Annotated in this window: 94 protein-coding genes, 3 tRNA genes and 2 pseudogenes (2 of these 99 only partly in view); 43 read left to right on the forward strand and 56 right to left on the reverse strand. The window is 71.0% G+C overall.

From position 1 onward, the window contains the following. The 3 genes from GTY58_RS39845 to GTY58_RS29380 form a co-directional block, all read left to right on the forward strand. Window positions 1–126, forward strand: partial view of a hypothetical protein gene (locus GTY58_RS39845; RefSeq protein WP_010987029.1) — the 3' portion only. It extends 102 nt beyond the left edge of the window; 126 of the gene's 228 nt are visible here — the last part of the coding sequence; its start codon lies off the left edge, out of view; the stop codon is at window positions 124–126. Between the two features lie 72 nt (window positions 127–198). After that, window positions 199–945: a DNA repair protein RecO gene (gene recO, locus GTY58_RS29375; protein WP_010987030.1), complete on the forward strand. Its 747-nt coding sequence runs from the start codon at window positions 199–201 to the stop codon at window positions 943–945. 68 nt (window positions 946–1,013) lie between these two features. After that, complete coding sequence (locus tag GTY58_RS29380) at window positions 1,014–1,871, forward strand: isoprenyl transferase (RefSeq protein WP_010987031.1); 858 nt, start codon at window positions 1,014–1,016, stop codon at window positions 1,869–1,871. A 70-nt stretch (window positions 1,872–1,941) separates the two neighbouring features. On the opposite strand, the gene GTY58_RS29385 is transcribed toward GTY58_RS29380, so the two are convergent. The 5 genes from GTY58_RS29385 to GTY58_RS29405 all read right to left on the reverse strand — a co-directional run bounded on the left by GTY58_RS29385 (window position 1,942) and on the right by GTY58_RS29405 (window position 8,065). Continuing rightward, complete coding sequence (locus GTY58_RS29385; protein ID WP_037645466.1) at window positions 1,942–4,296, reverse strand: M4 family metallopeptidase; 2,355 nt, start codon at window positions 4,294–4,296, stop codon at window positions 1,942–1,944. Window positions 4,297–4,901: 605 nt separating this feature from the next. Then, on the reverse strand, window positions 4,902–5,318 hold the full coding sequence (locus tag GTY58_RS29390) for a transcriptional repressor (RefSeq protein WP_010987033.1): 417 nt from the start codon (window positions 5,316–5,318) through the stop codon (window positions 4,902–4,904). A 58-nt stretch (window positions 5,319–5,376) separates the two neighbouring features. Beyond that, the gene (locus tag GTY58_RS29395; RefSeq protein ID WP_010987034.1) at window positions 5,377–6,273 is read right to left on the reverse strand and encodes a metal ABC transporter permease; all 897 of its coding nucleotides are present in this window, start codon (window positions 6,271–6,273) and stop codon (window positions 5,377–5,379) included. Beyond that, window positions 6,273–7,067, reverse strand: coding sequence for a metal ABC transporter ATP-binding protein (locus GTY58_RS29400; RefSeq protein ID WP_037645735.1), 795 nt, complete (start codon window positions 7,065–7,067; stop codon window positions 6,273–6,275). The genes GTY58_RS29395 and GTY58_RS29400 overlap by 1 nt, the downstream gene beginning before the upstream one ends. Before the next feature lie 35 nt (window positions 7,068–7,102). Beyond that, window positions 7,103–8,065, reverse strand: a complete 963-nt coding sequence (locus GTY58_RS29405) for a metal ABC transporter substrate-binding protein (RefSeq protein WP_010987036.1) — start codon at window positions 8,063–8,065, stop codon at window positions 7,103–7,105. A 143-nt stretch (window positions 8,066–8,208) separates the two neighbouring features. Between GTY58_RS29405 and GTY58_RS29410 the strand changes: the two genes are divergently transcribed. After that, window positions 8,209–9,591, forward strand: coding sequence for a glycine--tRNA ligase (locus GTY58_RS29410; protein WP_010987037.1), 1,383 nt, complete (start codon window positions 8,209–8,211; stop codon window positions 9,589–9,591). Between the two features lie 110 nt (window positions 9,592–9,701). Here the strand turns inward: GTY58_RS29410 and GTY58_RS29415 are convergent, their stop codons facing one another. Beyond that, the gene (locus GTY58_RS29415) at window positions 9,702–10,754 is read right to left on the reverse strand and encodes a chitinase (protein ID WP_010987038.1); all 1,053 of its coding nucleotides are present in this window, start codon (window positions 10,752–10,754) and stop codon (window positions 9,702–9,704) included. A gap of 236 nt (window positions 10,755–10,990) precedes the next feature. Between GTY58_RS29415 and GTY58_RS29420 the strand changes: the two genes are divergently transcribed. Next, a complete protein-coding gene (locus tag GTY58_RS29420) occupies window positions 10,991–12,007 on the forward strand; it encodes an aldo/keto reductase (protein WP_010987039.1) in 1,017 nt (338 codons plus the stop codon). 26 nt (window positions 12,008–12,033) lie between these two features. Next, window positions 12,034–12,621, forward strand: a complete 588-nt coding sequence (locus GTY58_RS29425; RefSeq protein WP_010987040.1) for a TetR family transcriptional regulator — start codon at window positions 12,034–12,036, stop codon at window positions 12,619–12,621. A gap of 59 nt (window positions 12,622–12,680) precedes the next feature. Here the strand turns inward: GTY58_RS29425 and GTY58_RS29430 are convergent, their stop codons facing one another. Continuing rightward, a complete protein-coding gene (locus GTY58_RS29430; protein WP_010987041.1) occupies window positions 12,681–13,505 on the reverse strand; it encodes an SAM-dependent methyltransferase in 825 nt (274 codons plus the stop codon). Window positions 13,506–14,066: 561 nt separating this feature from the next. Here GTY58_RS29430 and GTY58_RS29435 point away from each other — a divergent pair. Both GTY58_RS29435 and GTY58_RS29440 read left to right on the forward strand, forming a co-directional pair. Beyond that, window positions 14,067–14,915: a hypothetical protein gene (locus tag GTY58_RS29435; RefSeq protein ID WP_010987042.1), complete on the forward strand. Its 849-nt coding sequence runs from the start codon at window positions 14,067–14,069 to the stop codon at window positions 14,913–14,915. A gap of 436 nt (window positions 14,916–15,351) precedes the next feature. Next, a complete protein-coding gene (locus GTY58_RS29440; RefSeq protein WP_137951725.1) occupies window positions 15,352–16,950 on the forward strand; it encodes a hypothetical protein in 1,599 nt (532 codons plus the stop codon). A 165-nt stretch (window positions 16,951–17,115) separates the two neighbouring features. Here GTY58_RS29440 and GTY58_RS29445 read toward each other — a convergent pair whose 3' ends face one another. The 3 genes from GTY58_RS29445 to GTY58_RS29455 all read right to left on the reverse strand — a co-directional run bounded on the left by GTY58_RS29445 (window position 17,116) and on the right by GTY58_RS29455 (window position 18,555). After that, the gene (locus GTY58_RS29445) at window positions 17,116–17,571 is read right to left on the reverse strand and encodes a VOC family protein (RefSeq protein ID WP_010987044.1); all 456 of its coding nucleotides are present in this window, start codon (window positions 17,569–17,571) and stop codon (window positions 17,116–17,118) included. Between the two features lie 93 nt (window positions 17,572–17,664). Further along, window positions 17,665–17,871 (reverse strand): hypothetical protein, encoded by a 207-nt coding sequence (locus tag GTY58_RS29450; RefSeq protein ID WP_037645474.1) that lies wholly within the window; start codon window positions 17,869–17,871, stop codon window positions 17,665–17,667. Window positions 17,872–18,045: 174 nt separating this feature from the next. Continuing rightward, window positions 18,046–18,555: a MarR family transcriptional regulator gene (locus GTY58_RS29455; protein ID WP_010987046.1), complete on the reverse strand. Its 510-nt coding sequence runs from the start codon at window positions 18,553–18,555 to the stop codon at window positions 18,046–18,048. 106 nt (window positions 18,556–18,661) lie between these two features. Here GTY58_RS29455 and GTY58_RS29460 point away from each other — a divergent pair, with 106 nt between their 5' ends. Next, window positions 18,662–19,453 (forward strand): LLM class flavin-dependent oxidoreductase, encoded by a 792-nt coding sequence (locus GTY58_RS29460; protein ID WP_010987047.1) that lies wholly within the window; start codon window positions 18,662–18,664, stop codon window positions 19,451–19,453. Here the strand turns inward: GTY58_RS29460 and GTY58_RS29465 are convergent. After that, the gene (locus tag GTY58_RS29465) at window positions 19,450–20,877 is read right to left on the reverse strand and encodes an MFS transporter (RefSeq protein ID WP_010987048.1); all 1,428 of its coding nucleotides are present in this window, start codon (window positions 20,875–20,877) and stop codon (window positions 19,450–19,452) included. The two genes, GTY58_RS29460 and GTY58_RS29465, sit on opposite strands and share 4 nt — an antisense overlap. A 101-nt stretch (window positions 20,878–20,978) precedes the next feature. Between GTY58_RS29465 and GTY58_RS29470 the strand changes: the two genes are divergently transcribed. After that, window positions 20,979–21,938 carry a helix-turn-helix transcriptional regulator gene (locus GTY58_RS29470; protein WP_237528906.1) on the forward strand — a complete coding sequence of 320 codons (960 nt, stop codon included), beginning with the start codon at window positions 20,979–20,981 and terminating at the stop codon, window positions 21,936–21,938. Between the two features lie 7 nt (window positions 21,939–21,945). Here GTY58_RS29470 and GTY58_RS29475 read toward each other — a convergent pair whose 3' ends face one another. After that, window positions 21,946–23,391 (reverse strand): MFS transporter, encoded by a 1,446-nt coding sequence (locus GTY58_RS29475; RefSeq protein ID WP_010987050.1) that lies wholly within the window; start codon window positions 23,389–23,391, stop codon window positions 21,946–21,948. Window positions 23,392–23,564: 173 nt separating this feature from the next. Here GTY58_RS29475 and dusB point away from each other — a divergent pair, with 173 nt between their 5' ends. Continuing rightward, the gene (gene dusB, locus GTY58_RS29480) at window positions 23,565–24,770 is read left to right on the forward strand and encodes a tRNA dihydrouridine synthase DusB (protein WP_010987051.1); all 1,206 of its coding nucleotides are present in this window, start codon (window positions 23,565–23,567) and stop codon (window positions 24,768–24,770) included. On the opposite strand, the gene GTY58_RS29485 is transcribed toward dusB, so the two are convergent. The 3 genes from GTY58_RS29485 to GTY58_RS29495 all read right to left on the reverse strand — a co-directional run bounded on the left by GTY58_RS29485 (window position 24,771) and on the right by GTY58_RS29495 (window position 30,196). After that, the gene (locus GTY58_RS29485) at window positions 24,771–26,456 is read right to left on the reverse strand and encodes a hypothetical protein (protein WP_010987052.1); all 1,686 of its coding nucleotides are present in this window, start codon (window positions 26,454–26,456) and stop codon (window positions 24,771–24,773) included. 374 nt (window positions 26,457–26,830) lie between these two features. Next, the gene (locus GTY58_RS29490; protein WP_010987053.1) at window positions 26,831–28,774 is read right to left on the reverse strand and encodes a glycogen debranching N-terminal domain-containing protein; all 1,944 of its coding nucleotides are present in this window, start codon (window positions 28,772–28,774) and stop codon (window positions 26,831–26,833) included. Window positions 28,775–28,828: 54 nt separating this feature from the next. After that, window positions 28,829–30,196 carry a hypothetical protein gene (locus GTY58_RS29495; RefSeq protein ID WP_303622216.1) on the reverse strand — a complete coding sequence of 456 codons (1,368 nt, stop codon included), beginning with the start codon at window positions 30,194–30,196 and terminating at the stop codon, window positions 28,829–28,831. Between the two features lie 290 nt (window positions 30,197–30,486). On the opposite strand from GTY58_RS29495, the gene GTY58_RS29500 reads away from it, so the two are divergent. Both GTY58_RS29500 and ppdK read left to right on the forward strand, forming a co-directional pair. After that, window positions 30,487–31,707, forward strand: a complete 1,221-nt coding sequence (locus GTY58_RS29500; RefSeq protein WP_171033157.1) for an ROK family protein — start codon at window positions 30,487–30,489, stop codon at window positions 31,705–31,707. Window positions 31,708–32,146: 439 nt separating this feature from the next. Next, window positions 32,147–34,897: a pyruvate, phosphate dikinase gene (gene ppdK, locus GTY58_RS29505; RefSeq protein WP_010987056.1), complete on the forward strand. Its 2,751-nt coding sequence runs from the start codon at window positions 32,147–32,149 to the stop codon at window positions 34,895–34,897. 142 nt (window positions 34,898–35,039) lie between these two features. Here the strand turns inward: ppdK and GTY58_RS29510 are convergent, their stop codons facing one another. Both GTY58_RS29510 and GTY58_RS29515 read right to left on the reverse strand, forming a co-directional pair. After that, window positions 35,040–36,533 (reverse strand): HAMP domain-containing sensor histidine kinase, encoded by a 1,494-nt coding sequence (locus tag GTY58_RS29510; protein WP_010987057.1) that lies wholly within the window; start codon window positions 36,531–36,533, stop codon window positions 35,040–35,042. Beyond that, window positions 36,530–37,378, reverse strand: coding sequence for a response regulator transcription factor (locus GTY58_RS29515; RefSeq protein ID WP_010987058.1), 849 nt, complete (start codon window positions 37,376–37,378; stop codon window positions 36,530–36,532). The genes GTY58_RS29510 and GTY58_RS29515 overlap by 4 nt, the downstream gene beginning before the upstream one ends. Window positions 37,379–37,616: 238 nt before the next feature. On the opposite strand from GTY58_RS29515, the gene GTY58_RS29520 reads away from it, so the two are divergent. The 3 genes from GTY58_RS29520 to GTY58_RS29530 are packed head-to-tail and all read left to right on the forward strand — an operon-like array spanning window position 37,617 to window position 41,301. Beyond that, on the forward strand, window positions 37,617–38,222 hold the full coding sequence (locus GTY58_RS29520; protein WP_010987059.1) for a carbonic anhydrase: 606 nt from the start codon (window positions 37,617–37,619) through the stop codon (window positions 38,220–38,222). Next, entirely contained in the window at window positions 38,219–40,336 is a 2,118-nt protein-coding gene (locus tag GTY58_RS29525) for a SulP family inorganic anion transporter (RefSeq protein WP_010987060.1), read from the forward strand. The genes GTY58_RS29520 and GTY58_RS29525 overlap by 4 nt, the downstream gene beginning before the upstream one ends. Window positions 40,337–40,374: 38 nt before the next feature. Then, window positions 40,375–41,301, forward strand: coding sequence for an oxidoreductase (locus GTY58_RS29530; RefSeq protein ID WP_010987061.1), 927 nt, complete (start codon window positions 40,375–40,377; stop codon window positions 41,299–41,301). An 87-nt stretch (window positions 41,302–41,388) separates the two neighbouring features. On the opposite strand, the gene nirD is transcribed toward GTY58_RS29530, so the two are convergent. Beyond that, window positions 41,389–41,739: a nitrite reductase small subunit NirD gene (nirD, locus tag GTY58_RS29535; protein ID WP_010987062.1), complete on the reverse strand. Its 351-nt coding sequence runs from the start codon at window positions 41,737–41,739 to the stop codon at window positions 41,389–41,391. Next, window positions 41,736–44,342: a nitrite reductase large subunit NirB gene (gene nirB, locus GTY58_RS29540; RefSeq protein ID WP_010987063.1), complete on the reverse strand. Its 2,607-nt coding sequence runs from the start codon at window positions 44,340–44,342 to the stop codon at window positions 41,736–41,738. Before nirB ends, nirD begins: the two co-directional genes overlap by 4 nt. 389 nt (window positions 44,343–44,731) lie before the next feature. Between nirB and GTY58_RS29545 the strand changes: the two genes are divergently transcribed. After that, window positions 44,732–45,514, forward strand: coding sequence for a TSUP family transporter (locus tag GTY58_RS29545; protein WP_010987064.1), 783 nt, complete (start codon window positions 44,732–44,734; stop codon window positions 45,512–45,514). A gap of 101 nt (window positions 45,515–45,615) precedes the next feature. Here the strand turns inward: GTY58_RS29545 and GTY58_RS29550 are convergent, their stop codons facing one another. After that, window positions 45,616–46,236 (reverse strand): class F sortase, encoded by a 621-nt coding sequence (locus tag GTY58_RS29550; RefSeq protein WP_010987065.1) that lies wholly within the window; start codon window positions 46,234–46,236, stop codon window positions 45,616–45,618. A 117-nt stretch (window positions 46,237–46,353) separates the two neighbouring features. After that, on the reverse strand, window positions 46,354–46,863 hold the full coding sequence (locus tag GTY58_RS29555; protein ID WP_010987066.1) for a hypothetical protein: 510 nt from the start codon (window positions 46,861–46,863) through the stop codon (window positions 46,354–46,356). Window positions 46,864–47,229: 366 nt separating this feature from the next. Between GTY58_RS29555 and GTY58_RS29560 the strand changes: the two genes are divergently transcribed. Then, window positions 47,230–47,892: an NAD(P)H-dependent oxidoreductase gene (locus GTY58_RS29560; protein ID WP_078234527.1), complete on the forward strand. Its 663-nt coding sequence runs from the start codon at window positions 47,230–47,232 to the stop codon at window positions 47,890–47,892. Window positions 47,893–47,922: 30 nt separating this feature from the next. On the opposite strand, the gene GTY58_RS29565 is transcribed toward GTY58_RS29560, so the two are convergent. Further along, window positions 47,923–48,600, reverse strand: a complete 678-nt coding sequence (locus GTY58_RS29565; RefSeq protein WP_010987068.1) for a YceI family protein — start codon at window positions 48,598–48,600, stop codon at window positions 47,923–47,925. A gap of 344 nt (window positions 48,601–48,944) precedes the next feature. Continuing rightward, window positions 48,945–49,367 carry a MarR family winged helix-turn-helix transcriptional regulator gene (locus GTY58_RS29570; RefSeq protein WP_010987069.1) on the reverse strand — a complete coding sequence of 141 codons (423 nt, stop codon included), beginning with the start codon at window positions 49,365–49,367 and terminating at the stop codon, window positions 48,945–48,947. A 61-nt stretch (window positions 49,368–49,428) separates the two neighbouring features. Between GTY58_RS29570 and GTY58_RS29575 the strand changes: the two genes are divergently transcribed. After that, window positions 49,429–50,178 carry an alpha/beta fold hydrolase gene (locus GTY58_RS29575; RefSeq protein ID WP_010987070.1) on the forward strand — a complete coding sequence of 250 codons (750 nt, stop codon included), beginning with the start codon at window positions 49,429–49,431 and terminating at the stop codon, window positions 50,176–50,178. A 97-nt stretch (window positions 50,179–50,275) separates the two neighbouring features. On the opposite strand, the gene GTY58_RS29580 is transcribed toward GTY58_RS29575, so the two are convergent. Beyond that, complete coding sequence (locus GTY58_RS29580) at window positions 50,276–51,871, reverse strand: M4 family metallopeptidase (protein ID WP_010987071.1); 1,596 nt, start codon at window positions 51,869–51,871, stop codon at window positions 50,276–50,278. 318 nt (window positions 51,872–52,189) lie between these two features. Here GTY58_RS29580 and GTY58_RS29585 point away from each other — a divergent pair, with 318 nt between their 5' ends. Together GTY58_RS29585 and GTY58_RS29590 are read left to right on the forward strand one after the other, a co-directional pair. Next, window positions 52,190–52,603, forward strand: coding sequence for a gamma-glutamylcyclotransferase family protein (locus GTY58_RS29585; RefSeq protein WP_107082956.1), 414 nt, complete (start codon window positions 52,190–52,192; stop codon window positions 52,601–52,603). 152 nt (window positions 52,604–52,755) lie between these two features. After that, a complete protein-coding gene (locus GTY58_RS29590) occupies window positions 52,756–53,745 on the forward strand; it encodes an intradiol ring-cleavage dioxygenase (RefSeq protein ID WP_048894206.1) in 990 nt (329 codons plus the stop codon). Between the two features lie 76 nt (window positions 53,746–53,821). Here GTY58_RS29590 and GTY58_RS29595 read toward each other — a convergent pair whose 3' ends face one another. After that, window positions 53,822–54,514 carry an ElyC/SanA/YdcF family protein gene (locus tag GTY58_RS29595; protein WP_010987074.1) on the reverse strand — a complete coding sequence of 231 codons (693 nt, stop codon included), beginning with the start codon at window positions 54,512–54,514 and terminating at the stop codon, window positions 53,822–53,824. A 270-nt stretch (window positions 54,515–54,784) separates the two neighbouring features. On the opposite strand from GTY58_RS29595, the gene GTY58_RS29600 reads away from it, so the two are divergent. The 4 genes from GTY58_RS29600 (at window position 54,785) to dnaG (ending at window position 60,677) form a co-directional block, all read left to right on the forward strand. Further along, a complete protein-coding gene (locus tag GTY58_RS29600; RefSeq protein ID WP_042493701.1) occupies window positions 54,785–55,612 on the forward strand; it encodes a sirohydrochlorin chelatase in 828 nt (275 codons plus the stop codon). Window positions 55,613–55,661: 49 nt separating this feature from the next. Then, window positions 55,662–57,014 (forward strand): deoxyguanosinetriphosphate triphosphohydrolase, encoded by a 1,353-nt coding sequence (locus tag GTY58_RS29605; RefSeq protein ID WP_010987076.1) that lies wholly within the window; start codon window positions 55,662–55,664, stop codon window positions 57,012–57,014. 154 nt (window positions 57,015–57,168) lie between these two features. Beyond that, the gene (locus GTY58_RS29610) at window positions 57,169–58,434 is read left to right on the forward strand and encodes an FAD-dependent oxidoreductase (RefSeq protein ID WP_010987077.1); all 1,266 of its coding nucleotides are present in this window, start codon (window positions 57,169–57,171) and stop codon (window positions 58,432–58,434) included. A gap of 344 nt (window positions 58,435–58,778) precedes the next feature. Beyond that, window positions 58,779–60,677, forward strand: coding sequence for a DNA primase (dnaG, locus tag GTY58_RS29615; RefSeq protein WP_010987078.1), 1,899 nt, complete (start codon window positions 58,779–58,781; stop codon window positions 60,675–60,677). Window positions 60,678–60,689: 12 nt separating this feature from the next. On the opposite strand, the gene GTY58_RS29620 is transcribed toward dnaG, so the two are convergent. Both GTY58_RS29620 and GTY58_RS29625 read right to left on the reverse strand, forming a co-directional pair. Further along, window positions 60,690–61,688, reverse strand: a complete 999-nt coding sequence (locus tag GTY58_RS29620; RefSeq protein WP_010987079.1) for a nucleotidyl transferase AbiEii/AbiGii toxin family protein — start codon at window positions 61,686–61,688, stop codon at window positions 60,690–60,692. Continuing rightward, window positions 61,685–62,365 (reverse strand): hypothetical protein, encoded by a 681-nt coding sequence (locus GTY58_RS29625; protein ID WP_078234539.1) that lies wholly within the window; start codon window positions 62,363–62,365, stop codon window positions 61,685–61,687. The genes GTY58_RS29620 and GTY58_RS29625 overlap by 4 nt, the downstream gene beginning before the upstream one ends. Window positions 62,366–62,503: 138 nt before the next feature. Between GTY58_RS29625 and GTY58_RS29630 the strand changes: the two genes are divergently transcribed. Further along, window positions 62,504–63,835: an RNA polymerase sigma factor gene (locus GTY58_RS29630; protein ID WP_037645481.1), complete on the forward strand. Its 1,332-nt coding sequence runs from the start codon at window positions 62,504–62,506 to the stop codon at window positions 63,833–63,835. A 39-nt stretch (window positions 63,836–63,874) separates the two neighbouring features. Here the strand turns inward: GTY58_RS29630 and GTY58_RS29635 are convergent, their stop codons facing one another. The 4 genes and pseudogenes from GTY58_RS29635 to GTY58_RS29650 form a co-directional block, all read right to left on the reverse strand. After that, complete coding sequence (locus tag GTY58_RS29635; RefSeq protein ID WP_010987082.1) at window positions 63,875–65,803, reverse strand: ABC transporter ATP-binding protein; 1,929 nt, start codon at window positions 65,801–65,803, stop codon at window positions 63,875–63,877. After that, the gene (locus GTY58_RS29640; RefSeq protein WP_010987083.1) at window positions 65,803–67,536 is read right to left on the reverse strand and encodes an ABC transporter ATP-binding protein; all 1,734 of its coding nucleotides are present in this window, start codon (window positions 67,534–67,536) and stop codon (window positions 65,803–65,805) included. Before GTY58_RS29640 ends, GTY58_RS29635 begins: the two co-directional genes overlap by 1 nt. Window positions 67,537–67,698: 162 nt before the next feature. Next, window positions 67,699–69,150: pseudogene (locus tag GTY58_RS29645) on the reverse strand (FGGY family carbohydrate kinase). Between the two features lie 275 nt (window positions 69,151–69,425). Continuing rightward, the gene (locus tag GTY58_RS29650) at window positions 69,426–69,740 is read right to left on the reverse strand and encodes a hypothetical protein (protein WP_010987086.1); all 315 of its coding nucleotides are present in this window, start codon (window positions 69,738–69,740) and stop codon (window positions 69,426–69,428) included. A 181-nt stretch (window positions 69,741–69,921) separates the two neighbouring features. Between GTY58_RS29650 and GTY58_RS29655 the strand changes: the two genes are divergently transcribed. From GTY58_RS29655 to GTY58_RS29670, 4 genes are all read left to right on the forward strand, one after another. Beyond that, window positions 69,922–69,994, forward strand: a tRNA-Asn gene (locus GTY58_RS29655). A gap of 5 nt (window positions 69,995–69,999) precedes the next feature. Further along, window positions 70,000–70,072: transfer RNA gene (locus GTY58_RS29660), tRNA-Asn, on the forward strand. Between the two features lie 166 nt (window positions 70,073–70,238). Continuing rightward, window positions 70,239–70,312 (forward strand) — tRNA-Ile (locus tag GTY58_RS29665). Between the two features lie 424 nt (window positions 70,313–70,736). After that, window positions 70,737–71,045 carry a hypothetical protein gene (locus GTY58_RS29670; protein WP_137865174.1) on the forward strand — a complete coding sequence of 103 codons (309 nt, stop codon included), beginning with the start codon at window positions 70,737–70,739 and terminating at the stop codon, window positions 71,043–71,045. 14 nt (window positions 71,046–71,059) lie between these two features. Here GTY58_RS29670 and GTY58_RS41730 read toward each other — a convergent pair whose 3' ends face one another. The 9 genes and pseudogenes from GTY58_RS41730 to GTY58_RS29710 form a co-directional block, all read right to left on the reverse strand. Beyond that, window positions 71,060–71,365 carry a hypothetical protein gene (locus tag GTY58_RS41730; protein ID WP_338059022.1) on the reverse strand — a complete coding sequence of 102 codons (306 nt, stop codon included), beginning with the start codon at window positions 71,363–71,365 and terminating at the stop codon, window positions 71,060–71,062. Beyond that, window positions 71,342–71,597 (reverse strand): annotated as a pseudogene (locus tag GTY58_RS40960) (IS5/IS1182 family transposase); the annotation flags it as partial. The pseudogene GTY58_RS40960 and the gene GTY58_RS41730, both read right to left, overlap by 24 nt. 254 nt (window positions 71,598–71,851) lie before the next feature. After that, window positions 71,852–73,708 carry an ABC transporter ATP-binding protein gene (locus GTY58_RS29680; protein ID WP_042493708.1) on the reverse strand — a complete coding sequence of 619 codons (1,857 nt, stop codon included), beginning with the start codon at window positions 73,706–73,708 and terminating at the stop codon, window positions 71,852–71,854. Beyond that, window positions 73,705–74,139 (reverse strand): lasso peptide biosynthesis B2 protein, encoded by a 435-nt coding sequence (locus tag GTY58_RS29685; protein WP_010987089.1) that lies wholly within the window; start codon window positions 74,137–74,139, stop codon window positions 73,705–73,707. The genes GTY58_RS29680 and GTY58_RS29685 overlap by 4 nt, the downstream gene beginning before the upstream one ends. Beyond that, window positions 74,136–74,390 carry a lasso peptide biosynthesis PqqD family chaperone gene (locus tag GTY58_RS29690; RefSeq protein WP_037645743.1) on the reverse strand — a complete coding sequence of 85 codons (255 nt, stop codon included), beginning with the start codon at window positions 74,388–74,390 and terminating at the stop codon, window positions 74,136–74,138. The genes GTY58_RS29685 and GTY58_RS29690 overlap by 4 nt, the downstream gene beginning before the upstream one ends. Before the next feature lie 29 nt (window positions 74,391–74,419). Continuing rightward, the gene (locus GTY58_RS29695) at window positions 74,420–76,276 is read right to left on the reverse strand and encodes a lasso peptide isopeptide bond-forming cyclase (RefSeq protein ID WP_037645488.1); all 1,857 of its coding nucleotides are present in this window, start codon (window positions 76,274–76,276) and stop codon (window positions 74,420–74,422) included. A gap of 26 nt (window positions 76,277–76,302) precedes the next feature. Continuing rightward, window positions 76,303–76,413, reverse strand: a complete 111-nt coding sequence (locus tag GTY58_RS29700; protein WP_107082950.1) for a keywimysin-related RiPP — start codon at window positions 76,411–76,413, stop codon at window positions 76,303–76,305. A gap of 655 nt (window positions 76,414–77,068) precedes the next feature. After that, window positions 77,069–77,659, reverse strand: coding sequence for a hypothetical protein (locus GTY58_RS29705; protein WP_052082295.1), 591 nt, complete (start codon window positions 77,657–77,659; stop codon window positions 77,069–77,071). Continuing rightward, window positions 77,656–77,967 carry a hypothetical protein gene (locus GTY58_RS29710; RefSeq protein ID WP_137865172.1) on the reverse strand — a complete coding sequence of 104 codons (312 nt, stop codon included), beginning with the start codon at window positions 77,965–77,967 and terminating at the stop codon, window positions 77,656–77,658. Before GTY58_RS29710 ends, GTY58_RS29705 begins: the two co-directional genes overlap by 4 nt. A 424-nt stretch (window positions 77,968–78,391) precedes the next feature. On the opposite strand from GTY58_RS29710, the gene GTY58_RS29715 reads away from it, so the two are divergent. The 7 genes from GTY58_RS29715 to GTY58_RS29745 all read left to right on the forward strand — a co-directional run bounded on the left by GTY58_RS29715 (window position 78,392) and on the right by GTY58_RS29745 (window position 87,563). Then, window positions 78,392–78,625: a type II toxin-antitoxin system VapB family antitoxin gene (locus GTY58_RS29715; protein WP_010987095.1), complete on the forward strand. Its 234-nt coding sequence runs from the start codon at window positions 78,392–78,394 to the stop codon at window positions 78,623–78,625. Beyond that, a complete protein-coding gene (locus tag GTY58_RS29720; protein ID WP_010987096.1) occupies window positions 78,622–79,029 on the forward strand; it encodes a PIN domain nuclease in 408 nt (135 codons plus the stop codon). Before GTY58_RS29715 ends, GTY58_RS29720 begins: the two co-directional genes overlap by 4 nt. A 997-nt stretch (window positions 79,030–80,026) precedes the next feature. Further along, the gene (locus tag GTY58_RS29725) at window positions 80,027–81,970 is read left to right on the forward strand and encodes a dynamin family protein (RefSeq protein ID WP_048894205.1); all 1,944 of its coding nucleotides are present in this window, start codon (window positions 80,027–80,029) and stop codon (window positions 81,968–81,970) included. Window positions 81,971–81,973: 3 nt separating this feature from the next. Beyond that, on the forward strand, window positions 81,974–83,830 hold the full coding sequence (locus GTY58_RS29730) for a dynamin family protein (protein WP_010987098.1): 1,857 nt from the start codon (window positions 81,974–81,976) through the stop codon (window positions 83,828–83,830). Window positions 83,831–83,853: 23 nt separating this feature from the next. Next, window positions 83,854–85,806, forward strand: a complete 1,953-nt coding sequence (locus GTY58_RS29735) for a dynamin family protein (protein ID WP_159029004.1) — start codon at window positions 83,854–83,856, stop codon at window positions 85,804–85,806. Further along, window positions 85,806–87,068, forward strand: coding sequence for a hypothetical protein (locus GTY58_RS29740; RefSeq protein ID WP_010987100.1), 1,263 nt, complete (start codon window positions 85,806–85,808; stop codon window positions 87,066–87,068). The genes GTY58_RS29735 and GTY58_RS29740 overlap by 1 nt, the downstream gene beginning before the upstream one ends. Window positions 87,069–87,071: 3 nt before the next feature. Then, window positions 87,072–87,563 (forward strand): hypothetical protein, encoded by a 492-nt coding sequence (locus GTY58_RS29745; protein ID WP_037645493.1) that lies wholly within the window; start codon window positions 87,072–87,074, stop codon window positions 87,561–87,563. Here GTY58_RS29745 and GTY58_RS29750 read toward each other — a convergent pair. The 5 genes from GTY58_RS29750 to GTY58_RS29770 form a co-directional block, all read right to left on the reverse strand. Further along, the gene (locus GTY58_RS29750) at window positions 87,479–88,183 is read right to left on the reverse strand and encodes a Crp/Fnr family transcriptional regulator (protein WP_010987102.1); all 705 of its coding nucleotides are present in this window, start codon (window positions 88,181–88,183) and stop codon (window positions 87,479–87,481) included. The two genes, GTY58_RS29745 and GTY58_RS29750, sit on opposite strands and share 85 nt — an antisense overlap. A 509-nt stretch (window positions 88,184–88,692) precedes the next feature. Next, window positions 88,693–89,724, reverse strand: a complete 1,032-nt coding sequence (locus GTY58_RS29755) for a LacI family DNA-binding transcriptional regulator (protein WP_010987103.1) — start codon at window positions 89,722–89,724, stop codon at window positions 88,693–88,695. 76 nt (window positions 89,725–89,800) lie between these two features. After that, a complete protein-coding gene (locus GTY58_RS29760; protein WP_010987104.1) occupies window positions 89,801–90,637 on the reverse strand; it encodes an ATP-binding cassette domain-containing protein in 837 nt (278 codons plus the stop codon). Further along, complete coding sequence (locus GTY58_RS29765) at window positions 90,634–91,629, reverse strand: ABC transporter permease (protein WP_010987105.1); 996 nt, start codon at window positions 91,627–91,629, stop codon at window positions 90,634–90,636. The genes GTY58_RS29760 and GTY58_RS29765 overlap by 4 nt, the downstream gene beginning before the upstream one ends. Window positions 91,630–91,784: 155 nt before the next feature. Continuing rightward, on the reverse strand, window positions 91,785–92,807 hold the full coding sequence (locus tag GTY58_RS29770; protein WP_010987106.1) for a sugar ABC transporter substrate-binding protein: 1,023 nt from the start codon (window positions 92,805–92,807) through the stop codon (window positions 91,785–91,787). A 307-nt stretch (window positions 92,808–93,114) separates the two neighbouring features. Here GTY58_RS29770 and GTY58_RS29775 point away from each other — a divergent pair, with 307 nt between their 5' ends. The 3 genes from GTY58_RS29775 to GTY58_RS29785 all read left to right on the forward strand — a co-directional run bounded on the left by GTY58_RS29775 (window position 93,115) and on the right by GTY58_RS29785 (window position 95,167). Continuing rightward, entirely contained in the window at window positions 93,115–94,077 is a 963-nt protein-coding gene (locus GTY58_RS29775; protein ID WP_010987107.1) for a carbohydrate kinase, read from the forward strand. Between the two features lie 94 nt (window positions 94,078–94,171). Beyond that, on the forward strand, window positions 94,172–94,465 hold the full coding sequence (locus tag GTY58_RS29780; RefSeq protein WP_010987108.1) for an antibiotic biosynthesis monooxygenase family protein: 294 nt from the start codon (window positions 94,172–94,174) through the stop codon (window positions 94,463–94,465). A 132-nt stretch (window positions 94,466–94,597) separates the two neighbouring features. After that, entirely contained in the window at window positions 94,598–95,167 is a 570-nt protein-coding gene (locus GTY58_RS29785; protein ID WP_010987109.1) for a hypothetical protein, read from the forward strand. Between the two features lie 152 nt (window positions 95,168–95,319). On the opposite strand, the gene GTY58_RS29790 is transcribed toward GTY58_RS29785, so the two are convergent. The 3 genes from GTY58_RS29790 to GTY58_RS29800 form a co-directional block, all read right to left on the reverse strand. After that, window positions 95,320–95,568 carry a hypothetical protein gene (locus GTY58_RS29790; protein WP_010987110.1) on the reverse strand — a complete coding sequence of 83 codons (249 nt, stop codon included), beginning with the start codon at window positions 95,566–95,568 and terminating at the stop codon, window positions 95,320–95,322. After that, complete coding sequence (locus tag GTY58_RS29795) at window positions 95,565–96,899, reverse strand: S8 family serine peptidase (RefSeq protein ID WP_010987111.1); 1,335 nt, start codon at window positions 96,897–96,899, stop codon at window positions 95,565–95,567. Before GTY58_RS29795 ends, GTY58_RS29790 begins: the two co-directional genes overlap by 4 nt. A 233-nt stretch (window positions 96,900–97,132) precedes the next feature. After that, window positions 97,133–97,765 carry a phosphoribosyltransferase gene (locus GTY58_RS29800; RefSeq protein ID WP_010987112.1) on the reverse strand — a complete coding sequence of 211 codons (633 nt, stop codon included), beginning with the start codon at window positions 97,763–97,765 and terminating at the stop codon, window positions 97,133–97,135. Window positions 97,766–98,110: 345 nt separating this feature from the next. Between GTY58_RS29800 and GTY58_RS29805 the strand changes: the two genes are divergently transcribed. Beyond that, on the forward strand, window positions 98,111–98,992 hold the full coding sequence (locus GTY58_RS29805) for an alpha/beta hydrolase (protein WP_037645495.1): 882 nt from the start codon (window positions 98,111–98,113) through the stop codon (window positions 98,990–98,992). Between the two features lie 4 nt (window positions 98,993–98,996). Here GTY58_RS29805 and fxsT read toward each other — a convergent pair whose 3' ends face one another. The 5 genes from fxsT to fxsA form a co-directional block, all read right to left on the reverse strand. Next, on the reverse strand, window positions 98,997–102,941 hold the full coding sequence (fxsT, locus tag GTY58_RS29810) for an FxSxx-COOH system tetratricopeptide repeat protein (RefSeq protein WP_010987114.1): 3,945 nt from the start codon (window positions 102,939–102,941) through the stop codon (window positions 98,997–98,999). Then, window positions 102,938–104,272, reverse strand: a complete 1,335-nt coding sequence (locus GTY58_RS41735; protein ID WP_010987115.1) for a TIR-like protein FxsC — start codon at window positions 104,270–104,272, stop codon at window positions 102,938–102,940. Before GTY58_RS41735 ends, fxsT begins: the two co-directional genes overlap by 4 nt. 100 nt (window positions 104,273–104,372) lie before the next feature. After that, a complete protein-coding gene (locus GTY58_RS29820; RefSeq protein WP_010987116.1) occupies window positions 104,373–105,146 on the reverse strand; it encodes an AAC(3) family N-acetyltransferase in 774 nt (257 codons plus the stop codon). Beyond that, on the reverse strand, window positions 105,139–107,310 hold the full coding sequence (gene fxsB / locus GTY58_RS29825; protein ID WP_010987117.1) for a radical SAM/SPASM protein FxsB, inactivated metallohydrolase extension form: 2,172 nt from the start codon (window positions 107,308–107,310) through the stop codon (window positions 105,139–105,141). The genes GTY58_RS29820 and fxsB overlap by 8 nt, the downstream gene beginning before the upstream one ends. Window positions 107,311–107,408: 98 nt before the next feature. After that, window positions 107,409–107,591 carry an FxSxx-COOH cyclophane-containing RiPP peptide gene (gene fxsA / locus GTY58_RS29830; protein WP_010987118.1) on the reverse strand — a complete coding sequence of 61 codons (183 nt, stop codon included), beginning with the start codon at window positions 107,589–107,591 and terminating at the stop codon, window positions 107,409–107,411. 246 nt (window positions 107,592–107,837) lie between these two features. Between fxsA and GTY58_RS29835 the strand changes: the two genes are divergently transcribed. After that, window positions 107,838–108,752, forward strand: coding sequence for a DUF4231 domain-containing protein (locus tag GTY58_RS29835; RefSeq protein ID WP_042493718.1), 915 nt, complete (start codon window positions 107,838–107,840; stop codon window positions 108,750–108,752). 20 nt (window positions 108,753–108,772) lie between these two features. On the opposite strand, the gene GTY58_RS29840 is transcribed toward GTY58_RS29835, so the two are convergent. The 3 genes from GTY58_RS29840 to GTY58_RS29850 all read right to left on the reverse strand — a co-directional run bounded on the left by GTY58_RS29840 (window position 108,773) and on the right by GTY58_RS29850 (window position 112,009). Next, on the reverse strand, window positions 108,773–109,249 hold the full coding sequence (locus tag GTY58_RS29840; RefSeq protein WP_010987120.1) for a hypothetical protein: 477 nt from the start codon (window positions 109,247–109,249) through the stop codon (window positions 108,773–108,775). A gap of 153 nt (window positions 109,250–109,402) precedes the next feature. Then, entirely contained in the window at window positions 109,403–110,944 is a 1,542-nt protein-coding gene (locus GTY58_RS29845; protein ID WP_010987121.1) for a GAF domain-containing protein, read from the reverse strand. A gap of 27 nt (window positions 110,945–110,971) precedes the next feature. Continuing rightward, the gene (locus tag GTY58_RS29850) at window positions 110,972–112,009 is read right to left on the reverse strand and encodes a rod shape-determining protein (protein WP_010987122.1); all 1,038 of its coding nucleotides are present in this window, start codon (window positions 112,007–112,009) and stop codon (window positions 110,972–110,974) included. A 566-nt stretch (window positions 112,010–112,575) separates the two neighbouring features. Between GTY58_RS29850 and GTY58_RS29855 the strand changes: the two genes are divergently transcribed. Beyond that, window positions 112,576–114,846, forward strand: the 5' portion of a protein-coding gene (locus tag GTY58_RS29855) for a S8 family serine peptidase (protein ID WP_010987123.1). 1,356 nt of this gene lie beyond the right edge of the window; 2,271 of the gene's 3,627 nt are visible here — the first part of the coding sequence; its start codon is at window positions 112,576–112,578; its stop codon lies off the right edge, out of view.

Raw genomic sequence — 114,846 nt, forward strand, 5'->3', positions numbered from 1 at the left:
AGGCCGTACGGCGGAGGCAGGGAGTGGGACGTCGAGCCGGAGGCCGTCCGGGGCGCGACCCAGGCCGAGCGGCTCAGCGCGGCGACGGCGTACGCCAACGCACGCAGCCGGGGCGAGCTGCCTTGAAGGGAGGCCCGGCAGGGACGGAACATGCCGCCCCGGGCCGATGCGCGGGCGCCGTAGGCGAGAATGGGCCTCATGAGTCTGTTCCGCGACGACGGCATCGTGCTGCGCACCCAGAAGCTGGGTGAGGCGGACCGGATCATCACCTTGCTCACGCGTGGTCACGGACGCGTACGCGCCGTGGCGCGCGGTGTGCGGCGGACCAAGTCGAAGTTCGGGGCGCGGCTGGAGCCGTTCTCCCACGTGGACGTGCAGTTCTTCTCGCGCGGGAGCGAGCTGATCGGGCGCGGCCTGCCCCTGTGCACACAGAGCGAGACCATCGCTCCGTACGGTGGCGCCATCGTGACGGACTACGCGCGGTACACCGCCGGGACGGCCATGCTCGAGACCGCCGAGCGGTTCACCGATCACGAGGGGGAGCCCGCCGTGCAGCAGTATCTGCTGCTGGTCGGCGGGCTGCGCACGCTCGCCCGGGGGGAACACGAACCCCACCTCGTGCTCGACGCCTTCCTGCTGCGCTCCCTCGCCGTGAACGGGTACGCGCCCAGCTTCAGCAACTGCGCGAAGTGCGGAATGCCGGGGCCGAACCGGTTCTTCTCGGTGGCCGCGGGCGGCTCCGTCTGCGTCGACTGCCGGGTGCCCGGCAGCGTCGTACCCTCGGCGCAGGCGCTGGTGCTGCTCGGCGCGCTGCTGACGGGAGACTGGGAGACCGCGGACGCCTGTGAGCCGCGGTACGTCCGGGAGGGCAGCGGCCTGGTGTCGGCCTATCTGCACTGGCACCTGGAGCGCGGCCTGCGCTCCCTGCGTTACGTCGAGAAGTAGAGAAGCACGGAAGCGCAGAAGTACGGAAGCACAGAAGTACAGACACAGCTCAAGGAGACGAGAAGCACATGGTCGTACGCGGGATCCTGGGACGCCAGCGCCGCGAGTACAGGGCGCCGGAGCCGCACCCGTCCGGTGCCCGCGCGCCCAAACTCCCCGGCGAGCTGATCCCGAACCATGTCGCGTGTGTCATGGACGGGAACGGCCGGTGGGCCAAGGAGCGCGGGCTGCCGCGCACCGAGGGGCACAAGGTCGGCGAGGGCGTCGTCATGGACGTCCTCAAGGGCTGTATCGAGCTGGGCGTGAAGAACCTGTCCCTGTACGCCTTCTCGACGGAGAACTGGAAGCGGTCGCCCGAGGAGGTCCGCTTCCTGATGAACTTCAACCGGGACGTCATCCGGCGCCGGCGGGACGAGATGGACGCGCTCGGGATCCGGATCCGCTGGGTAGGCCGCATGCCGAAGCTCTGGAAGTCCGTCGTCCAGGAACTTCAGATCGCCCAGGAGCAGACCAAGGACAACGACGCCATGACGCTGTACTTCTGCGTCAACTACGGCGGCCGTGCGGAGCTCGCCGACGCGGCGAAGGCGATGGCCGAGGATGTCGCGGCCGGCCGTCTCGACCCCGCCAAGGTCAGCGAGAAGACCATCCAGAAGTACCTGTACTACCCGGACATGCCGGACGTCGACCTCTTCCTGCGCCCCAGCGGCGAGCAGCGCACCTCGAACTACCTGCTCTGGCAGTCGAGTTACGCGGAGATGGTCTTCCAGGACGTGCTGTGGCCCGACTTCGACCGGCGTGACCTGTGGCGCGCCTGCGTCGAGTACGCCTCCCGTGACCGCCGCTTCGGCGGCGCCGTTCCGAACGAGCAGCTGCTCGAGATGGAGCGGGACATGAAGGGGAGCGAAGGCGTCCAGGACGCCTGACCGTCACGACGACGGCAGCGGCACCCGGCGCTCGAAGGCGCCGGGTGCCGCTGCCGTCGTTCGTACGGGGTCAGCTGGTCGTCAGCGCCGTGTCGTCGATGACGAAGCTCGTCTGGAGCGACGAGTCCTCGACACCGCTGAACTTGAGGGCGACCGTGGTGCCCGCCAGCGAGGACAGGTCGAAGGTCTTCTGGGTGTAGCCGGAGGCGGCGTTCAGGTTGGAGTACGTCGCCAGGGTCGTCGATCCGGCGGTCACCGTCAGCTTGTCGTACTGGGTGCTGGTGGTGGTCTCCGCCGTGTCGATGTGCAGGTAGAAGGTCAGGCTGGCCTTGCAGCCGGACGGGATGGTCACCGACTGGGAGAGCGTGTCGGTGTGGGTGGAGCCGTAGCCGTCGAGCCAGGCCTTGTAGGAGCCTGCGTGGGCCGCTTCACTGCTGGAGTTGGTGATGACTCCACTGCTCGCGGTCCAGGTGGTGTTGCCTGATTCGAAGCCCGGGTTGCCGAGCAGCTGGGTGGAGGCGCAGGTGCCGCCGCCTCCGCTGGAGCTGACGGTCCAGGTGAAGCTCGCGGTGCCGGTCGCGCCGGTGCTGTCGGTCACCGTGACGGTCGTGCTGTAGGTGCCGGCCGTGGTCGGGGTGCCGGAGATCACGCCGGTGGAGCTGTTGACCGACAGGCCGGTGGGCAGGCCGGTCGCGGCGTACGTCAGTGAGCCGCTGTTGGTGCTGCTGGCCGAGACCTGGAGACTCACCGCGGTACCGACGGTGGACGACTGGCTGCCCGGGTTGGTGACCGTCACGCCGCTCGTCGGCGGGGTGACGTGGCTGCCGACGTTGATGCCCGCGAAGGCGTTCGCCACCCCCGCGTACTGGGTGGAGCTGGCGCCGTACAGGGCGGTCGCCGCGTTCAGGGCGGCGGTGCGGGCGCCGGCGTAGTTGGTGCTGGACGTCATGTACGTCGTCAGCGCCTTGTACCAGATCTGCAGGGCCGCGGCCCGGCCGATGCCGGCGACGGCGACACCGTCGGAGGTCGGGCTGTTGTAGGTGACCCCGTTGATGGTCTTGGAGCCGCTGCCCTCGGAGAGCAGGTAGAACATGTGGTTCGCCGGGCCCGAGGAGTAGTGGACGTCCAGGTTGCCGACGCCGGAGTACCAGCTGTCGGCGGAGCCGCCGTCCTTGTCGGGCTCGTCCATGTAGCGCAGCGGGGTGCCGTCGCCGTTGATGTCGATCTTCTCGCCGATGAGGTAGTCACCGACGTCGCTGCTGTTGGCGGCGTAGAACTCGACACCCGTGCCGAAGATGTCGGAGGTCGCCTCGTTCAGACCGCCGGACTCACCGGTGTAGTTCAGGCCCGCGGTGTTGGAGGTGACGCCGTGGCTCATCTCGTGGCCCGCGACGTCGAGCGAGGTGAGGGCGTGGGTGCTGCTGGTGCCGTCGCCGTAGGTCATGCAGAAGCAGTCGTCGTCCCAGAACGCGTTGACGTACGCGGTGCTGTAGTGGACGCGGGAGTAGGCCGCGACGCCGTCGTTCTTGATGCCGCTGCGGCCGAAGGTGTTCTTGTAGAAGTCCCAGGTCGTCTGCGCGCCGTAGGCGGCGTCCGCGCCGGCGGTCTGGGTGTTGGAGCCGGAGCCGGTGCCCCAGGTGTCGTCGGCGTCGGTCATCAGGGTGCCGGTGCCCGACGTGCCGTTGTTGAGGCTGTACGTCTTGTGGCCGCCGCGCGTGGTGTCGTACAGCTGGTACGTCGACCCGGACAGGGTCGTGCTCAGCGAGACCGTGCCGCTGTACTGGGTGTTGCCGGTGCCGGTCTTGACGCCCTGGTAGCGGTAGAGCTCCTTGCCGGTGGTGGCGTCCGTGATGACGTGCAGCTGGCTGGGCGTGCCGTCGTCCTGGAGTCCGCCGATCACCGTCTCCCAGGCGAGCTTGGGGGCGCCGCTGCCGGCCCAGATCACCTTGCGGGCGCTGTCGGTGGTCGCCTTCTCGGCGGCGAGGTCCTTGGCGGCCTTCAGCGCCTTGGTCACGGCGGCCGACCTGGTGAAGGACGCGGTGGTGGAGGCGACCTTGATGGTGCGCTTGTTGTTGAAGGTGCTGCTCACCGTGCCGGCGGCCAGCGAGGCGGGCGGGGTGTGCACGACGACGTCGCCGCCGAGGACCGGCAGACCGGCCCAGGTGCGCTCGTAACGCGTGTGCAGCGTGCCGTCGTTGTCCTTCACGACGTCCCGGACGACCAGCTTCTCCTTGGCGCCGAGGCCCAGGGTGGCGGCGGTCGTCGTGGTCTTCTTCGCGGCGCTCTTGAGCAGGGCGCTGTGCTGCGCGGGCGTGAGCTTGGCTTCCTGGCCGCCGGTGCGCAGGGGGCTGGGGTGCGGCGCGGCGGGCTTGGCGGTGGCCGGGACGGCCTGTATGCCGACGGTCAGAAAGGCGGTGGCGGCCATCAAGGCTCCGGCGGCGGTCGCCTTACGGGGGGTTCGTCTCACTCGTTCGTACTCCTACTGCGGCGGCCGCGTGGGGCGGCCGGTGACAGACCGGACAGACGGGGGTGTGCAGCCCGGGACGAGCTGAGCAGTGAGGTGCGCGGCCGTGGTGACGGCCAGAAGATGTGCGCGAGACGTGGGGGATGGCTGGGGGAAGGGTGGCACCATTGACCGGGGCATGTCAGCAAGGTGGCGGCAGGTCAAGGGTTATCCCTCTGCCTCCCGCCCGGACCGGCTGACCGCCGGTAGCGCGATCCGGCCATGAAGGCGGGGCGGAATGCCGCACGGGGCAGGGCGAGCTGGTCTACCGGCCGGCCGTCGGGGACTTCTCGTCGGCGCCGACGGCGGGCGGGGGAGTCGGCCGGGCGCGCTGTCCCGCGCACCCGGCGCTCATTGTCGTAGCAGCCGCGAGCGGCCTACGGGGTCTGTCCGGCAGGGCATGTTTCCGCACCGCCGTCACGGCCGCCGGACCGGCCGTGGGCACCGAAACGACGGACGCGGGTCGGGTTGCGGTCGATCATCGACCGCAACCCGACCCGCGTCCCAAGTCCCGGGAGGTCCCGGCCTCAGCTCTTCGCCGCGGCGCACTCCGCGCACGTACCGAAGATCTCCACCGTGTGCGCGACGTTCACATAGCCGTGCTCCGCCGCGATCGCCTCCGCCCACTTCTCCACGGCCGGGCCCTCGACCTCGACCGCCTTGCCGCAGACGCGGCAGACGAGGTGGTGGTGGTGCTCGCCGCTGGAGCAGCGGCGGTAGACGGACTCGCCGTCGGAGGTGCGCAGCACGTCGACCTCGCCCGCGTCGGCGAGGTTCTGCAGCGTGCGGTACACGGTGGTGAGCCCTACGGAGTCGCCTTTGTGCTTGAGCATGTCGTGGAGCTCCTGCGCACTGCGGAACTCGTCCACCTCGTCGAGCGCCGCCGCCACGGCGGCACGCTGCCGGGTGGAGCGGCCCCGAACGGGCGATCCAGCGGTTGTCACCGTTGCCTCCTCACGTCTGCCCTTGCCCGGCCATTGTGCCAGCCCGGACTGTGCGTGGTCAGACGCCGACCTTCCGTTCCGGGCTACGGGTGGCCGGAATCGTGCACTCGGCCGGGTCGCCGGTCTCCTGTGCGGCGGCCCGTGCCCTGCGGCGCGCCAGTGGTGTCGCCAGCGCCGTCAGCAGGATGAACGCGCCGATGGCCAGCAGGACGATCGTCGCGCCGGGCGGCACGTTCCGGTAGTACGTGGTCACCGTGCCGCCGATGGTCACGCTCACCCCGATCGCCACCGCGATGGCGAAGGTGGCGGCGAAGCTCCGGCTGAGCTGCTGCGCGGCCGCGACCGGCACCACCATCAGGGCGGAGACGAGCAGCAGGCCGACGATCCGCATGGCGACCGTGACGGTGACCGCCGCCGTGACGGCCGTGAGCAGGTTCAGGGCGCGCACCGGAAGGCCGGTCACCCGCGCGAACTCCTCGTCCTGGCTGACCGCGAACAACTGCCGGCGCAGGCCGAGGGTGACGAGCAGGACGAAGGCCGCCAGCAGGCAGATGGCCGTCACGTCCTCCTGCGAGACCGTCGTGAGCGAGCCGAAGAGGTACGACATGAGGTTGGTGTTGCTGCCGCCCGGCGCGAGGTTGATCAGCATCACACCGCCCGCCATGCCCCCGTAGAAGAGCATCGCGAGCGCGATGTCGCCGCGCGTTTTGCCGTACCAGCGGATCAGCTCCATGAGGACCGCGCCGAGCACGGAGACGGCCGTCGCCATCCACACCGGGGACCAGGACAGCAGGAAGCCGAGGCCGACGCCCGTCATCGCCACGTGGCCGATGCCGTCGCCCATCAGGGCCTGGCGGCGCTGCACCAGGTAGATGCCGACGGCGGGCGCGGTGATGCCCACGAGGACGGCGGCGAGCAGGGCCCGCTGCATGAAGGCGTAGTCGAGGAAGGTCATCAGCTCAGCAGTCCCGTCCGGATCGGTTCGGCGTCGTGAGCCGCGTGCGGGTGTACGTGGTCGTGGCCGGGCAGCGCGTGCTGGCCGACCGCCTGCGGGGGCGGGCCGTCGTGCAGGACGCAGCCGTCGCGCAGGACGACCGCGCGGTCGATCAGCGGCTCCAGGGGGCCCAACTCGTGCAGGACCAGCAGCACGCTCGTGCCCCGGGACACCTGCTCGCGCAGGGTCGCCGCGAGGATCTCCTGGCTGGCCAGGTCGACGCCCGCCATCGGCTCGTCCATGATCAGGAGTTCGGGTTCGGAGGCGAGGGCGCGGGCGATCAGCACGCGCTGGTGCTGGCCGCCGGAGAGCGCGTCGACGGAGTCCTTGGCGCGGTCGGCCATGCCGACGAGTTCCAGGGCCCGCCGCACGGCCTGGTGGTCGGCCTTGCGCAGCATGCCGAAGCGGGCGCGGGAGAGCCGGCCCGAGGCGACGATCTCGGTCACCGTGGCGGGCACGCCGCCCGCCGCCGTGGTGCGCTGCGGCACGTATCCGACGCGCTTCCAGTCGCGGAAGCCGCGGCGTGGGGTGCCGAACAGCTCGATCTCGCCGCCGCTGACCGGTACCTGGCCGATGATGCTGCGTACGGCGGTGGACTTGCCGGAACCGTTGGCGCCGAGCAGCGCGACGACCTCACCGCGGTGCACGGCGAGGTCGATGCCGCGCAGCACCGGGCGCGAGCCCAGCTCGGCGCGTACACCGCGCAGGGATATGACGGGGTCGTTCGCACCGCCTATGCCGTCCACGCCGTCCATGCCGCCCACACCGTCCATGCCGTCCTCCGTAAAGATCACTTGGCACCCAGGGCTGTCCGCAGCGCCTTGAGGTTGGACTCCATGACCTGGAAGTAGTCGGTGCCCCGGGACTTCTCGGTGATGCCCTCGATCGGGTCGAGGACGTCCGTCCTGAGCCGGGCGTCCTTGGCGACGGTCTTCGCGGTCTTGTCGCTGACGAGCGTCTCGTAGAAGACCGTCGAGACGCCGTCCGCCTGCGCCATCTTCTCAAGCTCCTTCACGCGGTTCCCGCTGGGCTCCGACTCCGGGTCCAGGCCGCTGATGGCCTCCTCGGTGAGGCCGTAGCGCTCGGCGAGGTAGCCGAAGGCGGCGTGGGTGGTGATGAAGACCTTGGTCCCGGTGTTCTTCAGCCCGTCCGCGTACCGCGTGTCGAGGCCGTCCAGCTTCTCGACCAGCGCGGCGGTGTTCTTCCGGTAGTCCGCGGCGTGCTCGGGGTCGGCCTTCGCGAGGGCCTTGCCGACGCCCTGGGCGACCTCGGAGTACTTCACGGGGTCGAGCCAGATGTGCGGGTCCGTGCCGCCGGACTCCTCGCCCTTGGTGTCGTCGTGCGCGGCCGCGTGCCCGCCGACCTCGTTGCCGTGCTTCTCCAGCGTGGTCAGCGACGCGGCGTCGATCTTCGTCCTGACCCCGGACTGCGCGACGGCGTCGTCGACGGCGGGCTGGAGGTTCTTGAGGTAGAGGACCGCGTCCGACTTCTCGAGCTGCACGGTCTGCTGGGCGCTGATCTCCAGGTCGTGCGGCTCCTGGCCGGGCTGGGTCAGACTGGTGACCCGCACATGCTTCCCGCCGATCTGCTCGGCGAGATACTGCATGGGGTAGAACGACGCCACCACGTCGAGCTTTCCGCCGTTCCCGCCGTCGGCCGCGGTCGAGTCCGAGCAGGCGGAGAGCGTGCCGAGACCGAGAAGGGTGGTCGCGGCCACGGCGGTCCCGGGTATGAGGCGTCGTCGTACGTTCATGACAGTCATTTTCAACAAAACTGGAAACGATTGTCAACAAGGCTTCTGTCCCGGATGGTGACCCCAACCGATTTGATACGGGGGTGGGCGGCGCCGGTAACCTGAAGCATTCGCTGCCGTCCGTTCGTAATGAAGAGAGCACCGTGGCCGCCGACAAGATCGACACCATCGTCAGCCTGAGCAAGCGCCGTGGCTTCGTTTTCCCCTGTAGTGAGATCTACGGTGGCCAGAAGGCCGCCTGGGACTACGGCCCGCTCGGCGTCGAGCTCAAGGAGAACATCAAGCGCCAGTGGTGGCGTTACATGGTCACCTCCCGTGAGGACGTCGTCGGTATCGACTCGTCGGTGATCCTTGCGACCGAGGTCTGGGTCGCGTCGGGGCACGTCGCCACCTTCTCCGACCCGCTCACCGAGTGCACCTCCTGCCACAAGCGCTACCGCGCCGACCACCTGGAGGAGGCCTACGAGGCGAAGCACAACCGCTCCCCGGAGAACGGCCTCGCCGACATCAACTGCCCCAACTGCGGCAACAAGGGCCAGTTCACCGAGCCCAAGCAGTTCTCGGGTCTGCTCTCCACGCACCTCGGCCCCACGCAGGACAGCGGCTCCGTCGCCTACCTGCGCCCCGAGACCGCGCAGGGCATCTTCACCAACTTCGCCCAGGTCCAGCAGACCTCGCGCCGCAAGCCGCCGTTCGGCATCGCGCAGATGGGCAAGTCCTTCCGCAACGAGATCACGCCCGGCAACTTCATCTTCCGCACCCGCGAGTTCGAGCAGATGGAGATGGAGTTCTTCGTCAAGCCGGGCGAGGACGAGAAGTGGCAGGAGTTCTGGATGCAGGAGCGCTGGAACTGGTACACCGGCCTCGGTCTCCGTGAGGAGAACATGCGCTGGTACGACCACCCGGCCGAGAAGCTCTCGCACTACTCCAAGCGCACCGCCGACATCGAGTACCGCTTCCAGTTCGGCGGCAACGAGTGGGGCGAGCTGGAGGGTGTCGCCAACCGCACGGACTACGACCTGTCCGCGCACGCCAAGGCCTCCGGCCAGGACCTCTCCTACTTCGACCAGGAGGCCGGCGAGCGCTGGACTCCGTACGTCATCGAGCCCGCCGCCGGTGTCGGCCGCGCGATGCTCGCGTTCCTGCTGGACGCGTACGTCGAGGACGAGGCGCCGAACGCCAAGGGCAAGATGGAGAAGCGCACGGTGCTGCGCCTCGACCCGCGGCTGTCCCCGGTGAAGGTCGCGGTGCTGCCGCTCTCCCGCAACCCGGAGCTGTCCCCGAAGGCCAAGGGCCTCGCCACCGCGCTGCGCCAGCACTGGAACATCGAGTTCGACGACGCGGGCGCCATCGGCCGCCGCTACCGCCGCCAGGACGAGATCGGCACGCCGTTCTGCGTCACGGTCGACTTCGACACGCTCGACGACAACGCGGTGACGGTCCGCGAGCGTGACTCGATGAAGCAGGAGCGGGTCTCTCTCGACCAGATCGAGGGCTACCTCGCCGCGCGCCTGATCGGCTGCTGACCTCCGTTCCGGCGCGAAAGCCCCCGGTTTCCCGTGAGTACGGGAAACCGGGGGCTTTCGCATGGGAGGTCAACGGCGTTGCAAGCCCTTGTGACGGCCTCGCGGGGGCTTCAACGGCCTTGCAGCGCCTTCACGTTGTCGCCGAACGTCCAGTTCTTCGAGCCGTCCCAGTTGATCGACCAGGTCATCAGGCCCTTGAGGCCGCTGCCGTAGTGCCGCCAGGCCTGGGAGACGAGGCTCGGTGACATATAGCCGCCTCCGGCGCCCGACTGGGCGGGCAGACCCGGGACCTGCTTGTCGTACGGCACCCTGACGGTGGTGCCCTGGACGACCAGCCCCTTGTTCAGGCAGTCGGTCTGGGCGGTGAAGCCCTGCACGGTGCCGGCGGAGTACGAGTCGCCGGAGCAGCCGTACATGCTGCCGTTGTAGTACTGCATGTTCAGCCACCACAGGCGGCCGTTGTCGGCGTACTTCTTGACGATCGGCAGGTACGCGCCCCAGATCGAGCCGTAGGCGACGCTGCCGCCGGTGACGTACGCGGTCTCCGGGGCCATGGTCAGCCCGAAGTTGGACGGCATCTGGCCCAGCACCCCGTCGATGATGCGGATCAAGTTGGCCTGCGAGGCGGAGAGTTGGCCGATGTTGCCGCTGCCGACGAGACCCGTCTCGATGTCGATGTCGATGCCGTCGAAGTTGTACTTCTTCAGGAGGGGGACGATCGTCGCGACGAACCTGTCGGCGACGGCGGACGAGCTGAGGTCGATCCCGGCCGCAGCCCCGCCGATGGACAGCAGGATCGTCTGCCCGGACGCCTTGGCCTGGCACATCTCGGCCGGCGTCGCGACCTTCACGCCCGTGTCCATGCCGTCCTCCCACAGCGCGGTGCCGTCGGAGCGGATGACCGGGAACGCGGCGTTGATCACGTTGTAGCCGTGCGCGGCGATACGGGAGTCGGTGATCGGGGTCCAGCCGAAGGGCGGGTGCACTCCGTTGGAAGAGCCGTCCCAGTTCTCCCAGTAGCCCTGGAGAACCTTGCCGGACGGGCGGGACTTCACGGCGCAGGTGTCGGCCGCCGATGCGGTGGGGGCGGTGGCGATCGACAGTGGGGTCAGGACGGCTGCGGTCAGCGCGACGGCGAGCAGGCGCAGCTTCCGACGGATCATTCGGGCCTCCCGGTGGGGGTGCGGTGAGGTGTCGTAGGCATGACACTGCTCTTGGTCCAGACCTTTCGTCAATAGGTCTGGACCAGAGGGGCAGGGCGTCCGGTCTCGAGTGGCAGGTGAGAGGTAACAGATGACAGCTGACAGATATTGAAATCTGTCAGCTGTCATGGCAGGGTGGATGACACGACAGCCCACCCGGCGACCCCCCTCCCGCCGGGAAACCCCAAGGAGCCCTCATGCGCACCCGCCCCCTCGGATCCACCGGCCCCCAGGTCTCCGCCCTCGGCCTCGGCTGCATGGGCATGTCCTCGTTGTACGGCGAGGCCGACCGGGCCGAGTCCGTCGCCACGATCCACGCCGCCCTCGAAGCGGGCGTGACCCTGCTCGACACCGGTGACTTCTACGCCATGGGCCACAACGAGATGCTGATCGGCGAGGCGCTCCGCACGGCGCCCGCCGGCCTGCGCGAACAGGCTCTGACCAGCGTCAAGTTCGGCGCGCTGCGCGGCCCGGACGGCAACTGGATCGGATACGACGGCCGCCCCGCCGCCGTGCAGAACTTCGCCGCGTACTCGCTCCAGCGCCTCGGCGTGGACCACATCGACGTCTACCGGATCGCCCGGGTCGACCCCGACGTACCGATCGAGGAGACGGTCGGCGCGATCGCCGAGCTGGTGGAGAAGGGATACGTGAAGCACATCGGCCTGAGCGAGGTCGGCGCCGAGACGATCCGCCGAGCCGCGGCCACCGCCCCGATCTCGGACGTCCAGATCGAGTACTCCCTCATCTCCCGCGGTATCGAGGACCGCATCCTGCCCACCACCCGGGAACTGGGCATCGCCATAACCGCGTACGGCGTCCTCTCCCGCGGTCTGATCTCCGGCCACTTCACCCGCGACCGGCAGCTGGCCGCGACGGACTTCCGCGCCTTCTCGCCCCGCTTCCAGGGGGAGAACCTGGACCACAACCTCACTCTGGTCGAGGCGCTGCGGAAGATCGCCGAGCAGAAGGGCGTCAGTGTCGCGCAGCTCGCCATCGCCTGGGTGCTGTCGCGGGGCCAGCGGCACAACACGGACATCGTGCCGCTGATCGGGGCCCGTACCCGGGAGCGGCTGTCGGAGGCGCTGGGCGCGCTGGAGGTGACGCTGGACGACGCCGACCTGAACGCGATCGAGGCGGCCGTACCGGCGGACTCCGCCGCGGGCGAGCGCTACCCGCAGGCGCAGATGGCGCACCTCGACAGCGAGCGCTGACGGCAGCGCCGGGTACGGTCGTCGTCATGGCACCGAGTACCGAGACCCTGACCGCCGAGCGCATCCTCGAAGCGACCGAGGAGGTGCTGCGCCGCCACGGTCCGGCGAAGGCCACGGTGGTGGACGTGGCCCGCGCGCTCGGCGTCAGCCACGGGAGTGTGTACCGCCACTTCCGTACGAAGGCCGCACTGCGGGAGGCGGTGACCCAGCGCTGGCTGGACCGTACGGCCAAGGCGCTGTCGGGCATCGTCGCGGAGGACCGTGATCCGCAGGAGCGGCTGCTGGACTGGTTCTCGGCGCTGTTCGCCGCCAAGCGCCACAAGGCGGGCGACGACCCGGAGCTGTTCGCCACCTTCATGGTGCTGACCGGTGAGAGCAGTGGGGTCGTCGACGACCACATAGCGGACCTGACCGGCCAGATCGCCGCGATCGTCCGCGACGGTGTGGCCCGTGGCACGTTCGCGGCGTCCGACCCGGTGGTCGCGGCCCGCGCCCTCTTCCAGGCCACGGGCCGCTTCCACGACCCGTGCTACGCCCGGGAGTGGGAACAGCCCGGCATCGAGGCCGAGTTCGACGCGCTCCTGGAGCTGGTACTGCGGGGGCTGCGGGCCTGACCGGCCGGCTCCCCGGCGGTGCGACCGTCAGGGATTGCGGCCTGCTACCAGGGATCGCGTCAGGGCTTGCGGGCGAGGCCGCCGTGCTGACCGATCGGGGCGGGGGCGGGGGCGTCGGCCCCGGATTCCTCCGGACGCCACAGCGGTACGGAGACGACGCCCGGCTCCACGAGTTCCAGGCCGTCGAAGAACGCCTCGATCCGCGCCACCGGCCGCAGGAAGTACGGGACCGCGCCGGTCTCGTTGTAGCCGTCCTGGGCTCGCTCGTAGTCCGGGTCGGTCCCCCGGGAGCCGTCGTTGACGGACAGATAGCTGCCGGAGGGCAGGCCGTCCAGCAGGCGCCGGACGATGGAGCGTGCCTCGTCGTAGTCCGGGACGTGCCCCAGGATGCCGCTGAGGATGAGGGCGGTCGGACGGGTGAGGTCCAGCGTCTCGGCGGCGGCCGCCAGGATGCGGTCGGGCTCGTACAGACTGACGTCCACGTACGAGGTCGCCCCCTGCGGGGTGGAGCGGAGCAGGGCGCGGGCGTGCGCGAGGATCATCGGGTCGTTGTCGACGTAGACGATCCTGGACTCCGGCGCGATTCCCTGGGCGACCTCGTGGGTGTTGTCCACGGTCGGCAGCCCCGTCCCGACGTCCAGGAACTGCCGGATGCCCGCCTCGGCGACCAGATGGCGGATGCTGCGGCGCAGGAAGGCGCGGCTGCTGCGGGCGATGGTCACGATGCCGGGGTACACGGCGCTGTAGGCGTCGCCGGCCGCCTCGTCCACCGCGTAGTTGTCCTTGCCGCCCAGCCAGTAGTTCCAGATCCGGGCCGAGTGCGGCACCGAGGTGTCGAACTCCGGCCGCGCCTGCGCGCCGGGAGCGGTCGTGTGGTCGGTCATGGGGCGGGGTCTCCTCGGCCGGGGCGATGACGGTGGTGACTGCGGTCGGCTTCCAACGTAGAGCCCAACGTCCGCCGCACGCAGGACAGTTCCTGGGGCCTGATGCCGCCGTTGTGATCCGGCGGTCGTGTTCATTGGGCCATGCGGGGCTCCGGAGACTTGTCGGCGTGACGTGGGTTTTCGGGTCTCGTTGAGTGACTGGCCCCCTGTTCCTGCCGAACGAGGAGAGCGGAGTGCGCGGACCGGCGGCGGCTCGGCAGAGGCCGTGGCGACGGGCAGTGATACGAACCCCGAGCAGCCCCGGGACCGACGTCGTCGACCCGGGGGGGGGCGAAAGGCCGACTCGGCCGCAGCGTCTCCTCACCGAAGCGACGGGTAGCCCCCCGGGGCCGCCCGAACCCCTCCCTCGGGCGGCCCGCCATCACATGGACATGGACGGACCATGACTTTTCGACCGGCCGGGCGTTACCCGCCCATGACGAGTGCTCCGGCCACGCGCGGCCGGAGCACTCGTCATGGCGGGTAACGCAGGCCCGACGGACACCGACAAGGAGAGCTGGCATGGGACAGCGAGGACGGCACGCGGCGCCCAGGGCAGGAATGCAGAGAGTCCGCCGGGTGGCGGCCGTGGTGCTTGCCGCCGGTGCACTGGCATCCGCCGGCACCAGTGCCGCGTTTGCCGACATGCTCGAAGACATCCCCCTGAGCGGTGAGCAGAACATCGACCAGGTCGGGGCGCAGAACCTGGCCTGCGGCAACTCCGCCCGGCTGGTCAGGCTCAACGTCGCGCAGATCGAGCACCGCGACCGCGTCTGCACCGATGACGACGGCCACACCGGCCACAACAGCGCCCACGCCGGCGGGGCCCGGGCCGAGGGGGGTACCACGCTGGGCCCGCAGGGCAACACCGCTCAGACGGGCAAGCAGAACCTCGCCTGCGGCAACTCCGCCGACCTGGTCACCGTCAACGTGACCGGGGACATGTACTGGGACACCACCTGCGTGGTCACCGACGACGGCCATCACCACCACGGCGGCCACCAGCAGGGTGCGCACGCCGAGGGGGCCCGGGCCGTGGGTGGCACCAGCGTGGGGCCGCAGGCCAACACCGCCCAGACCGGTCGGCAGAACCTCTACTGCGGCAACTCCGCCGACGCCCTCACCGTCAACGTGATGGGCACCATCAGCAAGCACACCACGTGCGCCGCCGCCGACCGCTCCTCCCACGGTTCCGGCGACACCGACCACGGTCGGGCCTCGGTCCTGCCCGGCCAGGCGGTCGGCCCGGAGGCCAACGCCGCCCAGAACGGCAACCAGAACCAGACCTGCGGCAACCCCGGTACCGGCGTGGACGTCCCCCTCGGCCGGACCACACGCCAGACCAGCTGCACCGTCCACGCAGGTGCCTGATCAACCCGTACCGGCTCCCTGAGCCACGCACCCTGGCGTACGCCGCTTTCCGCCACTTCGCCGCTGAGCCGAGGCGTGCGTCGAGGACCTCGGTCGGCAGGCGGAACTCGCCGTGTTATGGGGGTAATTCCACTACCGTCCGAGTTAATCCGGACAAGGACCCCGTGTCCGTCTTGTCCTTTCGGCGTTGCCTGGTGAGTGACGGCCGTCGTACGGGCCGTCGAGGAGATCAACTGAGCTGGGAGGCGTCGTGCGCGCGGGAAAAGCCAGGTGCGTAGCGGTTGCGGTGGCCGTCGTTGGCGGAGTGATGTCGGTGGCCTGCGGGCCGGCCGGTGCGGACACTCCTGGAGCCAGGGCGGAGGGAGGAAGCGGCACGGGGGATGTGTTTCAGACGAACGTCGCGCAGGAGGGGCGTCAGAACAACCACTGTTCCAACGTGACCGGTGACGAGACGGTGGATCTGACCGGCGGGCGGCTGCAGGGGCGCTGCGTGACCGAGGACGGCTCCTTCAATGGGTTCTCCAAGGTGCACACCGGTCCCGCCGACGCCAAGGGCGGGGGCGGGACCACCCGGCTCGCCCAGCAGAACGTCGCGCAGCGTGGCCGCCAGAACAACGACTGCGCCAGCCGGAACACGTTTTCGCTGACGGCGAGCGGTGACAAGATCCAAAGTAACTGTGCCGACGAAGACACCTCCGTCAGCGACCACACGTACTCCCAGGGGCGCGGGGCCTCCGCCGAGGGCCGCTCGGGCGGGAACTTCGACCAGCAGAACGTCGCCCAGGCAGGTCGGCAGAACAACATCTGCGACAGCCCCGACTATGTGTTCCCCGACCTGACGGGCAGCCGGTTCGACACCGACTGCACGAACAAGGACGCCTCGGTGAGCCGGCACACCTCGGACAAGAGCGGTGGCGCCCAGGCCCGTGGGGCACAGGCAGGCTCCTCCGAGGTGCAGGACATCGCCCAGGAAGGCCGGCAGAACAACTTCTGCGCCAACCCCAACTCCACGGACGCCGACCCGGTGTCGGACAGCCGTGTCGACGCCGACTGCGCGAACAAGGACGCCTCGCTGAGCGAGAAAACCCGGCACAAGGGCGGTGGCGCCCAGGCCAAGGGAGGAGCTCTGGCCCAGGAGCAGCAGAACATCGCCCAGGAAGGCCGGCAGAACAACAGCTGCGCCAACCCCAACGTCTCCACTCTCGACCTCAGCGGTGCGCGGACCGACACCGACTGCGTGAACAAGGACGTCTCCCGCACCAAGCACAGTCTGGTCAAGGGCGGCCCGGCCCGCGCCGAGGGCGGTTCCGGCGAAGACGTGTTCCAGCAGAACATCGCGCAGGAAGGCCGCCAGAACAACGCCTGCGACAACGCCAACGACTCGGACATCACCGCGACTGGTGGGCGGTCCAAGAACCGGTGCGCCACGGTCGATGGCTCCAAGAACCGCCACACCGTGGAGACCAGCCGTGGCGCCGCGGCCGTGGGAGGCTCCGGCGTTGCGGACCTGTCCCAGCAGAACATCGCGCAGTCCGGTCGGCAGAACAACGCCTGCGCCAACGCCAACGACTCGGACATCACCGCGACTGGTGGGCGGTCCAAGAACCGGTGCGCCACGGTCGATGGCTCCAAGAACCGCCACACCGTGGAGACCAGCCGTGGTGCCGAGGCCGTGGGAGGCCCCAGTGCGGCGGACCTGTCCCAGCAGAACATCGCCCAGGAAGGCCGGCAGAACAACGCCTGCGCCAACCACAACGGCCTGAACGCGGACGTCACCGGTGCCCGCCAGGACACGGCGTGCGTGACGGTGGACCGCTCCGTGAACGCGGGCACGAAGAAGTCCAGCGGCGGTGCGAGCGTTGAAGGCGGCTCCAGCGTGGCGGACCTGTTCCAGCAGAACATCGCCCAGGAAGGCCGGCAGAACAACGCCTGCGGCAACACCAACAACCTCACCCTCACCGCCAACGGCGGCAGCACTCAGAACCAGTGCGTCGCCGTCGACCGTTCCGTCAACATCGGGACGCAGGAGGACTGAACTCCTCGGTGAGCTCGCACGTCTGGGGCGGCACCGAGCCCTCGGGCAGGGTGGCCGTCCACCCGCCCGCGGACCCGGCGCCGCCCCAGACGTGTCCGCGCCCCCTCGCCAGGTCGCCGGTCGCCCACGGCCACTGAGGCACATCGCACCTGCTCGTCCAGGTGACTAGGCGACGCAGAACTCGTTGCCCTCCGGGTCCCGCATGATCCACCAGTGTCCCGCCGGTCCCTGGTCCACCTCGCGCAGACGGTCGGCGCCCAGGGACTCCAGACGCGCGACGAGTGCGTCCCGGCCGCCCGGTTCGGCGTGGACGTCCAGGTGCAGACGGTTCTTCACCGTCTTGGCCTCGGGGACGTCCTGGAAGAGGATGCGCCGGCCCTGGCCGATGCCGGTCGCCTTCTCGTGCGGGTCCTGCGGGTGGCGGATGGCCGCGAAGCCGCGGAAGACGCGGCGGCCGTCGTGCTCCGTGACCGCCGCCTCGGGGAGCCGGCCCGTCGCCAGCAGGCCGGCGATCAGGTCGCTGTTGTCCTCCACCTCGTACTCGAGGGCCGCCGCCCAGAAGTCCGCCAGGGAGAGGGCGTCCTGCGTGTCGATGACCAGTTTCCAATGGAGTGCTGTCATGTCATCGGTTATATCTCGTGTACGTCGACGCCTCGCCGTGCCGGGGAACGGCGGGCGCGGGCACGGGCCCTGGCATGGACCCGGGTGCCGGGCTCACGCCCCCGTCGGGTCCACCGTCGCCTGATGGGCCTCCGCGAGGTGTTCCTCCGCCTTCAGCCACGGCAGGAACTGCGCCCCCTGGCGCCAGCCGCATGTGCCACACCTGATCACGCGCTGCACCCCCGCCCGCTGGACGTGCACGATGTGCACGCGTCCGTGCTGGTCCCAGCGGCTGACCTTGCTCGTGTTGATCTGCGGCATGACGCCTCCAGCGTCCAGGAACACCTGTCTGCGATCCGGTCCGATGCCTGCCCGCACATCCGTCCGTACTGTCCGTCCGTACTGTCCGCGTGCGCTGCCCGTCCGCTCGCGCAGCAAGGAGTGTGCAGCATCGGAAAGATCAACGGGGTTAATTGCGCGGCGAGTTGACCGCCGTCACGGTGTGCTCATCGCCTGTTGCGCCGCGTCGTCCCGCGTGACGATGCGCCGCATCAGGCCGATCAGGGTGTCCCGTTCCGTCTCCGTCAGCGCGTCGAGGAACTCGGTCTGGGAGCGGCCGGCGAGCGCCTTCAGCTCGCCCAGCCGCTCCGTTCCCTCCGAGGTGAGGGCGACCCGCTGGCGGCGGCGGTCGCGCGGGTCGCGTTCACGGCGTACGAGCCGCTGCGTCTCGACCTGGTCGAGGTAACCGACCAGATGGCTGCGGTTGAGGCCGAGGCGGTCGGCCAGTTCGTGCTGGGGGAGCGGGCCGAAGTCGCCGAGCCCCACCAGTACCGCGAAGTGCGGGAGCCGCAGGTCGTACTCCTTGAGCGCCTCGACCAGCGCCCGGTGTCCGATCCGGGCGACATGGCCCGCGAGATAGGAGGGGAGTGCGAGGAGCGTGGGCGGGCGCAGGGGGGTGAAGTCTGCTTCTTCGGATTTCTCGGATTCTTCGGGCTTCACTGCCATGCCGTGACCCTACCCTCGACGTAATCGTGTCGTCATGTAATGATTTCGTGGCGACCCGACATGGGGCGGCTCGACCGCCCGATCCCGGCCGGCGCAAGGACCTCCCATGCCCGACTACGGTCACGACCTCCTCTTCGGCGCCGTCCTCACCCCCGACGCCCAGAACCCGCGCGCGGTGCTGGAGTCGGCGCGGCTCGCCGACCGCTCGGGACTCGACCTCGTCAGCGTCCCCGACCATCCGTACCGGCCGGACTTCCTGGACGCCTGGACCCTGTTGTCCGTCATCGCGGCGCACACCGAACGCGTACGGGTCTTCCCGAACGTCGCCAATCTGCCGCTGCGGCCCCCGGCCGGCCTCGCCCGCGCCGCCGCCGCGCTCGACGTCCTCAGCGGCGGCCGGGTGGAGCTGGGGCTCGGCGCCGGGGGTTACTGGGACGCCATCGCCGGTGAGGGACAGCCCCGGCGTACCCCCGGCGAGGCGGTCGAGGCGCTGGCCGAGGCGATCGACGTGATCCGCGCCCTGTGGGCGAGCGGGGGCGCCGGCGCGACCGTCGACGGAACGCACTACCGGCTCGACGGGGCCCGGCCCGGACCGCCCGCCGCGCATCCCCTCGGGATCTGGGTCGGCGCCCTGGGCCCCCGCATGCTCCGGCTCATCGGGCGCACCGCCGACGGATGGCTGCCCAGCGCCACCCGGGTGCCGCCCGCCGAACTCGCCGTGGGGCAGCGGATCGTGGACGAAGCGGCCATCGCCGCGGGACGGGATCCACGGGCGGTGCGTCGCCTCTACAACCTGCCGGGACCGGTACCGGCCGAGCCGCTCGCCGAACTCACCCCCGCGGTTCGCGCGGGAAGTCGTCCCGGAGGTGAGGGAGTTGGTGGCCCGAGGCCGCGCTAGCTGATCGAGCGCGGCAGACGCAGGCTCAGCGCCGTCGTCAGTGCCACCCCGGCCAGCTGGACCAGGAGCGTCGTCACCAGCGCGTCCCGCATGCCCCAGCCGGGCACCAGGGCCAGGAAGAGCGAGCCGAGCGTCGCCACGCCCAGCGCCAGCCCCGACTGCTGGGTGGTGATCATCACGCCGCCGCCCACGCCCGCCCGGGTCGGCGGCACCTCGGACAGGATGATCCGGAAGAGGACGGGCAGCTGGAGCGCCTGGCCCGCGCCCGCCACCGCCGCACCCGGCAGCAGCTCCAGCACGCCCAGGTCCGGCCAGGACCGCAGGGCGGCCAGGACGATCAGGGTCACCCCGACCGCCTGGATCAGGCCGCCCGCGGTCACCACCCGGGTGCCGTACCGGGCCACCAGCCGCGGCCCGCACAGCGAGACGGCGAAGAACACCACCGCCATCGGCGCGAGGGCGAGCCCAGCCGGGACCGGACCCAGTCCGGCGCCACGCTGCAACGCCACCGCGATCACGAACATGAACCCGCTGAAGCCGATGGAGAACGGCACGATCATCACCAGACCGCGCCGCAGAGACGTCAGGGCGAACAGGCTCGGCGGGACGAGCGGCGTACGCCCCTGCCGGTCCGCCCGGCGCTCCACCGCGTAGAACGCCCACGCCGCGAACGGGAACGCGGCCAGCGCCGGCCAGGTCCACAGCGGCCAGCCCGCCGCCCGGCCCTCGGTCAGCGGCACCAGCAGGGTCAGCAGCGACACGGCCAGGAGCACCGTGCCCGGGCCGTCCACCGGCTCCGGGCGCTGCGAGCGGGTCTCCGGGACGGCACGGGCGGCCAGGAACAGACCGACGACCACCACCGGCACGTTCACCAGGAACACGGAGCGCCAGCCGGTGCCCGCGATGTCCGCGGCCACGAGGACGCCGCCGAGGATCTGGCCCGCCACCATGGACAGCCCGGCGGTCGCGCCGTACAGGCCCATGGCCTTGGCGCGGCGCGGCCCCTCGGTCGCGGACTGGATGGTGGCGAGCACCTGCGGCAGCATCGCCGCGGCCGCCGCGCCCTGGGCGACACGCGCCGCGACGAGGGTCCACGCGCTCGGCGCGAGGCCGCACGCCAGCGAGGTCAGACCGAACGCCGCCATGCCGCCGAGGAAGAACTCACGGCGCCCGAAGAGGTCGCCGAGCCGGCCGCCGAGGACCAGCAGAACGGCGTACGAGACTCCGTACCCGGCTACGACGAGTTCGAGGACGGTCTCGCTCGCGTGCAGGTCGCGGCCGATGGTCGGCAGGGCCACGTTGACGATGAAGAAGTCGATGAGGGGCAGTGCCGCACCGAGCAGCACCGTGAAGAGTCCGAGTCCGCCGAGCACGGGCGGTGCCACCGGGGAGCGAGTGGTGGGTGAGGTGAGAGTTTCGGTCACGTTCATCAGCCTCTGCCCACTCTCAGGCTGGTACCAGAGTCTCCTTATCCTGGTAGAAGGACTACCTGGAAACAGGGTCCGGCGGGCGGCAGGCTGGAGGCATGGCGACCATGGTGCGGGAGACGGCGGTGCGGGCGACGGCGGTGCAGGCGACGGCGGTGCGGGCGGCCGAGGAGCGGGCCCGCGCGACGCAGGACACCCCGCGGGCACAGCACACGCGGGAGGCGGCGATCCGGCGGCATGAACTGGCCGCCTTCCTGCGCCACCGGCGCGAGCACATCACCCCCGAGCAGGTCGGCCTGCCCCGGGGCCGTCGGCGGCGCACCCCGGGTCTGCGCCGGGAGGAGGTCGCGCAGCTCTCCGCGGTCGGCGTCACCTGGTACACCTGGCTGGAACAGGCCCGGGACATCCAGGTCTCGGTGCAGGTGCTCGACGCGCTGGCCCGCACCCTGCTCCTCGACTCCAGCGAGCGCGCCCACCTGTTCAACCTGGCCGGCACGGCCGACCCCGAGCCCGGCGCGAACTGCCCGTCGGTCACCGACGCCCAGCGTGCCCTGCTGGAACAGCTGGAGCCGATTCCGGCGTGCATCCAGAACAGCCGGTACGACATCCTCGCCTACAACCGGACCTACGGGCTGCTGCTGTGCGACCTCGACGCCATCGCGCCGGTGGACCGCAACTGCATGCTGCTGTGCTACACGAACGCGGACTGGCAGGCGTCCATCGTCCGACTGGACGACACGATGCGGCTCATGGCCGCCAAGTTCCGCGCCTCCATGGCCGACCATCTCGCCGAGCCCGCCTGGAAGATGCTGCTCAAGCGGCTGAGCGGCGAGTCCCCGGAGTTCCGGGAGGCCTGGGAGCGGCACGAGGTGGTGAGCGCGCGCAGCAAGCTCAAGCAGTTCCGCAACGCCCACGTCGGGCTGCTCTCGCTGAACCACACGGACCTGTGGCTGGGTCCGCACAACGGCCCGCGCATGGTGACCTACGCCCCCGCCGACGAGGAGTCGCGCCGGGGGCTGGAGAAGCTTCAGGAGATCGCGGTGGCCCGGGAGGGCTGAGCCGCGCTCACGCGTTCACCCCCGCCTCGTCCCGTACCTCCGTCGACTCCAGGCGTTGTGCCGTGCGGCGGGCCGTGGCCCTGGCCCAGGCGCCGCTCGACAGTGCGCCGAGGACGAGTACCGACAGACCGCAGCCCGCGATGATCCACCAGCCGGGCCGGGCCGCCGACTCGAAGACCTGTCGGTACGGGCCCGTCCGCACCCCCGACGCCAGCACCGCGCCGACCACGGCGACGCCGAGCGTGCCGCCGATCTGACGGCTGGTCGAGGCGATCGCGGCGGCGACCCCGGCCTGGGCACGCGGCATGCCGGAGACGGCGGTGTTGGTGATGGGGGCGTTCACGAAGCCGAAGCCGACGCCGAAGAGGACGTAGCCGATCACCAGCGTGACGTCGGAGGTCTCCGCCTCGAACGCGGCGAAGAGCACCCCGCTCGCGGTCATCGCGATCCCGGCCGTCAGGAGGGAGAAGCGCGGGCCGCGGCTGCCGACGAGGCGGCCCGACAGCGGTGCGCAGACGAAGCACATGACCGCCATGGGGAGCATCCACAGGCCGGCGTGCAGCGCGGACAGACCGCGCACGTTCTGGAGGTACAGCGTGGAGAGGAAGAGGAAGCCGCTGAGCGCCGCGAACGCGCTGATCGCGACCACCGTCGCCCCGCTGAACGGGACGGAGCGGAAGAAGCGCAGGTCGATGAGGGGTTCGGCGCGCCGGGGCTCGTACCACAGGAGGGCGATCAGCGCGGCGAGCGCGGTGCCGCCGAAGGCGAGGATCTCGGCGGCGCCGGAGCTGGGCGCCTCGATGATCGCGTAGGTCAGGGAGCCGAGCAGGGCGATGACCAGGAGCTGGCCGACCGGGTCGGGGCGGCGGGCCTTGGGGGCACGGGACTCGGGGACGTAGCGCCAGGTGAGCAGGAGCGCGACCAGGCCCACCGGCAGGTTGATCCAGAAGATCGAGCGCCAGCCGACCGAGTCCACGAGCAGGCCGCCGACGATCGGTCCCGCGGCCATCGATATGCCGACGACGCCGCCCCAGACGCCGATCGCACGGGCGCGCTCGCGCGGCTCCGTGAAGGTGTTGGTGATGATCGACATCGCGACCGGGTTGAGCATCGAACCGCCGACCGCCTGCACCATGCGGAAGGCGACGAGCGACTCGAGGTTCGGGGCGAGGGAGCAGAGCACCGAGCCGATGGTGAAGAGCACGAGTCCCGTCCGGAAGACCCGGCGCCGTCCGATGCGGTCCGCGGTCGAGCCCGCCAGCATCAGCAGCGAGGCCAGGACCAGCGTGTACGCGTCGATCGTCCACTGGAGGCCGGCCACGCTGGCGTGCAGTTCCTTCTGCATCGAGGGCAGCGCGACGTTCAGGACGGTGTTGTCGAGGCTCACGATCAGCAGGCTGAGGCAGCAGATCGCGAGTACCAGCAGACGCCGGCGGGGACTGAGCTCGGGCATTGCTCCATCGTACGACGACTTCGATAGTGCGCCTAACTAATGAGTGATACATGGTCATTGCCGGGCGCCTCGCGGCTTACGTGATCTCGTGCCGAGCACGCGTCGTGATCTCGTGCCGAGCACGCTTCGTCCACTCGTGCCGAGCACGCGTCGTCGTACGTGACAATGGAGGAATGTCCACGCCCGCAGCCACGATGGTCTCCCCGTTGCAGATCGGTCCGCACACCGTCCAGCCGCCCGTCGTCCTCGCCCCCATGGCCGGGATCACGAACGCGCCCTTCCGCACCCTGTGCCGGGGGTTCGCCGAAGGCCATGGCTGGGAGTCCGGGGGCCGGCCCCCCAAGGGCGCGGCCGATGGCGGCAAGGGCCTGTTCGTCAGCGAGATGATCACCACGCGGGCGCTGGTCGAGCGCAACGAGAAGACCATGCAGCTGATCCACTTCGACGCGACCGAGAAGCCGCGCTCGATCCAGCTGTACGGCGTGGACCCGGCGACCGTCGGCAAGGCCGTCCGCATGATCGCGGAGGAGGGCCTCGCCGACCACATCGACCTGAACTTCGGCTGCCCGGTGCCCAAGGTGACCAGGAAGGGCGGCGGGTCCGCGCTTCCGTACAAGCGGAACCTGCTGCGGGCGATCCTCCGGGAGGCCGTCAGCGGGGCCGGGAACCTCCCCGTCACCATGAAGATGCGCAAGGGCATCGACGACGACCACATCACGTATCTGGACGCCGGACGCATCGCCGTCGAGGAGGGCGTCACCGCGATCGCCCTGCACGGCCGCACCGCCGCGCAGCACTATGGCGGCACGGCCGACTGGGACGCCATCGCGCGCCTCAAGGAGCATGTGCCGGAGATCCCGGTCCTCGGCAACGGCGACATCTGGTCGGCCGAGGACGCGGTGCGGATGGTGCGTGAGACCGGGTGTGACGGAGTCGTGGTCGGGCGCGGGTGCCTGGGGCGGCCGTGGCTGTTCAGCGACCTGGTGGCGGCCTTCGAGGGGCGAACGGACGACAGTGCGCGCCCCACGCTCCGTGCGGTCGCGGACGTCATGGTCCGGCACGCCACCCTGCTCGGCGAGTGGATCGGCGACGAGGCGCGTGGGGTCATCGACTTCCGCAAGCACGTGGCCTGGTACCTGAAGGGCTTCGCGGTCGGCTCCGAGATGCGCAAGCGGCTCGCGATCACCTCCTCGCTCGTCGAACTCTCCGACGGTCTCGCCGAGCTGGACCTCGACCAGGCCTGGCCCCTGGGCGCCGACGGGCCCCGCGGCCGCACGTCCGGCAACAACCGGGTGGTGCTGCCGGACGGCTGGCTGAAGGACCCGTACGACTGCGCGGGGATCAGCGAGGACGCGGAGCTGGACACCTCCGGAGGCTGATCAGCCCTTCGAGGGGCGCGGGGTGGAGCCGTACGCCGTCAGGAAGCGGTCGCGGAAGGAGCTCATCTTCCAGACCGGGGCGTCGTGCGCGGGCCGCAGCCCGTCGGAGTAGCCCCAGTCGGTGATCTTGTCCAGCACCTTCGGGTCGTGGGCGACGATCGCGACCGGCACGTCCCGGCTGGCCTTGTCGCCGCTGACCCGGGCCATCGGCTGGTGGTCGCCGAGGAAGACGAGCACGGTGTTCTTGTTGCCGTACTTCACCACGTAGTCGATGAGGCTGGTCACCGAGTACTGGATGGACTTGCCGTACTCCTGCTTCACCTTCGTGGAGTTGTAGAAGACGTCCGCGGGCTTCTTGCCGGCCTTCTCGACGGCGTCGTAGACGGAGCCGTCGCCGACCTGGTCCTCGGGAATCGTCTTCGGGATGGGCGCCCACGGCTGGTGGCTGGAGGTCAGGATGATCTCCGACATCAGCGGCTTGTCGTGCTTCCTGCCGTGCTCCAGGCGCTGGAACGCGGCCAGCGTGTACTGGTCGGGCATCGTCGACCAGCTGAACTTCGGGCCCTGGTAGCCGAGGTGATGGGCGTCGTAGAGATGGTCGAGGCCGTAGAACTTCGCCTCCGGCCAGCCCTTCTGGACACCCGGCATGATGCCGACCGTGCGCCAGTCGCCGGTCTTCTTGAAGGCGCTGGTGAGGGTGAGGTGGTCGCCCGCGGTGACGGTGCGGTAGCGGTTCTGGTTGTCGATCCACAGGCCGGACAGGAAGGTGGAGTGGCCCAGCCAGCTGCTGCCGCCGTACGTGGCCGACGTCAGCCAGCCGCTCTTGGCGTGGAAGCCGGCCTTGGCCAGTTCCTTGGTCTTGGCGTCGAGGGTGGCGTCGACGCCGGGCGACATGATCGGGTCCTCGACGGCACTGCGGCCGTAGCTCTCGATGAACGTGAACATGATGTCCTTGCCGCGCAGATCGGGCACCAGCTCGCTGCCGGGGGTATTGCCGAAGGTGTCGGCCTTGGCCTCCCTGGCGAACCCGCGCTCGTCCCTGATGGTCGCCTTCACCCGCGCCGCGCGGTCCCGGACGACGGCGGCGGTGTGCTCGGAGGCGATCGGCACGCCGCCCACCTGAAGGCTGAGGCTCGCGCAGGTCATCCAGACCGTGCTGAGGACCAGGGTGGCCCGGGTGGTGATGGCGGTGTGCCGGGCCATGAGGTTGCCGAGCCTGACGACCGCCCACGCCATCACGGCCGGCACGGCGAGCACGAGGACGACGACGGCGACCGTGGCGCCGAGCGCGCCCGCCTCGCCGGCCGAGTCCTTGAGGTACGACTGGGCGTCGCCGAGGAGGGACCAGTCGAGTACGACGTTGAAGCCGCGGCCGAGGAATTCGTTGAAGCCGATGTCGAGGAGGTTCAGCAGGGTGAGCACGCCGAGGCTCAGCCCGCCGAGCACCGCCGCGAACAGCCGCGGCCTGCGCGGCAGCGCGATGAGCACGGCGGCCCCGAGCAACGCCTCCACCGGGATACGGGCGAACTCGGAGGGCCGGAAGTCGGCGGGCTTGTTGGGCAGCAGCAGCGCGACGACTACCAGCGCACCGGCGAGCAGGGTCACGGCCCAGGAGAGAACGCGGGCGGCTACGGGGTGGCGGGCACGGAGTCGGGCTCGGCGGGTGCGCGGGGCAGCCTGTGCCACGGCCCCCGCGCCCTCCGGCTCGGGCTCGGGCTTCCCGGCGGTGGCGTCGGACGGCGGTGCCGCCGGTTCCTCCGGCGTCGCATCCTCGGCGTCCGCCGACGGCAGACCCTCGTCCGTGGCTGCCCCGGCCCTGTCCGGTGTCTGATTGGAGCGCGTGAAGAGAGGCAACCCGAGGGTCCTTCCATGCGAAGCCCGAGATGGAGCGGCGGCTCACGCTGGGGAGGCTGGACCCGCCGTCATCCCGTACGGCAGGCCGAAGAGGTGCGTTCAACCCCCTCCGGCCACCACTCGGCAAACACCCGGCAAACGCCTCGTCAACCACCCGGACCGGCGACCGGACCGGCACCCGACCGGCTCCGCCCGCCGGTCCGGCGCTACGCGCCCCCGACCGCCGTGAGCAGCGCCAACGGCGCTGCCGCCGACCGTGACTCCCGCACGCACGCGTGCGGGTACGGCACCGGCTCCGCATGCGTGTCGCGCCCGTACCCGGCGAGGACCTCGGGAAGCCGGTGGCCCGCCGCCGTCGCCGCGTCGACCAGCGCGTGGGCGACCGTACGGGCCTCGTCGTGCAGCCCGTACCGCGCGAGCCCCAGCGTGATCAGCGCGTTGTCGTGCGGCCACACCGAACCCCGGTGGTACGACAACGGGTGGTACGCCGCCTGGTCCGCGGCCAGCGTCCGCACCCCCCAGCCCGAGAAGAAGTCCGGTTCCAGCAGACGCCGGCCGACCATTTCGCCGTACTCCTTGTCCAGCAGCCCGGACCAGAGCAGATGCCCCGCGTCCGAGGCGAGCGCGTCCACCTGGCGGCCCTCGCCGTCCAACGCCAGCGCGGGGAAACCCTGTTCGGGCATCCAGAAGTCCCGCTGGAAGCGGTCGCGCAGATCCCCGGCCGCCTGTTCGAGCAGCGCCGCGTACACCTCGTCGCCCCACACAGTGCGCGCCAGCTGGGCGGTGCGGCGCAGCGCGTCGTACGCGTACCCCTGCGCACCCGCCGCGGTCACCGCGCCGGTGGCCCGGCTGCCGTCGGCGGAACAGATCGCGCCGGGGGAGTCCTTCCAGTTCTGGTTGGCGAGGCCGCCCCCGTCGGCGCGGTAGACGAGATAGCCGCGGGAGGTGAGCCCGCCGTGGTCGAGCATCCAGCCGACCGCCGCGCGGGCGTTGGGCTCGAGGCGGCGGGCGAGTGCCACGTCACCGGTCTGTTCGACGTACGCGCCGAGCAGGACGAGGAACAGCGGAGTGGCGTCCACCGAGCCGTAGTAGCGCCCGAACGGCACCTGCCCGAAGTGCGCCAGCTCCCCGTGCCGCACCTCGTGCACGATCTTGCCGGGCTGGGCCACCGATCCCACGCCGACCTCGGTCGCCTGCGTCGCGGCGAGCGCGGGCAGCGTGGCGGCGGCGAGCTGCGGCCGGTAGGGGAGTGCGAAGAGGGAGGTGAGCAGCGCGTCGCGGCCCAGCAGCGTGAGGAACCAGGGGGCGCCGGCCGCGGGGACGCGCAGCTCCTCACCGTCCGGGCCCGTCGCCGGGACCTGGAGCGCGGCGAGGTCGGACAGGCCGCGCGCACAGGCCGCGGCCAGCTCCGGCCAGCCCGTCGGGAAGGGCACGCCGCCCAGGAACTCCCCTTCCAGCGCGAGGAGCCGGGCACTGGCGTCGGCGGGCGAGGCCGGCACCTCCGCCGGGTGCGCCGCGCCGTGCGGACGGGCGGCGACCCGCAGCGACAGCTCCGCGGAACCGTGCGGTTCGAGGTCCAGCGTCCAGACGAGGCGACGGGCGCCCGTGCCCGTCTCCTCCACGCCGTCGGGGGCGGGCTCGGAGGTGACCCTCGTACCGGACCGCCACTCGCCGCGCTGATAGCTGAACTCCACGCCGTCGTCGAGGACCTGGCGGGAGCGCACCGCGCCGGCCTTGCTGTACGTGCGGTGGTCGGACCGCAGCTCGAACTGGTCGGTGAAGTCGGCGTCCGCGGTGACCGCGATACGGACCGTCGTCGGCGCCGGGCGGTTGCTGGTGACGCGCAGCGACTCGACGAACGCGCCCTCGGTGACGGCCTGTTCTCGGAAGAAGGTGTACGCGGGCGGCTCCTGACGGCCACCGCGCGGTACGAGCACGCAGCGGGCCGTGTCCCCGGCCCTGACCGGCGAGAGCGCCTCGGGCACCGCGCCGTCGACGGTGAGCTGCCAGCGGCTGAGGTGCCGGGCGTCCCGGACGAACAACCCGTCCGGTGAACCGGAACCGCCGCCCCGCACCCCGCTGATGTCCCCGCCGTCGCCCACTGCGGCGAACGTCCCGCCGTGCACGAGCAGATGATGCCGGTCCGTCATCCCCGGTCCCCTCCCATGTCCTTCATGTCCCTCATGCCCCTCATGTCATTCATGTCACTCGTGCCGAAACGTGCCGATGCCCATGGGGGACACGTCGTGTCCGAGGGGCTCGTCGGGCTCGTGCGGCTCGTGCAGCAGATCGAGCGCGAGCGCGGCGGTCCAGCTGAAGCCGAGCGCCCCGCACGCCTCACCGGTGTACGGGTCCACGTACTCGGCGAACCCGGACGCGTCGGCGGTCCGCAGCGCCGCGTCCCGCAGCGCGTCGGCCCGCCCCCGCTCCCCGTGCAGCCGCAGCCCGCGCTCCAGCAGCCAGTTGGTGTTGAACCAGGCGGGCCCGCGCCAGTACCGGTGCGGATCGAAGGCCTCACCGGTGAGGTCGTAACTGGGCACGAGCCGGGTGGTGTCACCGAGACCGAAGTGCGGCCCGCAGGCGGTACCTACGAGGGCGGCGGCGATGTCGCGGGGGAGGGCGGGCAGCAGCAGCGGGATCAGCCCGGCGACGCTTCGTTCGGGAACGAGGTCGCCGGTGCGCACGTCCCGGCAGAAGAACATCCCCTCCGCCGGGTCCCACAGCCGGTCCACCAGGGCCGCCGTCAGGCGCTCCGCCCGCGTGTGACGAGCCGTGCCGGCCGCCCCCAGCTCGCAGGCTATGCGGGCCAGCGCGTGCTCCGACGCGATCAGCAGCGCGTTGAACGCGGGGTCCTCGACCGCGAACTCCCCGCGCCCGTCGGCGTACTCCCCGTCGCGGTAGTCGGTGGCCAGGCGCACATACCGCCCGTAGTCCAGATCCGTCGGCCGGTCCTCGGCGGCGCCGTGGTCGAGGTCGGCGCGGCGGAAGGAGCGGGCCGGGGCCGGGGTGACGCGCGAGAGCGGCTCGTCCCAGGTCGGGCTGTTGTCCATGCCCTGCTCCCAGGGGTGGACCACCGACACGAGCCCGCCGCCGCCCAGGTCACGCCGGTGCAGCAGATAGCGGTGCCAGGCCGCGAGGTGCGGGTATACCCGGGACAGGAAGCCGCGCGACCGGGACAGCCCGGGGTCGGACAGGTGCACCAGCCAGGCCGCGAGCGCGTGCACCGGTGGCTGCACGATGCCCGAGGTCTGTACGGTGCGCGGGGCGCCCGCGGCGCGCCCCGCGGTCGAGGAACGCCAGAAGTCGGGGCTCGGGAAGTACGCGTCCAGCGGCACGGAGGGGTTGAAGACGATGTGCGGGATCCGGCCGTCGCCCCACTGGGCGCCGAGCAGCGTGTCCAGCTCCGTCTGCGCCCGCAGGGGAGACAGATGGCGCAGGCCGATCGAGATGAACGCCGAGTCCCATGACCACTGGTGCGGGTACAGGCCGCGCGAGGGCACGGTGGACGCGCCCGTCCAGTTGTCCTCCAGCACCCGGGCCGCCCTGAGGTGCAGCGAAGCCGCCGACCGCACCGGTCCGGCGGTCCGCGCCTGTCCTGCCGTCCGCACGGCTGAGGCCGGATCGTATACATCGGGCTCGGACCGGACGATCTCACCCGCACCGGGTGCGGGGGGTGGGCCGGAGGTGCGCCCGGGACCCGTGAGGTCCGTACGGCGGGCGGTGAGTTGGGTTGTGCGGTCCACTCAGGTCTCCCCGAAGACGTCCGGCCAGGCGGTTCGGCAGTAGCTACCGTAGGGTTACGTCTATTTAACACGCAAAACTCAATATGTAATGCAGAGTTGGTGAACGCAAGAGGGTGTGCATGAACGGAAGGGCCGGACGAGTGGGCAATCAGGCCAGCGCCGGGGATCTGCTCGAACTGGTGCGCAGCGGTCGTGCCACGACCCGTGGTGCGCTCCAGCAGGCCACGGGCCTGTCGCGGGCCACGGTCGGCCAGCGCCTGGACCGCCTCTTCCGGGCGGGCTGGCTGCGCGAGGGCGCGGGCGGACCGGTGGACTCCCCGCTCGGCGGCCGCCCCTCGATCACTCTGGAGTTCGACGACGCCCACGCGGTCGTCCTGACCGCCGACCTCGACACCCGCCACGCCCGCGCCGCGGTCCTCTCCCTCACCGGCGAGATCCTGGCCGAGCAGGCCGGGCTCCTGGTCCTGGGCGACGGCCCGGACGCCGTGCTCGGCGAGCTCGGCCACTGGTTCGCCGAGCTGCTGCGGAAGGCGGGCCGGCCGGCGGACGAGGTGTGCGGCATCGGGCTCGCGGTCCCCGGACCGGTCGACCGCGACACGGGCCGGGTCGTCCAGCCGCCGATCATGCCGGGCTGGGACGGCTACGACATAAGGGGCCGCCTGGGCCGGGCCTTCGCCGAGCACGCGCACGGCCGGGCGGACGTCCCCGTCCTGGTCGACAACGACGCCAACCTGATGGCGTACGGGGAACAGCGCACCGCCTACCCGGACTGCTCGGCGTTCGCGCTGGTCAAGGTCTCCACCGGGATCGGCGCGGGCGTGGTCGTCGGCGGCACCATCTACCGGGGCATCGACGGCGGCGCCGGGGACATCGGCCACATCCGGGTGCCCGAGGGCACCGACGCGCTGTGCCGGTGCGGTTCTTACGGCTGCCTGGCCGCCGTCGCGAGCGGGGGCGCCGTCGCCGCGCGGCTGGCCGAGGCGGGGGTGCCGGCCGCGTCGGGCTCGGATGTGCGCGAGCTGCTGACCGCCGGGCATCCCGAGGCGGTGGCGCTCGCCCGGGAGGCCGGGCGCCGGGTCGGCGACGTTCTCGCGACCGTCGTGACGCTGCTGAATCCCGGGGTCCTGATGATCGCCGGGGATTTGGCCGGAACACCCTTCCTCACGGGCGTACGGGAACTGCTGTACCAGCGGGCTCTGCCGCGCTCCACCGCTCATCTGGACGTGGTGACCTCCCGGCTGGGGGACCGGGCGGGGCTGATCGGGGCGGGCGCGCTGGTCGTGGAGCACTTGTACGCGCCGGAGCGGGTCGAGGAGCGGCTGCTCGCGCTGGGCGTGTGACCGGCCTCCGCGGGGGGACTCGGGGGCGTATGACGGGCGTGTTTCCGTCCGTGAACCGGTCCGCATGGTGAAATCGCGCCGCCTCAAACGGCGTGATTCTTGCCACCCTTGATAGGGGTTGCGCTCAGATGAGCGGTTCTTGGCTGACTGTACTTCTCGGAGGGGTGGCACTCAGTGCCACTGCTCGATCATTCATGATCTTAACTCAGACGAAGAGATGGGCGCTCATGTGAGCGAATACTCGCAGTCTACGGGCGTTGATTCGTTCAAGAAGTGAACGCATCGACGGGAAGTTCGCGGCAGATCCTTGACTTTCGATCTGGTGGCGGACGAGTGGTTACAGGCGCATGACGCGCAAGTGGACGTACCCAGGTGCCTTCGATCTGGGTATGTTCCTCGCCGTCAGGGCAGCCACCGCGTCCTCGAGGAGTCGAGACCCGTGTCGGAAAACAAAGATCCCCAGGTAGCTGACGTAGCCGAGAGCGGCGTCGCGGGCGTGAAGTTCGTTTATGACTTCACCGAGGGCAACAAGGACCTCAAGGACCTCCTCGGCGGCAAGGGTGCGAACCTCGCCGAGATGACCAACCTGGGCCTTCCCGTCCCTCCGGGCTTCACGATCACCACTGAGGCGTGCAAGACCTACCTCGACAGTGGCGAGGAGCCGGCGGCACTGCGTGACGAGGTGAGTGCGCACCTCGACGCCCTCGAGGCGAAGATGGGCAAGAAGCTCGGCCAGGCCGACGACCCGCTCCTGGTGTCCGTCCGTTCCGGTGCGAAGTTCTCCATGCCGGGCATGATGGACACGGTCCTGAACATCGGCCTCTCCGACAAGTCGGTGCAGGGCCTGGCCAAGCAGGCCGGCGACGACCGCTTCGCGTGGGACTCGTACCGCCGCCTCATCCAGATGTTCGGCAAGACGGTCCTCGGCGTCGACGGCGAACTCTTCGAGGACGCGCTGGAGGCGGCGAAGGCGGCCAAGAAGGTCACGATCGACACGGACCTCGAGGCGGCCGACCTCAAGAGGCTCGTCACCAAGTTCAAGAAGATCGTCAAGACCGAGGCGGGCCGGGACTTCCCGCAGGACGCGCGCGAGCAGATGGACCTCGCCATCCACGCGGTCTTCGACTCCTGGAACACCGACCGCGCCAAGCTCTACCGCCGTCAGGAGCGCATCCCGCACGACCTCGGCACGGCGGTCAACGTCTGTTCGATGGTCTTCGGCAACCTGGGCCCCGACTCGGGCACGGGTGTGGCCTTCACCCGGGACCCCGCCTCCGGCCACCAGGGCGTCTACGGCGACTACCTCCAGAACGCCCAGGGCGAGGACGTGGTCGCGGGCATCCGCAACACGGTCCCGCTCGCCGAGCTGGAGCAGATCGACAAGAAGTCGTACGACCAGCTGATGCAGATCATGGCGACCTTGGAGAACCACTACAAGGACCTCTGCGACATCGAGTTCACCATCGAGCGCGGCCAGCTGTGGATGCTCCAGACCCGCGTCGGCAAGCGCACGGCGGGCGCGGCCTTCCGGATCGCGACGCAGCTGGTGGACCAGGGCCTGATCGACGAGGCGGAGGCGCTCCAGCGGGTCAACGGCGCCCAGCTCGCGCAGCTGATGTTCCCGCGCTTCGACGACCAGGCGAAGGTCGAGCAGATCGGCCGGGGCATCGCGGCGTCGCCGGGCGCCGCGGTCGGCAAGGCGGTCTTCGACTCGTACACGGCGATCAAGTGGTCGCGTTCGGGCGAGAAGGTCATCCTGATCCGCCGGGAGACGAACCCGGACGACCTGGACGGCATGATCGCGGCGGAGGGCATCCTGACCTCGCGCGGCGGCAAGACGTCGCACGCGGCCGTCGTGGCCCGGGGCATGGGCAAGACCTGTGTGTGCGGTGCGGAGGAGCTCGAGGTCGACACGAAGCGGCGCCGGATGACGGCTCCCGGCGGTGTCGTGGTCGAGGAGGGCGACGTCGTCTCCATCGACGGTTCGAGCGGCAAGGTGTACCTGGGTGAGGTGCCGGTCGTGCCCTCCCCCGTGGTGGAGTACTTCGAGGGCCGGATGCACGCGGGTGCCGACGACGCCGACGAGCTGGTGGCGGCGGTGCACCGGATCATGGCGTTCGCGGACCGCAAGCGCCGGCTGCGGGTGCGGGCGAACGCGGACAACGCGGAGGACGCGCTGCGGGCGCGCCGCTTCGGGGCGCAGGGCATCGGCCTGTGCCGCACGGAGCACATGTTCCTGGGCGACCGCCGGGAGCTGGTCGAGCGCCTGATCCTCGCCGACACGGACGCGGAGCGCGAGGAGTCCCTCAAGGAACTGCTCCCGCTCCAGAAGAAGGACTTCATCGAGCTGTTCGAGGCGATGGACGGCCTGCCGGTGACGGTCCGGCTCCTGGACCCGCCGCTGCACGAGTTCCTGCCGGACATCACGGAGCTGTCGGTCCGTGTCGCGCTCGCCGAGTCCCGCAAGGACTCCAACGAGAACGACCTGCGCCTGCTCCAGGCGGTGCACCGGCTGCACGAGCAGAACCCGATGCTGGGCCTGCGCGGTGTCCGTCTCGGCCTGGTCATCCCCGGCCTGTTCACCATGCAGGTGCGGGCGATCGCGGAGGCGGCGGCGGAGCGGAAGGCCGCGAAGGGCGACCCGCGGGCCGAGATCATGATCCCGCTGGTGGGCACGGTCCAGGAGCTGGAGATCGTGCGCGACGAGGCGGACCAGGTCATCGCGGAGGTGCAGGCGGCGACGGGTACGGAGCTGAAGCTGGCCATCGGCACGATGATCGAGCTGCCGCGCGCCGCGCTCACGGCCGGTCAGATCGCCGAGGCGGCCGAGTTCTTCTCCTTCGGCACGAACGACCTGACGCAGACGGTGTGGGGCTTCAGCCGGGACGACGTGGAGGCCTCCTTCTTCACCGCGTACCTGGAGAAGGGCATCTTCGGTGTCTCCCCGTTCGAGACGATCGACAAGGACGGCGTGGGCAAGCTGGTCCGCGACGCGGCGGTCGCGGGCCGGGCGACGCGGCCCGACCTGAAGCTGGGCGTGTGCGGCGAGCACGGCGGCGACCCGGAGTCGGTCCACTTCTTCCACGAGGTCGGCCTCGACTACGTGTCCTGCTCGCCGTTCCGGATTCCGGTGGCCCGCCTGGAGGCGGGGCGCGCGGCCTCGCAGTCGGCGGGAAGCGACCACCGGTAAAGGCTCCGGAGCCCTTGTCGGTCACCTGACCCTCACCGACACGGCGACGGCTCCGGCGTGCAAGACGAAGGGGCGGCACCCTTGTGCGGGGGTGCCGCCCCTTCGGCGTGGGCCGCCTGCGAGTGGCCGACGTCGGAGACGCTCAGGCCGGCACGGCCGGAGCCCCGCGGCGGCGCCGGCCCTCTCTGCCGGAGGGGTGGCTGTGGGCGGGCGGTCGCGCGGACGGCAGGCGGACCACCGCGTCGAGGCCCCCGCGCCGCGCCGGCCGCAGCTCGACCTCGCCGCCGCTCGCGTGGGTCAGCCGCTGGACCAGGGCCAGGCCCAGGCCCGTACCGCCCTTGGGCGCGTCGGGGGCGCGCCAGAAGCGGTCGAAGGCGCGGCGGCGCTGTTCCTCGGTCATGCCCGGTCCCTCGTCCATGACGTGGAGGGCGACCCGCGACGGCCGGGACGGGTCCGGCGGGCGGTGGTGGAAGCGGCGCTCCGGGGCCGGCGGGCGGCGTACGTCGAGGGTGACCGCGGAGCCCGACGGCGCCACCCTCAGCGCGTTCGACAGCAGGTTGTCCAGGATCTGCTCGATCGCCCCGGGCACCGCCAGCACCTGTCCGGCGGGGTCGCCGAGCAGGACCAGCCGGACGCCGTGCTGCTCGAACAGCGGGGTCCAGGTGCGGTGCCGTTCGGCGCAGACCCGGTCCAGGTCGACCGGTTCGCGGGTGGCCGCGCTCTCGTCGAGGCGGGCCATCGCCAGCAGCCCCTCGACCATCCGCGCCAGTCGGTCCGTCTCCGTCATCGCGGCGGTCAGGCCGGGGCGGGCGTGCGGCGCCATCCCGGACTCCAGGTTCTCCAGGCGCAGCCGCAGCGCCGCCAGCGGGGTCTTCAGCTGGTGCGAGGCCTCCCCGGCGAAGGCGCGCTGCGATGCCAGCAGATGTTCCAGGCGGGCCGCGGTGCGGTTGAACGTGGCCGCCAGACTGCGCACCTCCGGCGGTCCCGTGGTGACCGCCACGGGCGTCGCCGTGCCGCCGTCGGCCAACTGGTGTGTGGCGCGCTCGAGTTCGCGGATCGGGTGGCCCGTCCAGCGGGCGATCGCGAAGCCCACGACCGCGACCGCGGTGAGCACCGCGAGCCCGCCCAGCGCCAGCAGCAGCCAGACGTGGTGCACTCTGGAGTGCACCGTCCGCGTGGGAAGCGTGATCCACACGGCGCCCTGCCGGTACGCGCCGTGCCGGACCGGGGCCGCGACGGACAGGTACTGCACACCGCCGATCGTGGACGTCCGTACGTCCACCGTCGACGTGCCGCGCAGCGCGGCCGCGATGCCGGGGCGGGCGGCGAGTCCCCGCACCTCGGCGGTGGACAGCGGGTGCGACGTGGCCAGCAGGCCGCCGGACTCGTCCACGATCACCACCTTGCCGCCGATGCGCTCGGCGCAGTGGGCGGCCCGGTCGGGCAGGTCCCGCTCGGCCCGGCCCGCGGTGATGGACAGCGAGGCGTACATGGACACGGACTCGGACTCGTCCCTCGCCTTGCCCACGACCCGTTCCCGTTCGCCCCGCGAGTAGACGAAGCCCAGCGGTATCTCCAGGCAGAGCAGGACGAGGGCGGCGAGGCTGAGGTAGCTGAGCAGCAGCCGACGGGTCACGGGTAGGCCACCTGCTGATGCCGCCGCCTGCTCGGCTCGGTGTGCACGGCCAGCCGGAAACCCACTCCACGCAGCGTCTGGATCCACGCCGGGTGGCCCAACTTCCGCCGCAGCGTGGCGACATGGACGTCGAGCGTCTTGGTCGGGCCCTGGTAGTGCGGATCCCACACGCGGTCGAGGATCTGCTGCCGCGAGTACACGGCGCCCGGGTCCTCGGTGAGCAGCGCGAGCAGTTCGAACTCCTTCGGGGTGAGCACGACGGGCTGCTCGCCGACCCAGACCTGGCGGGTCCTGCGGTCCACGACGAGCGGGCCGGGTCCGGGGGCGGGGTGCGGCGGGGGCTCGTACGAGGGCCGCGGTGCCGGTTCGTGCGACGGCGGGGGTGCGGTTTGGTACGCGGGGGCGGACGTGGGCTCGTACGAAGGTGCCGGGGGCGGCGACGGTGTCGATGTCGGTGTCGGCGGTGTGGGCTCGTGGGCCGGTCGGGCGCGCTGTGTTCGCCGTGTCACCGCCCGCACCCGGGCCACCAGCTCCCGCATGCTGAAAGGTTTCGCCAAGTAGTCGTCGGCGCCGAGCTCCAGGCCCAGCACCCGGTCGGCCTCCTCGCCCCGCGCGCTGAGGATGACGATGGGGACGCCGGAGACCTGCCGGATGCCCCGGCAGACGTCGATGCCGTCCATGTCCGGCAACCCGAGGTCGAGCAGGACGACATCCCCGTACGGACCTCTCAGGCCCTCGGTGCCCGTGGCGACGTGATCAACCGTCAGTCCGAAGTGCCCGAGCCCTTCGGCGAGTGGTTCGGCGATTGTCTCGTCGTCCTCGATGAGCAGCACTCGTAGGCCCATACGTCGCGTCTCTCCTTGACTTGGCCGGACCGCACGAACAATTCCATTTCCGTGCGGTGGAGTTGAGCTGTGGAGTTGAGCTGTGAAGTTGACACGCTACAAGAAGAAGGTGCGCCGGGCGAGGCCGGACAAAGAATGGACTATTCCTGGCGGCGCTTTAGTGTTGGCTTAACCTTCGTCTGGTCATGACCCCTCTACGGTGGCACCACCTGGTCGAACTCCCTGTTCAGGAGGTGTCGTGAAGGAATTGCTTGACCATGCCCGGTCGTTCAAGCGGCAGGTCGATTTCGAGAGCGGTGAATACCGGAAACTGGCCGAGGGGCAATATCCCGAGGCGCTCTTCATCACCTGTTCGGACTCACGGGTCATACCCGCCCTGATCACAGGCGCACGGCCCGGAGAGATATTCGAGCTGCGGAACGCGGGAAACATCGTTCCGCCGCACGGACAGCACGGGGCCTCAGGCGAGGCCGCCACCATCGAGTACGCGCTGGAGGTGCTCGGAGTTCAGAATGTCGTGGTGTGCGGTCACTCACACTGCGGGGCGATGGGAGCGCTGAAGTCCGGCGACGACCTGTCCATGCTGCCGGGCGTGGACGCCTGGCTGGAGCTGGCCCGCCCGGACCTCGCGCCGATGCTCGGCACGGCCTGCGACGACCCGTCGCTGCCCGACGTGGCGCAGTGCAACATCGTCAACCAGCTCTCCACGCTGCGGAGTTACCCGGTGGTGCGGCAGCGGCTGGAGACGGGCCTGCTGCGGCTGCACGGCTGGTACTACGAGGTCGACACCGGCCAGGTGTACGAGCTGGACGACGACGGGCGCTTCCGGGTGCACGCCGGATGAGCGGGTCGCATGCGCGTGGCCGCGTTCCGGCGCACACCAGGACGGCCGCGAAGACGGTGACGAAGACGGCGACGAAGACGGCCACGAAGACCGCTACCGACGCGGCCACGGAGACCGTGCCGGAGACAGCCACGAGGACCGCCCCGAAGGCGGGGGCGAAGGCTGACCTCGGTACGGAGATCACCGCCTCCCTCGTCGTCTTCCTCGTCGCCCTGCCCCTGTGCATCGGGGTCGCCGTCGCGTCCGGCGTCCCGGCCGAGCTGGGGATCATCTCCGGGGTGATCGGCGGGCTGGTGGTGGGGGCCGCCCGGGGCAGCACCCTCCAGGTCAGCGGACCCGCCGCCGGGCTCGCCGCGCTCGTCTCGGAGACCGTCCTGGAGCACGGGGTGGCCATGCTCGGCGTGATCGTCCTGGGCTCCGGCATCCTTCAGATCGTCCTCGGACTGGTCCGGCTCGGGCGACTGTTCCAGGCGATCTCCCTCGCCGTCGTCCAGGGCATGCTGGCCGGCATCGGACTGCCGCTGATGTTCAGCCAGGCGTACCCGATGGCCGACACCAAGGCCCCCGGCACCCCCATCGAGAACATGGCCGGGATTCCCGGACTGCTCGGCGAAACGGTCACTCATCCCCAGGCCGCCATCGCCGCCCTGCTCGGCATCGTCACCATCGTGCTGAGCTTTCTGTGGAAGAAGATGCCGGGCCCGGTCAAGAAGATCCCGGCCGCGCTCGTCGCCGTCGGCATCGGCATCGCGGTGGCCGCGCTGCCCGGCGTGAACGTGAAGACCCTCCAGGTCGGGAATCTGCCGGCCGCCGTGCGGATGCCGGGACCCGAGCAGTTCGCGGGGCTGGCGGACGCGGCGATCATCTCGTCCGTCCTCACCTTCACGGTCATCGCGTCGGCGGAGAGCCTGTTCACCGCCGCCGCCGTGGACCGGATGCACAGCGGGCCGCGCACCCGTTACAACGCCGAACTCATCGCTCAGGGCGCCGGCAACACCGTGGCCGGCATCCTCGGGGCGCTCCCCATCACCGCGGTCGTCGCACGCAGTTCGGCGAACGTGCAGGCGGGCGCCACGACCCGGCTCTCCCGCGTCCTGCACGGCCTGTGGCTGCTCGCCTTCGCGCTGCTGCTGCCCCAGGTCCTCGCGCTGATCCCGATCTCGGTACTGGCCGGGGTCCTCGTGCACAGCGGCTGGAAGCTGTTCGCGCCCGAGGAGTTCCCGAAGATGTGGCGCCAGGACCGGGGCGAGTTCGCCGTCATGACCCTCACCACGCTGGTCATCGTGGCGACCGCGCTGCTCGAAGGCGTCCTGATCGGGCTCGCCGCCGGGATCGTGCTGGCGGCGCTGCGCATGTCGCAGACGGTCATCAGGCAGCACCTCGACGAGGACACGGCCAAGGTCGTCATGGCCGGCAACGCCACCTTCCTGCGGCTGCCGCAGGTGATCGAGGCACTGGAGGCCGCCGCCGCGTCGGGCAGGCCACGGATCCGGCTGGATCTGACCGGGGTGACCCATCTGGACCACGCCTGCCGCAACCAGGTCGAGGACTTCACCGCGCAGCAGCGGGGGCTGGGGCTGCGGGTGGAGCTGCTGATGCCGGGGCCGGCGAAGGCGGGGCCCGCGGAGACTGGGCCCGTCGGCCGGGCCGGGGCGATGGCGTCCGCGCCGGGTTCCGGGGGCGCGGACACACCGTCCGCGCGGGATTCCGGGGCCGGGGCGATGACCTCCGCGTCGGGGGCTTGGGCGCAAGCGGCGGCCCCAGGGTCCTGGACCGAAGCATCGGCGCCGGGCTCCTGGGAGGAGGCGAGGACGTCGGGCTCTTGGGAGGAGGCAAGGCCGCCTGCGTCGCCCCCGGCGGGCGCGGCGGGCGCGGCGGAGTCGTTCCGTCAGGGCTACCGCCACGGGTCGCGGGGCTACCGCACAGCGCCGCTCCCCAGGCGCCGCCGCGCCGCTGCCCCCGTCGAGGAGAGCGCCCCGGTGGAGGCACCCGCCATGGCCGAGGCGCCCGCGACGGCCGAGGCACCCGCCCCGGCGCCGAGCCCCACCGCCGAGTGGTTCTACCTGGACACGAGCCTCAGCGACCCCGACGACTGCGCGGGACGCCTAGGCTGAGGCCACTCCACTTGTCCGTCTGCGGAGGGAGCTGGGCCATGGCCGACTGGAACACGAGCGACATCCCCGATCAGCGGGGGCGCGTCGTCGTGGTCACCGGCGCCAACAGCGGGCTCGGGTACGTCACGGCCCGCGAGCTGGCGCGCAAGGGGGCGCGGGTGGTGCTCGCGTGCCGGAGCGAGGCACGGGGTGCCGAGGCCGGGGACCGACTGGCCGCCGAACTGCCGGGCGCCGAGGTGGAGCTCGGGCGGCTGGACCTCGGGGACCTCGGCTCCGTAAGGGACTTCGCGGCCTGGTTCCCGTACGAGCGGCTCGATCTGCTGGTCAACAACGCCGGGGTGATGGCGCTGCCGTACGGGACGACGGCGGACGGGTTCGAGACGCAGTTCGGCGTCAACCACCTCGGGCACTTCGCGCTCACCGGGCTCCTCCTGCCGACGCTGCTCGGCACGCCCGGCGCGCGGGTGGTGACGGTCTCCAGCGGCATGCACGCCCTCGCCAACATCGACATCCACGACCTCAACGGCGAGCGCCGCTACCGCCGTTGGATCGCCTACGCGCGCTCCAAGACCGCCAACCTGCTCTTCACGCACGAGCTGACTCGCAGGCTGGCGGCGCACGGGTCGGAGGTGCTCGCAGCCGCCGCCCATCCGGGGTACGCGGCCACCAATCTGCAGACCGCCGGGGTGCGGATGGAGGGGCGCCGCGCCGCCGAGCGGATCGTGGAGCTCGGAAACAGGGTCCTCGCGCAGCCGGCGGAGGCCGGCGCCCTGCCCGTCCTGTACGCCGCGACCGCTCCCGAGGTGCGCCCCGACTCCTTCACCGGCCCGTCGTTCGCGGGGTGGCGCGGGGCGCCCGCGCCGTCCTGGCGGGCACCCTGGACCCTCAACGACGCGATGGGGGAGCGGCTTTGGTCCGCCTCGGAGCAGCTCACGGGTGTGACGTACGAGGCACTGAAGGTCTGACGAGCGTCGGAGACGACGAGGAACCCCCGCGAACCCGGGACGGACACGGCGGCCTCGGCCGGCTCGGCTGCCTCGGTGGCGGCGTCGCTACGAGGTACGCACCTCGTACGTGGCGATGCGGACCGACTCGTCGTCCAGGCACTGCCCCGACTCCAGGTCGAACCGCTGCTTGAGGAGCGGGGAGGCGACGAACGGGCGGCCCTGGTGGGTGCCGGTGAGGCCGCGGGACAGGACGGCCGCGCCGCTGAACGGGTCGCGGTTGTCGATGCCGTACACACGGCCCGCGCGGTCGAGGAAGAGGGCCACCTGGCAGCCGTCGGGCAGCAGCGCGGCCACCCCGCGTCCCGGCGTCAGCAGGGACAGGTCGCAGATGGACAACCAGTCTCCCCCCAGGCTGAGGTGAACCTTCAGGGCGGTCGTCTCGGGTGCCAGGGTCATCGCTGGGCGCTTCCTTCCAGGGGTCGGTGGCCGATGGTCAGCAGCGGCAGGTCGGGCTTGATCTGGTCGCGCTCGGGGACGAAGCCGACGACCGGGTCGGGGGTGTCGGGCGCGTTGACGAACGACACGAACCGGGCCAGCTTCTCGGGGTCGTTGATGGTCTCGGTCCACTCGTCGCGGTAGTTCGCCACGTGTGCCGTCATCAGTGATTCCAGCTCCTCGCAGATGCCGAGCGAGTCGTGCACGACCACGTCGCGGATGTGGTCCAGGCCGCCGGGGATCCGCTCCAGCCAGACCGATGTGCGCTCCAGACGGTCGGCCGTACGGATGTAGAACATCAGGAACCGGTCGATGAGACGGACCAGTTCGGCGTCGGACAGGTCCTGGGCGAGCAGGTCCGCGTGGCGCGGGGTGGCGCCGCCGTTGCCGCCGACGTACAGGTTCCAGCCGTTGGCCGTGGCGATGATGCCGAAGTCCTTCGACTGGGCCTCGGCGCACTCACGGGCGCAGCCGGAGACCGCCGACTTGAGCTTGTGCGGAGACCTGAGGCCCCGGTACCGCAGCTCCAGGTCGATCGCCATCCGGACCGAGTCCTGCACGCCGTAGCGGCACCAGGACTGGCCCACACAGGACTTGACCGTGCGCAGCGACTTCCCGTACGCGTGACCGGACTCGAAGCCGGCGTCCACCAACCTGGTCCAGATGAGCGGGAGCTGTTCGACCCGGGCGCCGAACAGGTCGATGCGCTGGCCGCCCGTGATCTTCGTGTAGAGACCGAAGTCCCGTGCCACCTCGCCGATCACGATCAGCTTCTCGGGCGTGATCTCGCCACCGGGAATGCGCGGCACGATCGAGTACGAGCCGTTCTTCTGAAGGTTGGCGAGGAAGTGGTCGTTGGTGTCCTGGAGGGCCGACTGCTCGCCGTCGAGGACATAGCCGTTCGCGCCGATCGTCGGGGCCAGCGAGGCGATGATCGAGCCGACCGTCGGCTTGCAGACCTCGCAGCCGTCACCGCCGCGCGCACCCTCGCGCCCGTACCGGTCGAGCAGGCTCCGGTACGAGGTGATGCGCAGGGCGAGGACGATCTCGTACAGCTCCTCGCGGGTCTGGGTGAAGCAGCCGCACAGACCGTGGTCGACCTCGACGCCGCTCGCCGTCAGCTCGTCGTTGACGAGCTGGCCGAGGACCTTGACGCAACTCCCGCACCCGGTACCGGCCTTGGTGCACTTCTTGACCTCGGGGAGCGTCGTGCAGGAGTGCTCGGTGACCGCGCCGCGGATCGCGCCCTTGGTGACGTTGTGGCAGGAGCAGATGACGGCGGAGTCGGGCAGCGCGGAGGGTCCGAGGGCCACGCCGCCGCCCCCGCCCGCCGGCAGTACCAGCTGCTCGGGGGAGACGGGCGGCACGGAGCCGGTGAGCGCGCGCAGGGTGCCGTACGCGTCCGCGTCGCCGACCAGGATCCCGCCGAGCAGTTCGCCGTCCCGGCCGATGACCAGCTTCTTGTACGTGCCCGAGCGGGAGTCCGCGTAGACGACGTCGAGGCAGCCGGCGGTCGCTCCGTGCGCGTCGCCGAAGGAGGCGACGTCGACACCGAGGAGCTTCAGCTTGGTCGAGAGGTCGGCTCCCGTGAAGGAGGAGTCGGCGGAGGCGATCGTCGCGGCGGCCGTCTCGGCCATCTCGTACCCCGGCGCGACCAGCCCGTACACCCGGCCGTCCGCCGCGAGCGCGCACTCGCCGATCGCGAAGACGTGCGGGTCCTCGGTACGGCACTGCGCGTCCACCGCGATGCCGCCGCGCTCGCCGACCGGCAGTCCGCAGTCCCGCGCGAGCTGGTCCCGGGGGCGTACACCGGCCGAGAACACCACCAGATCCGTGGCGAGTTCGGAGCCGTCGGACAGCTTCATGCCGGTCACCGCGCCGTCGTCACCGGTGACGATCTCCTGCGTACCCGTGCCGGTGTGGACCGTCAGCCCCATGTCCTCGATGGTGCGCAGGAGCGCCGCGCCACCGCCGGCGTCCACCTGTACGGGCATCAGCCGCGGCGCGAACTCCACGATGTGCGAGGTGAGTCCGAGTCCCTTGAGCGCGCCGGCCGCCTCGAGTCCGAGCAGCCCGCCGCCGACGACGGCACCCGTGGTGGCCCGTGACTTCGCGTACGCCTCGATCGCGAGCAGGTCCTCGATCGTGCGGTAGACGAAGCAGCCCTCGGCGTCCTTGCCGGGGACCGGCGGCACGAAGGGGTAGGAACCGGTGGCGAGGACGAGGGTGTCGTACGCGATCACCAGCCCGGAGCGGGCCGTCACGGTCCGCGCCTCCCGGTCGACCGTCTCGGCCGGATCGCCGAGGCGCAGGTCGATGCCGTGCTCCGTGATGAACTCCGCGTCCGTCATGGAGAGTTCGTCGGGAGTCGTGCCCGAGAAGTACGAGGTCAGCTGGACCCGGTCGTATGCGGGGCGTGGCTCCTCGCACAGCACGACCACGCGGTGCGTGGCGGTCAGGCCGCGCTCGGCGAGCGCTTCGAGGAAGCGCTGGCCGACCATGCCATGGCCGACGAGCACGATCGTGGGGCGGTGGCCGGTCCCCACAAGTGCGGTCGTGGACATCAGGAGCCTCCATCGTTGGTGAGCAGGTGGTGCGGTGGTGCGGTGGTGCGGTGGAGCGGTGCTGCGGTGTCGCGGTGCTGCGGTGGTGCGTCGGCGGCGGCGGCGGGAGCGGAGCGGCTCTGCTCCCTCACAGCGCCGGGGGAGTGCCCCGACGGTGCCGAGTTCGCCGAACAGTCATGACCGCAGCGTGCGATGCCGGTGTTACCCGGCCGCATCACACCTGTTTCCCGGGGGGAACGCTGCCCTCAGCGGGGGCGCGGTGGAGGTGTGAGGGTTCGGCGCGGGCGTCGGGAGACCGGTGTGAGACGGGGACGTGGCGCCGGGCCGAACCTCAGAAGACCCTCAGGTCCGTGGACGGCACACCTACCCCGTCCCATAAGGTCCCGATCATGCCTGACATATCGCTGACCATGGTCGTCGTCCTGTGTTTCGCCGCGCTCGCGGCCGGCTGGATCGACGCGGTGGTGGGTGGCGGCGGGCTGTTGCTGCTGCCGGCGATGCTGCTCGGGCTGCCGGGCGGCACCCCGGCCGCGTACGCGCTCGGCACCAACAAGGCCGTGGCGATCGTCGGGACGGCGGGTGCGGCGGTGACGTACGCCCGCAAGACCCGGGTCGATGTGGGGACCGCCGTACGGATCGGCCTGGCGGCGCTCGCCGGGTCCACGGCCGGCGCGTTCGTGGCCGCCGGGCTGAGTACGGCCGTGCTGAAGCCGGTCGTCATGGTGGTGCTGCTCGGCGTCGGCACCTTCGTGATCCTGCGGCCCGCCTTCGGCATGGCCCCGTCGACCGAGCCCGTCTCGGTGCGCCGGATGCTCGCGGCGATCGGCCTCGCGGGCCTCGGCATCGGCTTCTACGACGGGCTCATCGGCCCCGGCACGGGGACGTTCCTGGTGCTGGCCCTGACCGCGCTCCTCCACCTCGACCTGGTGACGGCCTCCGCCACCGCCAAGATCGTCAACTGCTGCACCAACGCGGGTGCCCTCGCGACCTTCGCCTGGAAGGGCACGGTGTTCTGGCAGCTGGCCGCGCTGATGGCCGTCTTCAACCTCGTCGGCGGCATGGTCGGAGCCCACACGGCGCTGAAGAAGGGCAGCGGGTTCGTCCGGGTCGTGCTGCTGACCGTGGTGTTCGCGCTGGTCGCCAATCTGGCCTACAACCAGTGGATCGCGTAGCCCTCAACGGTCTTCGGACGGCTCCTCAACGGTCCTCGGACGGCCCCTCATCGGTCTTCGGACGGCTCCTCAACGGTCCTCGGACGGCAACTCAACGGCCCTCAGTGGCTGCCCGTCAGATGGGCGAAGACGACGACGTTCCCCTGATAACCCGTCGTCTTCGAGTAGCCGCCGCCGCAGGTGATGACGCGCAGTTCGGGGCGGCGGGCGGCGCCGTACACCTTCTCGTCGGGGAAGTTCCGGGCCTCGTACACCTCGACGGCGTCGACGGAGAAGACGGCCGTGGCTCCGTCGCGGCGCTGCACCTCTATGGAGCTGCCTTTCTTCAGGGCGCCGAGGTCGTAGAAGACGGCGGGCCCCTCCGCGTTGTCGACGTGCCCGGCGACGATCGCGGTGCCCGTCTCGCCGGGGGTGGTGCCCGCCTCGTACCAGCCCGCGAGGTTCTTCTTCTCGGCGGGCGGTACGTCCAGGCTGCCCTGCGGGGTGAGGAGGAGGCCCATCAGCGGGGCGTCGACGCGGATCGAGGGGATGCGGATGCGGTCGGGCGGGGAGGGCGGCAGCGCGGGCGCCGCGGACTGCTCGCGATCGGCACGGGCCGACGCCTGTGCGGCCGACGGCTGTGGTGGTGCGTGGCTCTCGGCGCCGCTGCCCAGCAGCCATGCGCCGGAGCAGAGGGCGGCCACGGTCACGGACGCTATGGCGATGTTGCCGAACCTGGGCACGCGCGCCTCCTGACTGGTCCCGTTCGCGCCCCACTGCCCCCTCCGGGCCGCGAGGGGCGTCGGACCCGGAGGGGGAGGGGACGGCGGTACCGGTGGACGGACAGCGGAGGGTGTCCGTCAGATCCCGTCGCCTCTCGCCCGGCGATGCAGGAGCCAGGTACCGCCCGCGGCGGCGACGGCAAGAGCCGCCACGCCGGCCGCGGTCTGTACGGGGTCGGTGCCGAGTGCGCCGCCGACCCCAGTCTTCACACTTCCTTTCGGCTGCACCTGCTGCTTGGTGGAGGTCAGTGTGACCATCAGGTCACCCGTCACCTGCCGGCCGCCGGAGCACTTCACGACGATCTCGTACGTCCCCGGCTGCGCGCTCGGCGGCACCCGGAACTGCCCGATGAGGTCATGCTCGTGCGCGCTGGGCGCCAGCGGGAAGGTGCCCGCGCCGACCGCGCTGGCGTCACCCGTGGCCGCGCCGCACGCCGCCGTGTTCGCCGTGATGGTGCCGCCGGGTACGACGGTGGACGGATACACCTCCAGGATGCCGCTGTCGCCGCCGTACGCGGGCGACGCGGCGAGGCCCGCGGCGCCGACGGCGAGCGCGGTGCCGGTCAGCAGACGGGCGGTACGTCGCATGGTGCTTGCTCCTCCGAGAGGGCACGGCCCGCGGCACCCCCATGTGCCGCTGCGTCGGTCGTGCCCCTGCCCTCCCGAGGTAAGTGGCACATGGCCGCGTCCGCTTCCTGACGGAACGTCAAAACTACGCAGAATGGGTGCAGGAGGGGCTCCCCGGAGATCGGCGCCAGGGGAAAAAGTGGCAGGTCACCGGGGTGGGACCGAGGTGTCGCGGAGAAGAACCGGAAGGGTGCGGGGGTGGGCTGTGAACGGGTGACCCGAGTGGTGTGCGGGGGTGCGGCCGAGGGGTTCGGCCGGGGGTGGGGTGCGGTCGGGCGCGGGGCGTGACTTGACCTCAAGATTGGTTGAGGTACCAGGCTGTGCGCCATGAAGACCACAACGACCGTGGAGTTGTCCTCCGCCCCCGTCTCTGCCCCTGTTCCTGTTCCTGTTCCTGCTCCCGCCGCCGCTGCGGCCGACGGCCCGGTCCGGGTCGCCGTCCTCGTCGGCAGCAACCGCCAGGGCCGCTTCGGGCCCGTCGTCGCCGAGTGGCTGCTCGGTCAGGTCCGTGAGCGCGACGACCTCGTGCCCGATGTCGTCGACGTGGCGGAGATTCCGCTGCCGACGACCATGTCCCCGTCCCCCGCGGCGACCGCCGCGCTCGCCGAGGTCACGCCGAAGCTGGCCGCGGCCGACGCGTTCGTCGTCCTCACTCCCGAGTACAACCACTCCTTCCCGGCCGGCCTGAAGAACCTCATCGACTGGCACTACGCCGAGTGGCGCGCCAAGCCGGTCGCCCTCGTCTCCTACGGCGGCGTCTCGGGGGGTCTGCGCGCCGTCGAGCACCTCCGTCAGGTCTTCGCGGAGCTCCACGCGGTGACGGTGCGCGACACGGTGTCGTTCCACGGCGCGAGCGCGGCGTTCGACGAACGGGGCCGGCCCCACGACCCCGCCGGTCCGTCCGCGGCGGCGAAGGTGATGCTGGACCAACTGGTGTGGTGGGCGCAGGCGTTGCGGGAGGCGAAGCGGACGAGGCCGTACGGAGGCTGACGGGCCGGAGCCTGCGGGCGAAATGCCCGCTCAGCCGGCCGGAGTGGAGCGGATGGCGGCGATGTCGAACTGGAGGCGGACCTTCTCGCTCACCATGGCGCCGCCCTCGGCCAGTCTGGCGTTGTAGGTCAGGCCCCAGTCGGAACGGTTGATCGTGGTGGTGCCGTCGAAGCCGACCCGCTCATAGCCGAACGGGTCCATGACGTGACCGATGTAGGTGAGCTCCAGGACGACGGGGCAGGTGGCGTTTCTTATGGTGAGGTCGCCGGCCATGCGGTAGACGTCCGGGCTCGCGAGTTGTACGGCCGTACTCGCGAAACGCAGGTGCGGATACCTCGCGGCGTCCAGGAAGTCGCGGCCGATCAGGTGGGCGTCGCGTTGTTCCACGCCGGTTTGGACGCTTGCGGTGGACAGCACTATCTCGGCCCGGGAACGAGCCGGGTTGCGGCCGTCGAAGTAGAGGCGGCTTTCGTATTCCGCGAAAGCCCCGCGCACGGTTGTCACCATGGCGTGCCGTACGGAGAACCCGATCCTGCTGTGTGCGGGGTCGATGACCCATTCTCCGCTCAGCGCCGCCAGGGCGGGATCCGGCGTGACGGTGGTAATGGGGGCGGAATAACCGGCGGGGGCCGTCGAACCGGCAGGGACTGTCGGAGCGGCGGGGGTGGTGGCGCGGCGGGGCGAGGAGTTGCGGCTGAACAGGTTCATGGTTCACCTGCCTACTGCACGGTATGTATTGCCGCAAGCCCTGATCGGGAGGTGAAGTTTTCGGGAAGCGTATTGGAGGATTTATGCGGCATGGCCGCCCGGTCCGCGACTACAGAATCCACACAGTCGCCGCAGAATCCTTCACAAGTGCCGACTTGTGCCATGTGGCGGCGCACGCGGAAATCATCTCGAACAATTCACCGAACCGCTGCACCACCGAACCGCTGCCTCGGTGCACCACCGAATCGGTGCACCACCGAACCGCTGCACTACCGAATCGGTGCATCGGTGCATCGGCGCATCGCGGAATCGGTGCATCGTCGAATCAGTGAATCGCCGAGTCGTTATTCGTCGGGCGCCTCGTCGCCGAGGCGCCGGAGCAGATTCAGCAAGGTCGTGCGCTCGGCTTCGGACAGTGGTGCGAAGCATTCGGCCAGTACCTCCTCGGCGACCTGGTGCCCCGCCTTCAGGGTCTTCTCGCCCAACGGGGTCAGGTGGTGCTCGATGCGCCGGCCGTGACCCGGACGGCGTTCGACCATGCCCTGGGTCACCAGCCGGCCGGCGAGGGTGCCGAACGCCTGCTCGCTCTGGAACGTCGCCGCGGCCAGCGCGCGGGCGGACGCCCCCGGTGAGCGGCTGATCGCGCGCAGCGCGTCCCACTGGGCGAGCGTCGTGCCGACGCCCGCCAGTCGACTGTCCAGCGCCCGGTGCTGACGGTACTGGGTCTGCTTGACGGCTCTTCCGAGAAGGTGCAGTTCAGCGGCCATGGGTCCAGGTTAGCACCTGACTAAGCTTGCTTATATAAACATGCTTAGTTAGGGTCCTGGTATGACTTCCGAACTGCCCTTCACCCTGTCCGAGGCCGGCACCGGCCGGCCCGTGCTGATCCTCCACGGCGGCGGCGGCCCGGCCACCGTCGCGCCCCTCGCCGGCCACCTCGCGCGAACCGCGCACACCCTCGTCCCCACCCACCCGGGCTGGAACGGCACCCCGCGCCCCGACCGGTTCGCCGGCGTCGACGACATCGCCCTCGCCTACCTGCGCCACCTCCAGGACCGGGGGCTGCGGGACGTGCTCGTCGTCGGCTCCTCCCTGGGTGGCTGGATCGGCGCCGAGCTGGCCGCGCGCGACGACCTCGGAATCATCACCGGGCTCGTCCTGATCGACGCCGTCGGCATCCAGGTCGACGGCGAACCGGTCAGGGACTTCTTCGCCCTCGACGCGCGCGGAGTCGCCGAGTACTCCTACCACGACCCCGACCGCTTCTACGTCGATCCCGCCGACATCCCCGCCGGGCAACTCGCCGCCCGTCAGGCCAACATGGCGACCATGCGCGCACTCGCGGGCGACCCGTACATGCACGACCCCACCCTCCGCGGCCGCCTGGCCCGCGTCCCGGTCCCCACCCTGGTGCTGTGGGGGGAGAGCGACCGGATCGTCACCCCCGCCTACGGGCGCGCGTACACCGATGCCTTCCCTGACGCCCGGTTCGAAGTCATCCCCAAGGCGGGCCACCTGCCCCAGCTCGAACAGCCGGAAGCCACCTTCGCCGCGATCGACGCGTACCTCGCGCGCTGAGCGGGCCCGCCGCGGCGCGCGAACGGCCGCCTCGACCCGAAGGTGAGACGGCCGTATGCAGCGGTGATACGGGGGTACCGGGGGGAACTCCGAGGGCTCAGCCCACGGACACGGCGCTCCACGCGGCGGCCACCGCGTTGTACTCCGTGCTGCCGGCGCCGTACAGGTCCTTCGCCGCGCTCAGTGTCGCGGTCCGCGCCCCGGCGTAGTTCGTCGAGGACGTCATGTAGACCGTCAGGGCCCGGTACCAGATCGCGCCGAGCTTGTCCCGGCCGATGCCCGTCACCGTGGAGCCGTTGCAGGTGGGGGAGTTGTAGCTGACGCCGTTGACGGTCTTGGCGCCGCTGCCCTCGGCGAGCAGATACGCGAAGTGGTTCGCGACCCCCGAGGAGTAGTGGACGTCCAGGTTCCCCACCGAACTGCTCCAGCAGTCCGCCGAGTTGCCGTCCTTCGACGGCTTGTCCATGAAGCGCAGGGCCGCCTTGCCGAAGCCGGAGCGGACGATCTTCTCGCCGATCAGGTAGTCACCGGCGTCGGAGGAGTTGTTCGCGTGGAACTCCACCAGGGTGCCGAAGACGTCGGAGGTGGCCTCGTTGAGGCCGCCCGACTCGCCCGAGTAGGTCAGCGCCGCCGTCTTCGACGTGACGCCGTGGGACATCTCGTGGCCGGCCACGTCCAGCGCCACCAGCGGGCCGAAGGTCGTCCCGTCACCGTCCCCGTACGTCATGCAGAAGCAACTGTCGTCCCAGAAGGCGTTGTTGTAGTTGCTGCCGTAGTGGACGCGGTTGTAGGAGCCCTTGCCGTCGCCGGCGATGCCGTTGCGGCCGTGGACGTTCTTGTAGTAGTCCCACGTCTCGTTCGTGCCGTACTGCGCGTCCACCGCCGCCGAGGAGCGGTCCGAAGCGGCCCCCGTGCCCCAGTGGTTGTCCGCGTCGGTGAAGAGGGTGGCGGGGGCGCGGCTGAAACAGATGCCCAGGATGCACAGATCCGTCTTGTTGGCCGCGTCGCCCGTGTACGTGTTCCCGCGCGTCGCGTCCTTGAGCTGGTACGTCGATCCGGACAGCGTCGACTCCAGCGCGACCGTGCCGCTGTAGAGGGACTTGCCGTCGCCCGTCGCCGTCTCGATGCTGTCCCAGGCGTCGATCTGCTTGCCGGAGCGGGCGTCGGTGAGGACCGTACGGGCGACCGGGTTGCCGAGCGAGTCCTGTCCCACCACGTTGGTGCGCCAGGCCAGTTTCGGCGCGCCGTGCAGGGCGTCGACGACGAGTTGGGGCTTGGCGGTCACCTTCTTCAGCAGCTCACCGGTGTTCGCGGCGCGCAGCGCGGCCGTGGCCAGGTCGGCGGCCTTCGGCGCGGAGAGGGCGGGCGTGATGTCGGCGAGCGAGATGGCGCGCCTGGTGGACCGGTCGGCGCCGCGGTAGGAGCCGTTCGGCGCCAGGTGGACGACGAAGTCGCCGCCCAGCACGGGGAGGTGGCGGTATGTGCGGTCGTAGCGCACATGCTGGCCGCCGTCCGCGTCAACGACGACATCGCGCACGCTGGTGCCCTGGGCGGCGGTGAGGCCCAGGCGTGCGGCCTGGTGCGTGAGCACCGCGGCCGCGTTGTCGATCACGGTGGCCCTGCTGGGGCCGGTGTCCGCGCCCGCGGTCGGGGCGAGTGCCGTGGCCAGCAGCGTGGCGGTCGCGGTGGCCACGCCGGCGGTGGCCCAGCGTGCGCAGAAGGATGTGACGGAGACACCCGGATGTGCCGTATTTGACTCAATCGGTCTCGTTGATAGGACGTACAGGGAGTGTGCGGGGAAGTGGGGGGTGGGGCGGTGGGGAGCGGGAGAGAGGGGAGTGGCGGATGAAATCGGCCACTGATGTCCGCTCAGATTTAAGGGGCCATGACATGTCATGTCCAGAGCGCGTGCGTGGAGATGTGTGAGAGGTGAGAATCGTTTCTGCAACGCTCCCGAGGAGGCCCCGGAGGGGCGCCGATCATGGTCACGGCGCACGGCGATGATGACCCGGTGACACTCCCCTTCTTCGTGTACGGCACCCTGCGCCCCGGCGAGCACAACCACGACCTCTTCCTTCGCGGACGCACGGAGTCCGAGGAGCCGGCCCGGCTGCGGGATGCCGTGCTCTACGAGGGGCCCGGATACCCGTACGCCGTGGAGGAGCCGGGCGCCGGGCCCGTGTGCGGGGAGTTGGTGACCGCGCTGCCCGAGGCGTACGGGGAACTGCTCGGGGCGCTGGACCGGCTGGAGGAGTACGTGCCGGGCGACCCCGGCAACCTGTACGAGCGGGTGGCCCTGCACGTCACCCGCGGCGACGGCGCGGCCGTACGCGCCTGGGTGTACGTGGCCGCGCCCGCCGTCGCGGCCCGGCTACGGGCGCGCGGCACGCTCATCGGGGGCGGCGACTGGCACGCCCGCCGCTGACGGCCCGTCCACTCCCCGGACCGTGCGGGTGCTCCGGCGTCGTTCCCGTCGTGCGGGTGCTCCGGTGTCGCTCCCCTCGTGCGGGTGACCGCGGGGGCGGTGGCCCGTGCGGCGTCACGGGCCGCCGGGGCGGCGCCCCTAACCTCGCCGCCATGACCGACAGCGACAAAAGCGACATCACTCGTCGACGGGTCCTCGCGCTGGGCGGCGCGGCAGCAGGCGCCGCCATGGGGCTCGGCATCAGCTCCTGCTCCTCGGACTCCGGCGCGCGCACGTCGGGTTCACCGGCGCACGGTGCCTCCGGCACCGACGTGTGCGTACTCAACTCCAGCGCCACGGAAGGGTCGTACTACCTGGACGGCGCGCTGTTCCGCCAGGACATCACCGACGGCAAGAAGGGCGTCCCGCTCACGGTGCGGCTGACCGTGCGCGACCGGACCGGGTCCTGTGCCCCGCTCGGGGACGCGGCCGTCGAGATCTGGCACTGCGACGCCGCGGGCCACTACTCCGGTTACCCGACCGCCGGCCCGGCCGGCACCGCGCCCGGGCCGGCCGGCGGGAGCACGGATACCAGCGGCGCGGACGAACGGACGTATCTGCGCGGCTACCGGACGACCGGCGACGACGGCACCGTCGAGTTCACGACGATCTTCCCCGGCTGGTACCCGCCGCGCGCCCCCCACATCCACGTCAAGGTGCACACCGGCGGCACGAGCACCGACCGTACCTACCAGGGCGGCAAGGTCAACTGGACCGGGCAGCTCTTCTTCGACGACCGATACGGCGACGAGGTCTACGGGACGTCCCCGTACACCGAGCACACCGGTACCCGCACCCGGCTCACCGAGGACACGGTCTACGCGGGCGGCGGCGCCAGGGACGGGCTGATGGCCGTCACCGGGGACGTGGTCAAGGGGTTCACCGGCACGCTGACGGTCGCCGTCGACCCGGAGGAGGAGGGCAGGGGCGCCGACACCGTCGGCGCGGGGAGCCCGCCGCCCGGCGGGGCACCGAGCGGGTCCCCGTCCACCGGGACGCCGAGCGGGCCCTCGCCCACCGCGACGCCGACCGTGACGCCCGGCGGCACGCCGACCCCGCCCCCGGACAGCGCCGCGAGCGCCTCGGCGACCGCCACGCCGTGAGCCACTCCCCGGCGGTCAGCCGCACCAACGGCACCGCCGGGGTCCGTGACGGTACGACCCGACTCCCGACTCGACGTCACCGGTCGGCGGCCAGCGCCTCGCCCACCCCTGGTTCCTTCGGCCCGAGGAACCGGGGATCCGGCTTGAACACCGCGTCCAGGGCGGCCTTGCCCGCCGCGAAGATCTCCCGGGTGCCCCCGTAGTACCAAGTGGCGTCGTGCTTGGCGTCGACGCCGATGCCGTACGAGTCGACCCCCGCCGCCTGGCACAGCGCGACCGCGCGACGGATGTGGAAGCCCTGGCTGATCAGGACCGCGTGGTTCACGCCGAAGATCTTCTTGGCGCGTACGCAGGAGTCCCAGGTGTCGAAACCGGCGTAGTCGCTGACGATGCGGCCGTCGGGGACACCGTGCCGCGTCAGGTACGTGCGCATCGCGTCCGGCTCGTCGTAGTCCTCGCGGCTGTTGTCGCCGGTGACGAGGACGACCTCGATGCGGCCCGCCCGGTACAGCTTCGCCGCCGCGTCGAGCCGGTGCGCGAGGTACGGCGACGGCTCGCCCGCCCACAGGCCCGCGCCGAAGACGACCGCCACCTCGGTGCGCGGCGCGTCCTCGGTCGTGCGCAGCCGGTCGCCCGCCACCGCGAACATCCAGGTGGCGGGGAGCAGCGCGAGCACGCACCCGAGCATCACGACCTGTACGGCCCGGCGCCGCCCGGCACGGGTGCGTGGCAGGCGCGGTCTGCGAATTCCCAGGCGCGGCAGGCCCATCGAAGGTGTCCCCCCAGGTCGACGGTGTCGGCAGTGGAGACGCGGCGAACGGTGATCCGGTTCGTGGCCGGGGCCGAGGTGCTCCTCACACCGTGGGCGCCGCCCGCGTGAAGCACCGGCAAACACCCGTTATCGCCGCGCAACGGCCCGGCAACCTCGTACCGTCAGGATCGGTCCATGACGGCGTCGAACCCTTCTCGCGACGAGTCCTCGTTCCGCCCCGGCGGTCGGCCGCCACGGGCCGTTCCCCTCGACAGTACGGCGCAACTCATGAACGCGATCAGCAGTCAGCTCGGCAGTCAGCTCAGTCTCGTCTCGCTCAACGGTGCCCGTCGGCCGGCGCCGCCCGCGCTCGTCCTCGTGGGCCACGGCAGCCGCGACCCGCGCGCCCTCAGCACCGTCCGCACCCTGATCGACCGGGTCCGCGAACTGCGCCCGCACCTGCCCGTGCACCTGGGCCACATCGAGCTGAACGAGCCCCTGCTGCCCGACACGCTCGCGGCTCTTCAGGACGACAGCCGGGCAGTCCTCGTACCGCTGCTGCTCAGCCGGGGCTACCACGTCAAGCAGGACATCCCCGACGCCGCGGCCGCCGCCACCCGGGTGCGCACCCATGTCGCCGCCCCGCTCGGCCCGCACCCCCTCCTCGTGGAGACCCTGCACGCCCGTCTGACCGAGGCCGGCTGGCGCACGCGGATGAGCGACTCGGCCCGCCGGGCGAGCGCTGTCGTACTCGCCGCCGCCGGGTCCCGCGACCCGGAGTCGGCCGTCGACACCCGCCGTATCGCCCAGCTCCTCGCCGAACGCCTCGGCGTTCCCGTCGTCCCCGCCTACGCCTCCGCGGCCGCGCCCACGGTGCCCGCCGCCCTGCGCGCCCTCGCCGCCCGCGGCCGCCACCGGGTCGCCGTCGCCTCGTACTTCACCGCCCCGGGCCGCTTCGCCACGGCGTGCGCCGAGGCCGCGCCCTGGATCGCCGCCGCCCCGCTCGGAGCCCACCCGGCGATGGCCCGCCTCGTCCTGCACCGCTACGACCAGACCCTCGCCGCCACCGGATCCGCCACCGGCCCCGCGTCCGTGCCGGCCCTGGCCACGGCCTGAAACGGACGCTGACGTCCCGATTGTCACTGCCTGCGTCTAGTGTCGGGGCATGGAAGGCACCACGCCCGGGACCCCGCAGGCATACGAGGACTACGAGGAAACCGTCTCGTACGAGGACGCCGTCACGCGCGTCGGCTACGACGAGAGCGCTGTCGAGCGCTGGGCCGTGGAGCCCGACAAACGGCCCGGGCGCACCGCCTTCCAGCGTGACCGCGCGCGCGTGCTGCACTCCTCCGCGCTGCGCCGTCTCGCCGGCAAGACCCAGGTCGTCACCCCGGGCACCCGCAGTCGCGCCTGGGACGCCAGCCCGCGCACCCGGCTGACCCACTCCCTGGAGTGCGCCCAGGTCGGCCGGGAGCTGGGCGCCGCCCTCGGCTGCGACCCCGACCTCGTCGAAGCGGCCTGCCTCTCCCACGACCTCGGCCACCCGCCCTTCGGGCACAACGGCGAACAGGCGCTCAACGAATTCGCCGAGGACTGCGGCGGCTTCGAGGGCAACGCGCAGTCTCTGCGGCTGCTGGCCCGCATCGAGCCCAAGCGTTTCGTCCGGTCCGAGGGCTCGGGCGAGCTGGTGAGCGTCGGGCTCAACCTCACCCGCGCCGCCCTCGACGCCGCCACCAAGTACCCCTGGCCGCGTCGCGCCCACCCCACGGACCCCACGTCACCGAAGTTCGGGGTCTACGAGGACGACCGCCCCGTCTTCGACTGGATCCGCAAGGGCGCCCCCGGCCACCGCACCTGCTTCGAGGCCCAGGTCATGGACTGGGCCGACGACGTGGCGTACTCGGTGCACGACGTCGAGGACGGCCTGCACGCCGGCCACATCGACCCCAACTGTCTGCACGCCGAGCCCGAGCGGCAGGCGGTCTTCGCCGTCGCCATCGGCCGGTACGTGCCCGCCGACACCGACCCCGCCGAGCTGGCCGAGGCCCTCGACCGGCTCCTCGACCAGGAGTGGTGGCCGCACGGCTACGACGGGTCGGCCGTCGCCCAGGCCCGGCTGAAGGACGCCACCAGCCAGCTCATCGGCCGCTTCTGCCTGGCGGCGGAGGGCGCGACCCGGGCGGCGTACGGCAGCGGCCGCCTGACGAGATACGCGGCCGAACTCGTCGTACCGCGCGCGGCCCGTCTGGAGTGCGCGGTCCTCAAGGCGGTCGCCGACTGGTACGTCATGCAGCGCGCCGAACAGGAGCGGCTCCGCGCCGATCAGCGTGTCGTCGTCGCCGAGCTGGCCGAGGCGCTCACCGCCCGCGCGCCGGAGGGGCTCGACCCGCAGTTCTGGGCGCTGTTCGACGAGGCGGCGGACGACCGGGCACGCAAGCGGGTGATAGTCGACCAGATCGCCTCACTGACCGACGTCGCGGCACGGTCGCTGCACGCGAGGCTCACGGGGCATCTGTGACCTGGGGGACCCCAGGAGGTCTCTGGGTGCTCCTGCCGCCGTGAAATCGGTGTCAGTGTGACCCAGCGTGGCCTGATCGGGCCACTCCCTCTTCCCCCATCACGCTGCGTGCGGGACGCTCGCATGTGGCGACATCCTTACGAGGAGGAATCAAGTGGTCGACGCGGATCAGACATTCGTCATCGTCGGAGGAGGTCTGGCCGGCGCGAAGGCGGCCGAGACGCTCCGCGCGGAGGGGTTCACCGGGCGGGTGATACTGATCTGTGACGAGCGTGACCACCCGTACGAGCGCCCACCGCTGTCCAAGGGGTATCTGCTCGGCAAGGAGGAGCGCGACAGCGTCTTCGTCCACGAACCCGCCTGGTACGCGCGGAACGACATCGAGCTGCACCTCGGCCAGACCGTCGACGCGGTCGACCGCGCCGCGAAGACGGTCCGCTTCGGCGACGACGGCACCCTGGTGCACTACGACAAGCTGCTCCTCGCCACCGGCGCCGAGCCCCGCCGCCTCGACATCCCGGGCACGGACCTCGCCGGGGTCCACCATCTGCGACGCCTCGCCCACGCCGAGCGGCTCAAGGGCGTCCTCGCCGCCCTCGGCCGGGACAACGGGCACCTCGTCATCGCGGGCGCCGGCTGGATCGGCCTGGAGGTCGCGGCGGCGGCCCGCGAGTACGGCGCGGAGGTCACCGTCGTCGAGCACGGGCCGACCCCGCTGCACGGCGTTCTCGGCCCCGAGCTGGGCCAGGTCTTCGCCGAGCTGCACCGTGAACACGGCGTCCGCTTCCACTTCGGCGTCCGGCTGACCGAGATCGTCGGGCAGGACGGCATGGTGCTGGCCGCGCGTACGGACGACGGCGAGGAGCACCCGGCGCACGACGTGCTCGCCGCGATCGGCGCCGCCCCGCGCACCGGTCTCGCCGAGGCCGCGGGCCTGACGCTCGCCGACCGCGCCCACGGCGGCGGTATCGCGGTCGACGGGCGGCTGCGCACCTCCGACCCCGACATCTACGCCGCCGGCGACGTCGCCGCCTTCCACCACCCCCTCTTCGACACCCGGCTGCGCGTCGAACACTGGGCCAACGCGCTCAACGGCGGGCCGGCGGCGGCGCGCGCGATGCTCGGCCGCGACCTCACGTACGACCGGATGCCGTACTTCTTCTCCGACCAGTACGACCTGGGGATGGAGTACTCGGGCTGGGCACCCCCGGGGACGTACGACCAGGTGGTGATCCGCGGGGACGCGGGCAAGCGGCAGTTCATCGCGTTCTGGGTGAAGGAGGGGCGGGTGCTGGCCGGGATGAACGTGAATGTGTGGGACGTCACGGAGCCGATCCAGGCCCTGATCCGCTCCGGAACCCCGGTGGACACGGAGGCCCTGGCAAACCCGCACGTCCCACTGGAGACCCTGACCCCCTGACACAGGACCGCGCCCTGGGAACCCGTCGCGCCCTGGGGTCCGGGCCCCGGCCGCGTCGCGGAGACCCCGGCCGCGACGCGGAGCGGAGACCCCGACTGCGCCCCGGAGCCGGCGGTCCGCCTCCGTGCTGTGGTTCCCCGGGGGCGGCGCGTCCGACGGTGGCTGTGCGGCGAGCAGCGCCTGGGACCCCCCGGCGTGGAGGTCGTCGTGTCCCCGAGCCGCGGTCCGCCTCCGTCCTGTGATTCTGGGGGGCGGCGCGTCCGACAGCCGCTGCGCGGTGGGCCGCCCCCGGTCGGGAGGGCCGTCGCGTCAGGAGTGTCGGTGCGCCCCCGTAGAATTCACGCGTGGCAGGACGGATCAACGACGAGGACGTGAAGGCGGTTCGGGACGCGGTCCCGATCGACGCCGTCGTCTCCGAGTACCTCCAGCTGCGGAACGCGGGCGGCGGCAACCTGAAGGGCCTGTGCCCGTTCCACGACGAGAAGTCACCGTCCTTCCAGGTCAGCCCGAGCAAGGGACTCTTCCACTGCTTCGGCTGCCAGGAGGGCGGCGACACCATCACGTTCGTGATGAAGGTCGACCACCTCACCTTCTCGGAGGTGGTCGAGCGCCTCGCCGCCCAGGCCGGCATCACCCTGCGCTACGAGGAGGGCGGATACAACCCCTCCCACCAGCGCGGCGAGCGCATCCGCCTGGTCGAGGCCCACAAGATCGCCGCCCAGTTCTACATCGAGCAGCTCGACACCGGCTCCGAGGCCGACACGGGCCGCAAGTTCCTCGCCGAGCGCGGCTTCGACCAGGCCGCCGCCGCACACTTCGGCGTCGGCTACAGCCCCCAGGGCTGGGACCACCTCACCCGCTATCTCCGCGGCAAGGGCTTCACCGACAAGGAGCTGCTCCTCTCCGGCCTCTCCCAGGAAGGCCGCCGCGGCCCCATCGACCGCTTCCGCGGCCGGCTGATGTGGCCGATCCGCGACATCGGCGGCGACGTGGTCGGCTTCGGCGCGAGAAAGCTGTACGAGTCCGACAACGGACCCAAGTACCTCAACACCCCCGACACCGCGATCTACCGGAAGTCCCAGGTCCTCTACGGCATCGACCTCGCCAAGAAGGACATCGCCAAGGTCAGCCGGGCGGTCGTGGTCGAGGGCTACACGGACGTCATGGCCTGCCACCTGGCCGGCGTCACCACCGCGATCGCCACCTGCGGCACGGCCTTCGGCACCGACCACATCAAGATCCTCCGCCGGCTGCTGATGGACAACGGCAGCGCACGCGTGATCTTCACCTTCGACGGCGACGCGGCGGGCCAGAAGGCCGCCCTGCGCGCCTTCGAGGACGACCAGAAGTTCGCCGCCGAGACCTACATCGCCATCGCACCCGACGGCATGGACCCCTGCGAGCTGCGCCTCGCGAAGGGCGACGAGGCGGTCGCCGACCTGGTCGAACCCCGTACGCCGCTCTTCGAGTTCGCGCTGCGCCAGATCGTCGCGCGCTACGACCTGGAGACCCCGGCGGGCCGCGCCGCCGCACTGGACGAGTCGGCGCCGATCGTGGCCCGCATCAAGAACAGCGGCGCCCAGCACGAGGTCGCCGTCCAGCTCGCGGGCATGCTCGGCATCCTCGACACCCAGTTCGTGGTCAAGCGGGTCAGCCAGCTGGCGCGTTGGGCGCGCGACCGGGGCGGCAAGGGCCCCGCCCCCGCCCAGCAGCGCCCCCAGCAGTCGTACGCGGCCGTCCAGGTCCCCTCGGGCCCCGCCCTGCACCTCCGCAACCCCGTCTACGCCACCGAGCGCGAGCTGCTCAAACTCGCCCTCCAGCGCCCGGAGCTGGTCTCCCCGGCCTTCGACGCGTACGGGATCGACGAGTTCACCGCCCCGCAGTACGCGGCCGTACGGGAGGCGATCATCGAGGCGGGCGGCGCGGAGTACGGCGTCCAGGACCCGCAGGAGTACCTGGTCCGCGTCCGTGAGGTCGCGCCGGACGACACGGTGCGCGCCATGGTCACGGAGCTGGCCGTCGAGGCGATCATGCGCCGGACGGTCGACGAGGCGTACGCGGGCGACCAGCTGGTCACCGTGCGCCGCCGCGCGGTGGAGCGGCGCGTGCGCGAGGTCCAGGGCAGCCTGGCCCGCCTGAGCGCGGGCGGCGACCCCGCCCAGCTGGCCGCCGTGCAGAACGAGTTGTGGGTGCTCCAGCAGTACGACCAGGCGCTGCGCGAGCGAGGCGCCCAGGCGCTCTGACCGGGCCCGGCCTCAGACCTCCGGCCGCCCGTCGAACGTCGGCGCCACGGCCCGCACCAGCCGGTCCGCGAAGAGCTGCTCGTCGTCGGTGAACTGCGGATACTCCTTGACGAAGTGGTTCCACTCGACGTACCCGACCGCCTCCACCACGTCCTCCAGGAGGATCTTCTCGCGGAACGGGTAGGGCCACTCGCCCGAGAGCCGGAACACCTCGTGCAGCAGCTCGTACGGGAGCGGATGCCGCTCGGCCAGGAGGACGGCGTCGTACAGGTCCTTGCCCTGCGCGTACATGTCGTTGATCACCCACATGAGCTTCCAGGCCAGCGACAGCGCGGGCGTCGCCGCCTGCACGATCGCGCCGCCGGGCAGCTCCACCGGCTCGGCCGGCTCCGGCAGCCGCTCGTTGAAGACGAAGTCGAGCTGGACATGGCCGCCGGGCAGCCCCGGCGTGGACCAGGGCAGGACCATACGGCGGCCCGGCACCCGCTCATAGGTCCAGATGTCCTCCACCACCGCCCCCCGCGCCGAGATCCCCAGACGCGGCCCGCGCTCCGCGGCCAGCTCCTCGGCAGCCGCCGCGATCCCTTCGAGCATCCGGTCCGTGCGGCCGTCGCCGATCTTCCATGTGTGCGGTACGACGACGAAGTCCAGGTCGCCGGGCTCGCGAGCGGCGTCGCCGAACCACGCCGACATCAGCACGCTGCCGCGCAGCACCAGCGCGTCGACCCAGGCCGAGTCGGCGATCGCGGCCAGGACGAGCTCCAGGGCCCGGCGTCGCGCGGCCCGCCAGGCGTCGCCCCTGGTCGGGTCGGTGAAACCGGGGTCGGTCGCCCGGTAGGCGTTCTCGTACTGCTTCAGGGCCGGGTCGAAGACCGGGCGCTGCGTCACCTCGTCCGCGACCACCGGGCGCAGCGTCCGGGGCAGCTTCGCCGCCTCGCGGGTGGCGTCGTCCAACGGCACCCGCGGCAACTCACCGCTCGCCCAGCCGAAGCCCCGCCACGTCCCGCTCATCCCCGCACCTCCTGCGGTACCGCTGTCGCTGCCCCTGTTGCTGCCGCTGCCGCTGCCGCCGTCCACCGGCCGCCGACTTCCTCGATCCACCCGTCGTCGACGGAGACATCACTGTCGAAGAGCACGAACTCCCGCTCCACATCGACCACTTCAAGCCCGTCCAGCTCCCGGAGCAACCGCTCCAGCGCCCGCCCGGCCCCCTCCGCGTCCACGCCCCGGCACCGCTGTGTCACGAACCGCTCGTGCCACCCGCCGCCGTGCGCCCGCCGGGCGTTCCACGACAGATGCGCGCCGTGCGGGACGACCCGCGCCGCGAGCGCGCCGAGGTCGCTGCCGGCCGCCAGCAGCAGCTTCACATGATGCTCGAAGTACCGTTCCCCGCCGCACGGTTCGCGGGGCACCTCGGGCGCCCACGGCGTCGACTCGATCTTGACGCGGACGGGTTCGAAGCCGTCCGCCCGCAGCCGCGCCGTCACTTCGTCCGCCCGCGCGGATTCGTCGGCGTACGACGGGGAACCCGTCAGGGTGAGCATGGGCTGCGAGGGCATCCGGCCCCGCGCCAGCACGATGTGCGTCAGCTTGAGACCGGCCGCGGCCGCCCAGCGGCTGAGCCGTCCGGACTCGGCGGCGCCGTCGCAGCGGACGGTCACGTGGGTTTCGTAGCGGGAACCGGGCACCTGGGGATCGTGCCAGATCAGGGCACGAACAAGCACTCGGGTTTCCCCCGAGGGTCAGCACGTGGTCACGGAACGGACGCAAAAAGTCACCGCACGCCCCTCGTGGCGGCGATGTGTCGTACTCCACACTGGGTTCCGGTGCCTGAGTCCTCGGAGCGCGGCCGGCCCGCCCACAGCGGGTCCCACACCCCCGCGGTTCCGCTCAACGACTACGGGATGGTCGGCGGTGAGGCCGTCGACCCCATCCCCGACGTACCGCTGCCGCATCTCCCAGCAGCGACATTCCTGGAGGTCGCCCCCGTGCAGACCCAGACCCTCGCCCAGACCGACATCAGTGCCGAAAACGCGGAGCCGGACGCGGAGACCGACGTCATCGCGGCGGTACCCGCGCAGAGCCGGGCCGCGCACCACCCCGAGACGGAGACGGAGCCCACGGCCCCGCCCGAGCCGGACGAGCCGCCGGCCGGCGCGGTGGAGAGCGTCGACGTCGTGGAGACGGTCGAGCTCGTCGAGGCACCGGAGCCGCCCGCGCCGCGCGCCCGCAGCAACGACACCGGTGGCCCTTCCTCCGACCTGTTCCGCCAGTACCTGCGCGAGATCGGCCGCATCCCGCTGCTCACGGCCGCCGAGGAGGTCGAGCTCGCCCGCCGCGTCGAGGCCGGCCTGTTCGCCGAGGAGAAGCTGAGCAGCACCCCCGATCTCGACTCCCAACTCGGCCTGGATCTCGACAAGCTGGTCGTCATGGGCCGGATGGCCAAGCGCCGTCTGATCGAGGCCAACCTGCGGCTCGTCGTCTCCGTCGCCAAGCGGTACGTGGGCCGCGGCCTGACCATGCTCGACCTCGTCCAGGAGGGAAACCTGGGCCTGATCAGGGCAGTCGAGAAGTTCGACTACGCGCGCGGCTACAAGTTCTCGACGTACGCGACCTGGTGGATCCGCCAGGCCATGTCCCGCGCCCTCGCCGACCAGGCCCGCACCATCCGGGTCCCCGTCCATGTCGTCGAGCTGATCAACCGCGTGGTCCGCGTCCAGCGCCGCATGCTCCAGGAACGGGGCTACGAGCCGACCCCGGAAGAGGTCGCCGCCCACCTCGACCTGCCGGGCGAACGCGTCAGCGAGGTACTGCGCCTCGCCCAGGAACCGGTGTCGTTGCACGCCCCGGTGGGCGAGGAGGACGACGTGGCCCTCGGCGACCTGATCGAGGACGGCGATGCCACGTCACCCGTGGAGTCGGCCGCGTTCCTGCTGCTCAGGGAGCATCTGGACGCGGTCCTGTCGACGCTCGGCGAGCGGGAGCGGAAGGTCGTCCAGCTCCGCTACGGGCTGGCCGACGGCCGCCCCCGCACACTGGAGGAGATCGGGCGCATCTTCGGCGTCACGCGTGAACGCATCCGCCAGATCGAGTCGAAGACCCTGAACAAACTCCGCGACCACGCGTTCGCGGACCAGCTGCGGGGCTACCTGGACTGAAAGGGGGCCGCCGTGCGGCGGCCCCCTCGGCCCAGGAGGTCAGTCCACCTCGGCCACGGCCTGCGCGAACTGCGCCTGGTACAGCCGCGCGTACGCCCCGTCCGCGGCGAGCAGTTCGGCATGCGCCCCCTGCTCGACGATGGACCCGTTCTCCATCACCAGGATCGTGTCGGCGTCCCGGATCGTCGACAGCCGGTGCGCGATCACGAACGACGTACGGCCGTGTGCGAGCTTCGCCATCGCCTTCTGGATGAGCACCTCGGTACGGGTGTCGACCGAGCTGGTGGCCTCGTCCAGGACCAGGATCACCGGGTCGGACAGGAACGCCCGGGCGATCGTGATGAGCTGCTTCTCACCCGCGCTCACCCCGGACCCCTCGTCGTCGATCACGGTGTCGTAGCCGTCCGGCAGCGTACGGATGAACCGGTCGGCGTGCGCGGCGCGCGCCGCCTCCTCGATCTCCCCGCGGGTGACGTCACGCGCGGCGCCGTACGCGATGTTGTCCGCGATGGTGCCGCCGAACAGCCAGGTGTCCTGGAGCACCATCCCGATCCCGGCCCGCAGTTCGTCCCGCGACATCTTCGCGACGTCGACCCCGTCGAGCGTGATCCGCCCGCCGCTGACCTCGTAGAACCGCATGAGGAGATTGACCAGCGTGGTCTTGCCGGCGCCGGTGGGACCGACGATCGCGACCGTGTGCCCCGGCTCCACCTTCAGCGACAGGTCCTCGATCAGCGGCTTCTCGGGGTCGTACCGGAACGAAACGTTCTCCAGCGCGACCCGGCCCCGCAGCTCCTTCGGACGCACGCCCGGCACCGGGTCGGCCTGCTGCTCGTCCGCGTCGAGCAGTTCGAAGATCCGCTCGGCGGAGGCGACGCCCGACTGGACCAGGTTGGCCATCGACGCGACCTGCGTGAGCGGCATCGAGAACTGCCGCGAGTACTGGACGAACGCCTGCACATCACCGATCGACAGCGAGCCGGACGCGACCCGCAGGCCACCGACCACGGCCACCAGCACATAGTTCAGGTTCGACACGAACATCATCAGCGGCTGCATGACCCCGCTGTTGAACTGCGCCTTGAAACCGGCCTCGTACAGCTTCTCGTTCTCCTCGGCGAACTGCGCCGCCGACTCCTCCTGCCGCCCGAACACCTTCACCAGCGTGTGGCCGGTGTACATCTCCTCGATGTGGGCGTTGAGCTTGCCGGTGGTGCGCCACTGCTGCACGAAGTGCGGCTGCGACCGCTTACCGACGCGGGTGGCGACGAAGAAGGAGAGCGGCACGGTGACCAGCGCCACGAGTGCCAGCAGCCACGACACCCAGAACATCATCGCCAGCACGCCGACGATCGTGAGCAGCGAGTTGATGAGCTGACCCATCGACTGCTGGAGCGTCTGCCCGATGTTGTCGATGTCGTTGGTCGCCCGGCTCAGCACCTCGCCGCGCTGCCGCTTGTCGAAGTACGACAGCGGCAGCCGCGACAGCTTCGACTGCAGGTCCTCGCGCATGCGGTAGACGGTCTTGTTGACGGCCCGGTTCACCAGCCGGGTGGCGACCGCCATCAGCAGGCCGGCCACCAGGAACGTACAGAGCGCGAGCAGCAGTACGTTGCCGACGGCGGTGAAGTCGATGCCCTTGCCCGGGGTGAAGTCCGTCCCCGAGAGCATGTCGGCGACGCCGCCCTCGCCCCGCTCGCGCATGGACTGAAGGACCTGCTCCTTGGTGGCCCCGGCGGGCATCTGCCGCCCGATGATCCCCGCGAAGACCAGGTCGGTCGCCCTGCCGAGGATCTTCGGTCCGACCACCGAGAGCCCCACGCTCACGACCACGGCGACCAGCATCCCCGCCATGGTCGCGCGCTCGGGCTTGAACTGGGAGAGGAGCCGTTTGCCCGACCCCTTGAAGTCCATCGAGTGCTGATCAGGGCCGCCCCCGGCCATCATCCGCCCCATCGGCCCTGCCATCAGGCAGCCTCCGCTTCCGTCAGCTGGGAGAGCACGATCTCCCGGTAGGTCTCGTTGCCCGCCATCAGCTCGTGGTGGCGGCCGGTGCCGACGACGCGGCCCTCGTCGAGGACCACGATCCGGTCGGCGTCCCGGATGGTCGACACGCGCTGGGCGACGATCACGACGGTCGCCTCGGCGGTCTCGCGCGCGAGCGCCGCCCGCAGGGCCGCGTCGGTCGCGTAGTCGAGCGCGGAGAACGAGTCGTCGAAGAGGTAGATCTCCGGGCGCTGCACCAGGGTGCGGGCGATCGCGAGCCGCTGCCGCTGACCGCCCGACACATTCGTGCCGCCCTGCGCGACGGGGGAGTCGAGGCCGTTGTCCAGCCGCTCCACGAAGTCCTTGGCCTGCGCCACCTCCAGCGCGTGCCACAGCTCCTCGTCGGTCGCGTCCGGGTTCCCGTACCGCAGGTTCGTGGCGACGGTGCCCGCGAAGAGATACGGCTTCTGCGGTACGAGGCCGACGGTCCTGGCGAGCAGCTTCGGCTCGAGGGTCGTCACATCCACACCATCGACGAGCACGGCGCCGTCGGTGGCGTCGAACAGCCGGGGGACCAGCCCCAGCAGCGTGGACTTGCCACTGCCGGTCGACCCGATGACGGCGGTCACCTCGCCGGGCCGCGCCGTCAGCTCGATGGCCTTGAGCACCGGCTCCTCGGCACCCGGGTAGCGGAACCCGGCACCCCGGATCTCCAGGTACCCGTGCCGCCGCAGCTCGACGACGGGCGCGGTCGGGGGAACGACACTGCTGGAGGTGTCGAGGACCTCCTGGATGCGCTCGGCGCAGACCTCCGCGCGCGGCACCATCATGAACATGAAGGTGGCCATCATCACGGACATCACGATCTGCATCAGATAGGCGAGGAACGCGGTCAGGTCGCCGATCTGCATGCCGCCGCTGTCGATGCGGTGCGCACCGAACCAGACCACGGCGATCGACGACACGTTCACCACCGTCATGACGATGGGGAACATCAGCGCGAGCATGCGCCCGGTGCCCAGGGACACCTCGGTGAGGTCGGTGTTCGCGCCCCGGAAGCGGTCCTTCTCGTAGTCGTCGCGGACGAAGGCGCGGATGACACGGTTGCCGGTGATCTGCTCGCGCAGCACCCGGTTCACGGTGTCGAGCCGCTCCTGCATGGTCCGGAACAGCGGGCGCAGCCGGCGCACGATCAGCGTCACGGAGATGCCGAGCACCGGCACCACGGCGACCAGCACCCCGGACAGCGGCACATCCAGACCGAGCGCCATGACGATGCCGCCCACACACATGATCGGCGCGGAGACCATCAGGGTGAACGTCATCAGGGCGAGCATCTGCACCTGCTGCACGTCGTTCGTCGTGCGGGTGATCAGCGAGGGCGCCCCGAAGTGGCCCACCTCACGCGCGGAGAACGACTGCACCCGGTCGAAGACGCTGCCCCGGATGTCGCGGCCGACCGCCGAGGCCGTACGGGCGCCGTAGTAGACGGCGCCGATGTTGCAGATGACCTGGACCAGCGAGACGCCGATCATCAGTCCGCCGAAGGCGAGGATGTAGCCCGTGTCCCCCTCCACGACACCGTTGTCGATGATGTCCGCGTTCAGGGTGGGCAGATACAGGGTGGCGCAGGTCTGCAGGAACTGCAGCAGCACCAGCACGGCTATGGGTTTCTGGTACGGACTGAGGTAGGTACGAAGCAATCGTATGAGCACGCGGGGTCTCTCGGAGTCGTCGGCGACAGGGCGGGTAGTGGTGCACCACCCCCTATCGTCGAACACTCCACCCGTGTTACCTCAACTGATTAACCCAAGTGCGGTCCAAGAACGGACAGGCGTCAGCCCCGAGACGTAGGACCGTGCCCCTCCGTTCGCCCCTTATGCCCTGAACGCCCCCGGATGGGTCTGTTCGCGCACCGACACGTACTGCTGCCGTACGGCCTGCCCCACCGCGAGTTCCTCGCCCGGCTCCAGGACCTGGGCGGCCGCGCCCTGCCACACGGGCGGGGCCCCCGGGGAGAGCGTGCCCTGGGAGACGCCGAGCGCCCAGGCCGCCTGCCGGGCCGCGCCGATCGCCGCGTAGTCGGCCGGCTGGGGGACGACGACCTGCACGCCGAACAGCGCCGGCGCCGCGGCCTGCACGGCGGCCAGCTCCGCCGCCGCGCCGAGGAGGAAGATCCGCCGTACGTCGACCCCGCGCCCGCGCAGCACGTCCAGCGCGTCGGCGAGCCCTCACAGCATGCCCTCGAACGCGGCCCGCGCGAGGTGCTCGGGCCGCATCGACTCCCGGCGCAGCCCCGCCAGCGTCCCGGCGGTGTGCGGCAGATTGGGCGTCCGCTCGCCCTCCAGGTACGGCAGCATGACGAGCCCGTGGGAGCCCGGCGTCGACTTCATCGCCAGGTCGGACAGGCCCTCCAGGTCGGACACGCCGAGGAGTTCGGCGGCACCGCGCAGCGTCCGTACCGCGTTCATCGTGGTCACGACCGGCAGATGCATGCCGGTCGCGTCGGCGAGCGAGGTGATCATTCCGGAGGAGTCGACCAGCGCCTCGGGGTGGACGGCCATCACGGATCCGGAGGCGCCGAGCGACACCACGGCGTCCCCGAGCCCGATCCCCAGCCCGAAGGCCGCCGCCATGGTCTCGCCGGTCCCGGCGGAGATCAGCAGCCCCTCCGGTGTCGTACCCGCCGCCTCGGACGGCCCGAGCACATCGGGCAGCAGCGCCTGGTGCCCGAGCGCCAGCTCGACGAGATCTGGCCGGTATGCGCCGGTCGCCGCCGACCAGTACCCGGTCCCCGAGGCGCCACCGCGGTCGGTGGTCCTGCGCGCCGGCCGCCCGAGCAGCTGCCACACGAGCCAGTCGTGCGCCTGGAGCAGTCCGGCGGTGCGCAGCGCGGCGTCGGGCTCCGACTTGGCGAGCCAGCGCAGCTTGGTCACGGGCTGCGCGGCCTGCGGCACGCAGCCCACGGCCTCGGCCCATGCCTGACGCCCGCCGAGCGTGTCGATCAGATCGGCGGCGGCGACCTGTGCGCGCCGGTCCCCGCCGACGATCGCGGGCCGCACGGTGTTGCCCTGGGTGTCCAGCGGGATCAGCGCGTTCTGCTGCGCCGAGACGCCGATGGCCTGCACGCCCTCGAGCAGCCCGCCGCTCGCGGCCTCGCCCAGGGACAGCAGCCAGGCCTGCGGATCGACGTCGGAGGGACGCCCGCCACCCTCGGTCTCGACCGGGTGCGGCGCATAGCCCTGCCTGAGTACGGCCCCCGTGTCCGTGTCGCAGACGACGATGCGAGTGAAATCGGGCGAACTGTCCAACCCGGCGACTATCCCCATGGCGGAAATTCTGCCGTACGGAGAGAGGTGGGCGTGCAGCGCGGACAGACGGGGCGGCGCGGGGCGGCCGGTGGGGGCGGTGCGGCGCGGCTGGTGGGGGTGGTGCGGGGCGGGCTGGGGTGGCGGTGCGGCGGGGGCTGAGGTGGCGTTGCCGCGGGCTGGGGTGGTGGTGCGGCGGGGGCAGAAGCGGCGGTGCGGCGCGGGCAGAGGCGGCGGTGTGGTGCCGCCCGCTTGCCTCTCTCCGCGCCGCCCCGCCGGGTGTTGTCGGCGTCCCGCTAGGTGTTACTGGTGCCCCAGTCGTCCTCGCGGCTGCGGACGCTGCCGTTCGCGTTGCGCTCCCGCAGGGAGCGCACGCGGCCGGCCACGGAGTCGGGGACGTGATCGCCCACCTTCTCGCTCACCGTGTGGTACGCCTTGCCGGCGAACTGGCGGCCCTGAAGGGCCGCCGTCTCGGCGGTGTTGCGCACCGCCGGGTTCTGCGCGACCTGATGTGCGGCCTTCTTCAGCTGCTCGTAGCGCTCGCGCCCGGCACGCGTGCCGAGCACGTAACCAAGAGCCAGTCCGGCGACGAACGTGAGCCGGTAGCGCATGGCGGCCACCCTTTCCCTTGTGTAGGTCCCTGGTGTCGGCATCGATGATCGGCGGTCGGTCATCGGGTGCGGGGAGTACCGATTGGCGGAGCACCCCCCTGCTTGCGCTAATGTATGTGTCGCAGAGAGCGCGCGCCCCCTGGCGAATACCCAGGTAGGTGCGTTCGATGCAACGAGGCATTCCTCCGTAGCTCAATTGGCAGAGCAGCCGGCTGTTAACCGGCAGGTTACTGGTTCGAGTCCAGTCGGGGGAGCTCGGTCCTCCGTAGCTCAATTGGCAGAGCAGCCGGCTGTTAACCGGCAGGTTACTGGTTCGAGTCCAGTCGGGGGAGCAGCCTGAAGAGGACCCTTAGGGGTCCTTTTTCATGTCCGGGGGAACCGCGCAGGCCACGGCGAAGTCCTCATGGTCATGCGAAGTCGACCATCCGAAGCAGGAGATCGTATGAGCGGCTATGCTGCGGCAGACGGCGCGCACACATGTGCGCGACGCGCCGTAATGGGGCGGTAGCTCAGCCGGTTAGAGCAGCGGACTCATAATCCGTCGGCCGTGGGTTCGAGTCCCACCCGCCCCACCTGTGCAGGTCTTTGACCTGCGGAAACGTTCATTTTTGGGTGTCTGTCCGTCAACTTTGCCTGAACGGACTGAATCCGCTGCTCGTGGGTTTGGAGTCCGGAGGCTCGGGGGAGCCGTAAAACCTCTGACCTGCGGCGGAGTAGGTGTTCGAGGTTCCCGCTCGCGGTGCGGGCGGCCGCCCTGAGGGACTGGTGCCAAGATTCCAGGGGCCGTACAGGGGCCGGGAGGGCGCGGCCGTGGCCAGGCTCATGGTTTCTCCGGGCTGATTCGGCCGCCGCAGTCGCGGAACTGCAGAAGATCGCCACCGCCGGCCGACCGGCCAGCACCGCCCACCCATGCGCTGACCGGACCCGCGAGCGCCACCAGGCCGTGCACGCCCTGCTCGACCAGAGCCGCGCCTCGGACTGTGCGGTGCGCTGCGCGTGCGGGTACAGCCCGTCGAAGCGGCGGTCTGCTTCGGCCGTCACGCTGTGCGCGATGCCGCCGGTGGACTCGTAGCCGTCCACGGTGAGTACGTGGCCTGCCCGGCGCAGCCAGGTGACCCGCAGCGCATGGGCGAGCAGTGGAAGCCGACCGATCTCGTAGGCGTCGGCTTCGTCCGTTCCCGGGTGTGGGTGGTCCGGTGCCGGTGCCCCGAGGTCGCGCAACAGGCTCTGCACGAGCCCCGGTTCGACCTCCAGTCCGACAGCGCGGGCGGGATGCAGGATCGCCTCCCGCGGCCCGGCCCGTGACAGCGGCCCGACGATCACCTGATTACCTTCCACCGCTTCGAGGAGCCTGGGATGGGTGGCGCACTGGGTGTAGAAGTCGGAGCGCAGGCCGAAGATGACCAGGCCGACGGGAGCTTCGCCGTCTGCACCTGGGCCGCCACACCCAGGACCGCGGCCAGGAATTCCCGCCGCTCCCGCCCGCCGGGGCACAGCGTGAACAGCTCCTCCAGCTGGTCCACGACCAGCACCAGGCGGCGTTCCTCACCGTTCCCGCCGTCGTCCACCGCGAGTGAGCGCCGCAGTACGTCGGTGTCGGCGGCGCCCCTGTCCAGCCGCGTGATCCCGACGGCGTTCTCGTGCGCCGACGCGGCCACCACGACCACCGCGATCACCAGCCCCAGAACATCAACAGCCAGGCCGCGCTTGCGGGCCGGTACTTTTTGCCGCATCACACCCCGTCGACTCTGCGGGCGCGCCAGCCGCCGCGTGCACGCTCTGGGTGTTGAGCACCACCAGGCCCGGGTCCGCCTTCCGACGCGCCATTTCCCGCACCTGCCGGCGCAGCAAGTCGTGCGGGAGCAGCTCCCACTGGCTGCCGCACCGCCACACGTTCAGGTGAGGAAAAAATTCCTATGCACTCTCTTACCGCCCTCTCAGAGGGCGGTAAGAGACGTGTTGCCCGTTTCGTGCTTGCGGCTGGGGCTGTCGGGCTGGTGGTGGTCTTTGTGTGTGGCTATGGCCGTGGCTGGGTGAACAACCCCCATCACGCCTCGCCCCCCCGAACCATCGAGTACCCACACTGGCTCAGCGCGGAAAGCTCGCCCGGTTCACAGTGGGCTGTGCGGATGGCGCGCGGTCGTCACGGGGGAGGGCGGGGTGGCGGCCGGCCGAAGCATTTGGCCGGCGGCCAGTTCGCGGTAAGTGGGGCTGCTGGTGAGTAGTTCCTCGTGACGCCCGCAGGCGACGGCTCTGCCCTCGTCCAACACGATGATCCGGTCCGCGTGCTGGACCGTGGAGAGCCGGTGTGCGATGACCAGCAGGGCGCATTCCCGGGCGACGTCCTTCATCACGGTGGTGAGCGCGGTTTCATTGAGGGTGTCGAGGTGGGAGGTGGGCTCGTCGAGCAGAAGGATCGAGGGGCGGGCGAGCAGGGCGCGGGCCAGGGCCACGCGCTGGCGCTCTCCCGCGGACAGCCTGCTGCCGCGCTCACCGAGCATTCCCGACAAGCCGCCCGGCAGTCGCCGTACGACCCCTTCCAGCTGGGCGAGCTCGACGGCGCGTCGCACTTCGGCCTCGGTGGCGTCGGGCGCGGCGTAGGTGATGTTGTCCCACAGGGTGCCGTGGACGACGTGGGTGTTCTGGTCGACGACGGCGATGCGCCCGCGGCATGCGGCGCGGCTCAGTTCGGTGGCGGGCAGGCCGTCGAAGAGCAGGGTCCCGGAGTCCGGTTCGTAAAATCTGGAGATGAGGGCGAAGATCGTGCTCTTTCCGGCACCCGACAGGCCGACCAGGGCTGTCTGGCACCGGTGAGGGGCGGTGAAGGAGAGGCCGCGCAGCACCGGCCGGCTCGGGTCGTAGCCGAAGCCGATGTCCCGCAGGGCGAGGGCGGGTTTCTCGTACGAGACGGTCTGCCGGGCCGGTTCGCGTGTACGTGCCCGGACGGTCGGCGTCTCCTGGGAGGGCTCCGCCGGCAGGGACAGCGCCTGCTCGATGCGCTGGTAGGCCCCCATGCCACGCTGGATCAGGCCGACCGCCCGGAAGACCGAGGACAGCGGAAGGACCAGGTAGGAGGCGTACAGCAGGAAGGCGACCAGGTCGCCGAGGGAGTTGGCGTGGCCGTTGACCCGCAGGCCGCCGATGACCAGGACGATCAGGAAGGAGCCCTGTACCGCGAGTTCGACCGCCGGGCTCATCACGGAGGCAAGTTTCGCGGTGCGTACGCCGGCGCTGTACGCCGATTCGACACATTCTCCGATGCGGCCCGCTTCACGGTCCTCGGTTCGGTGAACCCGGACCATCGGCAGGGCGCCGAGCGCGCGTTCGAGGTCGGCGGCGATCGCGCCGACGGAGGTCTGCATGCGTTCGGAGGCAGCCCGGATTCCCTTGAGAAGCGAGGCGACGATCGCGGCGGCGGTAGCCACGGTCGCCGCGATCAGGAGCAGCAGCAGCGGGTCGATCCACGCCATGAGGACGATCGCCCCCGCCGCGACGAGGGCACCCGTCAACAGATCGACCAGTGCTTGGGAGACGACTTCTCTGAGCAGGGTGGTGTCGGTGGTGACCCGGGAGATCAGGTCGCCGCTGCGGAGCCGGTCGTACTCCCGCATCTCCAGCCGGAGCAGCCGCCCCACCAGGCTGTGGCGCAGCCCTCGTACGATGCCTTCGCCCATGCGCTCCAGAACGAAGCGGCCTACAGCGCCGGTCGCCGCTTCGGTGACGAAGAGCCCGGCGAGGAGAAGCAACAGTGGCCACAACACCTGTCCGCGCCCGCTCGCGTCCACGACCTGCTTGGCAGCGAGCGGCTGGGCGAGCCCGAGCGCGGAGCCGACGAGGGTGAGTACGGTGGCGAGGGTGAGGGACGCCCGGTGGCCGGTGGTGAGCCGGTACATGGTGGCGATCGCGGCCCGGGTGGAGCGGTCGCCCTCGGCCGCCGACTGTGTCTGATCCACGACGGTGTCGGTCATCGGCCTGATCGGCTCGCGACGGCGACCGTGATGAGCCGGGTGAAGTAGTCGTCGGGTACGCCCTCGTCCACAGGGCGGCCGTCCGCCTCGATCCAGGCGTGCGCCGTGAACGGCGGCACCACGCGTACCCCGGTGCACCAGGTCGGCCAGCTCCCTCCCAGGCGGCACAGCAGCGCGGCTCCCAGAGAACGGGGCAGGCAGCCTTTCGGGCCTGCGCAGCGCAGGCTCACCGCGCACATCGCGTCCCGTGCGTTCTTTGCCTGGGCGGCGGTGGCCGGCATGGCTCCGCGACATGCGAAGTGGAGCACGGCGCGGAGCCGGCGGGGCGGCAGGAGCGAGAGCGCGAGGGCGGGGGAAAGGACGAGACGGGCGGCCATGCGCCGGGCGAAGGGCACGCCGGTGGGCCGCTCCAGGGCGCTGGGGGTCGTCATTCGGCCAGCCCCGAGGTCCGCAGTTGCTGTACGAGGGCGTCGACGTCCTGCTTCGCCTGGACGAGGTCGATGTCGAACTCGTCGGCGAGCGCGACGACCGCGGCGGCTTCGTCACCGCCCGCCATCAGGGTGTTGACCACCAAGGTGCCGGTGGGATTCAACTCCCAATATTCCCCGGCGCGTTCGTCCAGCAGGACCGTGCCGTAGTCCGTCTCGGCAGTGGAGACATTGGCGCCGAACTTCAATGCCATGCGGGTGTCTTTCTGCTGGGGAACGGTGGTCATGAGGAGGCGGGGGCCTTGGGCTCGCTAGTTCGGTGGAGGCCGCGCAGCCACACTTCGGCGGCGATGGTCGAGTAGAGGATCGCGTCGCGCAGTTCGGGTGTGGCCGGACGCTGGGCGAGCCGGCGCAGGGCCGTGCCGTCGACGAGGCCGAGCTGTTCCAGCCGGGAGCCCTCCCAGAGCGCCAGCAGATCGGCGCGGTGTTCGCGCAGTCCGTTGGATGCGTCCATGGAAGCGGCGGCCTTGTTGGTGCGCCGCAGGCACGCATCGGGCACGATCCCGCTCATGGCGGCGGTCAGGAGGGGTTTGTACTGCCAGGGCGTGACGCGCTCGCTCGGGCGGACGGCGAGGCATGCCTCGATGACGCGGTCGTCGAGGAACGGCGATGCCATCGGAACTCCGGCCCGGGCGGCCATCCGGTCCCACTGGCGGATGATGCGGGTGCAGGAAAGGATCTGTTCGAGGTCGGTGTGCAGGCCGCGGTCCGGGTGCAGCGGTACGGCGGTCATGGCGGCCTCGCGCAGCGCCCGTTGGGCCATCCGTTCGGCGTCGGCGGTGACCCAGTCGAACAGGCGAGGGGGCATGCCCCAGCCGAGGCTGGTGCTGACGGTGGCGGGGAGCGGGTCTCGCAGGCGGCCGCTGGAGTCGGCCAGCCACTTCCCGTACGGCCGCGAGTCGGCCAGCGCGCGTGCCGTGCCGCCAAGTGGCCACTGCCACAGGGCCCTGAAGCCGCGCAGTTGGCGCAGCGCGAACAGCGGGCGGGTGCGGAGCAGCCGGTGGTAGTACGCCTCCGAGCACCAGGCCACGTGGTCGCCGCCGATGCCGGTCAGGTGCAACCGGCTGCCCCGCTCCGCCAGGCCGGGCAGATGGTGCAGGACCCTTGATCGGTCCATGACGCCGATGGTCGGCTCGTCCAGCAGGTCATCGATGTCGAGCAGGCCGGTGTAGACGAGCGGCGAGGTATCGGCGTCCCAGACCACATGGTCGATTTCCGGCAACGAGCGGGCGGCCTGTTCAGCCCAGTACAGATCGGTGTCGGCGGGGTCGCGACCCGGCCAGGTGCTGGCCACCACCCGGGCCGGTGAGCGGTCCGCCAGGAAACAGATGGAGGTGGAATCCAGGCCGCCCGACAGGTCGCAGCTGACCACGCCACCCTGCCGGGTACGGGCGTCGACCGCCGCCGCCAGGGCTTCGCGGACGAGCGGGGCGCCATCGGCGAGCGTGCGTACCGGTTCCGGCGGAGTCCACCAGCGCGAGCGGCGTACGGTCCGGCCGTCCGGCGAGATGATCAGCGCGTCCTGGGGGGACACGGCGGTGATCCCTCGCCACATGGGTGCCTCGGCGAGTGTATGGGGAACCGGCCACAGCAGCCGGATGGCCAGTTGCTCCTCGTCCGGGTCGGTGCCCAGCGCGGCGGCGAGTACGTCGGCGCGGGTGGCAGCCACCTGCGTTCCGTCAACGGGGGCATGGAATACCAGCCGGAGCCCGGAGGCGGTGCCCTGCACCCTGAGCCGCCCATCGAGCGCGGCGACGAGATGGAAACTCCCTGGAAGGGAGCGGGCCAGTGCGTCGAGTTCGGCGAGATCACGTAGCCGCCCGGCTTGGCGCTCGAGCTCTACGGCGTCGATCGGACAGCAGCCGATGACGGCGAGGGCCGTGTGGCCGGCGCGCGCGGTGACGATCTCCTGGTCGTGCCACTGCCCCACCAGCCAGGGCCGGCCCGAAGCGTGCTGCAGGATTCGCGTTCCGGGGCGGGCGAAGGAGCGGGCCACGGCGGTCGCGTCCTCCCGGTCGGTGAAGACCGTGAAGTGCGCGTCGCCGGGGCCCGTCCCCGCACTTTCGTGCAGTTCAGTCATGACGTCGGGTCAGGAACCGTCGCTCGTCAGTTCTTGCTCAGGATGAGACGGTCGTTGCCGGAGCGCCCCAAGAGCCCGGTCTTCTTCCGGAACGTTCCGAGCCGGACCAGCGTCGGAGCCTCGTAAGCCTTCTTCATGACTTCTCCTGACGTACAGGTGTCACGACCGCCCCTCCTGGCCGGCAGGGAACCGGAGGCCGATTCACTGCCGTCCTGTCCAGGCTCATCGGGAGCCGGAACAAGGAAGCGGGTGCACGCAATAGCTACGTGCATAGCGGATTCCGTCGCAAGGCCGTCAGAGAAAATAGGATCATATGTGAAATTCTAAAGTAGCCAGAGAGCTTTACTGTGGCCCACGATGTTCGTCAAAAATAGAACATTAGGCGAGCGGGGTGCGCACAAGGACAGAAAATCGTTTCGACCTCTGCGTCGAGAAGCGCACGGTGGGTGTGGCGAAGGGGCGCACGGCGGGAGCCGGACGGAGCCGCCGGGGCGCACTCCGATAAGGCCACCGTGCTCCGGTGCCCTCTGCGGTGAAGGCACGCCTGACAATGAGGTTTTTTCGATGAAATGATTTTCGCTAAACTGATCAAAGTGACTTGAAGCGGGATGTTCCCTGCGGTGGTCGAGTAGGGCGCCCTGGCTGCTGACAGCCGCAAAGCCCCTGGTAGGACGGTTCTCCCCACAAGATCGTCCGTTGAACCAGAGGCTTCACGTTGGTCACCTGTGTTGCCATGCCCGACGTCCCGTGCCGCATAGTGAAAGGGGGCAGATCCCATGAGGGTGCTGTCGATCAGGCAGTGGTTATGGCCTGGTCGCGGTAGCGCGTCTGGTGGTTGTGGATGGATTCCTGCTGCTGGTGCCACGCCCAGGAGGCGACGAAGTCGCCGTTGGCGCGGACGGCACGCAGTTTGAGCACGGTTTCAGCTCCGGACAGGCCCCAGCGGGCGCCGGTGATGTCCAGGCGGTCTTTGACCAGGTGTCGGCATGCTCCCTCGATGATTCCGGTGGAGATCGGCCAGCCGCGTTCAAGGGCGGTGTCGTAGCGCAGGTGCTCGGCCTTGCCGGACAGGTAGTTCATGGCCTCGTCGATGCTCTTGCGCTGGGTGCCACGCTGTCCGGCGGCGTGGGCGGCTTTCTCGAGTGCGGCGGTGGAAATGCTGTCATGCAGGCACCAGGCTGCTCGCCACAGGTATTCGAGCACGTGGATCAGGTCGACGATGATGTGGACGTCCACGCTGCGCTGTAGTGCTTCGGCCTTGAGGAGGTCGATCTGATGGCGGGCCCCGTCGACCAGGACGTCCCAGCAACGACGGTGGCCGGTGTCGCGGTGCTCTGCCTGGTCGAACACGGCGGCCACCACCTGCGCGGCGGTGTCGGTCACCGAGCCGCACAACCACTTCGACCGGGCCTTCGGCCCCTGGCGGCGCTCGGGCGCCGCGCCGCGGACGGCGTCGTCTTGCCGTCGTCGACTGTGCGCGGAGCGGGTTCGGCATCGTAGACGGCTCCCAGGGTGGCCATCCGTTTCCTGCCGTGTTTCTCCCCGGAGGCCAGCCGGGTCTTCATCGCGTTGCCACCCTTGGCGGCCGCAGCCCTGGCGGTGTCCTCGCGCAGGGCTTCGGGCCTCATCATCATGCCCTTGCCGTCGACCGACAAGATCAGTGGCGTGGTGTCGGTGCAGGGAGCGGGCACCAGGGCGTCGTAGAACGCGTCGATGTCCGCCGCGGCACTGACAGCGAGTTCCTGGACCTGCCGGAGCCGGTAACGGCGTTGATCCGCTCGCAGGCGTCGGCGTAGCTTCCGCGGGCGGACTCGATCGCGGCGAGCCTGGCCAGCCCGTGCGAGTGCATTGCGTCCGGAAGGTTCAGCACCGCGTCGGCCGGGTGCAGGTCCGCCACGCCGGTGCCGCGGTAGGCGATCCGGACCGGCACTGTCCACTCTCGCGGTGGAGCACCATCGCATTGGGAAGGGAGTCCGCCGCCTTGTGCCTCCCCAGCCGGCGCAGTCTCCACGGTGCGAGAGGCAGTGCACCGCCTCAGGGGGCTGCTCTTGGGTGGTGACCTCAATGTTGGCAATGTATCTTGATGACATACATCGTGGATGCTGGAGGTGCTCGATGTCCGTCACACAGATTGATCTCGATGACGAGGCGCTCGCTGAGGCTATGCGGCTGATGGGCGTCACGACGAAGAAGGAGACGGTCAACGCGGCCCTGCGGGACTATGTGGCCCGGATCAAGCGCCTCGACGCCGCCGAGAAACTGGCCGCGCGCGGTGCACGTGGCGAGTTCGAGCAGGCTGCGGCGGCGTATTACGCAGGCAAGCGTGCCCGACGCGAGGCCTTCGAGTGATCACATACCTGCTCGACACCTCCGCCCTGTGGCACCTGTTCCGCACTCCCGGAGCTCTGGCACCCTGGGAGGGGCACATCGCCGCCGGGGTGTTCCACCTCTGCGAGCCGACACGTGCCGAATTTCTCTACTCGGCAACCAGTCCGACTCACCGGGACGAGCTCGCGGAGGAGCTGGACGCACTCTGCCTGCTCTCTCCCGTTCCGAAGAATGCCTGGCGTTGGGTCGATACCGCCCAGTACAAGTTGACACAACAGGGTCAGCATCGTGCGGCAGGAGCGATCGACCTGTTGGTGTGTGCGACCGCGGTCCACCACGGGCACACCGTCCTCCATGTGGACAACGACTTCGCGACGGTCGCCGGAGTGCTCAAGGAACTTCAGCAGCGAGACGTGCGAGCCTGATCACTAGGGCCGCCTCCATATTGTTGGTCTGTTGGCCCTTTTCGTGGTCGAAGCCCAAGTCATTGTTCCAGGGGTCACCGCGTCACCGTCCCCACCGATCGCAGGCTGGGCCCTGCGGACCCACTGCCGCAGAGCCCAGTGCTGGCCCCGAGGTCCATGGTGACGAGCCGATCGAACGGCCGCTGGACAGCGCCGGCTGAACCGCATCCCGCGCGTCCGCCGAGTTGGAGCGACGTCCGGGTGTATTGGGCGGGCATTCAAGGAGCGTCAGGGGCCATTGAGGGGCCACAAGGACAGGAACGCATCGCCAAGCACCACACAGGACTGACACTGATCAGCGCGTCTGACCTGGGAAGACATCAAGGATGAGCATGGATCGACAAGGGTCGCCGAGATCCCCAAAGGACTCATAAACCGTCGGCCGTGGGTTCGAGTCCCACCCGCCCCACCTGTGCAGGTCTCTGGCCTGCGGAAACGTTCCTTGCGAGGTGCTGGAGCGTCAACTTTCGTCCAACGGACGGAATCCGCTCCTCGCGAGTTTGACGCCAGGGCGGTCTGCATCGGCGGATACCTGCCTGACCTGCATGGACGCGTCGGATGGGTAGCTGGTGCGGGCTGCGGCAGGTGAGCACCCGGCCCTCTCGTGCGGTGCCCCGTGGCTCGGTTGGCAGAGCGGAGGGGGTCGGCGGCCTCGACGGATCGCCCTCGCGGCGGCGGTGCTGACGGGCGACGTACATGTCCGATCTGAAGACGGCCCGGCCGCATCGGCGAATACGTCGAATACGTCGAATACGTCGAATACGTCGAATACGTCGAATACGTCGATGATGTCGGGGACATCAATGTCGACGGTGCGCAGGCCACCGCCACTCGTGGGCGGGCCGACCGGCCGGCCGATGGGATGTGGCAGGGCCATCGTCCACGAACGCGCGCAGATCGTCGACGATCCCATCATGTGACGAGGAGTTGACCATCCAGTCGTTCATACGCTGATGCCGTGACGGAACAGCTGGTGGTGGACGGTCCCGGAGCGGGCTGGACCTCGGTGGTCACCGGGCATCTGCGGTGGATCGAGGGGCTGCTCGACAGCCTCGGTCTACCGGCCGAACGCTCCGACGAGCTGCGGGCCCGGCTTCTCGCGGTTCAGGCGCGGGCAGCCGACCCGCAGTTGCGGGTGGCGGTCTTCGGTGAGACGTCCAGCGGCAAGAGCACGCTGCTCAACGCCTTCCTGCGACGCCGGTTGCTGCCGTCCTCCGCCCTCGTGACGACACGTACGACCACGGTGCTGGAATACCGCGAGGGCGCCGAGGGCCTGATGGTGAGTACCACGGACGACTCCGTCCTGGAGTGGCCGTCCGCGCCGTTCGCCGGGTGGGCGGGGCGGGGGCGGGAGTCCGGGCCTGACACCTTGGAGCGGGCACTGCGGCGGGTGCTGACCACAGCACTGGCGGACGAGGTGGGCAGTCTGCGGGTGCTCTCGCCGGTCCGGCTGCTGGGCCCCGGCGTCACGGTGATCGACACCCCGGGGTTCAGCGTGACGGAACGTGGACACCGGGAGCTCGCCGAGGCCGCGGCGCGGCAGGCGGACGTGGCGCTGGTGGTGGTGCCCGCCGTCGCGGCGATGTCGCTGACCCTGGTGGACTTTCTCACCGGGCCGCTGCGCGACCATCACGACCGGTGCGCGTTCGTCCTCACCAAGCTCGACCTGCTCGACGAAGATGAACGCTCCGAAGCCGTCGAGGTGGTCGAGCGTCGGCTGAGGGATCTGGGATGCGCGGATCCGCTGCTGCTGCCCTGCTCCCCGGGCAAGGCGCTGGGCGAGGTCACCGCTGTCGGCGTCCGCGAGCCGGGTGGGTCCGGCCATCTCGCGTCGTTCCTCGAGGTGGAGGCGCGGATCGCACGGCTCGCGGCGGACAGCCGCCGGTCGGCCGTCGCCGCCACGGTGCTCGGGTTGCTCTCGGAGCTGCTGTCGGCGGTGGAGGAGACCGCCGAGGCCCGGCGCGCCGCCCTCAGCCGTGGCGAGCGCGAACTGGCGGCCCTGACGCTGCCGGACCTCCCCGCCTTCCTCGACGCCTGGGCCGCGCGCACCCGGGACCGGGCCAGGACGGAGCTGAACGCCGCCACCCTGACCCGGACTTCGGCGCAGTCCCGTACGACGCTCGAGGTGAAAGTCGGCAACACGGTGGCGGGCGAGAAGATCAACGACCTGGCCGGTGCCGCGGAGGAGGTGTCCCGGCTGGTCCGGCGCCACTTACGGCGGGACGCCCAGCAAGCCGTCCGCACGGCGGTGAAACGGGCCGGCGAGGTGCTGACCGCCGCTGCCGAGGAACTCGCCCGGGACTTCGCGGCCCAGTACAGCGTGCTGACCGACCTGGCCGGCGAGGCCCGGACGGCTCCCCCGGTGCCCCAGGTGGTGTGGCCGGAGCCCCCGGCCCCGGACATGTCCGGCATCGACCGGGCGCTCACCGCGATCGGCACCCAGCTGACCAGCAGTGGCAACTGGCGCACCGGCGGCGGCGCGATGGCCGGTGCCCTGGCCGGCAGCCTGGTCGCCCCGGGCATCGGCACCGTCATCGGCGGCGCGCTCGGCGCGCTCATCGGGCGCCGCGGCCCCGACGCGACCCGGGAGCAGTTCCTGCGGCAGGCCCGTCCCGTCATCGCCGCCGCGCACGATGAGATCGGCGCCCTCGCCGCCGCCTGCCTGCCGCGCGTCGCGGAGGGCCTCAGCGACAGCGTCGCCGCGCTCCGCCGGCAGTACGACGAGGAGTGGCGCGACGAGATCGCCCGCCTCACCGCGGCCCACGACCGGCGGCGGGCCGAACTGGCCGCCGGGATCGCCCACGCCGAGAAGACCGCGACGGATGCCCGGCGACGCCGCGACGCAGTCGCCTCCCTGCGCCGGGAGACCAGCCGGACCGTCCCCGACCTCAAGGAGTCATGACCCGTGAGCAGCGCATCCCGATCCGAGGCAGGCCCCCCGCCGGCGGCCGACCCCTCCGCCCACGTCGGCGACGTCGGCGCTACCGCCTCCGGCTCGCTGCGGGAGGCCCGCAGGCTCGCCGAGGACTACGGACAGGACCACATCCGGGAGGCCCTGGACCTGCTGGCCGCCGGACGCGGCCGACCCGCGTTCCGCATCGCGGTGGTGGGCGAGTTCAACCGCGGCAAGTCCACGCTGATCAACCGGCTCCTGGGCCGTGATCTGCTGCCGACGGGATCCCTTCCGGTCACGCGGGCGCCGGTGGTGATCCGGGTCTCCGACGCGGAGGGGCTGACCCTCGGCCGGCCGGACGGCCGCCGTGAACTGCGCAAGCTCGACGACGACACCCTCTGGGACGGGCTGACCGGCCCCCCGGCGGAACGGGAACCGGGTGCTCCCGCCGGGCCCCCGGAACCCACCGTGACCTTGGCGGTGGCCGATGACTGGCTCGCCGGTCTGGACGCCGAAGTGGTGGACACGCCGGGGGTCAACTCCGGTACGGAGGAGCAGTTCGAGCAGGTACGCCGGACCGCGGCCGGAAGCGACGCCGTGCTGTTCGTCGTCTCGGCCCTTTCCCCGATGAGCATCACGGAGCGGCGCCTCCTGGAGGAGGAGGTCCTGTGTCGGCACGTACCCTTCGTCGCCGTCGTCGTGACCATGCTGGACCTGGTGGACGGCGACGACCGCGAGGAGTCCGTACGGGACCTCAAAAATCGGCTGTCCGGCCTGGCCGGCCTGCCCGTGCTGATCGCCCCCGTGCCCGGCGGCGGAGAGTCCGAACTCGCCGCCCTGCGCGTGCTGTTGGAGGGGTTCGCGCGGGACAGTGAACGGGCGCTGTGGCGCGACCGGGGGATCGCCGCCCAAGTGGCGGACCACTGCGAGGCCATGGCCCGGATCGCCGCCGAGGCCGACGCGGTCGGCCGGCTGCCGGAAGAGGAGGTGGCGGAACGGGCCAGGCTGGCGCAGGCGCTGCGGGAGAGCGAAGACCGGCAGTGGGAGCAGCTCCGGACAGACATGACGGGACGTCAGCTCCATCTGGGCGCCCGGCTGCGTGAACATGTCCAGAAGGGGCGCGACGGCATCATCGAACGGCTGCGCTGGGACCTGGAGCGCGCCTCCGAACCGGGAACCTGGTGGGAACGCGACCTGCCGGTCCGGCTGGGGCACGAACTGTCGCTGCTGGCCCGGAGCTCCGAGCGCACGGTCCTGCTGCCGGCCATGGCCGCGGACACCGACTGGCTGGACAGGGAAGTGGCGCGCAGGCTGCCGGGCGCGGCACGCAGCCCGCTGCCCGCCACGCTGGAGCTGTCCACCGATCCGGACATCTCCGGCGAGGTCTCCAGCCTGTCCAGGACCCGCCTGGTCACCCGGCTGGGCGCCCAGGGCGGTTCGATCCTCGGTTTTCTGATCGCTGCCACCCGCCAGGGCCCGCGATCGGACTCCGACCGGTCCGGCCCGCCGCCGATGGTCTACAGCAGCGTCCTCAGCCTGGTCGGCGGGCTGCTGGCCGAGGCGTACGTCAGGAACGCCACCGAGGAGCAGCGCCGCCAGGTCGACGCCGTCCTGGTGCGGGCGGTCGACGAGAGCGCGGGGGTCTTCCAGCGGCGGGCCGTCGACGCGCTCGGCGATGTCTACGCGGACATGTTCGCCCGGCTCCGCGAGTCCCACCAGGCCTGGGCGGACGCCCGACGGGCGGCGGTCGAATCGACATCGGCATCCGGTACGGACTGGCCGAGCCTGGCGAGCGCGGCGGCGGAGCTGGCCGCCGGCATCCGCTCCGCACTCGCCGACGGCGTACGGGCCGAGGAGGAACAGGAATGAACCAAGGAGAGGACGGCCTGCCCATGACGACCGTAGAAGGCGGGTACGCTGCCGCCGCCGAACAGCGGCTGCGGCTGGCCGAGATGTGCCGCCGGACGGAGAAGGCCGCCGAACAGATCGGCAACAACGGCGCCGTCCGGGATGTGACGGCGTTGCTCGAACGGATCGAGAACGAGGCCTTCCACGTGATGGTGGTCGGCGACTTCAACCGTGGGAAATCCACCTTCGTCAACGCCCTCCTGGGAGACCGGGTGCTGCCGGTCAAGGCGGTTCCCGCCACCGCCGTTATCACCGAGGTCAGGTTCGGCGAGTCGCCGGCCGCGCTGCTGTGGACAGCGGACGCGGCCGAGCCCGAGGCCGTCGACCCGGACCGGCTCATCGAACTCATCACGGTGAACAACGCGTCGGCCGACGAGCGCAGCCCGTACGTCAAGGCCGAGGTGGTCTGGCCGCTGGAGCTGTGCCGCCACAACGTCGTACTGATCGACTCGCCCGGCCTCAACGCGTACGAGACCCATGACGACATCACCCTCACGCATCTCAGCAAGGCCGACGCGGTGATCTTCCTGCAGCACGCGATCGCCCCGATGAGCATCAGCGAGTCCACGTTCCTGAAGAAGTACCTGAGCGCGCACGACCCGTTCTTCGTGTTCACCTACTTCGACGCCATCGACGATCACGAGCGCGACGACGTCACGGCCTCCGCCCGGCGACGCGTCACCGATCTGCGGGGCGAGGACCGGGACCGGAGCCGGTTCTTCTTCGTCGACGGCAAGTCGGCGCTGCGCGCCCGGATGGCTGAGGACGACGAGGCGTTCCGCCGCACCGGCGTGGAGGCGGTGGAGAGGGAACTGGAACGGTACCTCGTGACCGAGCGGCACAAGGTCAAGCTGCTCGCCCCGGCCCGCTCCGTGCGCGGCGTCGCACGGGAACTGCGCCGCAACATCCCCTCCGAGCTCCAGATGCTCGAAGCGGAGAGCGGTGACCTGGAACGGAACTGGGCCGCCGCCCAGCAGCCCCTCAGGGAACTGGAGGCGCAGGCCCAGCAGATCACCCTGGACATCCGCAACGAGACCCGGGTGCTGCAGGACCGGGTGGAGACCCTGCTCGGGGGCTTCCTCGCGGCCGTCGCCGACGAGGCGCCGCTGGTCGCACAGGACGTGGAGATCACCACCAAGCTCGGCCTGAACCTCCTGAAAGCCAAAGTGCGTGCCCAGCAGGTGGCGGAGGAGATCGCCGGCGGCACGGCGAAGGCCATGGAGGAGAAGGTCGCCCTCTGGGTGGGCGAGTCGCTGAAACCCGTGATCGAGCAGGACCTGGAACGGCTCGCCGAGCGGATGAACGCCGAACTGACCTCTTTCGAGGCGGCCCTGGAGAAACTCCGGATCGACCTGCACGGGGCGTCCGGGGCGGCCGACGCGGGAGAGGGCCGGGAGGACGAGCCGCTGACCAAGTTCCTGGCGGGCTTGGGCGGGTTCGTGCTCAGCGGGCCGGCGGGCGCCCTGGTCGGAGCGCGGTTCGGGGCGAAGGAGGCGCTGCGTACCTTCCTGCCCGCCTTCGCCATCGGCGCGGCCTGGGCGCTCACCCCGTTCGGGCTGCCCGTGCTGGTGGCGGCCCTGATCGGTCAGGGCTTGTTCCAAGGCAAGGGCGCCGGTGAGCGCGTGGAGAAGAAGATGCGGGAGGAGATCGGCCGCGCGATGGCCACCCAGTTGCGGTTGGCCGCACCGAAGGAGGCCCAGAAGGCCGCCCGGGCCTTCGCCGCGGACACCATGGAGCCCATGCAGCGGGAGATCACGCAGGGCATGTCCTTCCGGATCGAGGAACTCACCCGCAGTGTGGCCTCCGCCCGCCAGGTCCTGGACCAGGGCGAGGAGGCGGTCGAGCGGCGCCGCGGCGAACTGAACCGGCTGGACGGGCTCCTGGGCCGCGCCGACGACGAGATCGGTGACCTGGTCGCCGAGTTGACGAGGATGTGATGGCCCGTTACCGCAGGCGGCTGTGCCTGGCCGTGGACCTGCGCCAGTACAGCCGTCACGGCTACCGCGCGCAGGAGGACGCGCAGTACCGGCTCCGGCTCGTGGTCGAGCACGCGCTGCGCCGGGCCCGGGTGCTGCGCGTCCGTGCCCAGCAGCAGGTGCAGGGGGACGGCCAGTTGGTCGTCTTCCCGGCCGGGATCGACGCCGTACGTGTGGTCCCGGCGCTGATCCTCGGCCTGCGTGACGGCCTCTACCAGGCGAACCGCACGCCCGGTGCCTTCGGCCGGATGCGGATGCGGGCCGCTCTCGCGCTGGGGTCGGTCTCCCGGGCCGACCGCGGTTACCTGGGCGACTCCGTGGTGCTGGTCAACCGGCTCGTCGACGCGGACGGACTGCGCGACGCCCTCGAAAACGAAGACGGCAGCGACTTGGCGCTGGCCGTGCCGGACGAGATGTACCGGGACGTGATCCTGCCCGACGGGCGCGGTCTGGCCGCCGGGTTCCACCGGATCGACGTGGCCGTCGTGAAGAAGGACTTCGGCTGCGGTGCCTGGCTGCATGTGCCGCCCTCGGCTCCCGTCCGGGATTCCCGGCCGGAGCCGGTGATCTGGGGACATTCGCCTGGCCGTACGGCGATGCGTGAGTTCGTCGTACCGGCGCTGGGTGCCGCTCACGTGGCGGCCGCGGTGGTTTCGCACGGTCAGACGCTGCGGGAGTGGGCGCTGACCGGCCCTGACACCGGTGTCTCGTACGGGGGCGGGGGCGGGGACTTCGACGGCCCGGACGAGGCGGATCCGCGCGACGCCGATCGCACCGACGGCCACTACCCGGGGCGGCAGCGGCACCAGCCGGGCGACCACCACGGGAGCGGTCATCACGCGAGCGGTCATCACGCGAGCGGTCATCACGCGAGCGGTCCCCCTGGAGCCCCCCGGCTCCCGGGCCCGCATCATGCTGCCGCGCATCACGGGGACCCGTACCACTCCGATCCCCATCACACCGGTCCGCACTATCAGGACGCGCATCACGCCGACCCGCATCACCCGGACCTGGGTCACGCTGACCCGCACTATCAGGACGCGCATCACGCCGACCCGTACCACCCGGACCTGCATCACGCCGACCCGTACCACCCGGACCTGGATCACGCCGACCCGTACCACCCGGACCCGTACCACCCCGATCCGGGCCACCACGATCTCCATCACGACGATCCGGGACACCACGACCCCGGCCACCACTTCCATCACGGTGGCCACTGAGTGATGGCCGAACACGACCCGGCTGCCCGGGAGTTGGCGGCGGCGGTTGCCGCGATGGCGTCGTTCCAGCAGGTCACGCAGCAGGCGGATGCCAAGGCGGGGACCCTGGTCACGGTGCATGTGGGGCTCGCGGCAGTGGTGTCCGCGCAGATCGGGTCGGTCGGCGCTCCGGCACCGACCGACCTGCCGGCCGTACTGTTCTGGCTGGCGTCCCTCGCCTACGTGGTCACCTTCACCGTGTCGGGATACCTGCTCGTGCAGGTGATCCGGCCACGTACGGGGCGGCACTCGGAGCCGAACAGGTTCTCCCTGGACGCGGCGGACCACGCGGGGGCCGACAACGGTCGGCTGGCGGCCCAGGCATGGGCGACCGCGCACGCCATCGCGAGGATCGCCGCGCTGAAGAACGTCTACACCAGCCGCGCTCTCGCCTGGGTGGGCGCGATGGTTGTCGCGGCGACCCTGTGGCTGGTGCTCGCGGGGACGATCCGTTGAGCGGCGTCCCCGTCGGCGGCGATCGTGAGTTCTGGGAGGTCCCTGACCAGGACCCGGCGGTAGCCGGTCTCGACGACGCCCCGCTCGCGCAGGGAACGCAGTACCCGGTGCACACTCGGTTCGGAGGCGCCGACCAGCTCCGCCAACTCGGGCTGGGTCAGCGAAACCCCGATCGAGACCCCGGTCGCGCAGGGACGCCCGTACGCCCGGGCCAACTCCAGCAGGACCCGGGCCACCCGTGTCCCCACCGGGCAGCTGCCGAAGTCCTGCCGTCGCCGTGTCGCCCAGCGCAGCTTCCCGGCCACCGCGCACATCACGGCCTGCGCCGACTCCTCGTACGCCGCGAGGAAATCCAGGAACTGCTGCCGGCCTATCAGCTTCGCGCTGCCCCTGCCGGCGGCCACGACCGTGGCGACCCGGGGCTGGGCGTCGAAACAGGCCAGCTCGCCGACGAGGTCACCACCTGCCCGGACCGCCAACAGCGCCTCGCGATCGTCCGGCGTCCTGGCCAGCACCTTGTACCAGCCGCTCAGCAGGAGGAACACATAGGAACCGTACTCGCCCTCCCGTAGCAGCCGTTCGCCCCGCTCGAAGCGCACCCGCCGCCCGAGCCGGATCATCTGCTCGCGCGGTTCCTCGGAGAGTCCGCCGAGAAGACTCGCCGCCGGCCAGTGACCGTGCCCCGGCCGTTGAGCGGATCCGCCGCCCCCCATAGGTAACGCCATGTACGGACCCTTCGAATTGCTGTTCGTTTTTGGTGGAGATGCCTCCTGCTGGCCCATTATGTGCGGACCGGATGGTTTCGGCCATGAGAATCCCCGTTTTGCTGTCGCTCTGGTGCGGCCCGCGCCCCCACCGGCGGGACGGTGCCCGGTGGCGGCGCGGGTGGCTTCGCGGACGCTCAAGACATGGGGCAGGCCCCGGCCGGGGTCCCCTCCAGCCGGGGCCGCCTCGGCCGGGGGCGAGATCAGCGCCCAGGCGCTGTGGCTGTGTTCACTCGAAGACGTCCCGCGTCGAGAACGCCGCGCGCCTCCCACCCCGACGGCGTCCGTCGGTGGCGCGGGGCGTGCGGCGTCAGGATGCCGATCACCTGGTGCCGGCAGCCGTGCGGTTCGGTGCCGACTCCAAGTCACGCTTCCTGTAACGCGGGGACGGGGAGTTCGCCCGAGCCTCGGACGATCAGGTGGGTGGGGACGGTGATGGTGCGGGCTCGGGAGCGGTCCCCGTCCAGGCGGGTCAGCGCGGTGGTCGCTGCCGTTCTGCCGATTTCTTCCGCGTCCTGGGCGACGACGGTCAGGGCCGGCTCGAGTGCCTCGGCGAGTGCCACGTCGTCGAAGGCGACTACGGCGACGTCCTTGCGCTTGCTGCGGGCCAGTTCGGCGACTATGCCCAGCGCCATGATGTTGTTGCCGGCGAACAGGGCGGTGGGGGGATCGGCCAGGCCGAGGAGTTGGGCGGTCGCGGTCTCGGCGCCCCGCTGGTCGTGGGCGTTGGTGACGAGCGAGCGGTCGTAGGGGATGTCGGCTTCCTGTAGTGCCGAGCGGTAACCGGCCTGACGCTCGCGACGGGTGTACAGCTTCGGGGGCAGGTCGCCGACGAAGCCGATGCGCCGGTGTCCGTGGGCGATGAGGTGGGTGACGCCGTCGTGGGCGCCGGCACGGTTGGAGCTGACGATGCTGTCCGTGGCGAGGCCGACTCCGGGTCGGTCGAGGAAGATCACGGGTAGTCCCGCCGTGCGATGGGACTTGAGGTGGGAGTGGTCGGCGCCGACGGACGGAACGACGATCAGGATGCTGACGCGGCGGGCGAGGAACTTGTCGGTCAGGGCACGTTCGCGCTCGGAGTCGTCCGCGGAGGAGCCCATGAGCAGGGTCAGTCCGCGTTCGCGGACGGTGTCCTCGATGGCACGGGCCACAGCTCCGAAGAAGGGGTTGGCGAGGTCGGGAATGACCAGGCCGATGGTGGTGTCCGGGCCGCCGACGCGGATGTTGCGGGCCATGAGGTTCGGCTGGAAGCCGAGCTTGGCCACTGCGGCGAGTACCTGTTCCCTGGTCTGCGCGGAGGCGGGTCCGTCCTCGTTGAGGACGCGTGAGACCGTCTTGGCGCTGACGCCGACTTCTCGGGCGACGTCGGCCAGGGTAGGGCGGCGGTTCGCTGCCATGGAGGAAACCGTCTCCTGAGGGCTCTCGATTCCGGCCGCGGCCTCGGCCGGAAACTGCGAGAGCTGGGTTGTGCTGTCAGGTGGCCTGTACTCCGGCGGCCTTGGCGGCCTCCGAATCCGCTACGACAGTATCTCCGGCCTCGTCGATGCTGAGCGCGCCGGTCATGATGGCGACGACCTCGGCCATGGAGTAATCGGAGGGCTTGATCAGGGCGGCACGCCGGCCCAGCCGGTGGACGTGGATCCGGTCGGCGATCTCGAAGACGTGGGGCATGTTGTGGCTGATCAGAACGACCGGCATGCCCTTGTCGCGGACTCGGCGGATGAGGTCCAGGACCTGGCCCGACTCCTTGACGCCGAGAGCGGCGGTGGGTTCGTCCATGACGACGACGCTGCGGGCCCAGGCGACGGAACGGGCGACCGCGACGGCCTGCCGCTGTCCGCCGGAGAGCGTCTCGACCGACTGCGTCAGCGAGCGCAGGCCGATCTTCAGGTCGGCCATGTGCTCGGCGGCCTCCTGGCGCATGCGCTTCTTGTCCAGCATGCGGAAGACACTGCCGAGAACGCCGGGTCGGCGCAGCTCGCGCCCGAGGAACATGTTCGAGGCGATGTCCATGGAGGCGGCCACGGCGAGGTCCTGATAGACCGTCTCGATGCCGTGGGCGCGGGCGCTCTGCGGACCGGAGAAGGTGATGGGCTCGCCGCCCAGCCGTATCTCGCCCGCGTCGGGGACCACCGCGCCGGTGAGCGCCTTGATCAGGCTGGTCTTGCCGGCACCGTTGTCGCCGATGACGGCGAGGACCTCGCCGGGCAGCAGATCGAAGTCGGCGCCGTCGATGGCGGTGACCTGGCCGTACCGCTTGACCAGGCCGCGGGCCTGCAGCACGGGCGTGGGGGAGGAGGTGGCGGTCATCGGGCCTTCTTCCGGGAGAGCTGGTCGACGGTCACCGCGAGGATCACCAGGACTCCGGTGATCAGGGTCTGGTAGATGGAGGCGACGCCCATCAGCTGGAGGCCGTTGCGGAACACGCCGACGATGAGGACGCCGATGAAGGTGCCCAGGACCGATCCGCGTCCGCCGAAGAGGCTGGTGCCGCCGAGGACCACGGCGGTGATGCTGTCGAGGTTGTCGGTCTGTCCGGCCTGCGGGTCGCCGACTCCGGTGCGGGAGATGAGCAGCAGGGCGGCGATGCCGTACAGCAGGCCGGCCACGGTGTAGATGCCGATGGTCAGGCGGGAGGTGCGGATGCCGTTCAGCCGGGCGGCCTCGGCGCTGTTGCCCAGGGCGTAGACGTGCCGGCCCCAGCCGGTGCTGCTCAGCGCGTAGGCGAGGAGGAGGAACAGGGCGATGGTGACCAGGGAGCCGTAGGTGATGTCGGTGTGGCCGAGCGGGAAGGTCTGCCCGAGAGCCGTCAGCGGGCCGGGCAGGTTGGTGACCGTCTGCTCCTCGGAGTAGATGTGGGTCAGTGCGAACGCCACGTTGAGCATGCCGAGGGTGACGATGAACGGCGGCAGCGGGATCTTCTGCACCAGCAGCCCGTTGAGCAGGCCGAAGCCGCCGCAGACGACCAGGCCCAGAGCGATCGCGACAAGCGGTGGGACGGAGCCCTCGGCCGCCATCTTGGCGATCACGATGCTGCCGAAGGCCATCACCGCCCCGCACGACAGGTCGATGCCCGCGGTGAGGATGATCAGGGTCTGTCCGATGGCGAGGGTGCCGACGACCATGACCTGCTGCACGATCAGCGAGAAGTTGCCGCCGGTGAGGAACTGGTCGGTCGAGAGGGAGAAGAAGGCGCAGGCCAGGAGAAGGGCGGCCAGCGGGCCGGTGGTCGGCGCCGTGAGCAGTCTGCGGGCCGTGGTCGGTGCTTTGAGCTCGGCGTACGGCGAGGTCGTGGCTGTCATGCGAAGTCCTTGTCGGAAGACAGATGGTCCTTGTCGGAGGACGAGGGCTCAAGGCCCCGCCGCCGGGACAAGGGGGCGGTCGTCCCTGGTCGGGGAGCGGGCCGACCGCCCCGCTGAGGGGAGGGGCGGTGTCGCGTACGGGCCTAGGGGGCGGCTCAGCCCCAGCAGTTCTCCAGGCCGTAGCCGGTGTCCTTCGCCGTGACGCCGTCCTGCGCCTTGTCGGTGATCAGGGTGACGCCGGTGTCGGTGTAACCGGACGCCTTCTTGCCGTCCTTGGCGTACGTCACGACGGCCTTGACGCCCTCGGCGGCCATCTTCAGCGGGTACTGCTGCGACGTCGCGGCGATCTTGCCGTCCTTGACGGCCTGGGTGCCGGTGCAGCCGCCGTCGACGGAGACGATCAGCACGTCCTTCTCCCGGCCCTTGGCCTTCAGCGCGGTGTACGCGCCCAGGGCGGCCGGTTCGTTGATGGTGTAGACGACGTTGATGCCGGGCGCCTTCTGCAGGCAGTTCTCCATCGCGGTCTGGCCCTTGGCCTGGTCGCCGCCGGTGTCCTGGGCGCACACGACGTCCTTGTCGGTGGCGCCGAAGCCCTTCAGGAAACCGTTGTGCCGCTGGACGCCGACGGAGACGCCCGGCGCCAGGTCGAGGGCGGCTATCTTCGCCTTCTTGCCCTTCATGACGGCCTTGGCGTACTCGCCGATCAGCTGGCCGGCCTTGAGGTTGTCGGTGGCGAAGAGTGCGTCGACCGCGCTTTCCGGCTCGGTCGGGGTGTCCAGGGCGATGACCAGGACACCCTTGGCGCGGGCCTTCTGAATGGCGGGCACGATCGCCTTGGAGTCGCTCGGGGTGATCAGGATGCCCTTCACCCCGGCGGCGACCATGTTCTCGATGGCGGTGACCTGCCCGGCGTTGTCCCCGTCGAACTTGCCCGCCGCGGTGGACAGTTGGACACCGTTCTCCTTGGCGGCCTTCTCCGCGCCCTCCTTCATCTTCACGAAGAACGGGTTGGTGTCGGTCTTGGTGATCAGACCGACCTTGACGCTGCCCGAGCCGGAGCTCTTGGAGCCCGAACCGGAGCCGGAGCCGGAGCCGCAGGCCGTCAGAGTGAGGGCCGCGACGCCCGTGACCGCGGCGGCTCTGAGGAGCGAGGAGGACAGGCGAGTGGTGCGAGACATGATCGACTCCTGTGGGATAGCGGGCGGCACGGGGTTGGGATCAGGACACGCCGCCCGGGGTGTCATCGTTGACTTATGTCATCGTTGACACTGCCTGGCGAGGATGATGGACTCCGGATCCAGGCAACGTCAATGCCTTCCACTCGTCACAAATCGGCAACGTCCGTAGCCGTGGTCTCCGTGCGGCAGGTCTCTGGCCGCGTCGCCGCGAGGCCCCATGCCCGACCTTTCAGAGCCGTTCAGAGCCATTCAGAGTCGTTCAGAGCCGTTCCGATCCGTTTCGAGCCTTGCCGAGAGAGAGCAGCCCATGAGCCCGCGTCAGATCACTGTTCTGGGAGAGTGCGTCGCGGACGCCTTCACCGAACCGGCAAACGCCTCGAACGAACTTGCTCTGCGGGTGCTGCCTGGCGGCGGACCCGCGAATACGGCGGTGGCCCTGGCCAGGCTGGGCACGCCGGCCCGCTTCCTGGCGCGGCTGTCCGGGGATGTGTTCGGCCGCCTGTTCCGGGCCCACCTGGAGGAGTCCGGCGTCGACCTGTCGTACGCCGTCGCCGCCGCCGAGCCCAGCACGCTGGCCGTGGCGGAGCTGGATGCCACCGGGCAGGCCGCGTTCTCGTTCCACGCGCAGAACACGGCCGACTGGCAGTGGACTCCAGGGGAACTGGCGGGGGTGGATCTGTCCGAAACGGCCTGTGTGCACACCGGGTCGCTGGCGCTGGTCCGTGAACCCGGCGGGGCGGCGGTGGAGGAGTTCCTGGCAGCGGCGGCTCCGCGGGCCACCATCAGCATCGATCCCAACGTCCGGCCGCTGCTGGTGCGCCCCGAGGTCTACCGCGCCCGGCTGGCGCACTGGTGCGCTCTCGCCGACATCCTGCGCCTGAGCGAGGACGACCTGGAACTCCTCCTGCCGGGCACCCCGCCCGAGCAGGCGTGCGACATCTGGCATGCCGCGGGGGTGCGGCTCGTCGTGATCACGCTCGGCGCCGGCGGCGCCCTGGCCTCGCTCGACGGCGAACGACTGCGGGTGCCCGCTGTGGCCACGCGGGTGGTCGACACGGTCGGCGCGGGGGACTCCTTCACCGCCGGCCTGCTGCATCACCTCGGCGCCCGCGGACTCCTCGGTGGCCGGCTGACCGATCTCGGTCTCGACGAGGTCGCGGAAGCCTGCCGGTTCGGTGCCCGGGTCGCGGCCCTGACCTGCTCGGTCGCCGGTCCCAATCCGCCGTGGCGTGACCAGTTGGCACAGCTGACGACCGCCGGTGGCGCCTGACGGTGAAGCCGGACAAGGCCGTCGTCCGGCACCTCGACTCCGCCGACAAATGACGCCCTCAAGTGACGCCCACAACTGACAAGGACACGAGACCGTGAAGAAGACCCTGCTCGCCGAGTTCACCGCCCGCGAGGGAGCGCAGGACGAGGTTGCCCGCCTGATCGGCGACTACGCCCTGAAGGTGCGCGAGGAAGAAGGCAACATCACCTTCGACGTCTACACCAAGGCAGCCGCCCCGCGCGCCTACTGGATCTTCGAGGTGTACCGGGACGAGGACGCCTTCCAGGCGCACCTGAACGCCCCGTACGGCGGCCCTTTCAACGCCGCCCTCATTCCGCTGATCGAAGAGGACGCCTCGGTGCTGACCTTCCTCGATCCGCTGGCGTGACGACGTCGGGCACGCCTCACGCGCGTGACGAGCGGTCGAGGCCGTTGACATCACAAGACAGGCACAACGCCCCCACAGGGCTTTCACGCGACGCATGATGATCCCTCAGCACGCGTCAGTCCTGGGGGTACTTTGCACGCCCGCACCACCATCTGCGCCGTCGTTCTGCTGCTCGCCGCCACCGCTTGCGCAGGTCCCGGCCACACCGACGAGCCGGATGCCAGGCCGAAGCAGGCCACGGCCAAGCCCGTACCCGCCGCCGGGGCGCTCAAGATCGGCGTCGGACACCACTGGAGCGACACGGACACCGACGGCAGCCACATCAGTGGCACCACGACCGTCATGGGCTACACCCAGCCGGCGAAGGGCGCCACCCTGTCCGACGACGTCACCGACGTCCCGCACCCCGTGTGGGCCACCCTCGACGTCCGGCTCTGCGCCGACGCGACCAGCACCACGGTGATGGCTTCCCAGACACCCTGGTCCCTCGGCTTCCCCGACGGGACCCGGGGCCGGGCCCCGCTGTTCAGCGGATCCGGCGTGCCGAAGCCTGAGTACCCCACCGGAAGTGCCGCCGTGCGGCCCGGCTCGTGCCTTCGCGGGAAGATCACGTTCGCTGTCGAACGGGGCACCCGTCCCGACCAGGTGATCTACGACGTCGAAAGCCGCGACCCCGTCGGGTGGGCTGTGCCCGCGGCATGACAGCAGGACGTCGCGATCGATGCCGTGAGCGGTCGACCCGTCCGGTGGTAACCGGGCCCGGACCTGTGAGGTCCACTCGCGCAGCGTCTGCGAGAGCGGTGCGACGGAACGAGATCGACGCCCCGGGCTCGGGCCCGGGGCGTCTCCTTGGGTCACTGGATCGGGGCGTCGGGCGGGGGGAGGTGGACGGTGCGGTCCCTGTCGACGGATTCGATGCCGGCGACCGCCTTCAGGGCCGGGATCCGGTCCTCCGCGATGGTGCCGGAGAGCGTGCCGAGGATCGCCTGCTCGCCCGTGACCGTCAGCCCGGCCCCTCGCGCGGCCTCGACCACCTCCGCGAACCGGTCGGGGTCGACCGAAAGGATGACCCCGACCGGCCCGGAAGAGGGCGACTCGCTCACGGGGCCTGGAGCAGGCCCGAGCCGACGTCCCTGACGGGCTGCGTCAGCGGGAACGCACTGGACAGCAGACTGGCCTTGAGATCCTCCGCAGAGGCGTTGGGGGCGGCCTGGGCGAGCAGCGCGAGGACACCCGCGACGTGCGGTGTGGCCATGCTGGTGCCCGACATCGACTGGTACCCGCCGCCAGGGGCCGCCGAGTGCACGGCCCTGCCGGGCGCGGCGATGTTGACCTCGCCGCCCTGGCCGTTGATGCCCGCGGAGGAGAAGGACGACACCGTGAGTGCCCTGTCCAGCGAGGCCACCGCGAGGATGGAGGGACAGTTGGCGGGTCGGCCGACCGGCCTGATGGCCTGGGGGCGGCTGCTTTCGTTGCCCGCGGCGGCGACGATCACTGTCCCGCGCTGGAGCGCACGCTGGGCCAGCTGCTCGTAGGTCTGGGGGAAGAGCTCACCCGGCTGGACCGCGGCGCCGAGCGACATGGAGATCACCCGCGCGCCGTGGGCGACGGCCCAGGCCATGGCCGCCAGGATCTGGCCGTCGGTACCGCTGCCCGCGTTGCTGAGCACCTTCGCGGCGAGTACCCGGGCCTCGCTTGCCACGCCGTAGCGGGGCCCCTGCTGGGGACTGGCCGGACCGGCGGCGGTGCCGATGCAGTGCGTGCCGTGGCCATGGCCGTCCTCGACGGTCTCGCCGGGCACGAAGGAGACCGTCTCGTCTATGCGCCCGGCGAGGTCCGGGTGGTCGGTGTCCACGCCGGTGTCGAGCACGGCGATCTTCACACCGCGCCCGGTCAGGCTGGACATGTTGGCCCGGATCGCCTGGAGGCCCCAGGTCCAGTTCCGCTCGTCCCAAGCCGGGCCCTGGGCCGCGGCGATTTCGGCCTTGGTGTGGCGTTCCACCACTCCCTCGTCGCTGCGGTAGGCCGGGAAGAACGCGGTCGGCGCCTGCTGGGGAGCGGTGATCACCGAGGCGTAGACCATGCGCTCCGGCTCGGCCGCGATGATCGAGGGCTCCGCCTCGGCCGTGGTCACCAGCGCGTGGCGCTGGTCGGGCCGCACTTCGACGACGGCGGCGCCCAGTTCTTCGAAGAGCACCGAGACGTCGGGGCGCTCCAGGAGTTCGGCGACGTTCGCGGCGTCGGTCCCGCGTATACGCTCCACCGGCGCGATGTCGGCGGAGGCACGCAGGGCCTCCAATCCGCTCTCCTGGTTGCTCTGGTCGAGCAGGATCACGTACCGCCCGGTGTACTCCGCGCCCCGTCCCGTGAAGGGGGCATCGGGCCGATCCGGCTGCTCGCCGAAGGCGCGCCTGTCCATGGGTCCGTTCGCCATTGAATTTCCCGCTTTCTGTGCGCATCCCCCGGTTCGTGGACGCGCGCCGACTCACGGGGTGCCGGGCGCCAAGGATGGTGGGGCGCGCTTCAGCCGTGTATCGACGCGTGGTGCCGTCGCCGGCAAGGCTGTCCCCTGCCAGGCCGCTACTTCGGCAACGCCCCCTGGTACACCGTCGCACCGGGTACGGGGGCCCGCAACACAGCGTCGCCGCGCACCGGCAGAGCCCGGCGTCAGCGCAGGGTGTCGATCACCTCGTCGTCGGAGAGCTGCTCGAAGTCCTCGTACCACTCTCCGACGGCGTAGAAGAGTTCCGGCTCGTAGAGGCAGATGACGTCGTCGGCCTCCTCGTGCAGCGTCTCGACGGCGCGGGAGCCGACCGGTACGGCGAGGATCAGGCCGGCGGCCCCCTGTCCGCGCAGGTGACGAAGGGCGGCCCGGGCGGTGACACCGGTGGCGAGTCCGTCGTCCACGAGGATCACGGTGCGGCCGCGGATCCGCGGCGCGGGGCGTCCGGCGCGGTAGCGCTCCTCGCGGCGGTGGACCTCCGCCCGCTGATCGGCCACGGCCTGAGTGAGCTGCGCCTCGGTGAGCCCCAGAACGGCGAGCGAGCTCTTGTCGAAGAACGGCGGATCGTCGCCCGCGACGGCACCGATCCCGGACTCCGGACGGCCCGGCGCTCCGATCTTGCGCACCACCAGCACGTCCAGCGGGGCCTTGAGGGCGTGGGCGATCTCGGCGGCGACGGGGACACCGCCACGGGGCAGGGCCAGGACGAGCGGGTCGGTCAGCTCGCCCTTCTCCGCCCGCCTCAGGAGTTCGGCGGCCAGCTCCCGGCCGGCCTGCCGGCGATCCCGGAAACGCATGACACCCGCCTCCTCCCGGCCCGGGTTCCCCACCGGTGGGGGGCCAAACGACGGGGCCGAACGACGGGGCCGAACGACGGGGCCGAACGAGGGGGCCAAGTGACGGGACCGAACGACGGTACCGGCGGGCGGCGCCTGAGGCGATGCCACGTACCGGACGCTCCCGTGATCTCCGCCGATCTCCGCCGTGAGCATCCGTGCGGGGGCCGTCGTCAAGTGGCCTGATATGGAGCCGTATCGACCTGCCGGTTCGTTTCATGGGTCTGCCCCTTGGGCAGGCATCGGGCAGCGTGTTCTCGGCCCATGGGCCGAGGGAGGGGGAGCGCTGTGCAGACTCAGACGCGCATGCTCGACCAGGTCCGGACGACGGACGGACGACTGCTCAAGGTCGAGATCTCGGGGGATCCACGCGGCCGGCCGGTGTTCCTGCTGCACGGCATGCCCGGCAGCCGCGTCGGCCCCCGGCCTCGCCCGATGTTCCTCTACCAGCGCGGCGCCCGCCTGATCAGCTACGACCGCCCCGGCTACGGGGGCTCGGACCGCAAGGCGGGCCGCCGCGTCGCCGATGTCGTCCAGGACGTGGCCGAAGTCGCGGACGCGCTGGAGCTGGACCGGTTCGCCGTGGCCGGGCGCTCCGGCGGGGCGCCGCACGCGCTGGCCTGTGCCGCGCTGCTGCCCGACCGGGTCACCCGGGCCGCCGCCCTGGTCACGCTCGCCCCGCGGGACGCGAAGGGGCTCGACTGGTTCGCGGGCATGGCCCCGTCCAACGTCCATGAGTTCCGCACCGCGTTCAACGATCCCGAGCGGTTCGTGGCCCGGCTCATCCCGCGCTCGGCCAAGATCCGCAGCAATCCGGCACGGCTGCTCGAAGAGCTGCGCGGCGACCTGACGGCCGACGACCGGCAGATCGTCGCGGACGGCGCCATCCGCTCCATGCTGCTGCGCAACTACCACGAGGCGCTGCGCAGTTCGCCCTACGGCTGGGTCGACGACGCGCTCGCGCTGACCGGCCCCTGGGGGTTCGACCCGGCCGACATCCGGGTGCCGGTGCTGCTGTGGCACGGCGCGCAGGACGTCTTCTCGCCGGCCGCGCACTCCACCTGGCTGGCCGGCCGTATCCCGCGCGCCACCGCGGTCCTCGAACCCGCGGCGGCGCACTTCGCGGCCCTGCGTGCCCTGCCGGCGGTCCTGACCTGGCTCCTGGCGGACGCCGCGCGGCAGGGCTGAGGGCTCACACCGCCAGCGGCTCCAGGTCCCGGTAGATCCGCCGCTCATGCCCCGTCAGCTGGATGATCCCGTTGTTCTCGCCCAACTGCCGCCCCTGGCGGTTCAGTTCGGCCAGCGTCTCCTCGCGCAGCCGGCGCGCCTCGTCCGTACGGCCCAGGGCGCCCAGCGTCAGCGCGCAGTTGCTGACCACGGCCAGGGTCTCCGGGTGCTGCGGTCCCAGCACCGTGCGCAGGGTGTCCATGGCCCGCTTCTCCAGCGCCCAGGCCTCCTCCAGACGGCCCTGATCGGCCAGTACGTTGGCGAAGTTGGCCTCCGTGAACAGGGTGTGCGGATGCCGGTCGCCGAGCACGTCCGACATCCTGGGCAGTACCTGCCGGAACACGGCCTCCGCCTCGACCGCGTCCCCGCAGCCCCAGTGGAAGATGCCCAGGTTGTTCAGCGCGGCCTGGGTGTAGGGGTGTTCCTCGCCCGGCACCTTCATGTACTCGGTCAGCGCCTCCTTGGCGACCTCGCGCGCCGCCTCCCGCTCGTCGGCCGCGTACAGGTCGGCCGCCATGTTCAGGTCACAGGCGAGCGAGTCCGGGGTGTGGGCGTCGTACTGGGTCCGGTACTGGGCGCGGGTCGCCGTCGTCAGCCGGCGGGCGTCCTCGAGGCGGCCCGTCCTGCGCAGTGACACGGCGAGGGACTTGGCGCAGCTCAGCGTGCCGGGGAAGCCCTTGCCGAGGATGCGCTTGTGGGCGTCGTACGCACGCGACAGCAGGGACACCGAGTCCTCGTACCGGCCGACCTCGCGCAGGTCGCGCCCCAGGCGGCCCGCCGAGGCCAGCGTGTACGGGTGGTCGGGGCCGAGCACCTCCATACGGCGGTCGTAGGTGTCCTGGTCGAGGGAGCGCGCGTCGCCGTAGCGGCCGACCATCCGCAGCGCGAGGGCGAGGTTGTTGGCCGCGCTGAGGGTGCGCCGGTGGGATTCGTGGAAGATCTGGCTGAACCCGTCGTGCGCCTCGCGCGCCAGTTCCACCGCCAGGGTGTACTCGCCGAGCGCGGCGAGGTCGCTGGCGAGGCTGGACATGGTGACGTACGTGTGCGGATGTGCGGCCCCGAGCACCCGGCGCTGCTGCTCGAGCAGCTCGGTGTTGATCGCCCGGGACTCCACGTAACGCCCCTGGGAGCGCATCACGTTGGCGAGCTGGCAGCGCAGATACAGGTACTGCACGTCCTCCTCGCCCAGCAGTGGCTTCCAGTGTCCGAGCAGGTCCTCGGCGAGCTGCTGCGCCGCCGGGAAGTCACCGCGCTTCCACAGGTAGCGGACGCGGTCGATGAGCAGACGGCGTGGTTCGTTCTCGGTGCAGTTGCGGACGTCGGAGGCGCTCAGGTGCGGCCAGATGACGCCGAACCGCGGCCAGGTCTCCGGGTCGTCGATCGGCTCGTCACCGTCCGGCCGGGCACCGGCCAGGACCGTGTGGACGACGTGCCGGGCGTGCCGCTGCTCCTCCTGCGTCAGCTGCGAGCGGATCACCGCCTGGACCAGCCGGTGCACCTGGATGCTGTTGCTGACCTGGTCGACCTTGGCGAGCGCGAAACGGGCGATCTCCCGGATGACCCGGCCGAGGAGCAGGCTCTCCTGGAGGGTGGGGTCGACCTTGCGCAGCTCGTCGATCATCTCCTTGCTGTAGAGCAGATGGGAGGAGATCGGCTCGGGCGCCAGGAACGCGCACAGTTGCAGCAGCCGTACCGAGGCGGGCGAGCGGTCCTTGAGGCGGGCGATGGAGATGTTCCAGGTCGCGGCCACCGTCTCGGGGTAGTCGGCGGGCTGGTTGAGGTCGAGGACGTCAGTGGTCTGCTCGGCCAGCTGTCGCAGATAGTCCTCGATCGGGGTGGCGGTCTCGGCCAGCCACGCCGCCGCCTGTTCCACGGCCAGCGGCAGGTCGCCCACCGCGGTCGCCACCCGGTCGGCCTCGTGGGCGGTGAGCCCCGGCGCACGGCGGGAGAGGTGCTCGATGCTCTCCTGGCGCAGGAACACGTCGACGGGCAGGGACTGGCCCTGGGTCGCCCACGCCTGGTTGCGGGAGGTGACGAGGATGTGCCCGCCGCCCCCGGCCGGGAAGTAGCGGGTGAGCTGCTCGGGGTTGTCGGCGTTGTCGAAGATCAGGATCCAGCGCTTGGTGGGCACCCCGCGGGCGAGCATCTGCACGGTCTCGCGGCTGACCAGGGCCATGTCCTCGCCGCCGGGCGCGCCGATGCGGGCGCCCAGCTCGGCGAGCGAGGCGACGACGTTGTCCACGGACTCGGCGGACGTCCACCACACCAGGTCGTAGTCGGCCATGAACCGGTGCACGTACTCCAGCGCCACCTGCGTCTTGCCGACGCCGCCGAGGCCGGTCAGGGCCTGCGGCTGCGGAAGCACGACGGACATGCCGGAGCGCAGCTGCTCGCGGACCTGCGTGAGGATGACGTTGCGGCCGGTGAAGGTCTGGTTGCGCTGGGGGGCGTTCCAGGTGGCCGGGGTGCTGCCCGGGAAGCGGGGGGCCGCCGGGGCGCCGTCGGTGGGCTGGGCGGGCAGCTCCAGGGCGCTGAGCAGGCCGGCGACGCACTGGGCCTCTTCGAGGCGGTGCAGATCGACGGGCTCGTGGGCGAGGTAGGAGTCGGGCAGCCGCACCTCGTCGACGCGCAGCGGGACCAGCGCGGGGTGGGCGCCGTCCGGGTCGCCGCCGGTGAAGGCGCGCCAGACGTCCTCCCCGTACCGGGACTTCTGGAAGGCGTTCGACAGCAGGACGAGCGCGCGGGTCGCCGCGTCGGGGCGTTCGACCGGGCCGGCGGACACGTCGTACAGCGTGACGTTGCAGCCGGAGTGCTTGAGGACGGCCTCGATCCAGTCGGCCCACATGCGGTTCTCGGCCGCGTACGCGACGACGACGTCGGCCGCCGTGGTCAGCGGCCGGCGCCGGGTGAACGCGTCCAGGCAGCGCAGCCGCACCGGCTCGGGCACCGGCGGCAGCGAGGCGACCTCGCCGTCGGAGATGACGTTGGTCAGCCGCTCGAACGCCGACAGCAGCGAGTTGGCGATCCCGCTCTCGTCGCCGACCGTCGCGAGTGTCTCCTCGTACGCGTAGTAGGGGCGGTACGGGATCTCGACGGCGCCCCAGTACTGGGACAGCTCCTCGGGGCTGAGGTCCTCGCCGCCGAGGCCCTTGGGCAGTCCGTCGAACTTCAGCCGGGCCAGCGCCCGTCCGGCGTCGACCTTCTCCTTCTCGCCCTCGTCGATGCGCATCGGCACCGGCAGCACCCGGATCTTGCGCTTGCGGTAGCCGTCCTCGACGCTGCGCGCCACGGCCGCCGCGCCGTCCAGGGACTGGTCGCTGAGCGTGAAGCAGTCCACCAGCATGTCGGGCATCTGGATGGTGCAGATGTCGGCGTTGTCGGACAGGCCGGTGCGGGAGTCGATCAGGACGTACTCGTACGACGCCTTCATGTCGTCGCGCAGCGCGTCCAGGAAGAGACCGCCGCCGAGCCGCTCGTAGAAGTTGTCCCACTCGAAGGAGGACACGGTCGCCGAGTACGAGCGGTCCTGGCGCCCGGCGGAGAGGAAGTCGAGCGAGCCGCCCTTCGCGAAGCGCAGACCGTGCCGCTCGGGGGTGAGTGAGACGGCGTGCTGCTCGACGTGGGCGTACTCCTGGTGCCAGGCCCCGGAACGCTGGCTGCCGCTGGTCGCGGCCCAGGCGTACTCGTTGATGATGTCGATGATCCCGGAGGTGGCCGCGAGCGCGTGGGGGTCGAGGAACGGGCGGAAGAAGCGGTCCAGGCCCGGCGCCTCCAGGTCCCAGTCGACCGCCAGGACCCGTTTGCCGTTGGCGGCCAGGATCCACGCCGTGTTGGCGAGGGCCATCGTGCGCCCGGTGCCGCCCTTGTACGAGTAGAACGTGATGATCCGTCCGTCCTGCGCGGCCGTCATGCCTCTCCTCCGTTGTCGGGTCCCGCGTCCGGGGGCTGCGGGTGGATGGGGCCCATCAGTCGGGGCCTGGGCAGGTGGGGGCCCGAAGGCGGATGGGCTTCCGCGTGTTTCAGGTACTGCCGGGTGGTGTGGGCGACCACGGCCGGGAGCAGGTCGATGAAGGTCTTCAGGGTGGGTACGCCGGTGACGGCCATCCGGCAGTCGGTGCGCCGGCCCCGCTCAAGGATCAGCGGCAGGGTGCGGTCCAGCTCCTCGGTGAGCTGGCGGCCCTCCTCGCCGTGGCACTGGAGGTCGGCGCGGTTCCAGGGCACGATCGCGCTGACCCAGGGCCGGGCGCCCGCGTCGAACTCCTTGAGTCTGTGCCGCCGTTCCTCGTCGAGGAGCGCCCAGCGGTCGACGAGCAGGATGCCGGGGCGGGTCGGCGGCACCTTGTCGGCGGCGTCCTCGCCGTCCTCGGTGACCGAGGCGGCCGGGATGTCGCCGGTCGGGTCCTCGTCGTCGAAGGAGGAGACGGTGGTGCGGTAGTCCAGCGAGCGGATCAGCTCCTCGGCCAGTGAGGGGAGCGCCCGGGTGGACTCCGAGTGGTACGGGTTCCAGTCCTGGGCGTCCTCCCCGTAAGGGCGGGCGTCGCGGTGCTCGGGGATGGTGTCCCGGGTGGGTGCGGCCACCGTCAGATGTATGCGCCGGGGTCCCTCGCCGCGCGGTTTGAAGGCGCTGGGCGTGGACTCGTAGGGGCGGGGCCGGCTGGAGGGCAGCGGGGAGTCGTGGGCGACCTGCACGATGCGCTGGGCGAGACCGAGGACGGTTTCCTTGTACTCGTCGTGAAACCGGTTGAGTTTGATCAGACCGTAGAATCCCTGGGCCGCGTAACGGTCCCCGAAGGCGGCGTGGTCCACGTGTATGTGCCTTACGGAGTCGGGGAGTTGGCTGTATTCGACGTGTGTCCACAAGGCCGGCACGATCGCGGGCACCGCCCCTGAACCGGTGGCGCGGGCCCGCAGGATCCTCTCGTGGAAGGCGAACCACTCGCGCCCGCACATCTCGCTGGTGAAGTACCTCGGCGAGAACAGGGGTACGAATACCCGGCAGGTGGCCAGGTTCTCGCTGAGCTTCTCCGGCCAGCCGTCCCCGGAGCGCATCTCCCGGTCCATGAAACCCGCGGGTGCCCCGCCCGGCAGATCGGTGAGCGCCATGATGTCGTTGCACAGGTCGGCGAACAGGACGTGCACCCAGTGGTCGGGGTTCGGGCCGCCCGAACCCCAGGACGGCGTGTGGGCATAACTGAGAAAAAAGTACGGCCTGTTGTCCGAAGTCCGTTCAACTGCGTCCACGCGCCCCCCTGCCCATGAAGCCCCGCCTCACCCCGTCGAAGGCGTCATCTGGCCGGACACCATAATGTGCCCGACCGACGGCCCGCAGGGGCCGTTTGTTTCACGTCATTTCATAGCGATATCCGGACATCCGAACAGTCGCCGCGTCGACGACGTCCCGCATGGCGAACAGAACGGCCGTCTTTCCCGAAAATGCCCGTTCCGACAGAAGATCACGCGGCAGCAGCGCCCCGATCGACGCGAAGTCGCCGTCATTCAGGGCGAGATCCTCGTACGAGGTCCAGTTTCCCCGCTCTTCGACCACACAGCGGTACGTGCGCGTCGGCGGCACCGGTGTCATCCGGTACTCGGCCAGATGCAGCGCGCTGCACACCTCGAACCCCACGCGCAGCAACAGGACTTGGGCCCCGGCGGCGTACAGCCTGGCCAGCGGTGAGCGTTCGCCGAGGTGGCAGGTCGGGTCGTGGTGCGACAGCAGCTCGGCGGCGCGCGGCCCGAGTCCGGCCAGCGAGGTCTGCGGGTGCGCGCTGCGGACGGCACCGGGCGTCGTCCGTACGCACTCGGCGAGCACGCCCATGGTGGGGCAGGGGGTGACGTCGGGCTCGTACGGGGGCATGCCCGCCCGGAACGCCGCCTTCTCCCGCTCGTCCATCCCCTCGGTGAGCGCCCGGTACGCGCGGGAGGTGTCCGAGTTCTCGGGCGTGAACGTGGGGACGACGAGTGTGCCGTGCGGGCCGAGCGCGCCGAGAAGGGCGTCCCGGACATCGGTGTCGCGCAGCCCGGTCCCGCCGAGGGAGGCGTGGACCAGCAGGGTGCCGCCGGAGCGCACCCCCAACTCATCGCACAACGAACTCAGTTGCCGCACGTCAGTCATGGAGGCGCTGCCACTCCGTCCGCAGCTGGGCCGCGAAGACGGCGCCGCTCTCGGTCAGGTCCCGTTCCGGAAGGGCGGCCAGGGTCCGCAGGGCGCGGTCGGCCCCTGCCAGTGCCTCGGCCCGCAGCTCGGGCTCCTGCCGCCAGTACGAGGCGGTACCGAGCTGTTCGCTCGCCTCTTCGAGCAGCCGTCCGGCCCGGTTGCCCGGCACGCTCAGATCCGCCACCTGCCGCAGCGCCGTGAGCCGGGCCCGGCGTCCGGCGCGGGACAGTTCGCGGACGAACTCCTCCGGTTCGAAGTCGACGGCCACGCCCAGGGCGCCGATGCCGTGGTCGCCGAGCCGCACGCCCGTTCCGGCCATCAGCGGGGTGACCGTGGTGACGACGAGCGCGTCCACGCGGTCACGCCGGCCGGGCTCGCGCTCGTCGAGGAGCTCGTACGCGGCGCGCAGCCGCTTGCGGAAGACGCGCAGGTCGCTGGAGCCGAGGGGCGGAGCGACGGGGACGGGGTAGCAGTCGCGGTGCGGGTCGGCGTCGTCGATGAGGAAAGACGTGCCGTCCGTGAGCGGCAGGGTCTCCAGCGGGCGCCATTCGGCGGGCGGCTCGTCGGGCGTGGCGTCGGCGCCGCGGATGCGGAAGCCGTCCCGCGTCACCGTGAGCTCGACCCGCCCCGGCCGCGCCAGCCGTACCGTCCCCAGCGTCGGAAGGTGCAGTTCCCGGTCGGGCTGGTGCCAGGCGAGGGTCACGCCGGCCTCCGCGTGCACCGCGGCCGCCGCGGCCACCGTCATGAACCGGGCGAGACCGGCGCGCCCGTCCCAGGAGCCGTGCAGCGAGGGGCGCAGATAGGGGTGGGCGAGGACGGAGTTGAGATGCGGGGCGGTGGCGTCGTCCGTGTCCAGACGTACGAGCGCCCGCCAGGCCTCGTCGGCGTCCGGATCGCCGGCGAGGCGGTCGTGCGCCCGCGCCAGCACCTCTCGCCCCAGCCTGAGCTGCGCCAGCCGGAGTTCGTCCCCGCCACGCACCGCGGGGGACAGCTCCCGCTCCGTGATCCGCTCGGCCACCCCGTCCACGAAGGCCCGCAGATCCGCACAGAACACGGACGGATTGTCGAATCCCCGTTCGGTGCTGTAGCGGTGGGCGTAGAGGCCGCCGCCGCACGACTGGACGACGGGGCAGCCGCGGCAGGTCTCGCTGACGCCCTCGATGCCCAGCTGCCGGGCCCGGACGCCGGGATGCCGCGCGAACTCCTCGAACGTGTGCCGGAAGACGTCGTATCCGGTGGCCGGGGCGCCGTCGTACGCGGTCTTCAGGGAGTCCGCCTGTTCGAACGTGCCGTCCGTCTCCACCACCGCGAGGTCGGAGGGGGCGAGCCCCATCGCCTCGGTGAGGCTGGGCCCGCCGCGCAGGGTGCTGAGGACGGAGTCGAAGGTGCGCACCGGGACCGTACGCCCCTGCTCCAGCCACCGGTCGAAGATCTTCAGCAGCCAGTCGGCGTACGGAGTGGGCGAACCGGACGGGCCGGAGGGCGGCGGATTGTCCCAGGTGGAATGCGGAAGCAGATAGTCGATACGCGGCGGGTCCAGCGCCGACAGCGCGTCATGTACCACGACCGGATCATTGGCCACATCCACCGTGCACAAAAGGCCCAGGTAGAGATGGCGGTATTCCTCGGTGCGCAGAAGTTCGACGGCCTGGACGACCCGGTCGTAACTGCTGCGGCCCCGGTGGTCGAGGCGATGACGGTCATTGGCCGCCCGGTCACCGTCGAGCGAGATACCGACCTTGACGTCGAATTCCTTCAGGATCTCCAGATGCGCCCTGTTCAGCCGCACGCCATTGGTGTGAATTCGGAGATCCAGGGTGGTCAGTGGGTCCAGAACGCTCCGGAGCTGCGCACAGATGTTCCGCAGTCGGGTCGGTCCCACGAGGAGCGGTTCGCCGCCGTGAAGGATCACGGAAACCGATTCGAGTTTCCGGTCCACCGTGTATGCGGCGAGCCGGTGGGCGACTTTGTCGAGGGTTTCCTCGGCGATCAGGACCGGGCGTGCCTGCCAGCTCTGGTCCTCATGCTCGTACACATAGCAGTGATCACATGCGAGATTGCACCTGCTATGGATTTTCAGAACCAGCTGCTGGATCGAGGAATCCCTGTCCGTGTCCGTCACTTACCACAGTCTAGGGCCTTAAAACACCCCGCGATGCCACCAACTCGCTTGTTGATCAAGGGAGTTGGCGGATCACGGGCGTGGGTGCGTCCGGTGCGTTACAGTGCCGAGTCGAATGTGATCGGTTTGGTGGGGCGCCTGCCTGGAATATCGGTCACTCGGCCGGTCGACCGCAGGGCGGCGGCCTCGTGGGTGTTGATGGCCGAGAGGGGCGCGAGCTTCTTGTGGGTCGGCTGAGCGGCGGCCGAACCGCGCTTCGTCTTGGTGACCGTGAGGTTCATGGGTCTAGCTCCTGAGTTCGGGTCTGTCGCCGTGCCCCACGGGGGACCACGTCCCGAGAGGGATCGAGCATGAGACCCGAGACAGAGTGCTATTACGCGACCCTTCTATCACGGCCTCTCAAGCTTCTGCGAGTGGCTTGCTGCTGCGAGCGGGTGGTACTGGTCGGCTCCTGGGGGTAGTGCTGGGCGCCTTTCGGGAGGAACATGGCGACACTGTCCTCATAAGTCTGCCTCCGCGAGGTGTCAATGCGCGCGGTGACGCCCGGACCGAGTACGACGCTCACCGAGGACGACCTGCCGCCGCTCTATGCCGTCAACGATCGCCGCGCGTTGAGCCGGCAGAGTGAGTCGTTCCGCGCCGTCCGTACCCAACTGGTCGTTCTGCTGCTCGCCACCGGTACCGCAATGCTCGCCGAGCGACTGAACAGTCATATTCCGGCAGCATGTGCGGCGGTCCTTTATGCGTTGACGATCGCCGTCGGCCTGCACTCCTCCCGCCGCCGGGCGCGCGCCCACTGGCAGGCGCACCGTGCGGCGGCCGAGACCCTCAAGTCGCTGGCGTGGATGTACATGGTCCACGGCGGCCCCTTCCACTCCGGTGTCACCCACCCGGACGCCCTGTTCGCCGAGCGGCTGGAGGAGCGGCTCCGGGAACTGCGCAAGGTGGGGTGGGAGGACTCCCGGGACGGACCGGCGACGGTCGGGGCGGGGCAGATCACCCCGGTGATGCGGGCCGTTCGGGCCAAGCCGTTCGGGGCGCGCCGGGACCTCTATCTGCGCGAGCGGGTCCTGGAGCAGCTGACCTGGTACGGCAACCGGGCCTCCCAGGCCCACCGCTCGTCCGTGCGCTGGTCCTCCGTCACGGCCCTGCTGACGCTGCTCGCGCTGATCGCGGCCGTGCTCAGGGCCGCCGGGGTGATCGGCCGCTGGGACCTGACCGGGCTGCTCAGCGCGTCCGCGGCGGCGGGCGTCGCCTGGCAGGAGGTCCGCAGACACCGCCCGCTCACCTACGCGCACAAGCTGATAGAGCAGGACCTGGACACCCTGCGGATCGCGATGGGGACGACGGTCACGGAGGAGGGGTGGGCCGAGTCGGTCGCGGAGGCGGAGCGGCTGGTGAGCCCCCAGCACACGGACTGGCTGGTGCGGTTCGGTTCCTGACGGGGTGCCGGGTGGGCGCGTCAGCTCCGCAGGACGCCCGAGCTCCACAGGACGCGGACCGGGACGCCCGTGCGCCGGGCGTACGCCACCACGTCGGCCGTGCCGCCCAGCCCCCGGGCCGGCTGCCCGTCCCAGACGGCGACCAGCCGGTCCGCGTGGTCGACGATCCAGCGGCCCGCCGCGTAGTACGCCTCCTCGTGCGTCGGTTCGACGGGCAGATCCACGCGCGCCGTACAGGACTTGAGGAGCCTGCGGTACGACGCCTGCACCTCGTCGCCGCCGAGATGGGCCTCGTAGTCCATGCCGGGGATCACGGCGGTCAGCGGGACGCCGCTGTCCAGGGCGAGGTCGGCGAAGAGCTGGTCGGCGCCGGCCGCGAGGCAGCTGAGCGCCTCGACGGCGGCGTGACGGCGGAGTTCCCCGGTGATGCCCGCGAGCACGGCGGGCAGGACGACGGCGGGGATCCGGCGATGCCCGGTGACGCCGATCCGAGTCACGAGAACCACCTCCGCGGCCGCGGTCGTCGTCCAACTCACCCTAGCGGCGGGGGCCCGGTACGGCGACGTACGTTCGCCGGGTGCCGGGGGCTCGTGGGAGTGACGGCGCGGCGACGGTCGTACGCGCGGCGCACCCGCCGGGCCGCGCGGGGCTCAGAGAGGGTACTGCCAGGTGACCGTGGTGCCGGTGCCGGTGCCGGTGCCGGTGCCGCGCGAGGCGCCGTCGCCGTGCTCGGCCGCCCGGCCGTCGTTCTCCGGCACCCCCTCGCGCTCCTTCGGCACCCCTTCGTGGTCGTCCGGCACCCCGTCGTCGTGCACCGTCAGCCGGACGCCGGCGCGGCCGTCCGGGAGGGTGGCCGTCGCGTCGACCGTGACCTCGACGCGGGCGACGCCCGGGCGGTGGGACGCGGCGGCCAGGGCGCGGCGCAGCGCGGCGAGGAGATGACCGGCGACCGCCTCCGGGACCAGGCTGTCCACCGGGCCGATGAACCGCGTGCTCGGCCGGAACCCCGGCACCCCGGCCGCGCCCGCCGTCTCGCGCAGCACCTTGCCGCGGAACGTGGTGGGCGCGTCGGCGGGCGGCTGCTGGAGCGCGAAGATCGCCGTACGGACCTCCTGGACGGTGGACCGCAGGGCGTCGACCGCCCGGCCGAGCGTCTCGTGCACGTCCTCCTCGGCGGCCCGGCGCTGGGTGGACTCCAGCATCATGCCGGTCGCGAACAGCCGCTGGACGACCAGATCGTGGAGATCGCGGGCGATGCGATCGCGGTCCTCGTACACCGCCAGCCGCTTCCGGCTGTGCCACATGTCCGCGAGGACCAGCGCCAGCGCGGCCTGCGAGGCGAACTGCGCGGCGAGCTGCTGTTCGACCGGGGTGTACGGGCGGCCGCCGCGGCGGCGGGGGAGCGCGAGCGTGCCGATGAGCCGGCCCTCCGCTTCGAGGGGGAGCATCATGCTGGGCCCGAACCGGTGCCGTACCCGCGTCGTCATACGCGGGTCGGTCGCCGTGTCGTCGATGAACACCGCTTCCCCGCCGAGGAGTTGGGCGAGGACCGGGCTGCCCGGCTCGATGGTCGTACCGACGATGTCGCCGGGGTCGTCGGGCGTGGACGCCGTGACGATCTCCATGCCGCCCTCGGGGGTGGGCTTCAGGATGACCCCGGCGGCCGCGCCGGCGAGGATCCGGGCCCGCTCGGCGACCGTCATCAGCGCGTCGGTGGCGTTCTGGCCGGTGAGCAGCGCGGTGGTGACGGCGGCGGCGCCCTCGATCCACCGTTCGCGCTGCCGGGCCGTCGCGTACAGCCGGACGTTGTCGATGGCGATGCCCGCCTGGGCGGCCAGGACGCACAGCATCCGTTCGTCCTTGTCGGTGAAGGGGCCGCCGGACTTGCCGGTGAGGTAGAGGGTGCCGAACTCCTGGTCGTGGACGTGGATCGGGACGCCGAGCCAGTCGTCACCGCGGCCGGGGCGGGCCGGACCGTGGGGTGCCGGGCCGCCCCGCGCCGGTCCCGCCCGGTGCACCCGGGCGAGTTCTTCGTGCCCGGGGTCGGCCGTCGCGAGCGCCGCGTACCGGGCGCCGGTCAGCTCGGCGGCGCTGTCCACGATGTGCTGGAGCGTGGGCTCCAGTTCGAGGTCGGTGCCCACGCCGAGGACGGCCCTCAGCAGGGGGACGGGCAGGCGGGGAACCGTCTCCATCGGCGGGACCGGGGTCGGGGCGCGGCGTCAGCCGGCGACCCGTTCGAGGAGCAGCGGCTCGATCCGGCCCTCCAGCATGGCCCCGAGACCCTGTATGGCGCATACGTCGGGCCGCTCGGCGATGGACACCGGCATACCGGTTGCCTGCCGCAGCATCTGGTCGAGCCCCGGCAGCAGGGCACTGCCGCCCACCATCATGATCCCGCGGTCGGCGAGGTCGGCCACCAGGTCGGGCGGGCAGTCCCGCAGCACCTTGCCGATGCCGTCGAGCACGGCCGTGAGCGGGGTCTGGATGGCGTTGCGTACGGCGGCGGTGTCGACCAGCACGGAACGGGCGAGCCCGGTGGCCACGTCGCGTCCGTGGATCTCGGTCGAGGTCGGCCCGTGGGGCGTGAGCCCGTTCCCGGACAAGGCGATCTGGAGCGGCCGTACGGACTGACTCGGCAGCATCAGCTCGTGCTGGTGCCGCAGATGCTGCACGATCGCGTGGTCGACGGCCTCGCCGCCCACGGGGATCCGGTCGGCGGTCACGATGGACCCCAGCGACAGCACCGCGATCTGGGTGGCCGCGGCCCCGCACACCATGATCATCGACGCCTCGGGCCGCTCGACGGGCAGCCCGCACCCCACGGCGGCGGCGACGAGCGTGTCGACCAGTTCGACCCGCCGCGCGCCGAGCCCGACCAGCGTCTCGATCGTCGCGCGCTGGGCCAGCGGATCGGCGTCGTGCGGGGTGCAGGCGGCGGCCCGCAGCCGGGGCTTGCGGCGCAGGGCACGGCGGAGCTTCTCGCCGAGCAGATGACGCAGCATGCGCTGGGCCATCTCGATGTCGACGACGGTACCGCCGGACACGGGCCGCACGACCCGGATGTATGCGGGCGTACGCCCCGTCATCTTCTCGGCGAACTCCCCGACCGCGATCAGCGCGCCGGTCCGCGTGTTGATCGCGGCGGCACTCGGCTGGTCCACGACCAGCCCGGCGCCCTTCACATAGACACGGGTCCTGGCGGCCCCGAGGTCGACGGCGAAGTGACAGCGGCGCAGTCGGTCCAGACTGACGGTCATGGCGGTTCCTCCCGAGAGTGCGGACCGTGGGGCTCCGCCGGGCGGCGGTCCTCTCTGGCATCGTGCGGTCGCGGACGGGGCGTCGCCCTTTGTGGGGGGCCGGGTGGGGGGCCGCCGGACGGGTGGATCGGCCGGGCCGCCGGACCGGGGGGACCCACGCGTCGGGCCCGCGGCTGCGCGGATACGCCTCCACCGCGCGCGTACGGCGCGGCCAGGGGCCGTCGAAGCCGAGGATCACACCGTCGGCGTGTTCAGTGACACGCTCCGGCGGAGGGCGTACCCGGGCAGCGGCATGTCCGCTCAGCAGGCCGTCGAGGGCGGCGGTGGGCCCGGGACAGGTGTGAGCGGAAGTGCGTGACGGCGAGCCGGCGGATGCCCGTCAGCGGGGGGCGCCCCATTGGCACGGACGGCACTCGGGGCTGTCCCGGTTTCCGCTCGTACCCCGCCGCCCTGGCGGAAAGCCGCCAGGGCGCCTTCCCGCCAGGTCCCGTCAACTCCCTTGCCGCACAAGCCCCCCGACACTCTTCGCAGCACCCGGGCCCGGCGCCGACGAAGAGAGGGCATCGATGACCAGAGGACCAGCGAGACGCGGGGCGGCACTGCTGTCGGCCGGGCTCGTGTTCGCCCTGCTGCCCATGGGGCGGGCGGCCGCGCGGGACGCCGGCACCCCGCCGTCCCCGCAACCCGCCTCCACCGCCCGCACCGTCACCCTTGTCACCGGTGACACCGTGACCGTCACCGACCTCCCCGGCGGGAAGAAGACCGTCACCGTCGAGCGGCCCCGAGGGGCCACCGGAGCGGTGCGCACCCAGGTCGTGGGCGGCGCCGTCAGCGTCGTACCCGACGAGGCCCTGCCCTATCTGCGGGCCGGCACGCTCGACCGGCGGCTGTTCGACGTGAGCGCGCTGATCCGGCAGGGGCTCAGCGATCGGAAGACCGGCGAGACCCCGCTGATCGTGGGCTACGGCAAGGGCGCGCGGGCCGTCACACCGAGCGGTGCCACCAGGACGCGCTCGCTCACGAGCATCGGCGCCGCCGCCGTCGACGCCGACAAGGGGCGGACCTTCTGGCGGTCCTGGACCCGGCAGGGCGGCATCGAGCACGTCTGGCTCGACGCGCGGGTCGAGGCCGACATGGCCGAGAGCAACGCGCAGATCGGTACGCGGGCCGCGTGGGACGCCGGGCTCACGGGCGACGGCGTCACCGTCGCCGTGCTCGACACCGGCGTCGACACCACTCACCCCGACCTCGCCGGCCGGGTGTCCCGGAGCAAGAGCTTCATCGACGGGGAGGAGGTCGCCGACCGCAACGGCCACGGGACCCACGTCACCTCGACCGTCGGCGGCAGCGGCGCCGCCTCCGACGGCACGGAGCGCGGCGTCGCGCCCGGTGCCACGCTCGCCGTCGGCAAAGTGCTCAGCGACCAGGGCGCGGGAAGCGAGTCCCAGATCATCGCGGGCATGGAATGGGCCGCGCGGGACGTGCGTGCCAGGATCGTCTCGATGAGCCTCGGATCGACCGAGGCCAGCGACGGGACCGACCCCATGGCCGAGGCCGTCGACACCCTCTCCGAGGAGACCGGCGCCCTCTTCGTCGTCGCCGCGGGAAACACCGGTGCCCCCTCCTCGATCGGCTCGCCCGGCGCCGCCGACTCCGCGCTGACCGTCGGCGCCGTCGACTCATCCGACCGGGCCGCCTACTTCACCAGCGCCGGCCCGCGCCACGGCGACAACGCCCTCAAGCCCGACCTCGCCGCACCCGGCGTCGACATCCGCGCCGCCCGCTCCCAGCTCGCCCCCGGCACCGGCTACTACACCTCCATGAGCGGTACGTCGATGGCGACGCCCCATGTCGCGGGGGTCGCCGCGCTCCTCGCCGAGCAGCACCCCGACTGGACCGGCGCGCGGCTCAAGGACGCGCTGATGTCCACGTCCGAGCAACTCGACGCCTCCGTATATCAGTTGGGGGCGGGTCGGGTCAGTGTGCCGGACGCCGTCGGCGCCCGCGTCACCGCGACGGGCAGCGCCGACCTCGGCTTCCACCGCTGGCCCCATGACGCCGATCGACCCGTCACGAAGACGGTCACCTACTCCAACTCCTCCGACACGACGGTCGAGTTGAGCCTCGCCGTGCGGGGCGCGCCCGCCGGTGTCGCCACCCTCGCCGACACCGCACTCACCGTGCCCGCCCACGGCACCGCCGCCACCACCGTGACCGGCGACGGCTCCAAGGCTCCGGTGGGAGAGACGAGCGGGCAGATCGTCGCCTCGGCCGGCGGCGCGCCCGTCGCGCACACCGCCTTCGGGCTGGTCAAGGAGGCGGAGCGGTACTCCCTCACCGTGCACGTCAAGGACCGCGCCGGGGCCGCGACCGCCGCCGGCCTCGTGGTGCAGCGGCTGGCCGCCGGGACCGACCCCTATCCGGCGTCCGTCGGTGATTCCGGCACCCTCGCGCTGCGGCTCGCACCGGGAACGTACAGCCTGACCTCCTTCCTCGACGTGCGCGGCGGCCACGGCGCCGACTCGCTCGGCCTCGGCTTCCTCGCCGCGCCCGAGATCACCCTCGACCGGGACCGTGCCATCACCCTGGACGGCAGCAGGCTGCGGGAGGTCGAGGCCGACGTCGACCGGCGCACCGAGACCCGGCAGCTGCTCATGGAGTACGACCGCAGCGGCGGCGGCTCCGACCTGTTCGGCGCCGTACAGGTGCCCCTCACGTACGACAGCGTCTTCGCCGCGCCCACCCCGAAGGTCACCGAGGGCAGCTTCGAGTACCGGACCGTGTGGCGGCTCGGGAAGCCGCTCCTGGAGGTCAGGGGGATACGGGAGGCGGTCGTG

This window comes from Streptomyces sp. SID5469, assembly GCF_009862865.1.
In the GTDB taxonomy this organism is placed as follows: Bacteria; Actinomycetota; Actinomycetes; order Streptomycetales; family Streptomycetaceae; genus Streptomyces; species Streptomyces avermitilis.

Excerpts from the sequence above, each read along its gene's own strand:
- recO (WP_010987030.1), top strand. The coding sequence starts at position 199 with ATGAGTCTGTTCCGCGACGACGGCATCGTGCTGCGCACCCAGAAGCTG.
- GTY58_RS29380 (WP_010987031.1), top strand. The coding sequence starts at position 1,014 with ATGGTCGTACGCGGGATCCTGGGACGCCAGCGCCGCGAGTACAGGGCG.
- GTY58_RS29385 (WP_037645466.1), bottom strand. The coding sequence starts at position 4,296 with ATGGCCGCCACCGCCTTTCTGACCGTCGGCATACAGGCCGTCCCGGCC.
- GTY58_RS29395 (WP_010987034.1), bottom strand. The coding sequence starts at position 6,273 with ATGACCTTCCTCGACTACGCCTTCATGCAGCGGGCCCTGCTCGCCGCC.
- GTY58_RS29400 (WP_037645735.1), bottom strand. The coding sequence starts at position 7,067 with ATGGACGGCGTGGACGGCATAGGCGGTGCGAACGACCCCGTCATATCC.
- GTY58_RS29405 (WP_010987036.1), bottom strand. The coding sequence starts at position 8,065 with ATGAACGTACGACGACGCCTCATACCCGGGACCGCCGTGGCCGCGACC.
- GTY58_RS29415 (WP_010987038.1), bottom strand. The coding sequence starts at position 10,754 with ATGATCCGTCGGAAGCTGCGCCTGCTCGCCGTCGCGCTGACCGCAGCC.
- GTY58_RS29420 (WP_010987039.1), top strand. The coding sequence starts at position 10,991 with ATGCGCACCCGCCCCCTCGGATCCACCGGCCCCCAGGTCTCCGCCCTC.
- GTY58_RS29425 (WP_010987040.1), top strand. The coding sequence starts at position 12,034 with ATGGCACCGAGTACCGAGACCCTGACCGCCGAGCGCATCCTCGAAGCG.
- GTY58_RS29430 (WP_010987041.1), bottom strand. The coding sequence starts at position 13,505 with ATGACCGACCACACGACCGCTCCCGGCGCGCAGGCGCGGCCGGAGTTC.
- GTY58_RS29435 (WP_010987042.1), top strand. The coding sequence starts at position 14,067 with ATGGGACAGCGAGGACGGCACGCGGCGCCCAGGGCAGGAATGCAGAGA.
- GTY58_RS29445 (WP_010987044.1), bottom strand. The coding sequence starts at position 17,571 with ATGACAGCACTCCATTGGAAACTGGTCATCGACACGCAGGACGCCCTC.
- GTY58_RS29450 (WP_037645474.1), bottom strand. The coding sequence starts at position 17,871 with ATGCCGCAGATCAACACGAGCAAGGTCAGCCGCTGGGACCAGCACGGA.
- GTY58_RS29455 (WP_010987046.1), bottom strand. The coding sequence starts at position 18,555 with ATGGCAGTGAAGCCCGAAGAATCCGAGAAATCCGAAGAAGCAGACTTC.
- GTY58_RS29460 (WP_010987047.1), top strand. The coding sequence starts at position 18,662 with ATGCCCGACTACGGTCACGACCTCCTCTTCGGCGCCGTCCTCACCCCC.
- GTY58_RS29470 (WP_237528906.1), top strand. The coding sequence starts at position 20,979 with ATGGCGACCATGGTGCGGGAGACGGCGGTGCGGGCGACGGCGGTGCAG.
- GTY58_RS29475 (WP_010987050.1), bottom strand. The coding sequence starts at position 23,391 with ATGCCCGAGCTCAGTCCCCGCCGGCGTCTGCTGGTACTCGCGATCTGC.
- dusB (WP_010987051.1), top strand. The coding sequence starts at position 23,565 with ATGTCCACGCCCGCAGCCACGATGGTCTCCCCGTTGCAGATCGGTCCG.
- GTY58_RS29490 (WP_010987053.1), bottom strand. The coding sequence starts at position 28,774 with ATGACGGACCGGCATCATCTGCTCGTGCACGGCGGGACGTTCGCCGCA.
- GTY58_RS29500 (WP_171033157.1), top strand. The coding sequence starts at position 30,487 with ATGAACGGAAGGGCCGGACGAGTGGGCAATCAGGCCAGCGCCGGGGAT.
- GTY58_RS29515 (WP_010987058.1), bottom strand. The coding sequence starts at position 37,378 with ATGGGCCTACGAGTGCTGCTCATCGAGGACGACGAGACAATCGCCGAA.
- GTY58_RS29525 (WP_010987060.1), top strand. The coding sequence starts at position 38,219 with ATGAGCGGGTCGCATGCGCGTGGCCGCGTTCCGGCGCACACCAGGACG.
- GTY58_RS29530 (WP_010987061.1), top strand. The coding sequence starts at position 40,375 with ATGGCCGACTGGAACACGAGCGACATCCCCGATCAGCGGGGGCGCGTC.
- nirD (WP_010987062.1), bottom strand. The coding sequence starts at position 41,739 with ATGACCCTGGCACCCGAGACGACCGCCCTGAAGGTTCACCTCAGCCTG.
- nirB (WP_010987063.1), bottom strand. The coding sequence starts at position 44,342 with ATGTCCACGACCGCACTTGTGGGGACCGGCCACCGCCCCACGATCGTG.
- GTY58_RS29545 (WP_010987064.1), top strand. The coding sequence starts at position 44,732 with ATGCCTGACATATCGCTGACCATGGTCGTCGTCCTGTGTTTCGCCGCG.
- GTY58_RS29555 (WP_010987066.1), bottom strand. The coding sequence starts at position 46,863 with ATGCGACGTACCGCCCGTCTGCTGACCGGCACCGCGCTCGCCGTCGGC.
- GTY58_RS29560 (WP_078234527.1), top strand. The coding sequence starts at position 47,230 with ATGAAGACCACAACGACCGTGGAGTTGTCCTCCGCCCCCGTCTCTGCC.
- GTY58_RS29565 (WP_010987068.1), bottom strand. The coding sequence starts at position 48,600 with ATGAACCTGTTCAGCCGCAACTCCTCGCCCCGCCGCGCCACCACCCCC.
- GTY58_RS29570 (WP_010987069.1), bottom strand. The coding sequence starts at position 49,367 with ATGGCCGCTGAACTGCACCTTCTCGGAAGAGCCGTCAAGCAGACCCAG.
- GTY58_RS29575 (WP_010987070.1), top strand. The coding sequence starts at position 49,429 with ATGACTTCCGAACTGCCCTTCACCCTGTCCGAGGCCGGCACCGGCCGG.
- GTY58_RS29590 (WP_048894206.1), top strand. The coding sequence starts at position 52,756 with ATGACCGACAGCGACAAAAGCGACATCACTCGTCGACGGGTCCTCGCG.
- GTY58_RS29595 (WP_010987074.1), bottom strand. The coding sequence starts at position 54,514 with ATGGGCCTGCCGCGCCTGGGAATTCGCAGACCGCGCCTGCCACGCACC.
- GTY58_RS29600 (WP_042493701.1), top strand. The coding sequence starts at position 54,785 with ATGAACGCGATCAGCAGTCAGCTCGGCAGTCAGCTCAGTCTCGTCTCG.
- GTY58_RS29605 (WP_010987076.1), top strand. The coding sequence starts at position 55,662 with ATGGAAGGCACCACGCCCGGGACCCCGCAGGCATACGAGGACTACGAG.
- GTY58_RS29620 (WP_010987079.1), bottom strand. The coding sequence starts at position 61,688 with ATGAGCGGGACGTGGCGGGGCTTCGGCTGGGCGAGCGGTGAGTTGCCG.
- GTY58_RS29635 (WP_010987082.1), bottom strand. The coding sequence starts at position 65,803 with ATGGCAGGGCCGATGGGGCGGATGATGGCCGGGGGCGGCCCTGATCAG.
- GTY58_RS29650 (WP_010987086.1), bottom strand. The coding sequence starts at position 69,740 with ATGCGCTACCGGCTCACGTTCGTCGCCGGACTGGCTCTTGGTTACGTG.
- GTY58_RS29680 (WP_042493708.1), bottom strand. The coding sequence starts at position 73,708 with ATGACCGACACCGTCGTGGATCAGACACAGTCGGCGGCCGAGGGCGAC.
- GTY58_RS29685 (WP_010987089.1), bottom strand. The coding sequence starts at position 74,139 with ATGACGACCCCCAGCGCCCTGGAGCGGCCCACCGGCGTGCCCTTCGCC.
- GTY58_RS29690 (WP_037645743.1), bottom strand. The coding sequence starts at position 74,390 with ATGGCATTGAAGTTCGGCGCCAATGTCTCCACTGCCGAGACGGACTAC.
- GTY58_RS29695 (WP_037645488.1), bottom strand. The coding sequence starts at position 76,276 with ATGACTGAACTGCACGAAAGTGCGGGGACGGGCCCCGGCGACGCGCAC.
- GTY58_RS29700 (WP_107082950.1), bottom strand. The coding sequence starts at position 76,413 with ATGAAGAAGGCTTACGAGGCTCCGACGCTGGTCCGGCTCGGAACGTTC.
- GTY58_RS29715 (WP_010987095.1), top strand. The coding sequence starts at position 78,392 with ATGTCCGTCACACAGATTGATCTCGATGACGAGGCGCTCGCTGAGGCT.
- GTY58_RS29735 (WP_159029004.1), top strand. The coding sequence starts at position 83,854 with ATGACGACCGTAGAAGGCGGGTACGCTGCCGCCGCCGAACAGCGGCTG.
- GTY58_RS29740 (WP_010987100.1), top strand. The coding sequence starts at position 85,806 with ATGGCCCGTTACCGCAGGCGGCTGTGCCTGGCCGTGGACCTGCGCCAG.
- GTY58_RS29745 (WP_037645493.1), top strand. The coding sequence starts at position 87,072 with ATGGCCGAACACGACCCGGCTGCCCGGGAGTTGGCGGCGGCGGTTGCC.
- GTY58_RS29750 (WP_010987102.1), bottom strand. The coding sequence starts at position 88,183 with ATGATCCGGCTCGGGCGGCGGGTGCGCTTCGAGCGGGGCGAACGGCTG.
- GTY58_RS29755 (WP_010987103.1), bottom strand. The coding sequence starts at position 89,724 with ATGGCAGCGAACCGCCGCCCTACCCTGGCCGACGTCGCCCGAGAAGTC.
- GTY58_RS29760 (WP_010987104.1), bottom strand. The coding sequence starts at position 90,637 with ATGACCGCCACCTCCTCCCCCACGCCCGTGCTGCAGGCCCGCGGCCTG.
- GTY58_RS29765 (WP_010987105.1), bottom strand. The coding sequence starts at position 91,629 with ATGACAGCCACGACCTCGCCGTACGCCGAGCTCAAAGCACCGACCACG.
- GTY58_RS29770 (WP_010987106.1), bottom strand. The coding sequence starts at position 92,807 with ATGTCTCGCACCACTCGCCTGTCCTCCTCGCTCCTCAGAGCCGCCGCG.
- GTY58_RS29775 (WP_010987107.1), top strand. The coding sequence starts at position 93,115 with ATGAGCCCGCGTCAGATCACTGTTCTGGGAGAGTGCGTCGCGGACGCC.
- GTY58_RS29795 (WP_010987111.1), bottom strand. The coding sequence starts at position 96,899 with ATGGCGAACGGACCCATGGACAGGCGCGCCTTCGGCGAGCAGCCGGAT.
- GTY58_RS29800 (WP_010987112.1), bottom strand. The coding sequence starts at position 97,765 with ATGCGTTTCCGGGATCGCCGGCAGGCCGGCCGGGAGCTGGCCGCCGAA.
- GTY58_RS29805 (WP_037645495.1), top strand. The coding sequence starts at position 98,111 with ATGCTCGACCAGGTCCGGACGACGGACGGACGACTGCTCAAGGTCGAG.
- fxsT (WP_010987114.1), bottom strand. The coding sequence starts at position 102,941 with ATGACGGCCGCGCAGGACGGACGGATCATCACGTTCTACTCGTACAAG.
- GTY58_RS29820 (WP_010987116.1), bottom strand. The coding sequence starts at position 105,146 with ATGACTGACGTGCGGCAACTGAGTTCGTTGTGCGATGAGTTGGGGGTG.
- fxsA (WP_010987118.1), bottom strand. The coding sequence starts at position 107,591 with ATGAACCTCACGGTCACCAAGACGAAGCGCGGTTCGGCCGCCGCTCAG.
- GTY58_RS29835 (WP_042493718.1), top strand. The coding sequence starts at position 107,838 with ATGCGCGCGGTGACGCCCGGACCGAGTACGACGCTCACCGAGGACGAC.
- GTY58_RS29845 (WP_010987121.1), bottom strand. The coding sequence starts at position 110,944 with ATGGAGACGGTTCCCCGCCTGCCCGTCCCCCTGCTGAGGGCCGTCCTC.
- GTY58_RS29850 (WP_010987122.1), bottom strand. The coding sequence starts at position 112,009 with ATGACCGTCAGTCTGGACCGACTGCGCCGCTGTCACTTCGCCGTCGAC.